Raw genomic sequence first — 111,357 nt, 5'->3', positions numbered from 1 at the left:
ATACGCGTCCGCGTGGCGGCGGCCGGCGTCAACCCCGTCGACTGGAAGGTGCGTTCCGGAGCGGCGCGCCAGATGCTCCCCGTGGACCTGCCCGCGATCCCCGGGCGGGATGCCGTCGGCGTGGTCGATGAGATCGGTGAGGGCGTGCAGGGGGTGAGCATCGGCGACCGTGTCTTCGGCCTGGGCGGCGTCACCGGCGCGAGCGCGGAGCTGGCGGTGCTCTCGGCCTGGGCCCAGGCGCCTGCCACCTGGACCGACGAGGAGGCCGCCGGCGCAGGTCTGGCGTCTGTGACCGCGATGGGCGGCCTGAAGGTGCTCGGTCCTCTGCGGGGGCGCACCTTGCTGGTGGAGGGGGCCGCCGGAGGTGTGGGCAGTGCCGCTGTCGAGATCGCGGTGGCTCGGGGCGCCACCGTGATCGGGACGGCCGGCGAGCGCAACCACGGGTTCCTCACCTCTCTCGGAGCCGTTCCGACCACCTACGGCACCGGCCTCGCGGAACGCCTCGCCACCCTGGCTCCGAACGGTGTCGACATCGCGCTCGACACCGCTGCCTCAGGGTCCCTGGCCGATCTCGTCGCGATCGTGGGCGACCCTGCCTGCGTGTCGACGATCGCCGATCACACCAACGCGCATCGCCTGGGCGTGCATCTGGCCAACGCGGAGAATGACTCCACACTCCTTGCCGAAGCAGGCGAACTCGGCCGACTGGGCCACTACACACCGCGCATCGAGCGGACCTACCCGCTCGAACAGATCGCGGAAGCGCACGCGCACGCCGAACGCGGACACACACGAGGGAAGATCGTGGTCCGCATCTGACCGTGCCCGGCCCGGGTCGGCCCGCCGTCGCCGCGGTGGGTGCCAGAGCGGGGGGCCGGTTGTTGAGCTGCGGGCCGGTGGGGGCTGATCGCGCAGTTCCCCGCGCCCCTAAAGGCGCCCCAGCTGGGCGGGCTCTTAAGGGGCGCGGGGAACTGCGCGACAAGCCCCCCACTGGCCCGCAGCCGACGAACAACCGCTCAACCCCGACGGGCCGACGCGGGGTGATGCGACGGCCGTCCGGTCGCCTCCCGGTCCGTACCCGCCGTCAGGCCGCCTGGATGAGTTCGGCGCGGCCGAACAACAGGGCGTACCCGGAAGGGAGTTGGGCGAGGATGCGGCCGAGGAGAGCCTCGTCGGCGAGCTGGGCCACGATGCGCAGGACGGTGCCGGTGTCCCAGCGGGTGGTGGCCACCGAGGCGCCGGTCCGGGAGGCCAGGTCCTTGACGAAGTCCCAGCCGGTGAGGGGCTCGGCGGAGGGGAACTGGCTGGTGAAGACCACGGCGGCCTCGTACGGCAGCCTGGACGTGAGTTCCACGCGTTCATCGCCGGTGACCTGGCGTCCGAGGGCGGCCAGTACGGCGCGTACACGCTCCTCGGCCTGGGCGCGGGTGGGGTACGCGCCCTCGTAGCGCACTCTTTCCAGCATCTGTTCGAACGTCATGCCCACGGTGGACCGGCATGGCTTCTGCTGCTGGGTAATCATGGCTGACGCGGTCGCCTTTCTCGTCTGGGATGAGGTCGGATGAGGTGGGACGGGGGAAGGGGTCGGCGGGCTATACGTGTTGCGTGTGGCCGAACAACAGGTCGTAGCCCACCGGGAGTTGGAGCAGGATGCGGTCGGCGAGCTCCTCGCCCGCGGCCTCCGCGGTCACGCTGAGCACGGCGCTCACGTCCCAGGCCGCGGTCCGTTCAGTGGCTCCCTCGATCCATGCCGCCGTGGCCCGGACGAACCGCTCGGGGGACAGCGGTTCACGTGCCTGGAGCGGGTTGAGCAGGATGAGGGCCAGTTCCTCCGGCAGCCGGGCCGCCAGTTCGGCGCGTACCTCGCCCACCAGATGGGCGCCCAGCAGCGCCAGTACCGTACGGGCCGCACGCTCGGCTTCCTGGGGAGTCTCGTACGCGCCGCGTTCCTTGATCTGGTCCAGGAATGGTTCCCAACGCATGACCATCGCTGCTCCCTTGCGTGGGTGGAGGCGAGTGGAGGGGATGCGGGAGGGACGGGGAGTGGCCCGGACGCGGGCCGACTCCCCGTCCCCGGCACCGACCGGGAGGGATCAGCCGCTGATCTCCCGGTGCGCGGAGCCCCCGCCGATGGAGACCTTGCGGGGCTTGGCGCGTTCGGCGATCGGGATGCGCAGGGTCAGCACTCCCGCGTCGTAGTCCGCCTTGATGTGCTCGGTGTCCAGCGTGTCGGCCAGCACGAGCTGGCGGGAGAACACGCCCAGGGGCCGCTCGGAGAGCTCCATCTGTACGTCGTCGGCCTTGGCGACGGGCCGCCGCTCGGCCTTGACGGTCAGCATGTTCCGCTCGACGTCGATGTCGATCGCGTCGGTGGAGACACCGGGCAGGTCGAGGGCGATCACGTACTCCTCGCCTTCGCGGTAGGCGTCCATGGGCATCGGCGAGGGCCGGGACCAGGTGCCGTTCGTGTTCAGGAGCTGCTGGGTGAGCCGGTCGAGCTCACGGAAGGGATCGGTGCGCATCAACATGGGGGACACCTCCAAGGTTCGGGTCGGGCACTGCCGCCAATGCGTTCACCTGTCTTCGGTTGTAACATGTCATCGAAGTGATGACAAGTTGAGTGTCGTTGATGCGACGACATCGCGTGTTGGAGGCTCGATGACCCTTGACGACCAGCCCGCCCCGCAGGCCAAGGCCCGTGGGCTCACCCCCACGTCCTTCCTCGCCGCGGCCACGGCCCTGAACACGATCCATGAGGCCCTGCACACCGCCCGGGCGTCGGGAGACGGGACCGGCCGGGATGCGGAGGACTCCGAGTGGCCCGGCCGCCCACCCGGTTCGGAGCAGGCGCTCGCCGCGCTGCTGCTGCTCCGCGAGGTGCGCGATCAGCTGGCCGAGTGGGAGCCGGGCCTGATCGAGGAGGCCCGGGAAGCGGGCGCCAGCTGGGCGGACCTGGCCCACCCTCTCGGCGTCTCCAGCCGCCAGGCCGCCGAACGCCGCTACCTGCGCGTACGCCCCGGCATCCCGGGGTCCACCGGCGAGCAACGGGTACGCGACACCCGCGACCGTCGCGCCGCCGCCCGTACGGTCACCACCTGGGCCCGCGCGAACGCCGCCGACCTGCGCCAGCTCGCCGGCCAGATCACCGCGCTCACCGACCTCCCGGCCGCAGCCCGAACGCCGCTCGCCGAGCTCACCGCCGCCCTTGCCGACAACGACACGGCCGCACTGGTCGCCCCCCTGACGGTCACCGGGACATACCTGACCAACGCCCACCCCGACCTGGCGGCCCGCGTCGACGACGTCACCCGCCACACGGAACACCTGCGCGACAACAGCGACAACCAGCGGCAGAACAGGGCGTGACGGGGTGGCGTCACAATGGCCACCCGAGGTTCTCCCGGGGTCCGCAGGAGGGTCGGTTGCCCGTCCCGGGCACCCGGCTACCTCAAGACCGCGCAGTTTCCTCGTCGCTGCACGAGACGCGACAGGCTTTCCGGCGGCTTGCTAGGCCGCAGCCTTCTGCCGAGCCAGCTCCCGTGCCCGCTCGTTGAGCTCCCGCGCCCTCGGATTGCCGAGGTGGGGGCGAATGCGGCGGCGCATGATGCCGAAGTGCTCATCCGCGCGGGCGGACGACAGTGAGGCGTAGTCGTCGAGGAACGCGTGCCAGGTCGTGCACGCGACTTCGAGGTGCCCGACTTCGAGTTGCCGCTGCGCGAGAAGGCCGTTCGCGTGAGCGTTGCCCTGCTTCTCCACAGACGGTCGCGCGCGATTCGATGCCTTCATGGCCTCGATCGAGCCGGGGACGTCCCCGAGGGCGTAGAGCACGCTCGACACATGGAACTGGTAGGCCGCCTGGTCGTAGCCCCCCACGGAGTCGCGCCTGTTGTCCGCCTTCGACAGAGCCGCTTCCGTCTCGGTCAGACGGGCGAAGGCGAGTCCTCGGTCGCCGACCAGAGCGGCCCCGTGCGCCTGCTGCCCCCTAAGGAACGCCTGCAGTCGCGGACCGGCCTTCGGCGCGACTTCCGCCGCCGAGTCGGCGAGCTCGAGGGCTTTGTTCGCCTGCTTGAGGTTGGCGGCCTGGAGGGCCATTCCGCGTAGCGTTCGGCAGTACGTCACCTCGTCACCGCCGGCTTTGGCCAGCCCGAGGGCCTGACGGTAGTACCGCTGGCCAAGTCCGTGTGCCTTCTCGTACATGGCCATCCATCCGGTGAGGTACACGAGATCGGATGCCGCGGCGCGCATGTCGTTCTTGACGGCCTCGGTTCCGTCGGCGCGGAGGTAGGAAGCGACCGAGTTGACGATGAAGGCGGCAGCCATCGGCCGTGCGTGCGCGCCCCCGAGTTCGTCGAGGATGTCGGCGATCTTGTCCGTCATGCTGCGGACCACGGCCACGTCGCCGGGGCCGATCCTGACCGTGCGGCCTGCGGCCTGGTGTTCAAGCCGGTCCAGGGTCTCGTCGGCTTCCGTGTAGTTGGGCACGGCGAGCGTTGCGGAGTAGAGCGCGGTCGTCAGGACCGTACGGCGCGAGGGATCCATGTCTGCCCTTCCCGTGTCAACCAGACCCTCAATGGTGTTCAGCGCGTGGTCGGGCGCAACCTGCATTCCGGACAGGCTCGGAGGAGCGTCAAGTCCCGCTTCCTCGTAAGTGATTGGACGACCGAGGCGTCGTGACAAGGCCTCGATCACCATCGGCCGCGCGGCCTTCTGTGGTACGACTCCGTCCAGCCAATGTGCCACGGAGGATTCGTCGTAGCGGAGCTTCAGGCCCCGCTCAGCACCTACCCGGTTGACGGACGAAGCGAACTGCCGGTGCATCCAGGCGCCTTCGTTCAACAAGCGCGCCAGGTTCTCGTTCGGCTGGCCCTTTGGCACGTCCACCACTCCCCGCGAACTCCGACGTTCAAGTCGTTCAAGTTCTGCTGCCGCTCCAACGGTACCGCTGTGCGCGTCTGCTTGGTTGCGTAGAGCGACAACGTCAGTGAGGGGTGTACCGATGCAGCAGAGGGTCGACGGGCAGGGGTTGGACTACGCGGGGCCTTGCGTTGTCACGGTGCGGGCCGGGGAGTGGCGCGGCTTCGACGTCCATGCGCCCGCTTGGTGGCCGAGAGACTTTTCCGCCCCTGACCACACGGTCGTTCGGAGAATCGACCAGGGGCTTCGGAGGCTGCTGAGCGTATGAGCGCCGACGTGCCCGTGTCGTTGGTTTCCGCCGTCACCGCGCCGGGACTTGAGCCCGTGGCGGTCGAGGGCTGTGGTGTCTGTGCGGCCCTGGTCGAGCAGCGCGAGGGCCATCGCAGGGTCTCGAACACGGTGAGAGCCAACGACTGCAATGACGAGCTTGCGAACCATCCCCACAACAGGGGGATGGGCGACTCATGAACCCCCGCCCCGACAGGTTCGAGAACCCTTGGACAGGTCGCCTGCCGGGGCGGGTTCCACCCCACCCAGAAGGAAGGGACACAATCAGTATGACCGTTGCACTGGAAGCCCTGAGCGGCACGATGTACCGCGATCCTCGGCAGTTGCTGAATGCGGTACGTCCGTACGTCACCGAGAGGACGTACAACATCTTCGATGCCCCAGGAGCGGCGGGTATCGACCTGTGGGAGCGTGAGGTACGGCTGCTGTTGCGGGACTCGGTCGCTGTGCGCAGCCTCGCGGAACGCGTCCTCGGGCAAGCCGTGGCCTATCTGGTCACGGCGATGGAAAGCCCGGGTGTCGACATCGGACCGGGCTACACCGTCGACCTCGGCATTCACCAGATCATCCTGGACACCCCCGTCTACTTCGCGTTCTGCGCGGCGTACAACGGTGGCGCGTACAAGCATCATGCCCCGCTCGTGGAGCGTCGCCGCGACGGGACCGTCATGCGCACGGCCGAGGTGATCCGCGCCCACGGCTTCGAGATCGACGACGAGCTGTGGGAGGTCGACGCGTCGGACTGCGGGCCGTGCGACGACAAGGTGCCCGACAGTCACTGACCAACCGGAAAGGGTGCCCCGCCTCCGCTCCTCCCCGAGGGAGCGGGGCGCCCGCACCTACCCGAGCCCGCAACTACGTCTTCAAGGAAGTCCGTTGGCCGCTGTGCACAATTTCGACGATGAACGCGCCGTGTGGGACACCTATGCGGAATCGACGCGCAAGGACGTCTTCGAGTCCGAGCCTGTGTTCCGGTGGACTCAGTACGCGAGTCACGGGCCCGGGCCCGAAGTGCTCGGCGAGCCCGAGAGCGTGCTGGAGATCGGTTGTGGAACCGGCCGCGCGCTCGCGTTCCTCGCGGGGCGGGGCGTGAAGGCCCGAGGCGTGGACATGTCCCCGGTCATGGTGGCCAACGCGACACAGCAATGGGGGCCTCTCGGGGTCGAGTTCGTGTGCGCCGAGGTGCTCGATTTCCTGAAGCGCGACACCCGGACCTACGACGCCGTGTACTCCGTTTTCGGCGCCGCCTGGTTCAGTGATCCCCGGAAACTCTTCCCCCTGGTCCGCGAACGCCTGAACTCCGGGGGCATGTTCGCGTTCTCCCAACCGCCGGCCATCCCGGGGGCGTACGGGCCGCAGGGCATGTACAAGGGCGGTTTCGCGGGCCCGGCCAGGTACACCTACCGGTACAGCTACACGCCCGCCTCTTGGCGACGCCATCTCACCTCCGCGGGCTTCACGGAAGCGGTGGCGGTCGTTCTGGAGGCACCGCAGCCTGGCTGCATCGGAACGCTGAGCGTGCGTGCGGTTGCCCCGTGACGGGTTCCCTGCTTCCTGCATGGTGACCGCGTCTCTACGACCTCTGCGCCGAACCGGTCGACCATGCCCCGCCTCCCGTCGATCCCTACCGGTGCCCGAACCGTCAAGCCGCCCCGGCTGTCCGGCAGTCGCGGCAGGTGGACTGCTCCGTTCCCCGGAACGCCCGTTCGCAGCCGTCGCAGTTCTGCCACTGGAGGGCGAGCGGCAGGGGTGTGACGGTGACCGCTGGGCGGGCCTTCGGCGGCACCGGAAGTGGTGCTTCGCGCAGGCGGAACGCCAGTACGCGTGCCGGACGGGCCCTGAAGTGGGCGGGAAGGCCGGTGGTCAGCGCGTGGGTGATCTCCTCGGCGTTGAGGCCCTGCGCGAGCCACTCGGCCACAGCCGGAGCCAACTCCGCGACCTCGCTGCGGGACAGGATCAGCCTGCGGTCGACGATCCGGAGCGAGGCGAGAATGATGACCGCCTGGGGGTCGGCATCGTCGAGGCCCAGCGGGGCAGGGGGCGGAGGCAGGGGTGGGTCCTGGGGCAGGTCCTGGGTCAGGACCTGGGACGGAGTGGCAACGGGCTGGAGTCCCTGGGAAATTGGCGCCTCGGTTGACTCGCTCGCATCCGTCACTGCCGTGGCATCCGGTACTTCCGGCGCCGCAGGTTCACCAGCGGGTCCTGCTGCCCGTGCGCTGTTCGCGACCGGTGCGGACCCCCTCGGCCGGGTGGGCTGCGGCGGAAGCGGGGGTGAGGGCGGGGGCGGACGGTCGGCGGCGCCGGGAGGTACGTCGTAGAAGAAGGTCAGCGTGCGTACTGTTCCCTTCGGTCCCCGCACTTTGCGCCGTTCCAGGTATCCCGCCGCCTCCAACTCCCGCAGCGCACGCGAGATCAGGATCTCGCCCTCGTCGAAGTGGGCGCAGAGCGCGGCGATGCTGACAGGGGCGCCGTCGGCGACGGAGAGGATGTAGGCCGCGACGCCGATGGTGACCGCGCTGCCGCGCCGCTGGGCGAGGGCGTTGGCGATCACCGTGAAGTCGGCGGTGAGGCGGGTGCGTACGTGGATCACACCGGAGTTCAGGGTGTTCGCCGCACCGGCGTTGGCGCCCGAGGGCGCGCTAAACTGCGTTCCAGCCATAGGGAAGGGGCTTACTTCCTGATCGGTCAGGCCCTCGCTTCAGGATTGCCGTCCTGGCGAGGGCCGTCGTCTGTTCGGGGTCGTTTCCGGGAACGTAACTCTCCGCAGCCACTCAGCGCAACCAAGTCACTCCTCAGGGTGAATGGTTCATGTTTCACCGGGGTCCGCAGGGGGGAACGGCGGGGTCGGAGGAGGGTGGTTTGGTTCTTTATCCCGGTTCTTTAAAAGACCGGTAGGTAGGTCCGGGACCGTCCGCATCCCGGCTCACAAGGACCCGGCGCGGGTCGTGCAGCCGCATCGGCCAGGTCCCGGTCGGCCACGGGGTGGTCGAGCCGGAGCCGGGCGGAGGGGGAGGCCGGGGTTGCGATTCCGGTCGCCTTCTATCCCCAGCCCGCCAGCGATATAAGGGGCCCGCCCTCGAGATAGTGGCGCAGGGCGCCCGCGCTCGTGCGGATGAACTCTTCCGGCAGCGCGTGGACTTCGGCCCAGCGGACCTGGGCGTGCTTGTCGGGTTCGCGGTTCTCGGGCTCGCCGGTCCAGGCGTGGGTGACGAAGACGACGGTCAGATAGCCATTGGGGGCTTGCACGCCCTGGGAGCCGTGAACGACGTGGGCGAACTTCAAGTCCTCCGGCTTCACCCTCAGCCCGGTCTCCTCGTACAGCTCGCGTACCGCCGTCTCGGTGATGGGCTCGCCGGGTTCGCTCTTGCCGAGGGGGAGGTCCCACATGCCCTGGCCGAACTTGGCGCGCGGGCCGCGTTGCAGGATGACCACCCGGCCCGAGGCCTTGTCATGGACGATGACGGCGGCGACCAGCACGGTCATGGAGCCGAGGGCGGGCGCGAGGGGCGTACGGGCGTCGTCGGTCATGGTGCGCCGGAGTCTAGGTGAGTGATCGGCTCACGCCGGTGCGCGGGTGCGCGATCGGCCGGTCACCCTCGGGTCAGGCCCAGCCGGCCCGCCCGTACACCTGCCTGGAAGCGTGAGCCCGCGTCGAGGGTGACGAGGAGTTCCGCGACCCGGCGGCGGTACGTGCGCAGCGACATGCCGAGTTCCCGTGCCGCCGCCTCGTCGGTGACGCCGGAGCCCAGCGCCCGTAGGACCCGGCTCGTCCGGGCGTCGATCCGGGGCTGGTGCGCATCCAGGAAGGCGGCCAGGTCCGTGGCGCTCTCCCAGGCGGCTTCGAAGAGTGCGTACGCCCCGTCGACCAGGGCCGGTGAGGCGCTCACCGTGTACGTGCGGGGACCGCGAGCGGTCGGCGCGGGCCCCACGGGGTCGGTGAAAATCATGGTTCGACGGTCGACGAAGGTGGTGCCCCGGGACAGCTGGGTCGTGGTGATCCGGATCCGCATCCCGTGGGCGGCCATCTCGCGCAGGGCGTCGCGGTCACGTTCGTCGGCGAGCACGGCCGGGCTGTAGAGCTTGCGGGCCCGGGCAGCCCCGTCCTCGCGCATCGCCCGGCGGGCGAGTTCACGCGCGCCGGGCCAGGTGTCGAGGTCGCGGGCGATGTTGACCCATTCCCCGTAGTCCGACTCCGTCAAGGGCTTCATACGCGCCCAGAGCTCAAGATCACCGCGAAGCGTCATGACCTGTTTCATGCGTCCATTGTGCCGGTGGCAGCAAGCTGCCACGGGCTCGTCGGCCTGCCCCGGGCCCTTGCAGGCTGAGGCCATGAGCAACGGATTCCGCATCGGCGGCGACCTGCACGTCAGCAGGCTCGGCTTCGGTGCGATGCGTCTGCCGTCCAAGGACGGCATGGGCGGTCCCGCCCGCGACCCCGAGACAGGCCGTGCCGTACTGCGCCGTGCCGTCGAACTCGGGGTCGACCACATCGACACCGCCGACTTCTACCACAGCCATGACGGCGAGGTGCGCGCGAACGACCTGATCCGCGAGGCGCTCCACCCGTACCCGTCCAACCTGGTCATCGCCACCAAGGTGGGCCCCGTCCCGACCGTCGGCGGCCTCCGGCACGGCGGCCCGGCCGACATGCGTCGCTTCGTCGAGGACAACCTCACCGGCCTGGGCGTGGACCGCCTCGATCTGGTCTACCTGCGCATCGGGCCGATGGCCGTCCCGCACGGCGAGTCGCTCGCCGAGCGCTTCGAGGCGCTCGCCGCGCTGCGCGAGGAGGGCCTGATCCGCCACCTCGGCCTCAGCAACGTCGACACCGCCCACCTCGCGGAGGCTCGTGCCATCGCACCCGTGACAGCCGTACAGAACCAGCACCAGCCGCACACCACCCGGCGTGACGACGCGGACATCCTGGCCGTCTGCGAGGACTCCGGCATCGCCTTCGTGCCCTTCTTCCCGGTGGGCGGTCACCACGCGCTTGACGACGAGCGGCCGGCCGTCGTCGCGGCCCGGCACGGCGCCACGGTCCCCCAGATCGCCCTCGCCCGGCTGCTGGCCTCGTCCCCGGTGGCCCTGGCCATCCCGGGTACGGGTTCCGTCGCCCACCTGGAGGAGAACGTGGCCGCCGCCGGGATCACCCTCTCCGAGCAGGACCTGGCCGACCTCGGCGACCGCGCCGATTCCACCGGCTCCGCCGATTCCACCGGCTCCGCCAACTCCGTCTGACCTGAACGTCGTACACGAAGGACGCCCCTGACATGAAGCTGCTGATCCTCGGTGCGACCGGCCCCACCGGTCGTCATCTCGTCGACTCGGCCCTGAACGCGGGTGACCAGGTCACCGCCCTGGTCCGAAACCCGGCGGCGCTGGGTGACCTGGCCGAGAAGGTCACCGTGGTGGCCGGGGACGCGACCTCCCGCCGCGATGTCGCCGCCGCCCTGGCCGGGCAGGACGCCCTCGTCGCCGCCCTCGGCAGAGGCAACTCGGTGGTCGCCGACGACCTCTTCACGCGCTCCTCGGCGGCCGTCATCGCCGCCGCCGAGACCATGGGCGTGTCCCGCCTGGTGTGGCTGTCGTCGTTCGGGGTCGGCCACACGCTCGCGTGGTCGAGCCCCGCGCAGAAGCTGATCTACCGGACGCTGCTGCGCTCGATCTACGCGAACAAGAAGATCGCCGACGACTCCATCCGCTCGAGCGGCCTGGACTGGACCGTCGTCTACCCGACCCGGCTCACCGACGGCCCGGCGGCCGGCACCTACCGCGCGGACGACCGGCTGCCCATGAAGGGCAACCCGACCATCAGCCGGGCGGACGTCGCCGCCTTCATGCACCGAGCTGTACATGACGGCGACTGGATCCACCGCACCGCCGTCATCTCCGACTGAGCGGCCCAAGCTCCAGCTATATGACAGTCGTTATAAGCGTGGTGTACCTTGAAGCCGCCTATAACGACTGTCATAGGAGAGTGTCATGACGATCATCACCGTGAATTCCCCGGTCGGCCGCCTGGGCCGGGAGCAGCGCCGCGCGCTGGCCGAGACGTTGACGGACGCGGTCCTCGTGCCCGAGGTGGGGCAGTTCGCGCCGCCCGCGCGGGCCGGGTTCCAGGTGCACTTCGTCGAGCGCGAGCCCGACATGATGGCGATCGGCGGCCGACTGCTCGCGGACGCCGGCCCGGACGTCGAAGGCATGGCAAGCGACGTCATGGCGATCGACATCGCGGTGATGGACGGGGACTGGCGTCAGGAGGTCAGGACCGCCGTCATCGAGCGTGTCCTGGCCGCGCTGGCGGACGCATGCGGTCTGTCGAAGCCCTCGCCCGCATGGTGGGTCAACTTCCGGGTCATCGACGAAGGAAGCTGGGGCTCCAGCGGCGGCGTGCTGTCCGTGCTCTCCCTGCTCGACAGCGGCGTGTTCACCGAGGACAAGGTCAAGGCGATCCGCGCCGCACTCGGCGCGTGACCCACGCCCGGACCCCGGACCCCCGTACCCGCCCCCGGTCAGTGTCTGATGGCGGCGGCCACGAGGGCCTGGAGCTGTACGGCGGTGTGATCGAGAGGCTGGGTGCTGCGCTTCGCGCGGCACATGGCCACCGTGCCCTCCACGGCGGCGACGACCAGCGTGGCGAGTTGCGCGGCCTGCTCGGCTTCGACGCCGTGTTCCCGCAGGGAGTCCGCGAGCAGGGTCTGCCACTGCTCGAAGACCTCGGCCGCGGCGACCAGGGCGGGCGGGATCTCGTCGGCCGGGGGCTCCTCGATGGCCACCGCCAGGACGGGGCAGCCGGCGTGGAAGTCGCTCTCGACGACGATCCCGCGCCACAGGTCCAGAAAGGCGGCCAGTCCCGCGGCCGGCCCCGCTGTCAGCCTTCTGCGCAGGCTGCGGGCGACCCACTCGCCGGTGTGGCGGACGGCCTCGGTGGCCAACTGCTGCTTGCCCTCGGGGAAGTAGTGGTACGTCGAGCCGAGCGGAGCCTTGGCGTGCTTGGCCATCTCCCGGATGCTCGTGGCGCTCAGGCCGCGCCGACTGATCATGTCGGCGGCGCCGGCCACGATCCGCTCACGTGACGGCTTACCGGTCTCGGCCACTGGTGCGCCCCTCTGTCCCCTCTGGCTATAACAACCGTCATAGTCTACCGTGGCCGAGGTTTATAACGATCGTCATAGGAGCCGCCATGCCCATGATCCGGTTGACCGCCCCTGCCGGTGCCCTCTCCGAGGAGGGCCGTACGACCATCCAGCGCGACCTCGCGGACGTACTGCTGCGCTGGGAGGGGGCGCCCGACACCGCTTTCTTCCGTGCCCAGGCGTGGAGTTACCTCGTCGAGCTGCCCGAAGGCGCCCAGACCACCGCCGAGGACGACGCTCCCCGCTTCCTCGTGGAGGTGACCGTGCCTGCGGGGGCGCTGTCCGAGCGGCGCAGGGCCGGCCTCGTCCAGGACGTGACGAAGACGGTTCTGTCCGCCGCCGGCCTCGCGGCGGACGACGCGCTACGGGTGTGGGTGCTGGTCCACGAGCAGCCGGACGGCACCTGGGGTGCGGGCGGCTCCGTCGTCCGCTACGCCGACCTGGTCGCCCTGGCGCGGCAGGGCAAGGAGAACAAGGAGAGCAGGGAGACGCGGCAGGGCGAGGAGGAAGCCGGTGCGTGAACTGACGTACGTCGCCCGCCACACCGTCGAGTGGCGCGAGGCGCCCGATCCCGAGGTCCGCTCCGACCGGGAGGCCGTCGTCGCGCCGGTCGCCGCGACCTCCTGCGACGTGGACTCCGCGATCCTCGCCGGGCACGGCTTCGTGGAACCGCCGTTCGCCCTCGGGCACGAGTGCGTCGCCCGCGTGGTCGACATCGGCGACGCCGTGACCACCGTGACTCCGGGGGACCTCGTCGTCGTCCCCTGGTCCATCAGCTGCGGGAGCTGCGGCCCCTGCCGAGCCGGGCTGACCGCCCACTGCGCGTCGGTCCCGCACATGGCCATGTACGGCGCGCCGATCGGCGGCAGTTGGGGCGGCCTCTTCTCCGACCTCGTCCGCGTCCCGTACGCCGACGCGATGCTGGTGCCCCTGCCCGCCGGCCTCGACCCCGTGGCCATGGCCTCGGCGAGCGACAACTGGTCCCTGTCCTGGAGGCTGGTCGCGCCGCACCTCCGGGCCCGTCCCGGCGCCCGCGTGCTGGTCGTGGCCCGGGGCAGCATCGGCCTGTACGTGTGCGACATCGCCCGGGCCCTGGGCGCGTCCGACGTCCTGTACGTCGACCCCGACCCCGAGCACCGCAAGCTCGCCGAGGGCTACGGCGCCCGCACCGCCGACGCGATCGAACCGGTCCGGCACGGGTTCGACCTCGCCGTCGAGGCCACCGGCCGGGTCGACCAACTCGCCCTGGCCGTCAAGTCCCTCGCCCCCGAAGGCAGCTGCGAATCGGCCGGCAACCACTTCCGCCCGGGCGAACTGCCACTGCTCGACATGTACCTCACCGGCGTCACCCTGCGCATCGCACGCGACAACGTACGCGCCCACATCCCGGACGCGCTCGCCCTCGCCGCGTCCGGCACCGTCGACCCCGCCCGCGTCGTCTCCCACGTCCTCGACTGGGACCAACTCCCGGACGCCCTGCCCGAGAAACACCTCAAGCCCGTCTTCGTCAGAGACCCCACCCCCATCGAGCCCCGACCCTGACGTCCCTCATTGAGATCCTTCACCCCCGTCGTACCAACGGCCGTTCCACCACCACGTACGACGCGAGAGCCGCCGCGACCGTCGCCACCATGCCCATCGGCAGCAGTTGGTCGTCCGTCACACCGAGGTCGGAGAGGAGGCGGATGACGGGGTAGTGCCACAGGTACATCCCGTAGCTCAGGTTCCGGCCGACCCAGGCGAGCGCCCCGATCGACAGCAGGCGGGACGGCCACGACCCCGGGAGCAGGTCCAGCGTCGCCACCACCGTGGCCGACAAGGCGGCGGCGACCGTGAAACCGGCCGTGTACCAGACGGGGTTCCACGCGCTCGCCCCCGCGATCGGGATCTGCCAGGCGATCAGCCCCAGCAGCGCCAGCGCGGGCCAGCACAGACGTCCGGCCCAGCGGCGCAGCGACGCCAGCCGGGGGTCGTCGGCGCGGAGGCGGGCCAGGACGACGGCCAGCAGCGCGCCGATGAGCAGCTGGTCGGCGCGGGTGTCGGGCCCGTTGTAGATGCGGTGGGCCGCCGAGGGGTCCCACAGGGCGAGCCGCCAGAGCAGCGGAAGCACGCACAGGGCGGCCACCCACGCCAGTACCTTCCGTGAAGTGTTGTGCCGTAGGAGCACGAGCAGCAGAAGCGGCCAGGCCAGGTAGAACTGCTCCTCCACCCCCAGCGACCAGGTGTGACTCAGCGGAGAGGTGAGATCGGAGTACGGACCGGCCTCACCCGCCCGTACGAGGTTGACCACCGACACCGCCGCCAGCGCCGCCGACGTCCACGCCCCGTCGAACAGCGGCAGCGGAAGCGCGAGGGAGAGGAGTGCGGTGACCGCGCACATCGTCAGCAGGGCCGGCCCGAGCCGCAGCCACCGCCGCCGGTAGAACCGGCGCAGGCCGATGCCGCCGGTGCGGGCGTACTCGGCGATCAGCAGCCGGGTGATGACGAACCCGCTGAGCGTGAAGAAGACGTCCACGGCCACCGAACCGCCGGGCAGCGCACCCGGCGCCACGTGGTAGACGATCACCAGCACCACCGCGACCGTCCGCAGCCCGTCCAGCCCCGCCACCCGCCCACCACCGCGCCGCGCCGACGGAAAACCCCGCCCGTCGCCGGATCTGCGCCCCGCTTCCGCCGTACGCACGCTCGCGTTCTCGGCAGGTACGACGGCCAGGCCTTCGGGGGCCTCGCGTACGTCGGCCTCGCGTACGTCGGCCTCGCGTACGGCCGCCTTACCTACGGCGTCAGTCGCGTCTACGGGGCTCCGGTCGATGGGGGTGCTCATAACGACCGCGCCTGCCCAGCCTCGGCCCGGCCACACAAACTCCTGTCCCCCGCACAGCTTCGGCGCCCCTTTCCGGCGGCCGCACCTCCACCCGGCCTTCCCCCGACCTCCCCCCGGCCTCCATCCCCGCTCTCAACCCTGCGGGTCCCGCGCCGGTCTACTCTGTCGCCGCGTACAGCGAGCGGCATGCGGGCGAGCGGGCGAGCGGAGACGAAAAAGAATGAACAGCCGTACCGGAGACTCGAGAAGAGTCGGCGGCAGCAGCAGAGACGGACAGCCGGGCCGACCCGGTCCACGAACGCACCGCACACACCGGTTGCACCGGACGCGTACGACCGTACGCACCACCCGCGCGCCCATGACCGGGCCGCTCCCTGTCGACGGCCGCAACCGCGCCGACGGCACCCCCCTGTTGTCGGAGACCGCCCGGCGCGTCGCCGCCGGAAGCGTGCTGCTGCTCCTGGTGAGTGGCGTGATCACGGTGGGGGTGTGGTTCTGCATCACCTTCCAGACCGCCGTCACGCCGGTGCTGCTCGCGCTGCTTCTGTCGGCCCTGCTCGGGCCGTTCTACCGGCGGCTCGTCCGGATGAAGGTCAACAAGTCGCTCGCCGCCGGGCTGGCCTGTGCGGCGGTCGTCGTCGTGATGGGCGGGGCCGCGTACATCGTGGTCACCTCGCTGATCGACAGCGGTGACCAGATCATCAGTTCGGTGCAGGCCGCGGCGAAGGACCTCAGCGACCGGTTCGAGACGGTCGGCAACGCCCTCGACGAACTCGCCGCGAACGCCAAGGACCTGCTGTCCAAGTTCGGCGGTACCGCGCTCTCCGGTGTGCTGAGCGGCGTCAGCCTGCTCACCGAGATGATCGCCACCGGGACCCTCGCCCTGCTGCTCCTGTTCTTCTTCCTCCGTGACTCCGACAAGGCCATGGCCTCGCTGCACACGCTCGCGCCCCGTGACTCCGGCGCGACCCTGGAGGTCATGGCCCGCCGCGCCTTCCAGGCGATCGAGGGCTTCATGCTCGGGACGACGATCATCGCGTTCATCGACGCCGTCTGCATCACCATCGGCCTGCTCATCCTCCAGGTGCCGGGCGCCATCGGGCTCGGGGCGCTGGTGTTCATAGGCGCGTACATCCCCTATCTCGGCGCCTTCCTCTCGGGCGCGGTCGCGATCCTCGTCGCGTTCGCGGACGGTGGCCTCAACACCATGCTGTGGGTACTCGGCATAGTCGTCGCGGTGCAGTTCCTCGAGGGGAACGTGCTCCAGCCGATGATCCAGAGCCGTACGCTCCAGATGCACCCGGCGGTGATCCTCCTCGCCCTCACGGCCGGCGCCTCCCTCGCCGGCATCCTCGGCATGCTCCTCTCCGTCCCGCTGACGGCGGCGGCCTTCGGGGTGCTCTCGGAAATGCGCGGACGGTACGAGGAAGGAGCCGGCCGGAGCGCCGAGGCGACGCGCTGAAGTGAGGGGAGGAGTGGGTGGAGGGGACTGACGTGAAAGGGGACGACGGTATGGACGGTATGGAGACCGCGAGGCTGGTGCTCCGGAGGTTCACCCCGGCGGACGCGCCGGCGTTGGCGGCGTACCGGTCGGATCCCGAGGTGAGCCGGTATCAGGGCTGGGAGCCTCCGGTGCCGTTGGCGGAAGCCGAGGAGTTGGCGGCCACGTTCTCGGCAGGGGATCCGCGCGCTCCCGGGTGGTTCCAGTACGCCGTCGAGCGGAGGGACGTACCCGGGCTGATCGGCGATATCGGGGTGTGCCGGAGCGAGGACGGACGGCAGGCCCAGCTGGGCTTCACGTTCGCGCCGGAGTTCCAGGGGCAGGGGTACGCCGGCGAGGCGGTCGCGCGGATCGTGCGGTTCCTGCTGGTGGAGGAGAGGCTGCACAGGCTGTCGGCGGGCTGTGACGCGCGCAACGTCCGCTCGGCGAAGCTGCTGGAGCGCGTGGGCTTCCGCCGCGAGGGCCACCTCGTCCAGGGCCTGTGGATGAAGGGGGAGTGGACCGACGATGTGGTCTTCGGCCTTCTCGATTCGGAGTACTCGGAGCGATCGGAGCGATCGGAGTACGGGGGCACGCCGGGCGGTCGCTGAGTCCGTGCGGGGGCGGGTCAATGCCCCGCGGCACACGCCGAGTTGGCCTGCGGAACCGGGTCGGCGTCGAGTTGCAGCGCCTCCCGTAACCGGAAGAGCGAGTCGAACTCCGCGTGCTGCGCGAACCGTTTGAGAAGGGTGCCGATGAGCCAGTCGTCGCCCGCTCTCACCGCGCGGACGATGCAGGGTATGGCCCAGCAGTCGTCGGTACGGTGGGCCTCGGTCTGCTCCTGCGTGAGCTTCTGTGTGAGTTGCTGCATATGCCTGTGGTAGCAGCATGTGCGGCTATGCCGGGCGCGCCGACGCTCGTTCGGGTGAACGGGACGGGCTGGACGCATACGGGGCAGGCGTACGGGCAACGCGCGCGGGAGCGGTAAGTGATGCCGATGCCGACCCTCAGTTCGCGTCGATCTCCGCGATCAGGGCCTCGATACGGCCCCTGATCTCGTCGCGGATGGGACGAACGGCCTCGACGCCCTTGCCGGCCGGGTCCTCCAGGGCCCAGTCGAGGTACTTCTTGCCGGGGAAGACCGGGCACGCGTCCCCGCAGCCCATCGTGATGACGTAGTCGGACGCCTGGACCGCCTCGGTGGTGAGGATCTTCGGCCGGGCGTCGGCGATGTCGACGCCGACTTCCTTCATGGCCTCGACCGCCGAGGGATTGACCTGGTCTCCGGGAAGGGAACCGGCCGAGCGGACCTCGATCCGGTCGCCCGCGAGGTGGCTGAGGAAACCGGCGGCCATCTGCGAGCGCCCGGCGTTGTGGACACAGACGAACAGCACGGAGGCGAGCGGGCCGGAGGTCATGGTCGTCTTCCTTATCTGGCTGCATGGCTGCATGGCTGCATGGCCGCCTGGCTGGCTGATCGACTGGCATCAGCGCAGGCTGGTATCACTGCGGACTGATGTGACAGTATCAGCCCATGCTGAAGTCGGTCGACGCTGATCTGATGCGGGTTCTCGCGGACCCGCTCCGCCTCCGGATCGTCACCCTGCTCGCCGAGGAGACGCTCTGCAGTACCCACCTGATCGAGGAGACGGGGGCCGGACAGACCAACCTCTCCAACCATCTGAGGGTGCTGCGCGAGGCCGGGGTCGTGGAGACGGAGCCGTGCGGCAGGTTCACCTACTACCGACTGAGGCCCGAGGTCATCGCCTCCCTCGCGGGCGGCTTCACCGACCTGGCGGAGAGAGCGCGCGCCACCGCCGAGAACAACGTCAAGCGGTCGTGCCCCTGATGTCCGCCCCTGCGGCGACCGTTCTGAAGGAGTGCTGTTGACCACCAGCGAGGCCACCGAGGCAACCGGGGCCACCGAGGCGACCGAAGTCGGCAAGCATCCCAGGCCAGGGGTGGGAGGGGCTGCGAGCGTCGCCGGGGTGCGGCCCGCGCCGGGCGCCACCCCACCCCGTACCCCGCTGAAGGCCCGGGCCGCCGCCGAACTCCTCGGCACCGCCCTTCTCGTCGCCGTGGTGATCGGCTCCGGCGTTCAGGCCACCGAGCTGACGAAGGACGTCGGCGTCCAGTTGCTGGCCAACTCGATCGCCACCGTCTTCGGCCTGGGCGTACTGATCCTGCTCTTCGGTCCGGTGTCCGGGGCGCACTTCAACCCGGTGGTCACGCTGGCCGAGTGGTGGAGCGCCCGGCGCGGCGGCGACGGGGTCACGGCCCGCGAGGTCGCGGTGTACGTCCCCGCGCAGATCGTCGGTGCTGTCGCGGGCGCGATCCTGGCCGACGCGATGTTCGGCCGACCCCTGGTGGAGTGGTCCACGCACGACCGCTCGGCCGGACATCTGCTGCTGGGGGAGGTGGTGGCCACGGCCGGTCTGGTCCTGCTGATCTTCGGCCTGGCCCGTACCGACCAACTGCGGTACGCGCCCGTGGCCGTCGCCTCGTACATCGGTGCCGCCTACTGGTTCACGTCGTCCACGTCGTTCGCGAACCCGGCGGTGACCATCGGCCGGGCCTTCAGCGACACGTTCGCGGGCATCGCGCCGGGGTCGGTCCCGGGGTTCGTCGGCGCGCAGGTGGTCGGAGCGGTCGTCGGTCTGGCGCTGGTGGCGCTCGTCTTCGTACCCGCCCGCACCGCTGACGGAGGCTGACTCCGGACCGCAGGTTCAGATGACGGTCGGCGTCGTGGTCAGCAGCCTGCCCATCGCGGCCAGTACGGGTGCCTCGACCCGGTAGTAGACCCACGTGCCGCGCCGCTCGGAGGTGAGCAGGCCGGCCTCCTTGAGCTTCTTCAGGTGGTGGGAGACGGTCGGCTGCGAGACGCCCACGTCGGAGATGTCGCACACGCATGCCTCGCCTCCCTCGTGCGAGGCGACCAGGGAGAAGAGGCGCAGCCGGACCGGATCGCCGAGCGCCTTGAACATCGCGGCGGTGCGCTCGGCGTCCTCGGCCGTCAGCGGGCGCTCGGTGAGCGGCGGACAGCATGGCGCGGCGTCCCCGGCGCCTCCGGCGACCTCGGGTTCCAGCAGGGGCAGCACCCTCGAATTCGACATGTGTCTATGTTGACACATCTCTTGGTTAGATGCATGTCTATGTTGACGCTTGTCGATGCAGATGCGATGCTGGCGATGCAGGAAATCGATGAACGTCGAAACAGTAAAGGGAGTCGTCGTGACTGCTTCCAGCGACCATCAGCCACCCGTCGTGGTCATCGGCGCCGGCCCCATCGGCCTGGCCGCCGCCGCCCGTCTCGTCGAGCGCGGCATCGAACCCCTGGTACTCGAAGCGGGCCCGGGCGCGGGCAGTGCCGTACGGGGCTGGGCGCACGTCCGGCTGTTCTCCACCTGGGGCGAGCTGGTGGACCCGGCCGCCGAGAAGCTCCTCGCCCCGACCGGCTGGGTCCGCCCCGACGCCGCGACGTACCCGACCGGCGGCGACTGGGCCGAGCGCTACCTCCAGCCCCTCGCGGACGTCCTCGGCGCCAGGATCCGCTACGGCGCCACGGTCACCGGCGTCGCCCGCGCCGGACGGGACCGGGTCGTCGATTCGGGCCGCGACGAGCAGCCCTTCGCGGTCCACATCCAGCTCGCCGACGGCCACGAGGAGCGGCTCACCGCCCGCGCCGTCATCGACGCCTCCGGTACCTGGTCCACTCCCGCCCCGATGGGCGCCGACGGCCTGCCCGCCCTCGGTGAGAAGGGAGCCGCCGAGCACATTGCCTACCGCGTCCCCGACCTCAACGACCCTGCCGTACGCGCCCGTTACGCGGGCCGGCGTACCGCCGTGATCGGCTCGGGCGCCTCCGCCTTCACCGCCCTCGCGCTCCTCGCCGACCTGGCGAAGACGGAGCACGGCACCCACACGTCGTGGATTTTGCGGCGCGGCATCGGCGCGAACACGTACGGCGGGGGAGAGGCCGACCAGTTGCCGGCGCGCGGCGCCCTCGGCCTGCGTGCCAGGGAAGCCGTCGAGGCCGGTCACGCGAGCGCGGTCACGGGATTCCGTACACAGGCTGTGGAACGGGAGAACGACCGACTGGTGCTCGTCGCCGAGGACGGCCGCCGTCTCGACCCGGTCGACGAGATCATCGTCCTGACCGGCTTCCGCCCCGACCTCTCCTTCCTCTCCGAACTCCGTCTCGGCCTCGACGAACGTCTCCAGGCCCCGACCGCGCTGGCCCCCCTCATCGACCCGAACGTGCACTCCTGCGGCACGGTCTACCCCCACGGCGTCAGTGAGCTCTCCCACCCGGAAGTGGGCGTCTACCTGGTCGGCATGAAGTCGTACGGCCGCGCCCCGACGTTCCTCGCCATGACCGGATACGAACAGGTCCGTTCCGTCACCGCGGCCATCGCGGGCGACCGGGCGGCAGCCGAACGCGTCGAACTCACCCTCCCGGAAACGGGCGTGTGCGGCGGTGCGGGCCTCTTCGACGAGCCGGCCAACACCGAACAGGCAGCGAGCGGCGGCGGTTGCTGCGCCGCCCCCGAAATCCTCCGGATCGGCACCGGCGCCCCGGCCGCCACCGCCTCCTCCGGCGGCTGCTGCTGAACGCCCCACCCGTACAAAGGAATTCGCCGGTGCCGTACGCGAAGGAGGGGTGCCCCGGCGATCAACCGGAACACCCCTCCCCGTAAGTCAGGCAAGGCGGATACGTCAGAACCCGTCAGCCGAGAGTCCGCACCTTGATCGAGTAGATACCGCGGCCGTGCGTGGCCGCGTACAGGGTGCTGCCGTCGGGGCCCAGCTTCAGCTGGAGCACGGCGACGGCCGGGAGGTCGCCGACGCGCTGCCAGGTGGTCCGGCCCGGCGCGCGGTAGACCACGCCGAGGTCCGTGCCGACGGCCAGGCCGCCGTTCGGTGTGACCACGGCGGAGTCGGCCGGGACGTCGGGGAAGTTCCTGGAGATGTCCTTCCAGGTGGTGCCGCCGTCCTTGGACTCGAAGACATGGCCGACGCCCGCACCCGGCCCCTCGGTCCACTGCCGGGAGAAGCCGTTGACCGTGAGGAACACGTGGTCGGCGTTCTTCGGGTCGACGGCGAAGCCGCTGAGGTAGCGGTTGGGTACGGTCCCGTCGACGGGAAGCGCGATGTCGTGCCAGCCGGTGCCTCCCCCAGACTCCGTCCGGGAGGTGCCCCCAGCGTTGCCGACGGAGATGCCGCGCGCGAAGCCCTGGTTGTTGCAGGGGCCGCACCAGGCCGCGTAGACCTTGCCGCCGGAGGCCGCGACGGCTGTCGCGGTGCGGCCGGCGCCGAGGTCGTACACGCTGGTCCACTCGTCGCCGCTGCGAATGGCGTACCCATGGGTCTGCACCCACACGTGACGGCCGCCCGCGATCCACGTCGACGGGTTCTTCGCGTCGGCCGCGAGCGGGGCGATGAAGCGGGCCTCGCTGGTCGCGTTGTCGGCCGGGGCGACGTTCCAGGACGTGACCTTGCTGTCGTCGTCGATCCAACTGCCGTCGTTGACCGCGCAGTTCTGGGTCACCTGGATGGAGAGATAGACGTACTCCTCGGCGATGTCACAGCCGTTGGCCGGGTCGGTGAGGGTGTCACCGCCGTCGCCGCCGAAGTTGGAGCCCATCACCCGGTCGTCGCTGCGCAGCACGGACTGGCCGTTGTCCTGGAGGCCGCCGGTGACGGAGACGCCCCCGTGGTCGAGGTCCTTGCCGATGCCGACCGAGTAGTACTGCAGGGTGTCGATGGTTCCGTCGTTGAGGGAGGTCCAGTCGGTGGCGTGTCCGGCGGCGTCCTGCCGGCCGTTGAGGGGGCGCTTGTAGACGCCGCCGTCGTTGCCGACGTACACGAAGCTCCTGCCGTGGTAGCGGCCGATCGCGACGCCGTGCTGGTCGGAGTGGGTGGTCTGCGGGCAGTCGCCGCTCTGCTTGGCCGGGTCGATGCTCCAGCAGGAGAAGCCGAAGTTCCAGTACGGGCCCACGGTCGACCAGGTGCCGCCGCCGTCCTTGGACTCGTAGACCTCCTCGAGCCCCGCGTACACATGCTGCGGGTCGCTCGGGTCGACGGTCAGGAACTGGTTGTACCAGGCCTGGACGCCGGGCATGTAGCCGCTGGACGTCAGCGCCGAACCGGAGGCGGCCAGGCCCTCGTAGTCGGCGATCTTCGTCCAAGGGCCGGTCGGGGAGCCGGACTTGGAGACGTAGAAGCCCTCCAGACCGCTGTCCGGGTTGGTGTTCAGCTGCTCCGGCGACTGGTCGATGGCGTAGTAGCGGGAGCCGTCGGCGGAACGGGCGAAGGTGACGTTGCCGACGCCGTCCGGGTCGGCCGGCAGATCGCCCAGGCCGCTGGTGATCCGGGTCCAGGTGCCGCCCGCACCCTTGGTGTAGAAGCCGTTGTAGTCGTCACCGCTGCGCCAACCGACCGCGAGGACCACCTTGTTGGGGTTCTTCGGATCGATCGCGATGTCGTTGGCGATGTTCTTGTACGGGGCGTCGGGGTCGGCCGCCTCCGAACCGCCTGGCAGGAACTCGGGGTTGGGGGCGAACTCCAGCTTCCAGGAGCCCTTCAGCGTCTTCGTGGAGTGACTCCACACGCCCTTGCTTGTCGCCGCCCACACCTTGCCGCCACCGAAGCGCAGTTGGTGGACGGTGGTGGACTCCAGCTCGTCGCCGCCGACCCGGGCCCGGGAGGAGAACGTACCGTGGTGCGGATCCGTCAACACATAGACACCGCTGCCGAGATAGGCGTCCGCGTTGGTCGTCGCCTCGCCGGTGCCCAGCCACAGCCGCCCGGCCTGGTCGAGGGCCAGCGCGCCGGTGGACTGCGCGGGCAACCGGTCGCTGATGGCCTGCCAGTGCCCTCCGCCCGACCTGGACCGCCACACCCCGCCGCCCGCGCTGCCCGCGTACACGTACCCGTCGTCGTCGGCGGCCATCGCCGCCATACGGCCCGTCACATTGCCGGAACCACCACTGGAGTTGGAGTCGACATCCCGGTACCGCGGATCGTCGGAGTTATAGGGAAGGTCGGTGATGTTCCGCCAACTGCCCCCGCTGCTCGGCAGGTTGTTCAGGCTCTGCCATGCGGCGCCGTACGCGCCCGGTGCGACGACACCGGGTGAGGTGCGGGCCTCGGCGTACTGGTCCGCGCCCTCGGCGATCTCGTCGGCCTCATTGCCGTCGTCACCGTCGCCTTCACCGTCACCGTCCTCGCCCTTCAGACTCGGGGTGAGAGCGCCGACCGACTGCGCGCGCTGTGCGGCGAGTTGGTCGAGAACGCGGGGCCCGAAGGGGCTGTTGCCCCCGCCGGGTGCGGCGCTGGCGGGCAGTGCGATCAGGGCGGCGGAGGCGGTGAGGGAACAGATCGTGAGCCATCGTCTTCTACGGGTTGGTGTTGACACCGGGTCCTCCCAGAACGGGCGTGGGGAACGGCTGTAACAGCCGTCGCAGGGACCCGATCACGGGCGGCGGAAGCGGCGGCCCGCACTTGGACATCCTTTGACCAGAACCTGCCGCTTCGTGTACAGCTCACATCCGGCTCATGGCATCAGCCGGCATCAGTACGGGTCGGTCTCGCCCTCGGTCGTCACGCCGAAGGTGTTCAGGAAGTTGCCGACCAGTTGGTAGAAGCCGACAGTGATGACGAGGTCGGAGAGCTGACCCACGCTGAGGAACTCCAGCACTTCCGCGCGCTCGGCCTCGCTCAGGGTGTGCCGGGCGAGCAGACGGTCCGTGCAACGGAGTACCGCCGCCTCCTCCTTCGACAGCCCCTGCCCCTCGGTGGAGCCGCTCGCGGCAGCGGCGAGCGCCGCCTGGCTCATGCCGACCAGACGGCCGATGTTCTCGTGGTGATGGAGCTCGTACGGCGCCTCGTAGACGTGGCCGACCCGCACGATGACGAGTTCACGCAGCTGATCGGGGAGCGAGTTGCCCCGCAGGATCGCGTCGGCCAACTGCAGCATGCCGGGGCGAGTTCGGGGGAGTGCATGATCATGCGGAAGACGTTGAGCGAATCACGCTCGGTGACGGCTTTCCGCAGTTCCGCGGGCAGGGCCGACAGGTCGGGGTATTCCACGGGGAGCTCCTTGGGGTTCGGTGCCTCCCACTGTGTCGCGGGGCCACGGGCGTTGCGAGGTGTAGGTGACAGACGCGCGCGTGTCTGGCCGGATAGGGAGTTCCCGTCTCCCGTGGCGCGTGGAACGCTGACGCGTCGGAGCTGGGGTGTCCGTACGCCGTCCGAGTCGACTGAGGGTGCGTCTGATGGCAGGTCTGAGGGCACGACCAATCGCACATCCCATCGCACCTCTGATGCTGTGTCACCCGAACCGTTCCGCCGTGCGCGGTGCACGTCTCCCCCCGCTGTTTCTTGCCCTGCTGACAGCCGTCGTGCTCACGGCGAGCGGTTGCAGCGGCCCCGGGAGCGGTTCGAGCAGTGAGAAGGCGACGCGATCCACCCACTCCGCCACCGCATCGAAGGCGGACGGCGGATGCCGGCCTGCGGTGGAGCGGGGCTCGCTTCCGGTGTGGGCGCGGAAGGGGTACCTGGACGGCCCTCAGCGTCACATGATCGGGGAGAAGGGCGAGATCGCCGCCGTGCTGTTCGGCTACCCGTATCACGCGCCGGCGGCCAAGGACAGGGCGAACAAGATCCTCTGGGTGGCGAAGGACGCCGAGGGCGCCGCCGAGATGGGGCCTGACGACCGGTTGACCATCGCGGCGACCCTGGCCGGCACGCACGAAGTGGTGACCCGTTCCGTCGCCGGCGGTCCCGGCCCCTCGCTCATCGACATGCCGAAGCCGGGATGCTGGACGTTCTCCCTCTCCTGGCCCGGACATTCGGACAGCGTCGACGTCGAGTACCTCGCTGGTTGAGCGGGCCGGCGGCCGGGACGGCAACCTGCCTCACCCAAGTGCGGTTACACGCGTTCCTCGACGGCTGGTCACAAAGGCGCGGAATCTCCTTCGCGCGGAGTGGTTTTCGTGCCGTGACGGGGCCTGTCCCGACATCGTGGGTGGCAGACATTTGCGGGCATGCGCCCTGGTCCGCTGCGTGCGCCCTCGGATGGCGCCTGTTGCCACAGCGGGGACGTTGCTTGACTGCTCCTCGTTGGTCAAGGCGCTCTTCATGCGAGGAGGATTGCAATGGACTCCAACACGATCATTGCGACCTGTGCGACAACAGTTGCGGTCGGCTCGCTCTGGGGCAGTCATAGCCAAGCAAGAGCGGTGGTGGTGCAGAACCGGAAGTGGTGAAACTCGACGGGGAGCCGGTCGGGCAGTGGGACTATCAAACTTTCAGGGCTTTAACTGCAGAGTGGCCTGGGGAGCCCAAAATGTACGCGCTCTTCGAGGGTGTCAGCTATCCCATGGGTGAATGTCAGTTCAAAGCTGTACCGCCTCCCTTGCCTCCTGTTCTGCCTACGTCGGATTGACGGTGTTCCGATCAGGAACAATGGTCCGGAGTGACCAGTCCTCGACCAGTCGGCACAGGTGACCCGGCGGTTCGAGCTGAGCCACCAACTGGCGCAGCATCGAGGGCATCCGAAGAGGCCCGCAGGGATGAGCCAGGGAGCACACGTGCCGGAGCATCAGCAGCGTCTGATCACCGACGAGCAGTTCCACGACGCGACGTTGATCTGGAACCACCACCAGATGGGCCACGAGCTGCGCCCCTGCTCGGCGGCGATCGGCCTGGGCAGCCACGACCTGGGTGTGGCCGGCACGGCAGCCGGCCTCTACCGTGCCGGTCTCTTCCCCATCGTGGTGTTCAGCGGCGGCAACAGCCCGACCACCCGAGCCCGCTTCCCTCGTGGCGAGGCCGTCCACTACCGCGAGCACGCCCTGAGCCTGGGCGTGCCGGACGAGGCAATCCTGGTCGAGCCGAAAGCGGCCAACACCGGGCAGAACATCGTCCTCTCCCGCGCCCTACTGGCCGAGGCCGGCGTGGCGGTGGAGTCGCTGCTGCTGATCTCCAAGCCGTACATGGAGCGCCGCTCGTACGCGACCTGCCGCAAGTTGTGGCCCGAGGCCGAAGTCGTCTGCGCCTCCGAGCCACTTGAATTGGACGAATACATCAACTCCATCGGCGACGAGAAGCTCGTCATCGACATGCTCGTTGGCGACCTGCAACGGGTGATCGAGTACCCGAAGCTCGGCTTCGCCGTCGAGCAGGAGGTACCGAGGGACGTCATGGAGGCTTACGAGCGCCTCGTGCGCGCTGGATTCGACAGTCGCCTTGTCACGACGTGACGAGAGGCTCAGCCTCGAAGGTCTTTGACCATGACCGCGTACACCGGTGAGTCGGCGAACGGTTGTTGCTCGCCGACTTTGGCGTACTTCCACGACTCGTACAGGGTTTGCACCTTGGGGTGCGTCACGTCGACGAGGAGCACGGCAAGGTCTTCCGCGCGCTCCTTCATCTCGGACACGGCGTACGTGGAGGTGTTGCCGTCGACCGGCGCGTATCCGGTGGAACGTCACCATTCGCGGCCCGGTGCGAGGGGGCGCCGTAGGCGAAGCCGACCGGTTCGTCTTCGTCGTAAGCATCTGTCGGAAGTTCTCGGGGGGCTTCCGCACTGGAGGTGACGCAGGTCGGTCACGCTCGACTCCATTCGGTTCGCATGCGGTCTGACCAGGTCTTTTCCGTCCCGCAGGCTGACGACTGCCCAATACTCCAGCCGTGTATCGTCGGGCCGACGAGGGGGAAACCGATGACTTCGAGTACACCGAACGCTCCGGGCACGGCGAGCACGTTCTCCATTGGAGGCGAATACCGGGTGACCCGGCTCGGGTTCGGCGCCATGCGCCTGCCGACCGAGCCCGGCCCTGAGCGGGAAGCCGCCATCGCGGTGGCCCGGCGCGCCGTCGAACTGGGCGTCACCTTGATCGACACCGCCCACCTGTATGGATGGGGGGCCAACGAGGAACTCCTGGCCGAGGCCCTGCATCCGTACCCGGACGACCTGCTGATCACCACCAAGGTCGGGGTCACTCAGTCCGGGCCGGAAGGGTGGGCGTACGACGCACGGCCGGAGAGCCTGCGTGAGCAGGTCGAGCAGGGCCTGCGCCGCCTTCGGACCGAGCGCGTCGGCCTGCTGCAACTGCACCGAATCGACCCGAAGGTTCCAGTGGCCGAACAGATTGGCGCACTCCGCGAACTTCAACTGGAAGGGAAGATCGGGCACATCGGGCTGTCAGAGGTCACCACCGTGCAGCTCACGGAGGCTCGGCAGACCGCCGAGATCGCGAGCGTACAGAATCGCTACAACCTCTTCGACCGAGACCACGAGCCGGTTCTGGAGGCATGCGAAGCCGCCGGCGTCGCCTTTCTTCCCTGGCGCCCCGTCGCCGCAGAAGCTGTCTCCGGCCAGGCGTCCGTGCTCGCCACCGTCGCCACCGAACTCGGCGCCACCGCCCCCCAGGTCCTGCTCGCCTGGCTGCTCGCCCGTTCCCCGGTCGTCCTGCCGATCCCCGGAACCGGCTCGCTCGTCCATCTGGCGGAGAATCTCGCTGCGGCAGACCTCCGGCTCACCGACTCCCAGCGGCAGCGCCTCGACCGTACGGCCTTGCCTGCCTAGCGCGCCGACCGTCGTTCACCGGGCGACCCCACTCCGCCAACGAGTGGCTGTGACCGCACGTTCGCACCGGCTTGCGTTAACCCTTTGCCGCGGAGCCGATGGGCCGACTAAGTTCTCCCAGCCGTCTGATGTTGTTCGAGACCGGCGCTGTCGACAAGGAGGTGTGGAGCACATGCGCAGGAGTGCTCAGCAGTTGAGTCCGCGTAGTGACCTCTGCCACTTCCACACGACGGAGACACCTTGTCGTCTCGCATCACCCCACTGACCGACCCCGTTCACGGCCCGAACAGCCGGCGTCTCGCATGGCTGGCGTCCGACGCCGATTCCATCCCCATGGGAACCGCCTTTCTGCGCCTGTTCAACAGTCCCGGACAGGAGCACCTGGCTGAACTGACCCTCGGTGTCCATCCCGCGCAACGGCGCCGGCACGTCGGCTCGCAGCTCCTCGACGCCGCCGTGGCCGCTGCCCGGGCCGATGCCCGGCGCTGCGTCATCGCGCAGGCCGAGGCCGGATCGCCAGGCGACCACTTCCTGCCGGCGCACGGTTTCAGGAAGGTCCTCGCCCTGAGGTTCTCCCGCTTGCCACTGGCCGATGTGGACACCACCGCCCTCGCCGAAATCACCGAGCGTCCGCATCCCGGCTACCGGCTGATGTCATGGCACGGAACCGTGCCCGACGGCCTCGCGGAGACGTTCGCCGCCTCGCGTCGCGCCATGGACGACATGCCCATGGACGACACCGACTACGGCACGGTGACCTGGGACGTGGACCGTGTCCGGGCCGCGGCGAAGGCTGTCGAACAGCGTGGCGACCATCTGCACGCCGTCGTTGCCGTCGACGCCTCTGACGGCTCGATCGCCGGGTTCACCGAGCTGGTCGTCCCGGGCAACGGCAGAGGTGACGGCCAGCACTACGGCACCGGCGTGTTGCCCGAGCACCGTGGACACAGCCTCGGCCGATGGATGAAGGCCGAGTCGATCCGACACGCACATGGGCGCTATCCAGACCTCGGCGATCTCCTGACCGACACCGCCGACAGCAACACGCACATGAGACAGATCAACGACAGTCTCGGCTACACGCCCACGCACACGACACACCAGTACCAACTCGATCTTTAGCGGCGGACGGACGGGCCGGACCTGGACATCACATCGTCCGGCCCGTCCGAGCTTTCGATACACGGCCTGGCATCTGCGGTGGCCAAGACCCGCAAAGGGGTCGACCACGTCTCCACCGAGGGCGCCGGACTGGAGCGCAGGGCACATCGGCCCTTCATGTGCCCTGGCCGCCCAACGGCCCCTCCAGAGACACGAAAGGCGAGGCCCGAAGACCCCGCCCGAATCCCGCGAAACCCCAGCTCACGGCCAAACAAGGCAATAAGGCTGATGCCCCGCCTCATGCAACCGATGGCTGAAGTCCTGCCACTCATGCAGCAGTTGGTACACATTGAACGCATCCCGGGGCCCGCCCCGGTCCGGCACCGTCGACCAGATGAACGCCGCCGCGCCCACCGCCTCCTCGCCTATGCCGCGCAGGGGGTCCACGACCGTCATGGGGAGCTTGACCACCGCGTAGTCCGGGTGCAGGACGACGAGTTCCAGCGGGGGCACCTTGTGGAGGGGGACGCCCTCGATGCCGGTGAGGACCATCGCGGCCATCGTCTCGGGCTTGATCTTGGTGAACATGCCGTTCATGCCGAGCTCGTCGCCGCCGAGTTCCTCGGGACGCATCGAGATCGGGACGCGGGCTGCCGTGGCGCCGTCCGGCGCGCCGAAGTATTTGTACGTCACCCCCACCCGACCACCATTCCCGCTCGCTGCCCGGAGCCGTTCGGCCCTCCGGCCGACGCTCTCGGGCACACCGTTCAATCCCGGGGCCTGCCCAGGACCCGTGGATCCCGGCCCGGCCCCCATGATCCCTTGCCCGGGACCCGTGGATCCCTGCCCGGCACCCGCAGTTCCCTGTACTGGACCCGTAGTTCCTAGCCCGGGACCCGTGATCCCCTGCCCGGGACCCGTAAACCCCTGCCCGGGACCCGTGATCCCCTGCCCAGAACCCGTGGCTCCCTGGCCGGAGCTCATGATCCCTTGGCCAGGACCCATCGGCCCCTGCCCGGGACCCATACTGCCCTGCCCCGGCCCCATACTGCCCTGCCCGGGGCCCAACCCCTGAGACTGGGCCTGACCCTGGGTCTGGCCCTGACCCTGGGCCTGCTGGGCCTGTCGTGCCGCTTCTGCCGCTGCCGCTTCCTCCAAGTCGCGTCGGTGCCTTCCCCGCCGGGCACGTCGAGGACCCAGGTCGTCAGTCCCCTCGCCCAGTCCGCCACCGCGATGCATATCTCCACCCGACTGCTGTTCTAGGACGCGCGAGCCCCGTCGCGCAACCCGATCATCGTGTCAGTGACCTCCCCCACGGCCGCCCGCCGAAACGTGCGTTGAAACACCTGTCCGCAGGATCTTCGCAGCCTCTGAACACCATCGTCCGCTCATCGTCCGTTAGATACGGGCCGATGAGCTGTGTGTCTCTGTGAGTCTCCGTGTGTGTCCGGTCCCAGTTTCGCAGACGGGTGGGGCCGACGCCCTGCTGTCGGGCCGCCTACCCTGAGGGGGTCACTGGCAGCAGGAGTCCGAGAAGCCGGAGAAGTCGCAGGTCATGAGCGAAACGTCTAGCGGGGCAGCCAGCGGGATGGCGAGTGGGATGCCCTATCCATACGAAGCGCCCGTCTCGCAGGGCCTCTTCGACCGTGCGACGGGTGTCACACCCGGCGGCGTCAATTCGCCGGTGCGCGCTTTCCGTGCCGTGGGCGGTACGCCCCGGTTCATGGTGTCGGGGCGTGGCCCGTATCTCACCGACGCCGACGGGCGCGAGTACGTCGACCTCGTCTGCTCCTGGGGGCCGATGATCCTCGGGCACTCCCGCCCGGAAGTCATCGCGGCCGTACAGGAAGCCGTCTCGCGCGGTACGTCCTTCGGTACGCCGGGGGAGGGCGAGGTCGCGCTCGCCGAGGAGATGGTCGCCCGTATCGACCCCCTCGAGCAGGTGCGGCTCGTGTCCAGCGGGACCGAGGCCACCATGTCGGCGATCCGTCTCGCCCGGGGATTCACCCGGCGCACCAAGGTGATCAAGTTCGCCGGGTGTTACCACGGTCACGTCGATTCGCTGCTCGCTGCGGCCGGGTCCGGTGTCGCCACCTTCGCGCTGCCCGACACCCCCGGTGTCACCGGGGCCCAGGCCGCCGACACCATCGTGCTCCCCTACAACGACCTCGACGCCGTGCACGCCGCGTTCGCCGCGCACCCCGGCGAGATCGCCTGCCTGATCACCGAGGCCTCCCCGGGCAACATGGGCGTCGTACCGCCGCTGCCCGGGTTCAATCAGGGGCTCGCCGATGCCTGCGCCGCCAACGGGGCGCTCTACGTGTCCGACGAGGTCATGACCGGGTTCCGTACCAGTCGCAGCGGCTGGTACGGGATCGACGGCGTCCGGCCCGACCTCATGACCTTCGGGAAGGTCATGGGCGGGGGATTCCCCGCCGCCGCCTTCGGGGGGCGCGCCGACGTCATGGCGCACCTCGCGCCCGCCGGGCCCGTCTACCAGGCCGGCACCCTCTCCGGGAACCCCGTCGCCACCGCCGCCGGGCTCGCCCAGCTGCGGCTGCTCGACGAGGCGGCGTACGTCGCCGTCGACGCCGTCTCCGCCCAGCTCCAGGCGCTGGTGAGTGAGGCGCTCGGCAAGGAGGGCGTCGCGCACACCGTGCAGAACGCGTCCAACATGTTCTCCGTGTTCTTCACCGACCAGCCGGTCCGGGACTACGAGGGCGCCAAGGCGCAGGAGTCGTTCCGCTTCACCGCGTTCTTCCACTCCATGCTGGCGAACGGCGTCTATCTCCCGCCGTCGTCCTTCGAGTCCTGGTTCGTTTCCACCGCGCACGACGAGCGGGCCATCCAGAAAATCGCCGACGCCCTCCCGGCGGCGGCCCGTGCGGCAGCGGAGGCCACGGCGGCATGAGCGACAGCAACAGCAGCAGCAGCAGCGGGATCAGCGACTCCAACGGTGACATCACCGTCGTACACGTCATGCGGCACGGTGAAGTCGCCAACCCCGACGGGGTGTTGTACGGGCGGCTGGAGGGCTACCACCTCTCCGAGCTGGGCCGGCGGATGGCCGACCGGGTCGCCGAGCACCTCGCCTCCCGTGATGTGACGTACGTCTGCGCCTCCCCGCTGGAGCGGGCGCAGGAGACGGCGACGCCCATCGCCAAGGCGCACGGGCTCGATCTCGCCTCCGACGCGCGGCTCCTGGAGGCCGAGAACGTCTTCCAGGGGAAGACCTTCGGGGTCGGGGACGGGGCCCTGAAGCGGCCCGAGAACTGGAAGCACCTCGTCAACCCGTTCAAGCCGTCCTGGGGGGAGCCGTACGTCGACCAGGTCGTACGGATGATGGGGGCGCTGGACGCCGCCAAGGACGCCGCCCGTGGGCACGAGGCCGTGCTCGTCAGTCATCAGCTGCCGATCTGGATCGTGCGCAGCTATGTCGAGCGGCGCCGGCTCTGGCACGACCCCCGCAAGCGCCAGTGCACGCTCGCCTCCCTCACCACCTTCACCTACCGCGGCGACAAGATCGTGTCCGTCGGCTACACCGAGCCCGCCCGTGACCTCGTCCCGGCGCATCTGCTCGCGGGTGCGAAGCCGGTGAAGGGGAAGGGCAAGGCTTTCGGGGCGTAATCGCTCAGTGCCGCTTTTCAACCAATACTTCGGAAATTTTCGTCCGTTGAGTGATTAGTGACACAGTTGTTGCAATTGTTCCGAAGTGCGTGACAATACGGGGAACCTCCCTGTTCGTCGTGCCCTCTGACTGGGTGACCATCAGCGAGTACGACGAATGGGGATCCCATGCACGGCAAGAACGGTGACGGCTTCGGCGGCTTCAGTCGGCGGGGTGCGCTCGGCCTCGGCCTCGGTGCCGCCGCCGCTCTCGGTACCGCCGGCTGCGGAACCGTTCTGCAAGAGGGGTCGAAGGGGTCCGGAGGTTCCGGCGGGAAGAAGCAGCCTTCCGGCAAGCCGTCGCCCACCGCCACCGCGAGGCCCATCGGGGACGGCTCCACCTCGTTCACCGGCAAGCAGCCCCACCAGCCCGCCAGGCCCGAGCCGTTGGAGGCCGGGCAGACCCCGCCGCAGTTCGTGGTCTTCTCCTGGGACGGCGCGGGGGAGGTCGGCAACGGTCTCTTCCCCCGCTTCCTGGAGCTCGCCAGGAAGCACGGCGCCCATATGACCTTCTTCCTCTCCGGGCTCTACCTCCTGCCCGAGTCGCAGAAGCGCAAGTACCTCCCGCCGAACAACGCCCCCGGCGCCTCCGACATCGGCTACCTCACCGACGACCACGTCAGGGCGACCCTCACCAACGTCCGGCAGGCCTGGCTCGACGGTCACGAGATAGGCACCCACTTCAACGGCCACTTCTGCTCCGGACACGGCACGGTCGCCAACTGGACGCCCCAGCAGTGGCACAGCGAGATACAGCAGGCCAAGGGCTTCGTGAAGGAGTGGCGCACCAACACCGGGTGGACCGACCTGCCCTCGCTCCCCTTCGACTACGACAAGGAGCTCATCGGCGGCCGTACGCCCTGTCTCCTCGGCCAGAACAACCTGCTGCCCACCGCCCGCGAACTCGGCTGGCGCTACGACGCCTCCTCGCCCGGCGGCCGGCAGGTGTGGCCCACGAAGGCGAACGGCGTCTGGGACCTGCCCCTCCAGGCGATACCTTTCCCCGGCCACCAGTTCGAGGTCCTGTCCATGGACTACAACATCCTGGCCAACCAGTCGATCAACTCGACGAACGCGCCCGCCCACAACTACCCCGCCTGGCGCGAGCAGGCCACCGGCTCCTACATCGCCGGCTTCCGGCGGGCGTACGAGACGAACCGCGCGCCCTTCTTCATCGGCAACCACTTCGAGCACTGGAACGGCGGCATCTACATGGACGCCGTCGAGGCGGCCCTCGAGCACATCGCCCGGGAGAAGGAGAAGGGCGAGGACATACGGATGGTCTCCTTCCGGCAGTTCGTCGACTGGCTGGACGTCCAGAAGCCCGAGGTGCTGGAGAAGCTGCGGACCCTCGATGTCGGGCAGCAGCCGGTGGGCGGCTGGAACGGCTTCCTGGCCGACCCGCAGAAGACCGCGACCGGGGGCACGGAAACCGGCGCCTAAACCGGCAGCGCAACCAGCACCGGAACCAGCGCCGCAGAGGCCGGAAAGGCCGCCTGAAATGCGGGTTTCGGCCCGCAAGGGGGGTGCGCAAGATCCTCGGAACGGACATGCGAAACTTTTCACATGAGTGCCGCCAGTCGCGTCATCCCGTGCACGAACCGACCCCGTGGTCACGTCCGTAGCCGTCGGGCCGCCCTGCTCACCGCCGTTGTCGCCGCCTCCGCGCTCGCCCTGACCGCGTGCGGCAGCGGTCCGTCCGGGAGTTCCGGCGACACCAACTTCGTCGCCGACGGCGAGGGCATCGCGCACGTCGCCCAGGGGAAACGGTCCGCCGCGCCCGACCTCTCCGGCGAGACCATCGACGGCAAACAGCTCGACGTCGCCGCCTACAAGGGCAAGATCGTCGTCATCAACCTCTGGGGTTCCTGGTGCGGGCCCTGCCGCCTCGAGGCGAAGAACTTCGCCGCGGTCTCCGCCGACCTCAAGGACAAGGGCGTCGAGTTCGTCGGCATCAACACCGGCGACGCCACCACCCGCCCGGCGGTCGCCTTCGAGAAGCAGTACGGCATCACGTACCCGAGTCTGTACGACCCCACGGGCAAGCTGATGCTCCGCTTCAAGAAGGGCACGCTCAACCCGCAGGCCATCCCCTCCACACTGATCATCGACCGGCAGGGCAAGATCGCCGCCCGCACCCTCCAGGCGCTCAGCGAGGACAACCTCCGCAAGATGCTCAAGCCCGTCCTCGCGGAGAAGTGACATGAGCGGGATGTCCCAGGTGCCCGTTCTCCTCACGCTCGCCGACTCCGTGCCCGAGGCGAACCAGACCGTGATGAGCGGGGCCTTGATACTGGCCCTGCCGATCGCCCTGCTCGGGGGCCTCGTCTCCTTCTTCTCGCCCTGCGTGCTGCCCCTCGTACCCGGCTACCTCTCGTACGTCACCGGTGTCACCGGCACCGACCTCGGTGACGCCCGCCGGGGGCGGATGGTCGCGGGGGCCTCGCTCTTCGTCCTCGGGTTCACCGCCGTCTTCGTGTCCACGGGGGCCCTGTTCGGGTACTTCGGGCAGACGCTGCAGGAGCATCAGGCCACGCTGTCCAAGGTGCTCGGCGTCCTCATGATCCTCATGGGTGTCTTCTTCATGGGCATGATGCCCTGGCTCACCCAGCGCGAGTTCCGCTTCCACAGGAAGCCCGCCACCGGGCTGCTCGGCGCCCCTCTCCTCGGCGCGCTGTTCGGCATCGGCTGGACGCCCTGCATCGGTCCGACCCTCGCCTCCGTCAACAGCCTCGCCTTCGACCAGGCCAGCGCGGGGCGCGGGGCCGTACTGACGGTCGCCTACTGCCTCGGCCTGGGTATCCCGTTCGTGCTCGCCGCGGTCGCGTTCCGCAAGGCGCTGGGTGCGTTCGGCTGGGTCAAGCGCCACTATGTCTGGGTCATGCGCATCGGCGGCACGATGATGATCCTTACCGGTGTGCTGCTCCTTACCGGCGCGTGGGACCGTCTGGTGCAGGAGATGCAGACCTGGTCCGACGGCTTCACTGTGGGGATCTGATCGATGAGCAACAGCACCACCACCGGCAGCGCCCCTGCCCCGGCTCCGGGGAGCGGTGACGACCAGGAGCTCGGCGCCGCCGCCTCCCAGTTGTCGACCGCCCCCCAGGAGGACGCGCCGAACCTGCCGTCCCTGGGTGTCCTCGGCTGGTTCCGCTGGTTCTGGCGGCAGCTCACCTCGATGCGGGTCGCCCTGCTGCTGCTGTTCCTGCTGTCGCTCGGGGCGATCCCCGGCTCGCTGATCCCGCAGTCCGGGACGGACGAGACCAAGGTCGCCGACTTCATGCAGCGGCACAGCTTCATCGGGCCGATCTACGACAAGCTCGGGCTGTTCCACGTCTACAGCTCGGTGTGGTTCTCCGCGATCTACATCCTTCTCTTCATCTCCCTCATCGGCTGCATCGTGCCCCGCACCTGGCAGTTCGTGGGCCAGCTGCGCGGTCGCCCGCCGGGCGCGCCCCGCCGGCTGACCCGGCTGCCCGCGTACACGACGTGGCGTACCGAGGCCGAGCCGGAGCAGGTACGCGAGGCGGCCCTCGTACTGCTGAAAAAGCGCCGCTTCCGTGCCCATGTCGCCGGGGACGCGGTCGCCGCCGAGAAGGGCTATCTGCGCGAGGTCGGCAACCTCGCCTTCCACATCGCGCTGATCGTGATGCTGACCTCCTTCGCCTGGGGCCAGTTGTTCAAGATGGAGGGCAACAAACTGGTCGTCGAGGGCGGCGGCTTCTCCAACACGATCACCCAGTACGACGACTTCAAGTCGGGCACCCTCTTCAACACGGACGACCTCGACCCCTTCAGCTTCACCCTGAAGGACTTCAAGGGCACGTACGAGGAGTCCGGGCCCAACCGCGGTACCCCGCGCACCTTCCAGGCCGACCTCGACTACAGCGTGGGCGCGTACGGCAAGGCGAAGAAGCGCGTCGTGAAGGTCAACGAGCCGCTGGTGATCGGCGACTCGAAGGTCTACCTCACCGCCCACGGCTATGCGCCCGTCCTCACCATCCGCGACGGCAAGGGTGACGTCGTCTTCGACCAGGCCGTGGCCCTCCTCCCCCTCGACTCCAACGTCACCTCCTCCGGTGCGATCAAGGTCCTGGACGGCTACCGCAACGCCAAGGGCGTCGACGAACAGCTCGGCATCCAGGCCTTCTTCCTGCCCACGTACGTGCCGGGCAACGAGATCGCCTCGCAGTTCCCCGCGCTGGACAACCCGGTGCTGAACCTGGCGCCGTACCACGGCGACCTCGGGATCAACGCCGGGCTCCCGCAGAGCGTGTACCAGATCGACAAGAGCCATATGAAGGAGTTCAAGGACGCCAAGGGCCAGCAGTTGCGGGTGAACCTGCGGCCCGGCGAGACCATGAAACTCCCGGGCGGCGCCGGTTCCATCACCTACGACCGCACCCAGGAATGGGCCAACTTCCAGGTCACCCGGCAGCCCGCCGCCGGCTGGGCGCTCGGCGGCGCGATCGTCGCCATCTTCGGCCTCGCCGGCTCCCTGTTCATCCAGCGCCGACGGGTGTGGGTGCGGGCTGCCGAGGGTCCCGACGGCGTCACCGTCGTCGAGATGGGCGGCCTCGGCCGCAGCGAGTCCGCGAAGGTGCCCGAGGAACTCGGCGTCATCGCCGGGATCCTGTACGACCAGGCGCCAGGCGCCCCCGACACCCCCGACCCCGATACTTCCGCCGTACCTGCCGAAGGGGCTGAGAAGTAAATGACGACTCTCGCCACCGCGACCAACGAGCACCTCGCGAACATCAGCAACACGCTGATCTACTCCTCGATGGCCGTCTACACGCTGGCCTTCTTCACCTACATCGCCGAGTGGATCTTCGGCAGCCGCAGCAAGGTCAGCCGTACGGCCGCCGCGCTCACCGCGAAGCCGGCCGGGAAGGCCGGGGCGAAGGCGCCGGAGGTGACCGTCAAGAACGCGGGCGGTACGGCCGTGCTGGAGCGGCCGAAGGTCGTCGTGCGGGCCGGGGCGGGGGCCCGGGACGTGCCGGACGGGCCCGGTGCCCATGGCGGGGACGCGCAGGGCGACCTGTATGGGCGTATCGCCGTGTCCCTCACCGTGGTCGCGTTCCTCGTGGAGTTCGCCGGGGTGCTGGCCCGCGCGCTGTCCGTGCAGCGGGCGCCGTGGGGCAACATGTACGAGTTCAACCTCACCTTCTCCACCACCGCCGTGGGTGTGTACCTCGTCTTCCTCGCGCTGAAGAAGGACATCCGCTGGCTCGGCCTGCCCCTGGTCACGACGGTCCTCCTCGACCTCGGCCTCGCGGTCACCGTCCTGTACACGGCCAGCGACCAGCTGGTCCCCGCCCTGCACTCGTACTGGCTGTACATCCACGTCTCCACGGCGATCCTCTGCGGTGCCGTCTTCTACGTGGGCGCGGTCGCCACGATCCTGTACCTCTTCAAGGACTCGTACGAGAACAAGCTCGCCTCCGGCGGCAAGCCCGGCAGCTTCGCGACCTCGGTCATGGAGCGACTGCCCGCCTCGGCGTCCCTCGACAAGTTCTCGTACCGCGTGAACGCGGCCGTCTTCCCGCTGTGGACGTTCACGATCATCGCGGGCGCCATCTGGGCGGGCGACGCGTGGGGCCGCTACTGGGGCTGGGACCCCAAGGAGACCTGGGCGTTCATCACCTGGGTCGCCTACGCGACCTATCTGCACGCCCGCGCCACGGCCGGCTGGAAGGGCCGCAAGGCCGCGTACATCGCGCTGATCGCCTTCGCGTGCTTCCTCTTCAACTACTACGGCGTCAACATCTTCGTCAGCGGTAAGCACTCGTACGCGGGCGTGTAACTCCCGGAAGGGGACGAGGAGTTACGACGGCGGCAGGCAGTCCTTCTGCGGCGGCCTGCCCGTCGGCCAGGCGATCTCGACGAAACGGGCGTGCCGGTCGGGGGTCAGCTCCACGATTGGTACGGCCTTGTCGTACGGGTTGCCGTAGTTGTCGAGGCAGATCCAGCCGCTCGCGCCGTTCACCCGGCCCGACGAGCCCTTGATGAGCGTCCACTCGTCGCCCACGTCGGCGAGCGTGGGCGCCGCCTGGCCGCGCGGGGTCGCCTCGCGGATGCCCTCGACGGTCAGCCGCATCGCGTCGTACGCGATGATCAGCTGGCCGTCCTCCAGGTCGATGTCACCGATCGGGGACGGCTGGTCGCTCTTGCCCGACTTGTTGGCCCCGGCGGCGCTCAGCAGTTCGTTCAGCTCCTGGGCGTCGGCCGCCGAACCCCCCGTCTTCGGGGGGTTCTTGAGCCAGGCGTCCGGGTGCGCGAGAGCGCTGTAGCGCACCGAGACACCGTGCTTGAGGGCCTCCGGGTCGAGCTTCTTGTCACCGGTGAGATACGACGCGTCGTCCCCGGTCAGGATGGTGAACTCCCGCTGCTGACAGCCGCGTTCGCCGAGCGCGTTGATGAACTGGCGCAGCTGGGTGTGGCGTCCGGCGAACAGGATGGTGTTCACACCGGGCGCGGTGTCGCACACCAGCTCCCTGATCTGCCGGAAGTCGTTGGCGGTGGTCCCCTCCTTGGTGCGGTCGGCGAGCGGGGTGAAGGGCCACGGCTGGTAGCGCGACCCGGTCAGCAGCTTCTCGAACGACGCCTGGAGGGTGAGCGTGTACGGGTCGCCCGGATCGTCGTACACCAGCACCGCCTTGTCGGCGGCAACCTTGGCGAAGGAGGCGAGCGCGCGGGCCTCGTCGGTGTTGGTGGGGGCGGTACGGGCCAGCCCCGGGAAGGGCTTCGGGCCCGCAGGGTCGCCCTGCCGCCCGTTGGCGAGGCTGTCGGCCGTGATGGACGTGCCGACGACGGGGATACCGCGCCTGGTCAGCTCCTTCACGGCGAGGGTGTTCTCCTCGGTGCTCAGCCCGATCCCGGTGACCGCGCGCAGCCGGTCCGAGGTCTTCGTCATCCGCTCCAGCTCGTCGACCGTGTGCTCCCAATAGGCGCCCGTACGGCCCGGGTTGGCCAGCACCAGCCGGATCGGCGGGCCCTCGCCGTTCGCGTCGTGGTTCACCTTCCACTGGGCGAGATACGCGCCCTGGAGCTCGTGCAGCACATCCCCGAGGTTGTCCGCGTCGGTCGCGGTGAACGGCTCGAAGAGGGCGACGGTGACATACCCGGCCTGGCCCTGGGCGAGGGAGTCGTTCTCGCGGTCGATCGCCCTGATGGTGTCGGCGAGCTGCTCCCGGCCGAAGGCGAAGTCGGTCGTCGACACGCCCACGCACTCGTCGCTGTCCGCCGGACGCACGACCCCGGGCGCGCAGGAACGGTCGTCGTGCGTCAGCGACCTGACCGCGAAGCCGATCCCGGCCACCAGCGCCACCGTGACCAGCACGGCCAGATAGCGGCGCAGCGGAATCGCCCAGACCCCCTCCCGCAGCCACGCCCCGACACCCCTGAACCCCGTGCGAGCCATCACGCGCCTCCGTCATTCCGGTTGCGGTCATCGGCGTCGGCGGTGTCGTCGTCGACGCCCGGCGCGCGCAGCGGGCGGCCGGTCAGAGCCGCCTCCGGCCACTCCTGCGAGGCCCGCCACAGCAGCGCGTTGCTGGCGCGCGGGTCGTTGGACAGCTGCTCCAGCTCGTAGCGCAGCCGGTCGCAGAGCCTGCGGTCGGGCAGCACCAGCGGATCGGTCAACTGCCAGACGGCGTGCAGGAGTCGGCGTACCCGCAGATGCAGTACGGCGTCCACGTCGGCCGGCGGCCGTTGCTCGGCGTCGGTGTGGCCGAAGGCGATCCGGGCGCGCTGGTGGTCGCCGCCGACGAAGTCGTGGCCCTCGGCGTCGTGCGCGTGGAAGTAGGGCGCCGACGCGATGAACAGCAGCGTGTCGAGCCAGATCCGGGTGTCGAGGGTGTGGAAGGTGTCGCGCAGATAGGCGACCGCCGGGCCGGTGTCGCCCAGGGCGAGTTCATGGTGGAGGCGGTAGCGGGCCTTCGACGGTTCGGGTCCCTCGTAGTGCTGGATGAGGTTCTCGTGGACGTCGCGCCACTTGCCGTGGTCGGCGTGCCGGTGGTGCAGGCGCAGCAGGAGCAGGGTGCGGACGAAGGCGTCGCCGACGAACTGCCCCGGGACGGCGGGCAGTCCCTCGGTCACCAGCCGCGTCTCCAGGGCGCGGACGCTCGACGGGCCGAAGTCGTCCGGGAGTTGGGCGGCGGCGAGCGCGCAGGCCGATTCGTGGTCGTGGGCGGCGGCGAGCACGGTCAGTTCGGTGAGCCGGTCGGCGGGGACGAGCCGGTCGAGGAGTTCGCGGTAGGCGGGGCGGCCCTCGCGGTCCTCGTGCAGGGTGAGTTCGGCGGTGAGCAGGGCGCCGAACGGCGCGGTGGGCGGGAGTTCGGGGAGGTTCTGCCGGGCGGACTCGGCGAGCAGGGCGATGCCCAGCGGGTTGCCGCAGGTCAACCGGTGCGTGGCGGGCGGAAGTTGGGCCGGGACGGCCACCGAGGTGCCTGTACAGACCGCGTCGACGATGTGCAGGGTGTCGTCGGAGGACAGCGGCGGCAGCGACACCAGCAGGGCCCGCGAGGAGGCCGTGTCGCCGGGTGTCCAACGGGTGCGCTGGGCGGTCTCGCGCAGATCCCGGCGTACCGCGTTGCGCAGCGGGGACCGGCCGCCGCTGCCGCGCACGGCGGCGATGAACGCGACCTGGTCGGCGATGCCCTCGGCCCGGTCGCGCAGCACCTGCTCGATCAGTTCGCGCCCCGGCGGACCCTGCGCGTTGTCGACCAGGACGAGCGGGCGGCCCAGGCGCTGGAGATGCGCCCGCACACCGGCGTAGGCGTCGGTGAGGTCGGCGAGCAGGGCCCGTACGAGATAGCGCTCGGCGTGCTCGCGGGAGGTGCCGCCGGCTCTGAAGTGGTCGGAGAGCAGGCGCAGTCCGAGTTCGGCGCGGTCGCCGGCGTTCGGATACGTGCGGTACCAGGTGGACGCCCGGCGCTGACGCGTACTGGATGAACGTTCCGTCATCGCCTCGAGCGTCGCCTCGATGACCGCCGACACCAGCGGGTCGTCGCTGATGGCCGCCGCGACCGCCTTCGCGGCCACCCGGCCCGCCCAGCGCGCGGCGAACCCGGTGAACCACGAGCCGCTCTCGTTGAGCAGCAGCATCCGCTGGACCTCCCACCGGATGCGCTCGGTGTCGGCGTTGCCCCAGCCGCCGGCGGCGACCGCGATCAGGCCCGACATCAGCCGGGGGAACGCGATCCGCCGGGCGCCGGTGACCGGCTCGGCGAGCTGCTCGGCGATCACCAGGAGCGCCTGTGCGAGCGGCGACCAGGACTGCGCCGGGCGCGCGTCGGGCGCGCCGGTGACCCGGGTGAACTGGGGGTCCTCGCAGTCGATCAGCGCGACCGGGGTGTGCCCCTGGTAGGCGCCGCGCAGCTCACCGAGGACGGCGCTCTTGCCGAGCCCGCGCCCGGCGGTGAGCACCACGAACGGTGGCTCGCGGGGGTGTTCGAGAGGGGCGGCGATGTGATGATGCGGTCGCAGTCCGACGAGCCGGGGCGCGAGCCCCGGCGGTTCGGTGTCGAAGAGCGCCCCGCGTCCGTGCAGCCGTCTGAGCACCGCATCCCTCCCCCTGGCGCGGTCCAGTGTGCTGTGTTTCGCAGCAACACCAGTGTAGGAAGAGGAAGTTGCATCGGACCAGATGGTGGGATGTCCGTTGAGTTACGAAATTATCGGGCCCGATGCTCACCTTTGAGCGATTACTGCTCGACCATCACTTGACGACTACTCGACGGTGATCGAGTCCAACTGCCCCCGCAGATAGACATGCGAGTCGAACGGCTCGTACGCGACCCGGCCCACCGGCGCGGGCACCGACTCGACGATCGTGCCCGGGGTGCACTCGCCGAAGTAGACGAGGGACATCAGCTCCTCGGTGGGCGAGTCGGCCGGCGGCGGCAGCACCCGGTGCCGGCCCGAACGCCACCGGTCGCCGGTCCAACGGGCCATCAGGTCACCGATGTTGATGGTGAACGCCTCGGGATCGAAGGGCGCGTCCTCCCAGCCGCCCGCGTCCGTGTAGACCTGCAGTCCGCCCTTCCCGGCCTGCCGGTCGAGGATGGTGACCGTCCCGAAGTCGGTGTGCGGCCCGATCCGGAACTGCCCCGGCTCCGGCTCGCCGACCACCTCGACCCCCGGGTACCAGTTGATGTTGAAGCCGTACGTCGGATGGTCCATGTGCCGGGAGAAGAAGTCGCGTTCGACGCCGAGCGCGTCCCCGAGGAGGGTGAGCAGCTCCTTCTCCAGCTCGCCCATCCGCTCGAGGTACTCCTCGCACAGCGCCCGCAGCCCGGGCGCCTCGGCGGGCCACACGTTGGGCGCGTACCACTCGGCGTTGACGGCCGGGTCGTCGAACGGCTCGTGTGTGGCGAACGACAGCGACTCCTTGAGGTCGGGCGGGGTCTCGGTCCCCTCCGAGTACCCGTTGGCCTCGGCCCCCGGACCCAGCCACCCCCGCCCGCCGACCTTCACCGCGTACCGCTCCTTCACCTCGGCGGGCAGCGCGAAGAAGGCACGGGCCGCCTCCCGGATGCCGGCCCGCAGGGCGGGGTCGACACCGTGCCCGGTGACCAGCAGGAAACCGGCGGTCTGGAGGGCCTGGTCGACGGTACGGGCGATCTCCTCGCGCGCCTGCGTGTCCCCGGACAGCCAGGGCCGCAGATCGACGGTCGGGATACGGGGCTCACCTGGTGACCGGAGGATGCCCTGGCCTTCAGGACCTCGTCGGGGCTCTCTCATTTTCCGTCTTCGCTTTCGTTGCGGGGTGGGACGGTGCAGGTGTGGGGGAATCCAGCTTCCCGTGTAACGGGGCAGGGGGAGCGGAATCGCCGTCAGGGCGATTCGTCGTCCACCTCAATGCTGCTGAGGGCGACCTCGATGAGGTGCAGGATCTCGGAGTTGATGGACCGCCGGTCCGCAGCGGCTTGTGCGGTCAGTCGGGCATGGAGGTCTTCGGGGATGCGCAACGCGAAACGAATCATGATGCTACGTTAGCCGCATGATGACATCACGTGAAGTGAGGGAGGCCGGGCGCGCCCGGTGGACCTACCGACTGCGCGTGTCGTCCACCGCCCGCACCGCCCTGGAAGCCGAGTGGGACCGGTGCCGGTGGGTGTGGAACGAGTGCGTCGCCAAGTCCAGGGCCGCGCACGCCTGGAACCGGTTCCGGCCCGAGGGTGAGGACAAGCGGACGTGCGGTCCGGCACAGCTCGACAAGATGCTGACCGAGGCCCGCGCCCGCACTCCGTGGCTGCGAGAGGGCTCGTCGGTTCCGCAGCAGCAGATCATCCGCGACTTCGGCACGTCCCGTGCGAAGGCGCAGAAGGACATTCGGGATCGTCTGCCCCAGCGGCAGCGGGCCGGGATGCCCAGGTGGAAGAAGAAGCGTGAGGCCGACCCGAGCTTGAACTACACGAAGCGCGGCTTCCGGCTGAAGGACGGGCGTCTGCACCTGGCGGGCAACATCGTGCTGACGGTCGTGTGGTCGCGGGACCTGCCCGCCGATCCCTCCTCGGTGCGGGTGTACCGGGACAGCGTCGGTCACTGGTATGCCTCGTTCGTCGTCCTTGCCGAAATCCAGCCGTTGCCCGGGACGGGCGCGGTGATCGGTGTCGACTGGGGTGTGAAGGAGACCGCCACCACCACCTCCAGCGCTCACGACCTCCCGCACGCCGAGTACGGCAGGAAAGCCCAGGCGAAACTGTCGCGGTACGACCGGATGATGGCCCGCCGCGCACCTGCCAAGGGACAGTCCGGCTCGAAGGGCTACCGCGAGGCCAAGAAGCTGCGCGCGAAGGCGTACAAGAAGGCCGCCCGGCAACGTGAGGACACCGGCCGCAAGTGGGCCAAGAAGGTCGTCCGCGACCATGACGCGATCGCGGTCGAGGATTTCCGCCCGAAGTTCCTCGCCAAGTCCTCGATGGCCCGCAAGGCAGCCGACGCCGCCATCGGCGCCACCAAGAAGGCCCTGACCGAAATGGGCCGCAAGCACGGCCGGGACGTCCGTCTCGTGCACCCCACACACACCACCATGGACTGCGGCAGATGCGGAGCGAGAGCCAAGCACGCACTGCCGCTGTCGGAACGTACCTACACCTGCACCGCATGTGGAGCTGTCTCGCCGAGAGACAAGAACTCCGCCCGCGTGATGCTTGCCCGGGCTGGTCTCAACCCGTCTGGTGTCGAGGGCGTAAGACCTCCAGGAGCGCTGCTCCACGAGGCTGCCTGAGCCAGGAATCCCCCTCGTTCGCGAGGGGGCGGATTCAATCACCAATGTCCTCATTCCACAGTGCGGGATTGTTGTTGATGAAGTCGCGCATCAGGCCGGCGCACTCGGGATCGTCGAGCAGCACGATCTCGACGCCGTGCTCGGCGAGCCAGTCGTGGCCGCCGTGAAAGGTGACGGCCTCTCCCACGATCACCCGGGAGATACCGAACTGCCTCACCAGCCCGGAGCAGTACCAGCAGGGGGAGAGCGTGGTGACCATGGTCGTCCCACGGTACGAGCGCTGCCGTCCCGCATTACGGAACGCGGCCGTCTCGGCGTGCATCGAGGGGTCACCGTCCTGCACGCGCCGGTTGTGCCCACGCCCGAGCAGCGTGCTGTCGGCGCCGTAGAGAGCGGCGCCGATCGGAATCCCACCCTCGGCGAGCCCGGCGCGGGCTTCGTCGACGGCTACGGAGAGCCATGCCTGTGCCTGAGCGTGATCCAGCTGGGGAACCTGATCCATGGGGTTCACCTTCCCTGTTTCACCCTCCGCGTCCCTTATCAGAAGGGCCGTAGATCGACGTGGCGTGGCGGGTTGTACTCGGACAGCTCCAGCACCGTCTGCGGAGTGCGTAGCCCGGCCTCCTCGGCGAAGATCCGCCGGGCGGCATCGAGGGACACGTCGTGGGGAGCGTCGGGGGCGACCACCAGTGAAGCCCGGTCGTACAGCGTACGCCGGGGCTCGGTCAGGGTCCGCCCGTCCTCCTCGGCCTCGGCCCCCCAGACATCCCACAGCAGGGTCTCCACCTTGTTCAGCGCGGCGAGGTCGAGCCGTACGTTGCCGGCCACGAACCACTCGCCGTTCAGCGGCCCCTCCTCCGGCGGGTACAGCCCGTAGGTGTCGGGGTCGGCGTCTCCGGCCCGGATGTCCCGCCAGGCCCGGCCCGCGACCTGGAAACGGTCGCGCGGTACGTCCATCGGGTCGAAGTCGACGTACCAGGCGGCGGTGACGTCGGGGTCGGTGAGCTGCGCGTCGGCGAGCAGCCAGCCGCGTGACTCGTCCCAGTACTCGGTGACGACGTGGTCGCAGTGGAAGCCGTCCGCCCGGAAGTAGTCGGCGAACCCGGACCGCACCCGGGCGGGAACGCCGCTGTGCCGCAGCAACGAGCAGTGCAGCAGTGCGAAGTCACGGCAGACGCCGACGAACCGGTCCCCGGCCACGCGCCGCCGGGTCAGCGGTGAGCCGTCGCGGGCGATGACGATCCGCAGGATGTCGTCGATGTAGCGGGCGTCGGCGTCGTGGTGCAGCCGGTCGGTGGGGTGCGTGTGGCGGAACTGGCCGCCCTCACCCCGGTGGATCAGCAAGTCGCGTGCTGTGCGGGCGAGTTGGGCGGGATCGGAGGGCAGGTCGGTGTACAGCCGGGCGAGGTCGCCGGGGTCGGAGAAGGTGCTGTGGGTGCGGTAGAAGGCGGCGGTCTCGGGCGAGAGGGTGGTGTGTGTGGGGTGTGCGGACGGCACGGTGAGGCTCCTTCGGGAGTATGGACTCGTTCGCGTGTTCGAATGCCGGCCGGCTCGCACCACCGTGCCAAAATCTGCCGCAAATTGTCCAGGGGACGGGGGACGGGAGAGGGGAACGACAGCGGGCCGAGCGGAAAAATGCCGGAACACCGGGCCGTACCCCCGCCAGAATGCCCCCTGTGAAGCATGCCGAAGTCCTGTGCGGGCTCGCCGCCAACACCGCCCTTCCCTCCGACCTCGTCGACCGGCTGATCGAACTCGCGGTCCCGGACGTCGACTTCCCCGACGACCTCGCCGACCGTGCCGACCTCAGCCACGCGCAGGCGCTCGCGCTGTACGCACGCGTCCCGGAGACCGGCGTACGGCTCGCCCGTGAGGGTCGGCTGACCGCCGCCGACGTCGACCCGGTCGCCCAGCCGGACACCGCGCTCGCGCTGCTCGACGAGGGGCGCGGCGACCCGGAGTGGGCCCGACTCCTCGTGGCGGACCCGTGGTTCCTGCGTCGGGAGCGGCTGGCCGAATGCGCGGGCCTCCCGGCCGATGTCGTCGAGACGCTCGCCGCGGACCCGGACGTGAACGTCGTCTCCGAACTCGCCCTGTACACAACGGCGCCGGAGATCGTCGCGAGACTCGCGCGGCATCCGCACACCGACGTCCGCCGGGCGTTGGCCTGGAACGAGGCGACGCCGCCGGCCGTACTGGCGTCGCTGCTGGGCGGCGACGGACTGCCGCCCGCGCGCCTGTGTCAGGTGTGCGACGCCGAGGAGACACCGCCGGCCCCACCCGCCCCCGACCGCGAGGAGCCCGACCTCGAACTGTGGGACACCTCCACCTGCGGCGGCTCCCACCGGTCCGCCGCACATCTCATCCGGTACACGGCCCTGTACAACCCGGCCACCCCCACCGAGGCCGCGGCCGCCTTCGTCGACCACCCGTCGAAGGACCTCCGCACGGCCCTCGCCCAACGCCCCGATCTCTCCCCGGAGTTGGGCCGACAGCTCGCCGCCGACCCCCATCCGGCCGTCCGGGCCGGCCTCGCCGAGAACCCGGCGACCGACGACGCCCTGATGCGTGCACTGGCCGACGACGAGGACGATGACGTACGGCGCCACCTCGCGCTCAACCCCAATGTGCCCCTCGACGTGCTCGTCCGCCTGGCCGCCACCAAGAAGTTCCGCGCCGACGCGCCACCACCCCGGATCGCCGCCGCGTCCCCCGCAGAGGTCGACGAACTGGCCCGCTCGAAGGACTCGACCGTACGGATGCTGCTCGCCCTGAGGCAGGATCTGCCCGTCGCGATCCGCGACGCGCTCGCCACCGACCCCGACGCCAAGGTGCTCAAGACCATCGCCCCGCACCCCGGCCTCTCCGAGGCGCAACTACGTGCCATGGTCGAGGGGCACGGAGTCCGCGTCCTCGCCAAGGTGGCGACCAACCCGGACGCGCCCGGCGCACTGCTGGAGGACCTCACCCGCCACCGGCCGCCCGTACAGAAGGCGTTCCGCGAAATAGCCCGCCACCCCAATGCGACCCCGCAGGCCCTGCTCACCTGCCTGGCGGACCACCGGGCAAGACCCATAGCCGCAGGCCACCCGGCCCTCCCACCCCAGGCCATCGTGGAACTGCTCGCCGACGACGACGGCGCGGTGGCGAGATCGGCGGCGGGCAATCCGTCGCTGCCGGGTGCGGTGATGCGAAATCTGGTGCCCTGACCGCCACAGGGCTGCCATCGGTCGCTGTCAGGTGTGCTCGATGAAGTCGATGTACTCCGCCAACCGCCCCGCCCCCGCCAGCATCGCCCGCGTACGACCCGCCAGTGTCTCCCCGCGTTCCGTGACCGCCGCTCGCAGTGCCTCCGTGCCGCCCTCCCGGCGCAGCTCCTCCAGCACCGGACGGATCTGGTCCAGGGGATAGTGGCTGCGGCGGAGGGTCTGGATCAGACGGGCGTCGCGGACGTCGTCGGGGCCGAACTGCCGGTAGCGCGTACCGCGTTCGCGGGCCGGGGTGAGCAGACCCGCCGCCTCCCACACGCGCAGCGCGGACGTCCGTACGCCGAGCAGCGCGGCCACCTCGCCGATGCGCAGGTCGGCGGTACGCGGCGCCGCCGCCGGAGGCCGCCGGCCGGCCAGCGCCTCCAGGGCCGCGCGTGTCGCCCGCAGCGCCGTCCGCTGCTCGTGCAGCCCGGCGTGCGCCGCGTCGACGAGTGCGAGGGCGCCCGGTACGTCCCCGTCGTGCAGGGCCCGCATGACGGCGGTCGCCGCCACCGGCCCGTACCCGGGTTGCAGGGCCCGGTAGGTCAGCAGCGCACGGCGGTGGACGTCCCCGAAGACGCGGTATCCCGACTCCGTCCGCTCCGCCGGGGGCAGGACGCCCGCGTCCTCGTAGTTGCGGATCTGCTGTGTCGACAGCCCCGACAGCCGGGCGAGATCGACGGGCCGCAGCCGTACCTCATGGTTCGTCACGGATTTGAAGCTTAGAGGGAGCGCAGGCCGTGTTCGGCGCCGTTTTCCACGGCCAAGTGCCAACAGGAACTTCAATGAAAAACTTGAAGGCATGGACGAAGTAACGGACGAAGTTACTGCTGACCGAACTCCCGTGATGCGCGTCAAAGGCGCCCGACTCCACAATCTCAAGAATGTCTCGCTCGCGATCCCGAAGCGGAAACTGGTCGTCGTGACCGGTCTGTCCGGTTCTGGTAAGTCCACGCTCGCCCTCGACACCCTCCACCGCGAGAGCCACCGCCAGTACATGGAGTCGTGGGGTGTGGCGACGGCCGGGGTCAGCAGGCCCTCCGTCGACTCGATCACCGGGCTGTCCCCGTCGGTCAGTGTCGACCAGCGTCCGGCAGGGCGTGGCCCCCGTTCCACGGTCGGTACGGCGACCGAGGTCTTCACCTATCTGCGGCTGCTGTGGTCCCGGATCGGCGTGCGCCCGTGCCCCGCCTGCGGGCAGGAGGTCCCACCGTCGTACGCCCACGACCCGGAGGGCGACGAGGAGGAGACCGACGACACGCGTACGGAGGGCGAGTCCACGGCCTGCCCGCACTGCTCCGCCCCCGTGCCCGAACTCGTCATGGGCTCCTTCTCCTTCAACAAGCCCGCCGGCGCCTGCCCGTCCTGCACCGGACTCGGCGAGGTGATCCGGGTGGACGTACGAACCCTGGTCGACGAGGAGTCGAGCGTCGCCGTCGGCGCGGTGCGTGGCTGGCCCAAGCAGCTCGTCGAGCGCAACCTGCCCCTGCTGCGCGCCGCGGCCCGCCACTACGGCCTCACCTTCGACACCGACGCCCCGCTGTCCGAACTGCCCGCAGCGGTAAGGGACTTGCTGCTGTACGGGGTCGAGTCACCCGAGTTCCGCCGCCACCTCCCCGCCACCGGGACCGTCGAGCCCCCGGCCACCGTCTCCGCGGGCCGGTTCGAGGGAGTCGTCACCGCGTTCATGCGCCGCTACGCCGACCGCATCGACGACACCGACTACCGGCAGAAGGCCGAGCGCTCGATGGTGAAGGAGACCTGCGGGGCGTGCGCGGGGACCCGGTTGCGCGCCGAGAGCCGGGCTGTCACCGTGCACGGGCTCGGCATCACGGCCGCGGCCCGGCTGCCACTCGATGAACTCGCGGACTGGGTGGCCGAGGTGAGGGCGTTCTCCACCGGGGACGAGTGGCGGTTCGCCGAACCGGTCGTCGCCGACCTGGAGGAGCGGGTGCGCCGGCTCGTAGACACCGGGGTCGGCTATCTGACCCTCGACCAGTCGAGCACCAGCCTCTCCGCGGGCGAGTCCCAGCGGCTGCGTCTGGCGGCGCTGCTCGGCTCGGGCCTCACCGGCATGCTGTACGTCCTCGACGAGCCGACCATCGGACTGCACCCCGCAGACACGGCCCGCCTCATCGGCGTACTGCGCCGCCTGCGGGACCTGGGCAACACCGTCCTCGTCATCGAACACGACCTGGACGTGCTGTGGGCCGCAGACCACGTCGTCGATATCGGGCCCGGCGCGGGCCGGGACGGCGGCCGGGTCGTCGCCGAGGGAACACCCGAGGAGGTGGCGGCGACGGAGGGGTCCGTCACCGGGGCGTATCTGTCGGGCCGGCTCCAGCAGCCCGTACGGAAGGAACGCCCGCAGGCCGGCGCGGAGTTGGTGATTCGCGGCGCACACGCCCACAACCTCAGGGACGTCACCGTTCGGCTTCCGCTCGGACGGCTGGTGACGGTCACCGGCCCGTCCGGATCGGGCAAGTCGACGCTGATACTGGACGTGTTGGGCAGGGCGGCACATCAACGCCTGGACGGCGGGAAGGGTTTGCCGACCTCCAGGGCGTCTGGCGTGTCACCGGGAGCGCACGACCGTATCGACGGCTGGGAGCACCTCGACAAGGTCGTGACGATCGACCAGGAGCCGATCAGTCGCCTTCCGCGCTCGAACGCGGCGACTTACGCGGATGTCTTCACGCCGGTCAGGGAGCTGTTCGCGGCACAGGGGGCGGCGAAAACGAGGGGGCTGACTCCGGCCGCCTTCTCCTTCAACGTGCCCGGCGGTCGCTGTGAGCGGTGCGAGGGTGCCGGAGTGCTCGCCGTGCACATGCACTTCCTGCCCGCGGTGGAGGTGCGGTGCCCGGGGTGCGGGGGGCGCCGGTTCCGCAGCGAGGTGCTCGCGGTGCGGTACGAGGGGCTCGACATCGCCGAGGTGCTGGCCGCCACGGTGGACGAGGCGCTCACCGTGTTCCGGGGCGTACGGCAGATCGCCGCCAGGCTGCGACGGCTCTCCGACGTGGGGCTCGGCTATCTCCCGCTGGGCCAGCCCGCCACCACCCTCTCCGGAGGTGAGGCCCAACGCCTCAAGTTGGCCAAGGAGTTGGGGCGCCGAGCGACCGGGCGCACCCTCTACCTCCTCGACGAGCCGACCACCGGCCTGCACGCCGCCGACACCGCGCGCCTGCTCGACGTACTCCAACGACTCGTCGACGCGGGGCACTCGGTCGTCACGATCGAGCACAACCTTGACGTCATGCGCGCCTCCGACTGGATCATCGACCTCGGCCCGGAGGGCGGCGCCGGGGGCGGGCTCGTCGTGGCGGAGGGGACACCGGAGCAGGTCGCGGATGCGGCGGCGGGCGGGGTCGGTTCCCGGACGGGTGGGTTTCTGGGAGAGGGCGTACGGGTGAGGGGCTGATCGCCTAGCGTCGGTTCCGTGGACGAAGAGGAAGACCGGCGGCTGGCCGCCATCACCCCCGAGATCACCCGCCGTTCGATCGACCTGCTGCGCAAGGTGGTCGGTCTCTATCCCGAGGAACGCATCGCCCAGGAGGCCCTGGACTGCGCCGACGACATCCTGGCGGAGTACGGCACGGACGGGCTGCGCATCCTCGTCATGAGCCTCACGGGCTGGGCCGCCGTGGAGACAGAGAAGGACGCGCTGGCGTCGAAGCGGCCCCTGGACTCGATGATCGACGACATGATGCTGACGTGGCTGGAGGCCAACCCGGAGGCATGATCGGTTGTTTCCCGGGTGCCGGCGCCTGGTAGGAGTCGGTCATGCGCCGCCCGCACGCACGTGCGGCGAAGGGGGAGGGGAGGGGGAGGCGGACATGACGGAACGTCACCACGGCGGCCTCGACGGCCGGTTGGACGCGGAGTTTTTCGTACCCGGGAACTCGTCGTTCACGGAGTTCGTGGCAGCGCATCGACCGGAACTGCTGCACCGCGACGACCAGTTCCTGCCGGCGGGCGTACGGCCCGACCCGAACCAATTCCCGCACGGGACAACCGTGTTGGCGCTGACCTACCGCGACGGCGTGCTGCTCGCCGGGGACCGCAGGGCCACCATGGGCAACCTGATCGCCCAGCGGGACCTGGAGAAGGTGATCCCCGCCGACGACCACACCGCCGTCGCCTTCGCGGGCAGCGTCGGGATGGCGCTGGACATGGTCAAACTGTTCCAGGTCGAGCTGACGCACTTCGAGAAGGTCGAAGGTGCCCCGATGTCGCTGCGGGCGAAGGCCAACCGCCTCTCCGGCATGATCCGCCAGAACCTGGGCCAGGCCATGCAGGGGCTGGCGGTGGTACCGCTGCTCGCCGGGTACGAGCCCACCGGGAGCGAGAGCGGCAACGGGAGTGGAAACGGGAGCGGGGGGCGGCGTGGGCGGATCTTCGGGTACGACGTGACCGGCGGGACGTACGAGAAGTTCGGGTTCCACGCGGAGGGCTCCGGATCGCCGTACGCCCGGGGCGCGTTGAAGAAGCTGTACCGCGAGGACATGTCCCGTCGCGATGCCGCCCTCGCCGCGCTCCAGGCGCTGTACGACGCGGCGGACGACGACTCGGCGACGGGCGGGCCTGACATCGGCCGCCGTATCTTCCCGATCGTCTCGCTGATCACGGAGGACGGCTTCGAACGCCTCCCGGACCAGGAGACGGAGGACCTCAGCCACGAGATGGTGGCGGCGAGGCGAAGCCGCCCGGACGGGCCGGTCGCCCTGCCGTAGACGCTCTTTCGCGCGCGACGCATACGAACCCCTCGGTTCTCACTTCAGGTGAGTACGTGAGGCCGGAGGGGGAGAAGCGACCGTGGACGAGAAGGTTCTTGACGCGCAGAAATGGGTGAACGCCACCTACGCAGGCGTTTCCGGCTGCACGGCGTGCCCGGAGACCGGCCGGACCGGGTGGGCCACCATGAACTCCCTGATCATGGGGCTCCAGCACGAGTTGGGCATCAGCCCGGTCGTCGCCGGCTTCGGGCCCGGCACGCTGGCCAAGCTCCAGGCCATCGGCGACATCGGGTTCGGCTGGAAGGCGAACGGCAACATCGTCCGGATCATCCAGCACGGGCTGTTCTGCAAGGGCTACCGGGTTCATCGGCGTTCACGCCGGTGGTGAAGCCGATCGCGTGGCTGTGGGGCGGAGCGCCACGGTATCCGGCGGAGCCGGATGGTGCTTCCAGGGTGAGATGGCCAACGGACGTTCCCCGCGACAGGGGGTGTCGCGTGTTCGTACGATCGGCGAATGCAGCTTCGGTATGCCTTCCGGTTGTATCCGGAGCCCGGTCAACGCGCCGCGTTGGCCAGGGCGTTCGGATGCGCCCGCGTCGTGTTCAATGACGCGGTGCGCGCCCGTGAGGATGCCCGTGCGGCCCGGCAGCCCTATCCCAAGGCCGCTGTCCTGTCCCAGCAGTTGATCACCCGGGCCAAGAACACTCCCGAACGGTCCTGGCTGGCCGAGGTTTCCTCGGTCGTCCTGCAGCAGGCTCTGCGGGATGTCGAGGCGGCCTACAGGAACTTCTTCGCCTCGCTGAAGGGTGAGCGCAAGGGGAAGCGCGTGGGTGCGCCGCGTTTCAGATCGCGTAAGGATGCCCGGCAGGCGATCCGGTTCACCGCGAACGCCCGCTGGAAGATCACGAGCAGCGGGCGGCTGTCACTGCCGAAGATCGGCGATGTGAAGGTGAAGTGGTCTCGGGTCCTGCCGGTGACTCCGTCGAGTGTGACGGTGATTCTGGACGCGGCGGGCCGGTACTTCGCCAGTTTCGTCATCGACACCGACGAGGAGACGGACCTTGCCCGCTGGGACGACGATCCGGACCCCGAGGCCGCGATCGGCCTCGACCTCGGGCTCACTCTCCCCCAGACTCCGTCCGGGGGGACCCCCATCGCGGTCCTCTCCGACGGCACGAGGATCGACTCCCCGCGGTTTCTGCGCCGCGCGGAGAAGAAGCTGAAGAGAGCGCAGCGGGAGCTGTCCCGCAAGCGGAAGGGGTCGAAGAACCGGGAAAAGGCCCGCCGGAAGGTTGCCCGCGCTCACGCGGGGGTGGCCGATGCGCGCAAGGAGTTCCATCACCAGCTCTCCACGAAGTTGATCCGCGAGAACCAAGCGGTCGCGGTGGAGGACCTGGCGGTATGCGGACTGGCGCGCACCCGGCTGGCCAAGAGCGTGCATGACGCGGGCTGGGCCCAGTTCGTCGGCATGCTCGAGTACAAGGCGCAGCGGTACGGGCGCACCTTCGTCAGGATCGGCCGGTTCGAGCCCACCAGCCAGATGTGCTCGGCCTGCGGTCACCGGGACGGGCCCAAACCCCTGCACGTACGGCAATGGACCTGCCCCGCCTGCAACACCCTCCACGACCGCGACCACAACGCCGCACTCAACGTCAAACAGGCCGCCGGACTGGCGGTATCGGCCTGCGGAGCGCCGGTAGGACCGGGACTCGTCCCGGCACAGCGCGAAGAAACAGGAAGTCACGGAATCCCGCTCCAAGCACGTGCCGCGTAGCAGCACAGCAACGAACGGGATGGCCAGAATCTCCCTCCTTCAGGAGGGGGAACAAGTCAAGAGTCGAACCACCTCTCCGGTACGCGATGGCGATCCGCCCGGAGGCGTACCCGGTCGGCGTCAAGGGCGGCCTGTATCCGCAGGAGCTGGTGATCGTCCGGGACATCCTGACGGAGCTGGACGGCACGGTGAGGTGGGGCGGCGACTTCGGCACACCGAAGGAGTCGCACTTCGAGATCGCGGTGAGGTCCGGCCACCCGAAGCTGAAGGGCGTCGCACGGAAGATCCGCGGCTGGAACGACACCCCGGGGGAGGGCGCGGGCTCGACCGACGCGTTCGACGTGAGGCGACGCGCGAAGGCGAGGGCGTTCGCTCTGCGGATCGCGGGTTAGGGCGTAGAGCGTAGGGCCCAGGGGGAGAGGGGTGACCCTGCTCGCGGTGGCAGGTAGTGTCGGGCACATGACTGCCGGGTCGGCCTCTGGCCACACACGAGCAGGGCGCCCGGCCTCCGCGTGAGCGCGAGGCGGGCCCGAGCCCCGCCCACTCCTTCGTGTCTTTCCTCTTCGCCCCCACCACAGCGAACCTCAGGACACGGAGATCCAGTCAACGTCATGTCACAGACGCAGACCCCTCGTACCCCCGAACTACCCACCACCACCGTCCAGTTGAACCACCACGCCGTCTATGCGAGCGACCGCCACCTGTCGGCGGAGTTCCTCGCCACGATCCTGGGCCTGGAGGTCGGCGCCCCGTTCGGACCCTTCCTGCCGGTCGACCTCGGCAACGGCGTGACCCTCGACTACTACGAGAAGCGCGACGAGCCGATCCAGCCGCAGCACTACGCGTTCCTGGTGCCCGAGGACCAGTTCGACACGATGATCGCCCGCCTGGAGGCGGTGGGCGTCACCTACTACGCCGACCCGAACCACACCGACCCCGGCTGCATCAACCACCTCTTCGGCGGCTCCGGCGCGTACTTCGCCGACCCGGACGGCCACAACCTGGAGATCATGACCCGGCCGTACGTACGCCCGTAATCACGACCGGCTGATGGCCGCCGCGCTGCCGGCGGCCATCAGGCCTGTTCACCGGCCTGATCACGAAGACTCATGCGCTTCGCCTTCCGGCGTCGCCGCACGCGGTCGCCGAGCTCGCCCGAGGCGATCGCGAGCGCAGAGATCGCCGCACTTCCCGCGAGCCCCAGTGGCTGACCCGTCATTTTGCCGAGCAGCCAGAAGCCGACGGCGAGAACCGCCCACCACACCATCCACGCGCCGATCGCGGACCAACGGAGTCTCTTCACGGCGTCACGACACGTCGACGTCGTTCCCCCGGGATCAGGAACATCTCTGGTCGGCTCATCCCGTCGTCTCCAGTACGGAGTAGTCGGCGAAGCAGCGGCGGTACCGCGTGTGGCGGGTTTCCTGCATGTGCCGTCGCTGCCATTCCTCGACCTTCGCCGGGTCCGGGTGCCGACCCGACGCCGCCCCGCAGTCGGCCTCGTCGCCCGAGACGCAGCAGGCCTCGTACTCCGGTTCGGCGGTGCCGTCCTGGACGATGGAGTACGGCACGTACCGGAAGACCCGTAGGCGGGGGGCTGCCTTCTCACCGTCCCCGGGATGTGCCTGCCGCTGGTGGCGTCGGAGCAGTACGTCGGCGTCGGTCTCGCGGCTGCCGTCGGCTTCGGCGCGGGCCATGTGCCGTAGCGCCGCCAGCTGGTCACAGGTGGCGCAGCCGGGTACGGGGGTGGGCGGGGCCGGGTAGCTCGTCGCGGTCAACAGGTCGGTCACGGAACGCCGGTTGACCTCCCGCACGCTCGCACTCAGCCGCTCGTCCCTGCTCGCCGGCCACTTGACTTCCTCTTCGTTCGCCATGCTCACTCCGTACGCGCGTTGTTACTCTCGGTGTATCGAGCGTGGCTCAGGGGAACGGTCCGGATCAATGGTCGGGGCGTGTGAATGGGGCATTGGCACCAGAGGGGGGCGCGTGGTTCGACGTAACGCAGAGGATGCCGTCGGGACGGGCGTCAGCAACGCCGCTCTGTTCGGTGAGGTGTTGCGGCACTTCCGCGAGGCCGCGTTGCTCACGCAGGCCGCGCTCGCGCAGCGGATCCCGTGCGACCGGTCCCATGTCGCGAAGGTCGAGGCGGGGATCAGCGTCCCGCAGGACACTTTCGCGAAGGCCTGCGACGAACTGCTGGGTACGGGCGGGGTGTTGCTGCGGTTGTGGAAGAAGGTCGACTGGTATCCGGAGGTGCAGCATCCGGACTGGTTCGCCCGCCGGGCGCGGATGGATGCGGAGGCAATCGCCCTGCGGGCGTATCAAGACCGCGTCATTCCGGGCTTGTTGCAGACCCCGGAGTACGCGCACGCCCTGTTCTCGCAGGTCGACAGCGCCGGCGAGGCCGAGGAACACGTACGCGCGCGCCTGAGTCGGCAGCGCCGCTTCCTGTCGGACGACGGGCCCTTGTATCTCGCTGTCCTGGACGAGAGCTGTCTGCGCAACGTGGTGGGAAGCCCAGCGGTCATGCGCGACCAGTGCGCGCATCTGCTGGAGGTCGGGCGACGCCCCAACATCCGTATCCAGGTGGCTTCCGCAAGCCTTGAGGGGGTCGTCCGTCCCAACGCGTCCATGTCGCTGATCGAGCTGGCCGACGGGCACCGTTGGGTGTACTCGGAGTCTCTCGACCGTGGCCATTTCAACGACGATCCAGCCGTCTACCTGCACCACTTGCAGGCCTATGATGTGCTCAGGGCGGATGTCCCCTCAGCCCGTGAATCGGCCGCTCTGATCAGCGACGCGATGGAGGAGCACGAGCAGCATGGACAGGCACCAACTCTGCGCGGCGACCTGGATCAAGAGCAGCTACAGCGGCAACAACGGCGGCGACTGCATCGAGGTGGCCCCCGGATTCCCCGGCGTCGTCCCGGTCCGTGACAGCAAGGTGGGGGTCGGCGGTCCCGTGGTCGTCGTGACCCGTGTCGCCTGGGTGGAGTTCTTGGCGTTCGCGTCCCGCTGACGGGTCAGGGGGTGAACGGCTCCTGGAACTACAGCGGTTGAGTATCCATGAGTGCAGTGGTGAGTACCCGTACTCATGGAACGGCACTGCCTTGCGGCGAGAGTAGCGGCAGACGGATCGAGAGCGACTGGAGACGATCATGTATCTGCCCCGCAGGACGAGCCGAGCCGCTGCCGCGCTCCGCCCCGGAAGGGTCCGTATCGCCGCTGCTGCTCTCGTGAGCGCGGCCGCAGTCGTGGCACTCACCGGGTGTTCCGGCTTCGAGTACACGGAGAACATCTGCGGCAGCGACGAGTACCCCGTTCTGTCCGTGGGCAGCACTGGCAGCTCCTGCGTGTCGGACAAGGAAGAGCCGCCGGCGGGATCCGCGCGCTTTCCGGAGGGCAAGGTGCCGAAGGAGGTCGACGACAAGTGGGACGTGTACTGGGCCACCCACACGCTCGACAAGGACGGAAACATCATCGACGTCCCCGCCGCGGGCTGACGCCTGCGTCGCCGCGACGCGCCACCGTATTCGGTCGCCGTCCGCATCCGCACCTGACGCCTTCGGCCCCGGTGTCCGTGGGCCGCGTCGGGCCAGCCGTCGGCCCAACGCCTGGCCAGGAGCCTCGACATACCGTTGGCTCAGCACGCACAGCGGCAGCAGTACCGCGAAGAAGGTGACTTCCGGGAGCAGGTTGTCCTGCCGCAGCCGCCCGATCGTGCCGTCGCTCAGCGTCAGCAGCACCGGATGCAGCAGATAGACGGAGTAGCTGATCGTGCCCAGCCCGACCAGCACTCGCGGTACGCGGCGGTGGCGCAGCGCCAGTCCGACGCCGAAGGTGAGTACGGCCAGCAGGAACGCCGTGATCCAGGCGCGCCGCGTGAAGTGGTCCCCGTCGCCGTACCCGTACGCGCTCCCCACCGCGCAGACGACGACCACGAGGGCTGCGCAGGCGGCGTACCACCAGCTGCCGCGGCCGTGCTCGGCCCGGTGCGCGGCCGTGCCGAGGAACATCACGGCGAGGATCACCAGGCCCTCCCACACCGGGACCGTGCCGTTGAAGAGGACCAGGAGCAGGGCCAGAGAGCCACCCAATCCGCCTCCGAACAGGCGGAGTCGGGGGGATCCGGCGCTCGTGCAGCAGATCGCGGCCGTCAGGGTGACAGCGGTGATCGCGACCAGGCGGCCGGTGCCGACCGCGTCGGAGAGCGCGGAGGGCGAGAGCGTGACCCCGGCCGCCACGCTCACGGCGGCGAGCGAGGCCAGGGTGACGGCGATCGGCGTCGGGCGTTCGTGTCGGCCGATCGTGAAGAGGGAGACGACCAGGAGGTAGAAGGCCATCTCGTAGGAGAGCGTCCACAGGACCAGGAGGAGGTTGGGGGTGCCCAACAGCTCCTGGAACAGGGTGAGATGGGCGACGGCGGTGGTGGTGGCGCCGAAGTCGGTGCGCGGTTCGGCGATGCCGAGCAGTCCGAGGGCGAGGACGGCGGCGACGGCTACGACGCAGAGCGGGTAGATGCGGAAGATCCGGCCGAGCCAGAACGTCCTTACGCAGCCCCGGCGTTCCAGTGACGCCGGGATGATGTAGCCGCTCACCAGGAAGAACACCAGGATGCCGTACCGGCTGGTGTTGAACTCGGGGATCAGCTCCCGCCGGAACTCGGGCAGGTAGGAGTACGAGGAGTGGTCGAACACGACGACGAGCGCGGCGATGCCACGCAACGCGTCCAGCCAGCCCAGTCTGTTCGGCTGCTCCGTCGAGTCGGTCGGCAGACCGGTCATGGGGTGGGCTCCACCGGCAACTCCTTCGCGTCCGCTCGATACGGATATCAGATGCGCGCTGATTGTCTTGTCCGTCGTCGCCTCCGGAATCCCGTGTTCCGATTAAATCGAACTGGATTCCGGTTAAGAGGGGAGAGGGTTGCTCGGAAGGTCGTTCAGGCGTTCGATGGCGACTAAACCGCCGACGCCGTACTTCGACCGATTCCTGTCCATTAATGCCGCATATTCAGCAATTTCTGAAGTGCTCCTGGTCACTATTGGTTGATCCCCGAATGACAATGGGCATCTTGATCATCATGACCACGGAGACGCGCACGCCCCATCCAGTCCTTGACCAAGCGGCCATCACCAGCCTCCTCTTCGACGACGGCGCGGACGGAAACGAGGTCCACGAACGCTGGCGCAAAGCCGTCTCGGAGGAACTGTTCCGGTATCGGCCCGGACTGGGGACCCAGCAACGATGGCAGCTCGCCTATGAACGGCTGCGAGCCCTGAACAAACACGTTCCGTCACCCGAACACCTGGCGAACGACCCCCGCGGACTTGCGGCGTTGCACGAGTGGACCTGCCCCGTGGACGGCGCCACCGTCACCGTCGCCGGTATCCACTACAACCTCTTCCTCGGCAGCGTCGTCGACGACCAGGTGTCCCCGCCGCGCGAGTTGACGGACTTCACCACGATGACCCGCATGGGCACGTTCCTCGTCACCGAGCGCGCGCACGGCAACGACGTACCGGCGCTGGAGACCGTCGCCCGGTACGACAGGGAGCGCGACGAGTTCGTGCTGCACACCCCGCACCCCGGGGCGCAGAAGTACATGCCCAACACCAGCTCCGCGGGCGGCCCCAAGACCGCGGTGGTCGCCGCCCGGCTGATGGTCGACGACAAGTACCTGGGCGCCTTCCTCTTCCTCACCCCGCTGAGCGACGAGTACGGCACCCTGCCCGGCATCACGGTCACCCTGCTGCCGGAGCGCGTCGGCACCTCGGTGGACCACTGCGCCACGAACTTCGACAACGTACGGCTGCCCCGTACCGCCCTCATCCAGGGCGCCCACGGCCAACTCCTGCCCGACGGAAGCCTCGTCAGCTCCGTCGGCAGTCCGCGCAAGAGGTTCCTGCACGCCATCAGCCGGGTCACGGCGGGCAAGCTGTGCATGAGCGCCAGCGGGCTCGGAACCGCCCGTACGGCACTCGCGATCGCCGTCCGGTACTCGTACACCAGACACATATCCGGGCCGGTCGCCGGGCAGCGCGTCCCGATCGCCGCCCACCGCAGCCACTACACCCGCCTCCTCGACCACACCGCCACCGCCTACGCCATGACCTTCCTGCACCGGGCGGCCACCGAACGCTGGGTCACCCACGCGCCCGAGGACCGCGAGGGCGCCGAGCGGCTGGTCGCCGTCACCAAGGGGTGGGTCACCTGGCGGGCCCGCGAGATCGTGACCGAGAGCCGGGAGCGGTGTGGTGCCCGGGGGCTGTTCTCCGTGAACGGACTCGCCGCCATGGCCGGTGACATGGACGGCGCGATCACCGCCGAGGGCGACAACGTGGCGATCTGGTGCAAGGCCGGCGCCGAGATGATCTTCGGGCACGAGCTGGCGGCGGAGCCCGTACGGCCCACCGGCGCCGAGCCGTTGACCGACCCGGGGCTGCTGCGCCGCGCCCTGACCGTCGCCGAGCGCTACTGGCACCTCGCCGCCCGTCGCGATCTGCGGCGCGGTGACGGGGGCGACGCCCTGGGCCGCTGGAACAACGCGTCCGACGCCGCGCTCAACCTCGTGGAGGTGTACGCGGTGGGCCAGGCCGCCGACGCTTTACTGGCCGCGTGCGCCCGCGTGTCCGACCCGATCACGCGCGCGGTCCTGGAGGACCTCGGCGCGCTGTTCCTGCTCCGCCAGATCGACGCCCGCAGCGGCCTGCTGCTCGCCGAACAGGCCCTCACCGCCGACCAGGTACGCGCCCTGCCGGAAACCCTGCACGCCCTCACCACCCGGCTGGCCCCGCACCTGAGCAACCTGACCGAGGCCTTCGCCGTCCCGGAGGAACACCTGTCGTCACTGCCGATGCTGAGCGGCGTCTGACGTGTCTCTTTCTGCATTGGTACGGGGCTACGGTTGGCCCAAAGATGACGTGCCCATGACTTGTCATTGACGCGTGCCGGGCGTGTGGGGGATGTACGCCCGGCAGGTCCCACGAGCCGCCACACCACGACGCCGCGATCAATGTCAACAGCCCGAGGAGCGTGTCAATCCTTGGGATCCTCGCCGCTCTCCCGGCGCTTCAGTTCCTCCTCGCGGCGGCGCAGGTCCGCCTCCCAGTCCCGGAGATGGGCGTCGTCGTCCTTCACCGGCTCACCGGCGTCGGTCTTCCCGGCCTTCTCGTCCCGGAGGGACTTCAGGAACTCCGGGTTGTCGTCGGGGGCCACCCACTGGCCGCCCGAGAGGCCGCCCATGCGCTGCGAGGTGGCGCGGTCACGCCCGATGATCAGCCAGGAGATCGAGCCGACCAGCGGGAACAGGAGGATGAGGATGGCCCACACGGGTTTGGGCATGAAGCGGACGTCCTTCTCCTGCGTCGTGACGCAGTCGATGAACGCGTAGATGCTCAGGGCGAGAGGCACCAGGATCAACAGCACCCGCAGCATGTATTCGGTCCCCTTGAGTCGCTGTCCGGAGCTTGCCCGGAGTCGTTGCGGAGTCGTTGCCCGGAGTCGATGTCCGGGCGGCCGGGCCGGTCGCGTCCGGCCCCCGCTGACAGGTCCAGGGTAGTGCGTAACGGATACTGGAACGCATGGCTTACGACGATCTTCGCTCCCTGCTCAGGGCGCTGGAGCGCGAGGGCGACCTCAAGCGCATCAAGGCCGAGGTGGACCCGTACCTGGAGGTCGGGGAGATCGTCGACCGCGTGCAGAAGGCAGGCGGACCCGCGCTGCTCTTCGAGAACGTGCGCGGGTCGGCGATGCCGCTGGCGATGAACGTGTTCGGCACCGACCGGCGGCTGCTCAAGTCGCTCGGGCTGAAGTCGTACGCGGAGATCAGCGAGCGGATCGGCGGACTGCTGAAGCCCGAACTGCCGCAGGGGTTCGTGGGTGTGCGGGAGGCCTTCGGCAAGCTCGGCTCGATGGTCCACGTACCGCCGAAGAAGGTGAAGTCCGTTGACGCGCCCGTGCACGACGTCGTGCTGCGGGGCGACGAGGTGGACCTCGACCTCCTCCCGGCCCTCTTCACCTGGCCCGAGGACGGCGGCTCCTTCTTCAACCTGGGCCTGACGCACACCAAGGACCCGGAGAGCGGGATCCGCAACCTCGGCCTCTACCGCCTCCAGCGGCACGACAAGCGCACCATCGGTATGCACTGGCAGATCCACAAGGACAGCCGGAACCACTACCAGGTGGCGGCCCGCAAGGGTGAGCGGCTCCCGGTGGCGATCGCGTTCGGCTGCCCGCCGGCCGTCACCTACGCCTCCACGGCCCCCCTCCCCGGGGACATCGACGAATACCTGTTCGCCGGGTTCATCGCGGGCAAGCGGATCGAGATGGTCGACTGCATGACGGTGCCCCTGCAGGTGCCCGCGCAGGCGGAGGTCGTACTGGAGGGCTGGCTGGAGCCCGGCGAGATGCTGCCCGAGGGGCCCTTCGGCGACCACACGGGCTTCTACACCCCGCAGGAGCCCTTCCCGGCGCTGAAGATCGACTGTGTGACGATGCGCAGCCGCCCGCTGCTCCAGTCGATCGTCGTCGGCAGGCCGCCCACGGAGGACGGTCCGCTGGGCCGCGCGACGGAGAGGTTCTTCCTCCCGCTCCTCAAGATCATCGTGCCGGACATCGTGGACTACCACCTCCCCGAGGCCGGCGGCTTCCACAACTGCGCGATCGTCGCGATCGACAAGAAGTACCCCAAGCACGCGCAGAAGGTGATGCACGCGGTCTGGGGCGCCCACATGATGTCCCTGACCAAGCTGATCGTGGTCGTCGACGCGGACTGCGACGTCCACGACCTGCACGAGGTCGCCTGGCGGGCCTTCGGCAACACGGACTACGCCCGCGACCTGACGGTGGTCGAAGGCCCCGTCGACCATCTCGACCACGCCTCCTACCAGCAGTTCTGGGGCGGCAAGGCGGGCATCGACGCGACCCGTAAGTGGCCCGAGGAGGGGTACACGCGCGACGGCGGCTGGCCGGAGATGGTGGTGTCCGACCCGGACACGGCCGCGAAAGTGGACAGACGCTGGAAGGAATACGGCCTGTGAGTTCCGCATCCGCCTCCGCCGCACTGCCCCAGCCGGGCCGCACCAGGGCGTTCCTGCGCCTGGTGATGATCGAGCACTCGATCTTCGCGCTGCCCTTCGCCTACATCGCGGCGCTGACCGCGATGTTCCAGGTCGACAAGAACATCCACTGGGGCCGGCTGCTCCTGGTCACCGTCTGCATGGTGGGCCTGCGCACCTTCGCGATGGCGGTCAACCGGATCATCGACCGCGAGATCGACGCCCGTAACCCGCGCACCGCCCACCGCGAGCTGGTCACGGGCGCCATGTTGGTGAAGCACGCCTGGACCGGCGCCCTGGTCGCCGTCGTCGTCTTCCTCGGCTCGGCGGCCCTGCTGAACCCCCTGTGCCTGGCCCTCGCCCCCGTCGCGGTGATCCCGATGGTGGTGTACCCGTACGGCAAGCGGTTCACGAACTTCCCCCAGGCCATCCTGGGTCTCGCCCAGGCCATGGGGCCGGTCGGCGGCTGGTTGGCGATCACGGGGGAGTGGTCCTGGGACGCGGTCATCCTGGGGCTCGCGGTCGGCATCTGGATCGGCGGCTTCGACCTCATCTACGCCTGCCAGGACGTCGACACGGACCGCGAGACCGGCGTCCTGTCGGTACCGGCCCGCTTCGGCATCCCGGCGGCGGTGTGGAGCGCCCGGGTCTGCCACGCACTGACGACGGCCCTGCTGGCCTGGTACGCGCTGGCCACGGACGCGGGCGCGTTCTTCTGGCTGGGACTGGCGGTCGTGGCGGCGGCCTTCGTCTACGAGCACAGGATCGTGCGCCCGCACGACCTGTCACGCCTGAACCGGGCGTTCTTCTCCGTCAACGGCTTCATCGGCATCGCTCTTTTCGGGTGTGCGCTGGTGGACCTGCTCGTCCGTGGACTCACGGTCTGAATTCAGGTACGGGTGACCGCCGGTAGGCTCAGGGTGTGAACGCAGGAGAAACGCAGCGCACGCCTTGGATCGTGGGGGTGTCCGGAGCGTCGGGGACGCCGTATGCGGCTGCCGTGCTGCGTGCGCTGCTCGATGCGGGGGAGGCCGTCGATCTGGTCGTCAGCCGGGCCTCGCGGCTCACGCTGCTCGACGAGACCGGGATCTCCTTCCGGGACGCCCACTGGCAGGACGACCTGCGGGAATGGCTGGCCAGGGGCGCCGACGGCAAACCCGGCACCTTCGCCGTGGACATCGACCGCGTACGGCACTGGAGCGCCGGGGACCTGGCGGCCGGGCCCTCCTCCGGGTCGTACGCCACCAAGGGGATGCTGATCGTGCCCGCCTCCACGGCCTGCGTGGCCGGGGTCGCGCTCGGGCTGTCGAAGGACCTGTTGCAGCGGGCGGCGAGTGTGACCCTCAAGGAACGGCGCGCTCTCGTCGTCGCCGTACGGGAGTCCCCGCTGAACGGGCAGACGCTGCGGCACCTGGTGACCCTGGACGACGCGGGCGCCAGCGTCGTACCGGCCTCGCCCGCCTTCTACGCCGGCGCCACCCACATCCAGGACCTCGTGGACTTCGTGGCCGGGCGCGTGCTCGACGCGGCGGGCGTCCCACACCGGCTGTACACCCGCTGGGAGGGCGAACTCGGCGGGGGTGCCGGGGAATCCCGTACGTCCCGTACTGATAACGACTGAGCCGGCGTACGTATCAGCAACTGGCAGTACCACTCATCACCTTCAGCAGGCTTCACCCCCAAGCAAGTTTCACCTTCAGCAAGCTGTGAAATGTTCAGCATTCTTCAGGATTCTTCATCGGAAGGCTCGAATCGCATGGACGCCGTGGACAGGCAGCTCATCCAGGCCCTGAGGGAGAACGGCCGGGCCTCCTACGCCGAGCTGGGGCGCCTCGTCGGTCTGTCGGGGCCCAGTGTCACCGACCGCATCAACCGGCTGGAGACGGCCGGTGTCATCACCGGGTACCGCGCCACCGTCGACGCCGCCTCGCTCGGCCTCGGCGTCACCGCGCTCATCGGTATCTCGCTCTCCGACGCCGCCGACCACGAGGACGTGGCGCGTCGGCTGCGGGACCTCAGCGAGATCGAGGACTGCTGGTTCATCGCGGGCGACGACTCGTTCATGCTCAAGGTGCGGGCGAGCGACGTCGACGGCCTCGAGAAGATCATCCGGCGGCTCAGTGGGACGCAGGGCGTCTCCAGGACCCGTACGACCATCGTGCTCTCCACGAAGTGGGAGAACAGGGTCGGTGAGCTGCCCGAAGAGCACTAGGAACGTGGGCGTACGGTTGACCAGGCTGTACGAAGGCCGAGCTGTCTAGGAGAGGGACGAGCATGGACGTCGGGCTCAAGCGCGAGCTGGAGGAGAAGGTCAGGGCCGGTGAGCGGCTGACCCGCGAGGACGGCATCGCGCTGTACGAGTCGGACGACCTGGCCTGGCTCGGCGGGCTGGCGCACGAGGTGCGGACGCGCAAGAACGGCGACGTCGTCCACTTCAACGTCAACCGGCACCTCAACATGACCAACGTGTGCACCGCCTCGTGTGCCTACTGCTCGTTCCAGCGCAAGCCGGGCGAGAAGGACGCGTACACGATGCGCATCGAGGAGGCCGTCAAGCTCGCCAAGGCGATGGAGGGCGAGAACCTCACCGAGCTGCACATCGTCAACGGACTGCACCCGAGCCTTCCCTGGCGGTACTACCCGCGCTCGCTGCGGGAGCTGAAGGCCGCCCTGCCGAGCGTCTCCCTCAAGGCGTTCACGGCGACGGAGATCCACCACTTCGAGACGATCAGCGGTCTGTCGGCGTCCGAGATCCTCGACGAGCTGATCGACGCGGGCCTCGAGTCGCTGACCGGCGGCGGCGCCGAGATCTTCGACTGGGAGGTCCGCGAGCACATCGTCGACCACCGGACGCACTGGGAGGACTGGTCGCGCATCCACCGCCTCGCGCACGAGAAGGGTCTCAAGACCCCGTGCACGATGCTGTACGGCCACATCGAGGAGCCCCGCCACCGCGTGGACCACGTCCTGCGGCTGCGTGAGCTCCAGGACGAGACGAACGGCTTCCAGGTCTTCATCCCGCTGCGCTACCAGCACGACTTCGTCGACATGAAGGACGGCAAGGTCAGGAACCGCCTCCAGGCGCGCACCCAGATGGCCACCGGCGCGGAAGCCCTCAAGACCTTCGCGGTGTCCAGGCTGCTGTTCGACAACGTCCCGCACGTCAAGGTCTTCTGGGTCATGCACGGCGTCCAGACCGCCCAGCTCGCCCTCCAGCACGGCGCGGACGACATGGACGGCTCGGTCGTCGAGTACAAGATCACCCACGACGCCGACAACTACGGCACCCCCAACAAGCTCACCCGCGACGACCTGCTCGACCTGATCCGGGACGCCGGGTTCCGGCCGGTGGAGCGGAACACTCGGTACGAGATCATTCGGGAGTACGACGGTCCCGACCCGGCGCGTCGGGAGTCGCCTCAGCCGATGAGGGTTTGACCGGTTCGTTTGTGGGTGTGGGTGTGGGTGCGGGTGGGCGGGGGCTGGTCGCGCCCCGCGGCGGAGCCGCAGATCGGATGCAGCCCCGCGCCCCTTGGTTGGATCCGTGGTCCAGGGTTACTCGGTGGCCGTGAGTTCCCGCACCGAAGCCCCGGAGGACGCCTACACGGCAGCCCCCTTCGTCCCCGGCCACGCAGGCCTCACGGCCCTGCGCCGAGCCGCCGCCGACTGCCGGGGCTGCCCGCTCCACCGTGACGCCACCCAGACGGTTTTCGGTACGGGGGCCGCCCACGCGCGCGTGATGCTCGTCGGGGAGCAGCCCGGTGACCAGGAGGACCGTCAGGGTGAGCCGTTCGTCGGGCCGGCGGGGAAGTTGCTGGACCGGGCGCTCACGGAAGCCGGCATCGACCCGGCGGACGCCTACGTCACCAACGCGGTGAAGCACTTCAAGTTCACGCAGACCGAGCCCGGTAAACGCCGTATCCACCGGGCGCCCAACCTCCGGGAGATGACGGCCTGCGGACCCTGGCTCGCCAAGGAGCTGGAGCTGGTCGCGCCGGAGCTGATCGTGGTCCTCGGCGCCACCGCGGGCAAGGCGCTGCTCGGCTCGTCGTTCCGGGTGACGCAGGTGCGCGGGACCGTGCTGGAGGAGGAGATCCACGGGAGGCGGGAGCGGCTCGTGCCGACCGTGCATCCGTCGGCCGTACTGCGGGCCGAGGACAGGGAGGCGGCGTACCGGGGCCTGGTGGCGGACCTGGAGGTGGCGGTACGGGCGCTGGGGTGACGGACGGTACGGGCGGTACGGGCCTCGGGGTGACGTAGGTGACGCCGGGGGCCACTTGAGGTGACGGATGCGTAATGACTACTCTCACCTCATGCCCCTTACCTTCACCCTCGATCCGGCCGTCGACCCCGACCTTCGGGACGGCATCCTCGACCTGTGGGCGGACGTGTCCAACGCGGGCGGTGCCGTCGGCTTCGTCGCCCCGGTGGACCGGGAGACGATCCGGCCCGAGCTGGTGAAGCACTTCGCGGCGATGGCGGAGGGGCGCGTCCGGCTCCTGGTCGCGCACGACGAGGCCGGGCGGGTCGCCGCGACCGCGTTCCTCACCTTCAACACGCACCGGCTGATGACCCACTGGGTGTGGCTGTACACGGTGATGGTGCACCCCCGTCACCAGGGCCGGGGCTACGGCCGCGACCTGCTCGCGGCGGCGGCGGACGCGGCCCGCACGTTCGAGGGCATGGAGGCGATCCGCCTCACCTGCCGCGGCGGCCACGGCCTGGAGCGTTTCTACGGCTCCTGCGGCTACAAGGAGGTCGGCCGCATACCCGGCGCGATACGGGTCGCGCCGGGCGACGACCGCGACGACATCATCATGCTGCTGCCTCTGACGTGAGCCCGTGCACCCGCCTGCAAGATCGGGACCCCGCCGTGCTTCACTGGACGGTGCCCTTTTTTGGAACTGGAAGAGTGGATTGAGATGCTCCGCTACACGCTGATGCGCTTCGGGATCCTGGCGGCCTGCCTGCTGGTGGTCTGGGGCCTCGTCTACTCCGGTATCGCACCGCGCGGCCTCGGCAGCTCCAACGGCATGTGGATCATTCTGCTCTCCCTCGTGATCTCCGCCCCGATCAGCTTCGTGGCGCTCCGCAAGGAACGGGACCGGGCGTCGGTGCAGATCGTCGAGAAGGTGGACCGCGTCAAGGCCAACCTGGAGGCGAACCGCAGCCAGGAGGACGAGGCGGTCGACGAGGCGGCCCGCGCCCAGGCACAGAACCCGGCGCAGAACCCGGCTCAGAGCCAGATCTCCTGAAGCCGGGCCCAACTACCCTTGCCCTCATGGGTGCTGTGAAGAACAAGCGGATGCCGCGTGCCGTCCGTGAGCAGCAGATGCTGGACGCCGCCGTACGGACCTTCGGTCAGCGTGGCTACATGGCGGCGTCGATGGACGAGATCGCCGAACTCGCCGGTGTCTCCAAGCCGTTGGTCTATCTGTACCTGAACTCGAAGGAAGACCTCTTCACCGCCTGCATCAGGCGCGAGGCCAGGACACTCACCGAGGCCGTCCGCGCCGGTGTCGAACCGGCCCTGCCCGCCGACCGCCAGCTCTGGGACGGGCTGTGCGCGTTCTTCACGCACACCGCCCAGAACCCGGACGGCTGGTCGGTACTGCACCTCCAGGCCCGTACGCACGGCGAACCGTTCGCGACCGAGGTCACCGCGATGCGCGAGGAACTCGTCGCGTTCGTCACCCAGTTGATCGTGATCGCGGCCCGCGAGGCCCACAGCGACCCCTCCCTGCCCGAACGCGAGGTCGCCGGGTTGGCCGTGGCCCTGGTGGGCGCTGCCGAATCCCTCGCGGCCTGGGCCAACACCACCCCGGGCATCACCGCGAAACAGGCGGCGACAACACTGATGAACTTCGCGTGGGCGGGCCTGGCCAACCTGATGACGGGCAGCCCCTGGACACCCCCGAGCACATAGGGCAGCGGTCGCGGTCCTGGTGGGTGCGGCGATGTAGGCGGCCGGCAGGCGCAGGGCTGTTTCCAGGAGGGGTACGTCGAACTTGGCGTCGTGGGTGAGGACGCAGATCACCGTGCGGTCGTCGAGCTGATACGCAACCGGCCACAGCGGCCACCCCCTCAGGGGCGCGGGGAACTGCGCGACCAGCCACAACGGCGCCGCAGCAGACAACAAACCCCTCGGGGGCGGGGGGAACTACGCGACCGGCCGCAGCGTCACCCCCTCAGGGGCGCGGGGAACTGCGCGACCGGCCACTACGGCGCCGCAGCAGACGACGAACCTCTCGGGGGCGCGGGGAACTACGCGACCGGCCGCAGCGTCACCCCCTCAGGGGCGCGGGGAACTGCGCGACCAGCCCCAACGGCGCCGCAGCAGACACGCAAACGAACCCCTACACCCCCCGCACATCCCCCCGCAGATGCACCCGCCCCCCACCCCGAAGCTCGAACCCCCCAAAGCCATCCGCCCCGTACTCCACCGTGCCCGGCAACAGCACCGGCGCCCTGAACTCGGTGCGGACCCAGGCCGACGGTGGCGCGCCGTGGGCGGCGAGGCAGCGTGCGGCGGTCCACATGCCATGGGCTATCGCACGCCGGAACCCGAAGAGGCGCGCGGCGAGCGGGTGCAGGTGAATCGGATTGCGGTCACCGGAGGCGGCCGCGTACCGCCGCCCGAGATCCCCGCAGAGCCGCCACTCGGCGACGAGAGGGAGTGCCTCACGTTCGTCACCAAAGCCGGCCCCACCCCTGGGCGTGCCGACGGCAGGGTCACGCCGGTGTCGTGCGAGATACGTGCTCCGCGACTCCCACACCAGTTCCTCACCGTCCCGGACCTCCGTCTGCACAGCGACCTCGGTGCCGCGTCGGTGCGGGGTCAACTCCTCGACGTACACGGTGAGTTCGTAATAGCCCCCGGTGGCGGTGAGCGGGCGCCAGCGGACGATCTCGACCGAGGTGTGGACCAGGCCGAGGAGCGGGAGCGGGAAGTCGCGGTCGGTCATCAGGCGCATGGCCAGGGGGAAGCCGAGGACATGCGGGTAGGTGATGGGGAGGGAGTCGTCGCCGACGGGGAAGCCGCAGACCCGTTCGTAGGCGGCGAGGCGGGCGAGGTCGAGGCGTACGCCGGGGAGCACGAGGCGGGTGCCGGGGTGGCCGGCGTCCGGGCGGGGCCGGTCGAGGGCGGCCTTCTTGAAGGGGGACAGCAGGGCGCCCCGCGCGAGCAGGGGCGTCAGGGCCGGGGATCGGTCGAGGGTGCGAACAGAGCGGTCGGCCATGGTCAACTCCCACCTCGATGCCGTACTTACTCCAGAGTCAGGTTACCGGAGGTAAGCCCCAGAACACCCCGAGATGAAAGTGTGAAGAACCACTGGGAAGGCGCGTAGGGCCGGTGCTAACGTGAAAAACGCTCAGGACAGGGCAAGATGACGCATCGGTAACCTGTGTGACACCTGAGCTTGCACATCCCCGCCGCTACACCGCCCCGGAACCCGCACGAACCCCACACGCGCGAGCCGTACGATCCGGTTTCTGAACAGCGGCACCGCCGAAGTCGTACAACTGTGGTGAACACCATCAGAGGTGTACACGCCGGAAGGCCGCCGCACGCCACAGGAGCTGCTCGTGTCCTCGTCGTTCCCGTCCTCCCCACCCTCGCCGCCGATCGTGACCGCCGTCGGGTACGACGGTGAACCCCTCCTGGTGGAGCCCGAGATCCGACGACTGGACGGGGCCGTACGGGAGGTGTCCGTACCGGCGTTCGTCGCGCCCGCGACGTACGGATCGCTCGCGGACCTCCCGTTCGACAACGCGAACGAGGAACCCGAGGCGACCATCCTCAGTCGCCGTACGCCGGACGGGAGCTGGGCGGACGTGACGGCGGCCGAGTTCGCCGAGCAGGTGCTCGCGGTGGCCAAGGGGCTGATAGCCGAGGGTCTGATGCCGGGCGACCGGCTGGCCATCATGGCGCGGACGACGTACGAGTGGACGCTCATGGACTTCGCCGCGTGGGCGGCGGGCCTGGTGACCGTCCCCATCTACCCCACGTCCTCCGCCTTCCAGACCCGCTGGATCCTCCAGGACTCCGGCGCCGTCGCCCTCGCCGCGGAGACCGTCGCCCAGGCCGCCGCCCTCGGCCCGGAGCGCGACCGTATCCCCGACCTGCGGCACATGTGGGTCTTCGAGAAGGGGCACCTGGACCGGCTCGCAGAGCTCGGCAAGGACGTACCGGACCAGGAAGTCGCCGTACGGCGTGGGGTGTTGGGCCCGGACACGCTCGCCACCCTCATCTACACCTCCGGCACGACCGGCCGCCCGAAGGGCTGTGCGCTCTCGCACGGCAACTTCTTCGCCGAGGTCGACAACGCCATCGAACTCCTCTACCCCGTCTTCCGGGAGCAGACGAAGGACGAGGCGTCGGTACTGCTGTTCCTGCCGATGTCGCACGTCTTCGGCAGGATGGTGGCCATCGCGTGCATCCGCGCGGGCATCCGGCTCGGCCACGCCCCGAGCCTCAAGTCGGAAGACCTGCTGGGGGACTTGGCGGCCTTCAAGCCCACCTGCCTCCTCGCCATCCCGTACATGCTGGAGAAAGTCTTCAACACCGCCCGCGCCAGGGCCGAGACGGGCAAGCGGGTCTCGTCCTTCGACCGCGCGGTGGGCGTGGCCCGCCGCTACAGCGAGGCGGTGGAGGAACAGCGCCACGGCATCGGCCACGGCCCCAGCCGTGCGCTGCGCACCGCGCGCGGCTTCTACGACCCCCTCGTCTACCGCCGTATCCGCAACGCCATGGGCGGCAGGGTCCGTTACATGATCTGCGGCGGCTCACCGCTCGGCCGCCCGCTGGCCGGGTTCTTCGCCGGCGCGGGCATCGAGATCTACGAGGGGTACGGCCTCACGGAGTCCACGGGCGCGGCCACGGTCACCCCACCGCTCAAACCCCGCGTGGGCACAGTGGGTTGGCCCCTTCCCGGCACCCGCGTACGGATCGCCGCCGACGGCGAGGTGGAGCTGTCCGGCGACCAGATCCTGCGCGGCTACTGGGACCCGAGCGCGGGCGGCGTCGTCCCGGCGGCACCGGATGGCTGGCTGGCGACCGGTGACATCGGCTCCCTCGACGAGGAGGGCTATCTGACGATCACCGGCCGCAAGAAGGAGATCCTGATCACCGCCGGCGGCAAGAGCGTGGCCCCGGCGCCCATGGAGAACTGGCTGCGGGCCCACCCCCTGATCTCCCAGGCGATGGTCCTGGGCGACGGCCGCCCCTACATCTCGGCCCTGATCACCCTCGACACCGCCGGCCTCACCCACTGGCGCCAGATGCAGGGCAAGCACCCGGTACCGGCCGAACTCCTCATGGACGACGCCGACTTGAGGGCGGTCATCCAACGGGCGGTGGAGGAGGCCAACAAACTGGTCTCCCGCCCGGAGTCGATCCGCCGCTTCACCATCCTCCCCGTCGACTTCACGGAGGAGGAGGGCCACCTGACCCCGTCGATGAAACTGCGCCGCTTCGAGATCATGCGGGACTTCGCGGCGGAGGTGGAGGGGTTGTACGAGCGGTAGGCGAAAGGGTTCTACTGCCGGTCGGCCACAGGTCTTCCGGTGGTCGTTCCGGCGGGTCACAATCACGCCATGACGGAGACGACCACCACGAGCGCGCCGCCGACTGACAGCAGGCCGCTGGACGTCGTCCGCGGGTTCCTGACGAGTTGCGTGGCGGGAGTCTCGCCGACCGCCTTCGTGGTGGGCTGCATCATCAGGGACGGGCAGCTGATCATCGGCAGCCTCGTTCTCCCGGTGGTCTACGGACTGCTCAACCACCTCTCCCGCGCCCCGGAACGGGCTCGTAGGGCGGCCCTCGTCCCCGTCACCGCGCTCGCGATGGTCGAGAGCCTGAAAGCCAGCGGGTCCGAACTGTCGTCGAACGTACCGATCGACTTCGACCTCACGGTCGCCCCGGACGACGCACCCGTGTTCCGCGCCCGGGTGATCGACCGGGTCAACCTCGTGGACGTCCCCGACTACCAGCCGCGCGACATCCGGGTCGTCGAGTACCCGCCGGACCGGCCGTGGGAGGTACGGCTCGTCAAGCAGCCGACTCCGGAATGGCAGCGCAGGGCGGCCGACGCGGTCATCGACTCGGCGCCCGAGTCGACGCTGGTGAAGGAACCACGGGAAAGCGTAAGCGACGGGGTCGCTGTGGCCGGCCTCTTCGGTTTTCTGGTCGGGGTGGCGGTGGTTCTGTTGGTGTTCGGCGCAGACCTGTTCGGCGGCTCGGACGCGGACGCGGGCAAACCCTCGGCGTCGTCCTCGGCGCCGTCTTCTCCCTCGCCCTCCTCCTCGTCCTCCTCGTCATCGTCGTCCTCGATGAACACCACGGTGGTGTCGTCGGTGTCCGGCACGGTCGTCCTGGGTTCGGGGCAGTCGTTCCTCGACGAGGGTGAGCTGCGGCAGGCCGTCGAGTCGCTGACCAGGAGCGGCAAGGGCCAGGCGCTCGTGTTGGCCGTCGAGGACAGCACACTGTCGGTGGTGTTCCCGCCTTCGGGCCCCCAGCCCCCGCTCTTCGACCCCAACTCCCTGCCGTACGAGCGCATCCCGGCCCTGGTGAGGGAGGCGAGGACGGCTCTCGGCGTCCGCTCTCCCCAGTCCTGGCAACTGACGGCCGACCGTCTCACCGGCTCACTCAACCTGAGGGTGAGTGTGACAGGGGCGGGCGACGACACGGCTTCACTGGTGGCGAACGGGAAGGGCGAGGTCGTGGGGCGGACGCGGGGGGCGAACTGAGTGGGAGGAGAGACTCAGCGTCCGGCGCCCTTCCTCGCCGCCACCGTGTCCGCGAACGCCCGCGCCGCCGGACTCAGCGCGTCCCACCGCCGCACAGCCCACCCCACGGCCAACGGCCGAAGCGCGGGCAGCGGAATCAACCGCACAGGCCCCTCGGCGCCCGGCACCGGCAGGTCAGGGACGGCGGGCACGATGGCGTACCCGAGCCCCAACTCCGCGAGCAGCAAAGCCGTGTCCCAGTCGGCGACACTCGTGTCGAACGCCGGTCGCGCCCCCACCTCCGCGAACGCCGCGTCCAGTTGGGCGGCGGACGTCGAGTTCGGCGGCAGCCGGATCAACCGCAGGTCGCGCAGATCGTCCGCCTCGGCGTACGCCCGCCGTGCGAGCGGATCACCGGCGCGTACGGCGAGCACCCACGGCAGCTCCATCACCACCCGCTGCTCGATGCCCCGCACGGGCGCCCCGATGGTGACCCACGCGAGATCAAGCTCGCTGTCGGCGAGCGCGGCGAAACACCCCCGGCTGGAGTTCTCCGTACGGAACTCCAGGCTGACGCTGGGGTGTTGACGCCGGAAGGCGACCACCGCCTCCGCCATGAAGTGCCGCACGGTCGTCGCACCGGTGGCGACCCGCACCGACCCGGTCTCACCGTCGACGAGATCCTTGAGGCTCCGCAGCGCGAGATCCAGCCCGGCGATGCCCTCCGAGGCGGCGGCCTGCAACACTCGCCCGGCCGCGGTCGGCACGACACCCCGCGCATGCCGCTCCAGCAGGGCGACGCCCGTCTCCCGCTCCAGCCGTTTCACATGCTGACTGACGGCCGACTGAGTGCACGCGAGGTCACGCGCGACCGCGCTCAGGCTCCCGGCCCGGCACACGGCGACGAAGACACGCAGGTCGTCCAGGGTCACACCACCCAGCTAACACCCGACCCAACCCCCAAGTAAATACTTGGAGTTGGTGACAGAACCTTAGGATTGACTGGCTACGGACCGGTACGTCACGATCGTTGCAGGGCCCAGGCGGCAACCCGTCCCGCGCCCCCGCCGGGGTCCGGACCAAAGGGTGGGGAGCGGACGGGTGCCGACCTTTCGCGCACCGAGAGGACGCCACCCCATGTCCGCTTCCCTTCCCTCACCCTCTCCGCCCACTGTCGTCCCGTCAACGGCGGCCCAAACCGTCGGATTCCTGAGGCAGTTGGGTGCCGAACAGATAGGGCACCCCGGCGGCACCCTGCTCGCCCACCTCTGCCGGGTCTACCGTCTGCTCGCCGCCTGGGACGCCCGGCCGGCCCTCCGCCTGGCGGGTCTCTGCCACGCCGCCTACGGCACCGACGGCTTCCCCACCGCCCTGCTCACCCTGGACCGTCGCGCAGAGCTGGCGAGGGTGATCGGCTCGGAGGCGGAGGAGATCGTCCACGTGTACGCCGCCATGGACCGCAAGGCCACCTACCCGGGCCTGGCCACCCCGAACGCGCCGTTCCACGACCGCTTCATCGGCGGCGCCCGGGCCATGACCCGCGGTCACCGCGAGGACCTCGCCGAACTGACGGCCGCGAACGAACTCGACCTGGCACGGATCAACCCGGTGTTCCGCGAACAGTGGGGCCCGGACCTCCTCGCCCTGTTCACCCGCTTCCGGCCCCTGCTGAGCGCCCAGGCGTGGGAGGAGACGGAAACGCTGCTGGGCCGCCGGGACGGCCGGGGCCACTGAGGGCTACCACCCTGACCGTCTTCATGGTGGCACTACGCTGCTCTGTCGTGCAGGAGACGCGTCTCGACACAGCTCGGATCCGGGCGGCTCGCCGGGTCATCGACCCGGTCTTTCTCGACACCCCGCTGTATCGCTGCGAGGCGCTGGAGTCCGTCCTCGGGTGCGCGGTGAGCATCAAGCTCGAAACGGCGAACCCGGTCCGCAGCTTCAAGGCCCGCGGTACGGAGGTGATCGCGAGCCTGCTCGCCGACAACGGCTCGCGAGCCGTTGTGTGCGCCAGCGCGGGCAACCTGGGCCAAGCCCTCGCCTGGTCCGGTCGCTGCCGGGGACTCGACGTGACCGTCGTGGCATCCCGCTTCGCGACTCGCACCAAGCTGGAGCGCATCCGTGCGTTGGGCGCCCGCCTGGAACTGGTGGACGGCGACCACGAGTTGGCCCGTGAGCGGGCGGCGGCCATCGCACGGTACGACCGTATCCGGCTGGTCGAGGACAGCCTGGACCTCGAGACCTGCGAGGGCGCGGCCACCATCGGCCTCGAACTGACGGAAGCCGCCCCGTCGTTCGACACCGTCCTGATTGCTCTCGGCGGTGGGGCGCTGGCCACCGGCGTGGGTCATGTGCTGAAGGAATCGGCACCCGGAGTCGAGGTGATCTGCGTCCAGCCGCTGGGCGCCCCGGCGTTGACCCACTCCTGGCACCAACGTTGTGTCGTCACCACCGACTCGACCGACACCATCGCCGACGGCGTGGCCGGTCGATGCCCCATCCCGGCCGTCCTGGGCGACCTCCTCCTGGTCGCCGACGACGCCGTCCTGGTCCGGGAAGCGTCGATCATCGCCGGTATGCGGCTGCTCCTCGAGCACGCCGGACTCGTTGTCGAACCGTCGGCCGCGCTCGGCATCGCGGCGATCCTCGAAGACCGCGACCGCTTCGCGGGCCGACACGTGGTCACCATCCTGTGCGGCAGCAACGTCGACGTGGACGCCTATCGCCGGTGGTGCGCGCCTGTGTTCTGACGCGGGCGTACATCACTGCCCGGCGGAGACCGACCAGCGCACCCCGGAGGTGCCGGTGACGTGGATGTACGCGTCGGGGTCCGGGGTGCTGATCTCCGCCTCGTTGTAGATGCTGACGACCTTGCCGGCCTCACAGTTCTCGGCGAAGGTCATGCCGAGGTCCTGGACCTCGACCTTCACCTTGCCCTTGCCCTCGCAGTTCAGGGCGATCCCGAGGGTTCCCTTGCGGAGCCCGCCCTTGAGGGGGATGGCGCGACCGAGCTGCCCGTTGGCGAACGAGGCGATGATCTTCCGCTCGATCTTCGGAGCCTCGGTGACGCTCTCGCCGTTGGTTTGGTCAACCTCGACGGCGGCTGCGGGTGTGGCCGGAGCCGACTTCTTGGCCGAGGCCTTCGGCCCGTCGCTGTCACCGTCGTTGTCGCCGGTGCAGGCGGTGCCGGTCAGCAGTACAGCGGCGCAGATCGCTGCCGCTGTGGCGGCGCGGGTGATCGTGGTCATGTCCCGATCATCACCACGGCGGCTGCCGGGAAATCCGATGCGGGCACGCTCGCAGCACGCCCGCAGCACAGCTGTTACACAGCCGCCTGGCGGACTACCGCTGAAAGACAGGTGAGTTGGGGTCTCGGTGGATCACCAGGGGATGACGCCGTCGTCCTCGAAGAACGCACCGGTCGGGCCGTCGTCGGGCAGTGTGGCGAGCCGGACGGGGGTGGCCGCGCCCTGCTCGGGGGTGCGGGAGCCGTAGAAGCCGTTGAGGCCGGTCGCGACCAGGCCCGGGCAGACGGCGTTGATCAGGATGTTCGTGTCCGCGAGCTGCCGGGCGTACTGGACGGTGACGGCGTTGAGGAACGACTTCGACGGTGCGTAGGCCGCCATGACGGGCCCGACCTCGATGTCCGGGTCCGCCTGTCGGGTGAGGGAGCCGAGGGAACTGGAGACGTTGACGATGCGCGGCGACGTCGAGCGCCGCAGCAGCGGCAGCATCGCGTTGGTCACCCGGATGACACCGAGGACGTTGGTCTCCAGCACGGTGCGGACCACGTCGAGGTCGAGCGTGGTCGGGTCCTGGCCCCAGCCCGGCCCCGTCTCTCCTGAGATGCCGGCGTTGTTGACCAGGACGTCCAGGTGTCCGGCCTGCCGTTCGATCAGTTCCGCGGCAGCGCTGACGCTGCGGTCGCCCGTCACGTCCAGCGGAACCCCGAACGCGTCCACCCCCGCGGCGCGCAGCTTCTCGACAGCGGTCTCGAGGCGCGTCTCGTCGCGGGCACCCACGCCCACCCGGTACCCCAGGGCGCCCAGCCCGGCTGCGATCTCGTACCCGATTCCCTTGTTCGCGCCGGTCACCAGCGCGATCTTCGTTTCGCTCATGCCGTTGATGCTCGCTCGCGGACGGCCCACGCATCCAACACCGATTCGGTGGCCTGTCATACCCGGCAGGTATCACAGAGGTATTCTGCGGACGTGGACACCCTGGATCCCCCGGACACCCTGGAGACCCGCGAGCTGCGCTACTTCGTCGCCGTCGCCGAGGAGTTGCACTTCGGCCGCGCCGCCGAGCGTCTCGGCATGGCCCAACCGCCGCTCTCCCGGGCGATCCAACAGCTCGAACGGCGCCTCGGCGTCTGCCTGTTGGACCGGAACCGGCGCGGTGTCAGCCTGACCGGCGCCGGAGAGGTGCTGCTGTACGAGGGCCGCGCGGCCCTTGACGCGACCGTCGCCGCCGCTCGCCGCACCCGTCGTGCCGGTGGCGCCGACAGTCCCGGCGGGCCGCGCAACCGTCTCGTGCTGGCGGTGAAGGCCGCCGCGGCTCACGAGCTGCTGCAGAAGCTTCTCGGTGCCTACGCGGCCGAGCCCGACGCCGCCGACATCGAGGTCCTGCCGTGCGGCTTCTGCGAGCAGGAGGAGCTGCTGCGCGACGGCCGCGCCGATGTGGCGCTCATGCACACGCCGTTCAACTCCCTCGCCGGATTCGACAGCGAGGTGCTGATGACCGAGGGGCAGATCGCCGTCCTGCCCGCCGGTCACCCCCTCGCCACACGCAGGACGCTGTCCCTGGCGGACATCGAGGACGTCCCCGACCTTCCGCGAGCCCGCTGGCCACGGCACGGCACGTACCCACCCGGCCCCGGCCCCGAGATCCGCGACCAGACGCAGTTGGCCCAGCTGATCGCCCTCGGGCGCACGATGGCCGTCTTCCCCGACTCCGCCCGTGCCTGGCTGTGGGCCGAGCACGTCGCCGTCCCCGTGACCGACGCGCCTCTCGTCGTCACCCACATCGCCTGGCCCGCGCACAGCCGCTCCCTCGCCCTCGCCGGACTGATCCGCACGGCCACACGGCTGTGACCGCGTGCGGCCCGGACGACGGCCGACCGAGCGGCCCGACCAACCGCTGACCAGCGGATCGAGCCCCGCTCAGGACCGCCCGCCGAACTGCCACTCGTGCACCTCGATCGCCGCGTACCGGTCCGGTGTCGCGAGGACGGCGCGTGCCGTGTCCGGGTTCGGGGCGCGGAGCAGGGCCGCCGTGCCCAGCCAGGTGGTGCCGTCGTCGGAGAGCAGCGGGCCGTACGCGATCAGGTTCTCCGTGTCGGACGGCAGGTCGAGGTCGGCGCCCTCACCGGCACCGGCGCCGACACCCGCGCTGTGTCCGAGGCCGATCACCAGATACCGCCTGCCCTCGGCCGGGCCGCCGGGGAACTCCCACATCGTGCGTCCCAGCGTGTTGCGCCACCGGCGCAGCAGTACGTCACGGTAGGCGCCGGCCTGATAGCCCGGCTCGTCGAAGGCGAACGCGCGGGCCGTGGCGGGATCCGGTAGGTCGAGGATGTGCACGCTGCCGGTGAGGGTGTCGCCGTCGTCGGCGAAGGTCGGGCCGCGGGCGATCATCTCCTTGGCGTACTGGTCCATGTACGACCAGTGCTCTTCGAGTAGTTCATAGCGCAGCGCAAGGGAATCGGGCCGGTCACGGTGGTAGCAGAGGAACTCCATGCCCGTAGGCGTACCAGGTTCTCCGGGTGCACGTCGCTTGACTTCACAAGACCCAAGTAGGACATTCCCGCCCCATGAACCCAGAAATGGACTCCACGCGACGTACCGAACTCCTTTCCAGACGTGGCGTGTTGGCGGGCGCGGCGGCAACAGCGACAGCGGCGGGCGTAGGGGTGGGGGCAGGCGGGACGGCCCAGGCCGCAGTGGCCCCGCCCCTCCTCGGAACGTACGACGTCGTCGTGATCGGCGCGGGTGTCGCTGGCATGACCGCCGCGCTGACCGCCGCCAAACAGGGGCTGACCTGCGTGGTCGTCGAGAAGGCGGCCACCTTCGGTGGGTCCGCCGCCCGTTCCGGTGCCGGGATCTGGATCCCGAACAACCCCGTGATCCTGGCGGCCGGGGTGCCGGACACCCCGGCGAAGGCCGCCGCCTACCTCGCGGCGGTCGTCGGGCCGGAGGTCCCCGCCGCGCGTCAGCAGGCCTTCCTCGCCCACGGGCCCGCCATGCTCTCCTTCGTCATGGCCAACAGTCCCCTCCGCTTCCGCTGGATGGAGGGATACAGCGACTACTACCCGGAGTTGCCCGGCGGGCTCCCCAACGGCCGTTCCATAGAGCCCGATCAGCTCGACGGGAACGTCCTGGGCGCCGAACTCGCGCACCTCAACCCGCCCTACCTCCCCGTCCCCGCCGGCATGGTCGTCTTCAGTGCCGACTACAAGTGGCTGGCCCTCGCCGCCGTGAACGTGAAGGGCACGGCCGTCGCCGTCGAGTGCCTGGCGCGCGGTACGCAGGCCGCGCTCAAGGGGCAGACCCCGCTCACCATGGGCCAGGCCCTCGCGGGCGGCCTGCGGGCGGGGCTGGCGTCGGTGGGGGTGCCCGTCTGGCTCAACACCCCGCTCACCGACCTCCACTTGGAGTCCGGAGCGGTCACCGGCGCCGTCGTCACACGGGGCGGCGTACCCGGTCTCCTCCGCGCCCGGCGAGGCGTGATCGTCGGCTCGGGCGGCTTCGAGCACAACGCGGCGATGCGCGCCCAGTACCAGCGGCAGCCGATCGGTACGGAGTGGACGATCGGCGCGAAGGAGAACACCGGGGACGGCATCCGGGCGGGCGAACGGGCCGGCGGCTCCCTGGCCCTGATGGACGACGCCTGGTGGGGCCCGGCGATCCCGCTCCCCGGCGAGCCGTACTTCTGCCTCGCCGAACGCACCCTCCCCGGCGGCCTGTTGGTCAACGCGGCGGGCGCCCGCTTCGTCAACGAGGCCGGCCCCTACAGCGACGTCGTCCACACCATGTACGAGCGCGACGCCACCGACCCCGACATCCCGGCCTGGCTGATCGTCGACCAGAACTACCGCAACCGCTACCTCTTCAGGGACGTCTCCCCGACCTTCGTACTCCCGGCCGACTGGTACAACTCCGGTGCCGCGTACAAGGCGTGGACCCTCGACGCCCTCGCCACCTCCATCGGCGTCCCGCCCGCCGCCCTGCGCACCACGGTCAGCCGCTTCAACTCCCTTGCCCTGAACGGCGACGACACCGACTTCGGGCGCGGCGACAGCGCCTACGACCACTACTACACGGACCCGGCGATCCTCCCGAACTCCTGTCTGGCGCCCCTGTGGCTGCCCCCGTACTACGCCTTCCGGATCGTCCCCGGCGACCTCGGCACCAAGGGCGGCCTGCGCACCGACGCCCGGGCGCGCGTCCTGCGGGCCGACGGCACGGCGATCCCCGGCCTGTACGCCGCCGGCAACGCCAGCGCCGCCGTCATGGGCCACAGCTACGCGGGCGCGGGCTCGACGATCGGCCCGGCGATGACGTTCGGGTATGTGGCGGCACTGGCTGCGGCGGGCGTGCTCTGATCCCCGTCCCCTCCGCCCCTCCGACCCTCCGCCCCTCCGATAAGCCTGTGCGTTCCGCATGGACATGCCCTAATGTCACGCTGATTGCTGGGGAGGCAACAAGTGCGTACAGGGCACGGGGGGCGGTTCGCCGCGTCGAGAAGGACGACATCGACCACGAGGACCACGGCGACCGCGACGACCGCAGTGGTCGCGATGACGGTGGTGGTCATGTCGCTCGTCGCGGGATGCGGGCAGCGTTACAAGGATTCACAGCCGTACGAGAGCCTGGCGCAGACGCCGGAGAAGCTCGCGCCGAACGGCACGACCATCCTGGTCGGCGACCAGACCGCCGAGGTGACCGTGCACCTGTACGAGGACATGCGCTGCCCGTTCTGCGAGGAGTTCGAGACGACCGGCGCAGGCCCGGAACTCCAGCGGGCCGTGCTGCGACGCGAGGTGAAGGTGGAATACACCCTCGCCTCCTTCCTGGACGACAGGGTCGGCGGCAGCGGCTCGAAGAAGGCCGCCAACGCGCTCCGGGCCGCGCTCGACTCCGACAGGTTCGCCGAGTACCACGAGGTGCTGTACGCCAACCAGCCCGAGGAGGAGGTCGACGGCTTCACGGACGCCCGTCTCCTCGAACTGGCCGGACAGGTCGAGGGGTTGCGCACGCCCGCCTTCGAATCGGCGGTGAAGACGATGAAGTACCGCTCCTTCGTGACCGCCGCCGAGCGCGCCTACGAGGCTGTCGGCGACGAGCCGGGAAAGGGCCCGGGGACCCCGACCGCCGTGATCAACGACGTCCGGGTCCCCGAGGAGCTCGGCGGGGTGCTCTACGACTCGAAGGTCTTCGTGAAACTGCTGCGGGCGATCCAGGAGAACCCCGGAGAGTGGCAGTCGTACAAGGACTACCAGCCACTCCCGGACCCCAAGGACTACGGATACTGAGCCGGCCTGCGGGCCATGAGGAACGCCTGCGGGGACGACTCCCCGGCCTCCTCGTACGCCGCCCGCACGGTCTGCGAGGTGAGCGTGAACCCGGCCTCCGTCAGCAGTTCGGCGATCCGCTCGGGCCGGCGCCGCTGGAAGGTCATGGACACGGGGCGTCCGAAGGGCCGGTCGTGGTGCTTGTGCACGTCCCCCGCCTGGAAGGCGAGCAGCAGGTGTCCGCCCGGCGCGAGTACGCGACGGAACTCGGCGAAGAGGGCGGGCAGTTGGTCCGCCGGGGTGTGGATGGTCGAGTACCAGGACACCACTCCGGCGAGTGTCCCGTCGGGAAGGTCCAGCTCCAGCATCGACCCCTGCTCGAACCGCAGCCCCGGATGCTCCCGCCGGGCCACCGTGAGCATCGACGCCGACACGTCGAGCCCGAACACCGACAGCCCGAGCGAGTCGAGCAGCGCGGTGACCCACCCCGGCCCGCACCCGAGATCGGCGACCTGGCCGGTCCCGCCCCCTGAACCCCGTACGAACTCGGCGTACGCGGCGAGCAGGGCCCGCTCGAGTGGCTGCTCGGCGAGCCCGGAACGGAAGAGGGCGTAGTAGTCCTCGGCGATGGCGTCGTAGAAGACCCGGGTGGCGGCGACGAAGTCGGTGTCGGCGGCGGTTTCGATGGTGGTGCCGGTGCCGGTGCCGGTGCCGGCGCTCGGGGCGGCGCCTGTGTCAGTCATGGCCGGGACCCTAGCCGCACCCACTGACAACACGACCCGAAACCCGAGTGAGCGACCCGCGTGAGCCGCTTCCGCTTGAGCGGAGCGTAATACGCGTCATACACTGGCTTCATGTCGACGACCAGGACCCGGATCAGCATCAGCCTTGAGCAGGAGCAGGCCGACCGCATCAGGCGGCACGCGGAGCGAGCGGGGCTGGATGTCTCGGCGTACGTCGTCCATGCGGCGACGCGTCAGATGGCGGAGACCGAGGCCATAGAGGAACAGTTCTCCGGAGTCGACGCCCTTATCGCCGAGGCGGAAGCGAAAGCGGAATCCGCGACGCTGCAGTCCGAACCGGTCCCCGCCGCACCGGAGTTGACGGAACAGGAACGCCGGGACATCGAGGCCGCGCTGAACCTCGTCTACGGTGAGGACCGTGGCGCGGCCCGCCCGGGGCACGCCGCGTGACGGCAAGGGTGCCGGTGTACGACACCGGGATGCTGATCGCCCTCGCGGACCGCAAGGCGAAGGCCGTCGCCCTGCACGGTGGCCTCGATGCGACCCCCCATCGCGCGCTGGTGCTCGGTCCGGTCCTCGCCCAGGTCTGGCGCCCACGGCCGGCGGCCGTCCACGCTCTGGCCGGGGTTCTCAGGGACTGCACCGTGCCAGGGGCCCGATCGTCCGAACCGGCCATGCGGCAGACCAGGGCCGGACAGGCCGAGTGCATCGCGTGCGCGGCCGGCCCCGACCTCATCGACTGGCGGCGTATGGGCGTCGCCCTGGGGGAGGCCCAGCTCCCTGCAAAGAAGAAGCCGGATGCGGTGGACGCCTGGGTGGCCCTGTCCGCCGTGAAACACGGCAGTGCGGTGATCTTCACCAGCGATCCGGAGGACATCGAGGCGTACCTGGGTGTGCTCAACCCGAGCGATGTCCACGTCGAACGCGTGTAGGACAAAAAGGCAGGAGCTCCGATGCCGGATGGCTCGGAGCTCCTTGGGTACTGCACACGTTCCGGATCAGAGAAATTGACTCAGAAGAGCCGCAGACTTAGATCGGGGTGACGTTCTCCGCCTGCGGGCCCTTCGGACCCTGCGTGACGTCGAAGGAAACCGCCTGGTTCTCTTCGAGAGAGCGGAAGCCGCTCGCGTTGATCGCGGAGTAGTGGACGAAGACGTCCGGGCCGCCGCCTTCCTGGGCAATGAAACCAAAGCCCTTTTCGGCGTTGAACCACTTCACGGTTCCGGTAGCCATAAGCCCTCCTTGGGCCCAAAGGGTTGCCCTGCTCCAGAACCTGCAAGGTGTAAACAAAAGCTTGTAAACAACTGCATTCATCTGAATACGACGAGAGCCCGCGGTCACATGCTCCGCAGGCTCTGTACTGCAAGGGAAACCAAACTGCAACTTGCGGCGAGCCTAGCATGCAGGCACCCGAATGCAATAGAGGTCAAGATCACGTCACTCGGACGTTTGAGAGGCGGCGCGCGCTCTTGACAACCCCCAGGAGGTCTCATGGTAGGGCGGGCCGGTTAGCCTCGCGAGGTGGACAATTCTCGCACCCGGCCGCGCGTCGGCCACATCCAGTTCCTGAACTGCCTGCCCCTGTACTGGGGGCTCGCGAGAACAGGCACGCTCCTCGACTTCGAGCTGACCAAGGACACCCCTGAGAAGCTCAGCGAGAAGCTGGTGCGCGGAGACCTCGACATCGGGCCCATTACCCTCGTCGAGTTCCTCCGCAACGCCGATGACCTGGTCGCCTTCCCCGACATCGCCGTGGGCTGCGACGGCCCGGTCATGTCGTGCGTGCTCGTCTCCCAGGTGCCCCTGGACCGCCTGGACGGCGCACGGGTGGCGCTCGGCTCGACCTCCCGCACCTCCGTACGCCTGGCGCAACTGCTCCTGGCCGATCGCTACGGCGTGCGACCCGACTACTACACGTGTCCGCCCGATCTCAGCCTGATGATGCAGGAGGCGGACGCGGCCGTACTGATCGGGGACGCGGCCCTGCGCGCCAACCTCCTGGACGGCCCGCGCTACGGCCTCGAGGTGCACGATCTGGGCGCCCTCTGGAAGGAGTGGACGGGGCTGCCGTTCGTCTTCGCGGTGTGGGCGGCCCGCAAGGACTACCTGGACCGCGAGCCGGTCCTCACCCGCAAGGTCCACGAGGCGTTCCTCGCCTCCCGCGACCTCTCCCTCGAGGAGGTCGCCAAGGTCGCCGAACAGGCGGCCCGCTGGGAGGAGTTCGACGCGGGTGTCCTGGAGCGCTACTTCACGACCCTCGACTTCCGTTTCGGCGGTCCGCAACTGGCGGCCGTACAGGAGTTCGCCCGCCGGGTCGGCCCGACGACAGGCTTCCCCGCGGACGTGGAGGTCGACCTGCTGGAGCCGTAGGCTGCTGGTCGCGCGCGGGACGGGCGGGCGCATGGGGCCGCCGTGGGTGTGTGTGGGTGTGTGTACGGGGGAGAGGTGGGCGTCATGCAGCCGCTGGACGTCGGCGAGTCGACCGTCGTGGGGCCCTACCGGCTGCTCGGACGGCTCGGCTCGGGCGGGATGGGCCGGGTCTACCTGGGGCGCAGCGCGGGCGGCCGTACCGTCGCGGTCAAGATCGTGCACCCGCACTTCGCGCTCGACGAGGAGTTCCGGGCCCGGTTCCGGCGCGAGGTCGAGGCCGCCCGGCGGGTCGGCGGCGCCTGGACGGCCCCCGTCCTGGACGCGGACCCGGAGGCCCCGGTGCCCTGGGTGGCGACGGCGTACGCGGCCGGCCCCTCCCTGACAGCCGCGATCACGGACGACGGCCCCCTGCCCTACGACTCCGTACGGGCACTGGGCGCCGGCCTCGCCGAGGCGCTGACCGCCGTCCATGCCCTGAACCTCGTCCACCGGGACGTGAAACCGTCCAACGTCCTGCTCACCCTCGACGGCCCCCTCCTCATCGACTTCGGCATCGCCCGGGCCACGGACGGCACGGCGTCCCTGACGTCCACCGGCGTCTCGGTCGGCTCGCCCGGCTACATGTCGCCGGAACAGATCCTCGGCAGGCCGGTCACCGGAGCGGCGGACGTCTTCTCCCTGGGCGCGGTACTGGCGTACGCGGCGACCGGCCGCTCCCCCTTCCCCGGTGACTCCTCCGCCGCCCTCCTCTACAAGGTCGTCCACGAGGACCCCGAACTCGACGGGCTGGACGGTGAGTTGCGGGAGGTGGTGGTGCGCTGCCTGGCGAAGGACCCGGCCGCGCGACCGGCCCCCGGCGAGGTGGCCCGACGGCTCGCTCCGGAGGGCGCGGCCCGGCTGGTGGCGGGCGGGTGGCTGCCGGGGGCGGTGGTGGAGCGGGTCAGCCGGGGCGCGGTGGCGTTGCTGAACCTGGAGGTGGCGGAGGCTCGGGAGGGGGGTGCGCTGCCTGGGGTGGCGGGACCGGGGCTGGGCGAGTTCGGCCCGCCGCCGGTGATGCCGGGCGCGGTGCTGCCGGGGCCTCGCGACGCGGAACCCGAGCCTGATCCTGAGTCTGAGCCGGTCGACCGTACGCCCCCCGGGAAGGTCTCCGTGAGTGTGGCGGCGACCTCGGCACCCGTCGCCGGCGGGCGCGGACGGAAACTGAGCTGCACGGTGGCCCTCGCCGTGGCGGGCGCGATGGCGGCGGTCACGGTGGGCTCCGTGTACGTGTTCGACCTGCTGCCGGACAAGGGCGGCGACAAGGACACGTCGGCGAGCAGCGACACCGGCCCGGCCGCCGAGAACCCGTCACCGAGCACGGTTCCTGGACCGGCGAGCGGCACGATGACGGTCCCCGCGTCCTACGTCGGCACCTGGGAGGGGCCGGCCGTCGCCCTCGACGGCGCGCTGTCGATGGGCACGTTCCGGGTGACGGTCCAACGGGCGGCGGTGGGCGCCAAGTTGGGCACCTTCCGGCAGACCGACCCGATCGGGGGCACCTGCGACGACGACCTGTTCCTGAAGGAGATCACGAAAAGCAGGCTCGTCGTCACATCGATCGCCGACAAGTCGAACAGGGACGTGTGCACGACTGGCTCACACACGGTGCTGCTGACGCCGGTCGGCGACGACTTGAAGTACGAGACGGACAACCCGGAGGCGGGGGATCCGGTGGCTCGGATGTCGCGGGTGGGGTAGGGGCTGTGAACAGCCGGACCGACCGCCCGGTTCGCTCGGGCGGGTGCGGCGTCCAGGGTAGTCCAGAGTTCTCCAGCCCTGAGGGCACTACGGCATAACTCGTACTCCCGTTACGGACAGGTCCCTAACATCCCCAACGTCCCTTTTATTGGCGGGTGTTCGGCCCAGCGTCCCGAGGAGAGCCGTGACGGAAGAAGGACTTGCCCCCTTACTGCGGGAGACCACGACGGACGGCACGACGGACGGCTTGGCGCACGGCTTGGCGGGACGAGTCGCCGCGCTGTCCCGCACACTGTTCGGCACCGACCTGCCGGTCGGACTGCGCGTCTGGGACGGCAGTAGCGCGGGCCCGCAGGACGGCCCGGCGCTGGTGCTGCGCAGTCCCAGAGCCGTCCGGTATCTGCTGCGCAGTCCCGGCGAGATGGGCCTGGCCCGCGCCTATGTCACCGGCGGGATCGATGTCGACGGCGACTTCCGGCAAGCACTGCGCGCGTGCCTCGAGCACGTCCGGACGGTCCGGCACGACGGGGTCCGCGGCCCCGGCGCGCTGCCGGTGCTACCGGCGCTGGTGTCGCTCGGCGTGCGGCTGGGCGCCTTCGGCCTCCCGCCCAAGCCACCGGCCGAGGAGGCCGGGCTCACCGGACGCGTTCACACGCCCGGACGCGACCGGGCCGCGATCGCCCACCACTACGACCTGGGCAACGAGTTCTACCGAACCGTCCTCGACGAGACCATGGCCTACTCCTGCGGCCTGTGGACCTCCGACGCCCCCGCGTACGGTCCCGCCGACGCCCAGCGCGACAAGCTCGACCTCATCTGCCGCAAGCTCGGCCTGTATCCGGGCTCCAGCCTGCTGGACGTCGGCTGCGGCTGGGGTTCGCTGGTCATCCACGCCGCCGAACGGCACGGCGCCCGGGCGACCGGGATCACCATCTCCTCGCGTCAGCACGAGTACATCACCGCCCGGCTCGCCGAACGGGGCCTCGCGAACGACGTCGAGGTCCGGTTGCAGGACTACCGGCAGAGCACCGGGGACTCCTACGACGCGGTGTCGTCCGTGGAGATGGGCGAGCATGTCGGCGCGGCGAACTACCCCGAGTACTGCGCGATGCTCCACCGCTCACTGCGTCCGGGCGGCCGACTGCTCCTCCAGCAGATGTCGCGCGGCAGGACGAAGCCGGGCGGTGGCGCGTTCATCGAGTCCTACATCGCACCCGACATGACCATGCGCCCCCTGCCCACGACCCTCGCGCACCTGGAGAAGGCCGGGTTCGAGATCCGGGACGTCCAGTCACTGCGCGAGCACTACGTCCGCACGATCGACGCCTGGTCGGAGCAGCTGGAGACCGCCTGGGAGGAGATCGTCCACCGGTTCGGCGTCCGCCGCGCACGGATCTGGCGGCTGTACCTCGCCGGCGCCTCCCTCGCCTTCGAGGGCAACCGGATGAGCGTCCACCAGATCCTCGCGGTACGGACCCGATCCGACGGCGGCAGCGGATTCCCGTCCGTCGCCCACCGGTCCGGGACGAGTTGGGCGCCGTCGGCGGAGGCAGGGCCGGAGACAGGGCGGGAGGCGGACGCGTGAGAATCTGCATCATCGGCTCCGGCATCGCGGGCCTGACCACGGCGTTCGCCCTGTGCGGCCACCCGGACGCCGCACTCACCGTCTACGAGCAGGACGCCCACTTCGGAGGCCGGGCGGACGTTGGCCCTGAGGGCGAGCACTGCCCCCGCTTCTTCATGGACGACTACCGTCACCTCCTGAGGATCCTCGGCATGATCAAGGGACCCGACGGCCGGACCGTCCACGAGTCCCTCCGCCGCGTACGCCGTTTTGCGCACACCGAGGCCACCGGCTGGGTGGAGATCTCCCACCTCTACCGCATGATGGCGAAGGAGATCCCGCTCCGGGAGAAACTGCGGGTCCTGTGGGACTGGCGCCCGTCGCCACTGCTCGCGGAGCGGCACTTCAGCGGACGCGGCGACAACCGGTACGGCTCGGCGCGCAACTACTCGGCGATTCCGCTGGCCCGCATGGCGGCGAACCTGTTCCGCTCCAAGACTGCCTTCGTGCTCCCCGGGGCCACCGACGAGTATCTCGTCGACCCTTGGGTGGCCCATCTGCGGGAACGCGGGGTGACGCTGACGGCGGACCGCCGGGTGACCCGCATAGTGCCGGCCGGCGACGCCGTCCGGGTCCACACCCGGGCGGGAGCCGAGGAGTTCGACGCGGTCGTGGTCACGGCCTTCGTACCCGACATGGTGGCGCTCCTCGAAGCGTCCCGGATCGACCACGCCGTCGACGAGGACGGCCACACCCACTGCGTCGCGTTCACCGTCGACCTCGACGCCCGCGAGACGGTCCTGCGGGGGCCCGGCCCCGCCTTCTACTCGCGCGACGGCATCAACATCCTGGTGCAGCCCGAAGCCGGCCGGTGCGTCGTGCTGTGCACGCTCAGCCACCGCACCGACGAGGAGTACGTGATGGAGAAGGTCCGCCTCCACCTGGACCTGAGACACCCCGTCCGACGTGTGCGGACGCGGCCGAACCAGCGCCCCGGCGAGGCCATCCTCGTGGGCGACTACCTACGGCCCGACCGAATCCTCCGCAGGCCGGCACCGGGCGTGTACTTCGCGGGGTCGGCGATCCACAACAGCTACCCGATCGACTCGGCGGAAGGCGCGGCCCGCTCGGCCCTGACGGCCGCGGCGCTGATCCGCCACGACCTCGGCCGCACCGGACACGGGAGGAACACCGATGGGATCTGAGAGAGTCGCGGTCATCGGCGGTGGCATCTCCGGTCTGACCGCCGCCTACTTGCTGCGCCACCGCTACGACGTCGTGCTGTTCGAGGCCGCACCACGGCTCGGCGGGCACGCCGACACCCACGACGTGACGACGCCCGACGGCGGGCTCGTGTCGCTCGACACCGGATTCCTGGTGCACAACCTGCGCAACTACCCGCGGCTGCTGCGCCTGTTCGCGGAACTGGACGTCCCGACCCAGGACAGCGAGATGTCGATGAGCATCCGCTGCCGCGGCTGCGGTCTCGAATACGCGGGCGGCAGACGCGGGCTGGGGCTGCTTCCGGGGCCGGACACGGCCCGCCGCCCCTTCTTACATCTGCTGTCGGAGATACCGAGGTTCCACCGCGAGGCCCGCCGTCTGCTGGTGTCCGGGGACATCGGCCTGACCCTGGGCGGATTCCTGGCGAAGCACCGGTTCACCCGCTACTTCGCCGACCACTACGCCCTGCCGCTGGTCTCGGCCGTCTGGTCCGCCGGCGCGGACATCAGCGCCGCCTTTCCGGCCGTCCCGCTCTTCACCTTCCTGCACAACCACGGCCTGCTCAGCGCGCGGGCGATGCCCAGGTGGCGCACCGTCTCCGGTGGATCCCGCACCTATGTCGACCGGATCGGCGCGCGCCTGCCCGACGTACGTACCGGCACACCGGTCCGGGGGATCACCCGGCATTCCGACGGCGCGGAGGTCATCGACGACGCAGGAACGGCTCACACGTTCGACCGGGTCGTTGTCGCCACCCATGCCGACCAGGCCCTGGCCCTGCTCACCGACGCCACGACCGACGAGAAGCAGATCCTCGGCTCGTTCGGCTACTCGCGCAACGAGACCTGGCTGCACACGGACGCCTCCGTGCTGCCGTCGAGGCCGAGGACCCACGCGTCCTGGAACCTCCTCAAACAGGGTTGCCGAGGGGGCGGCTCCGTACTGGTGAGCTACCACCTCAACCGGCTGATGCGGCTCAGCGAGCCGCTGGACTACCTCGTGACCCTCAACGGCTCCACGGAGATCGACGAGGCCGCGGTCCTCGTACGACGGGTCTACGAGCACCCCGTCCTCACCCTCGACACACTCGCCGCCCAGCGCAGGCTCTCCCGGTTGAACAGCCCGGTCGTGGCGTACGCGGGCGCCTACCACGGCTGGGGCTTCCACGAGGACGGCTGCCTGGCGGGCGTACGCGCGGCGGCGGCGCTGGGGGCCCAGTGGTGAGCGCGGCCCTGTACACCGGACGGCTCACCCACACCCGCCGCACCCCGCTGCGGCGCGTCTTCCACCACCGCCTCTACCTGTGGCTGGTCGACCTCGACGACCTGCCCGTCCACCCGTGGTGGCTGCGACCGTTCACCCGCATCCTGGCCTCCGACCACCGCGGAGAACCGGACCGTCCGCTGCGCCCCCAGATCGACGCCTGGCTGCGTGACCAGGGCGTCGACCACACCGGGGGACGCGTCCTCATGCTGACCAACGCGCGGGTGTTCGGGCACGTCTTCAACCCGCTCACCGTCTACTGGTGTCTCACCCCGGCGGGCGATCCGGCCTGGGTGATCGCCGAGGTCCACAACACCTACGGTCAGCACCACCGCTACCTGCTGAAGCCCGCACCGGACGGACACGCCCGCACGGCCAAGACCTTCTACGTCTCGCCCTTCCTGGACGTGGCCGGGGAGTACCGGATGCGGCTGCCCGTCCCCGGGGAACGGCTCTCTCTTGCCGTCTCGCTCGTCCAGGACGGCCGTACGGTGTTCTCCGCCTCCCTCACCGGCCGCCACCGCGGGACCGGTCCGGCGGACGTCCTGCGGACCGTCGTCGCCCATCCGCTGCTGCCACAGCGGATCACCCTCGCGATCCGCCTCCACGGCATCGTGCTCTGGCTGCGCCGCCTTCCGATCTTCCCCCGCCGACCCGCCGTGAGGACTCCCCGATGACCACGACCACGTCCACGACCACCACCACGTCCACCACCGCCACGACCACGACCGTGCCCGTGACCGAGGCGCTGCCCCTGCTCAGCGAGGCTCCGCATGGCCCGGTGCGGGCGTGGATGGTGGAGCGGATCTTCCGCCAGGCGATGCGTTCCCTCCCCGTGCGGGTGGCCTTTCCCGGCGGGGAGCGCATCGGGCGCGGCGGCCCGGACTCGCCGGTGATGAGAATCGTCCGACCGGCGGAGTTCTTCTCCCGGCTGGCCGTCGTCGGTCCCGTCGGCTTCGGCGAGGCCTACATGGCGGGTGACTGGACGAGCACCGATCCGGCGGGCCTGCTGACGCCGGTCGCGGCCCGCCTGACGCGGCCGGCCCGACGGTCCGCCACCGCGTTCCGGCGCTGGGCCGACCAGAGCCGTCCGGACTCCGAGCGCAACACCCTGGAGGGTGCCCGCTCCAACATCCGCCGCCACTACGACCTGTCCAACGAGTTCTTCGCGCTCTTCCTCGACCCGTCCATGACGTATTCGTGCGCCCTGTTCGGCCCCGGCGACGATCTGCACGCCGCACAGATCCGCAAGATCGACCGCGTCCTCGACCTGGCGGGGGTCGGTCCGGGGACACGGATGCTGGAGATCGGCACGGGGTGGGGCGCCCTGGCCGTCCGGGCGGGACAGCGTGGCGCGCAGGTGGACACCCTGACGATCTCACCGCGCCAGCGCGACCTTGCCCTCGGACAGATCGCCGAGGCGGGCGTGAGCGACCGGGTGACCGTCCACCTTCGCGACTACCGGGAGGCCGAGGGAGAGTACGACGCGATCGTCTCCGTCGAGATGCTGGAGGCGGTGGGGGCCGAGTACTGGCCGGCCTACTTCGCCGCACTCGACCGCCTCCTGGCGCCGGGCGGCCGCGTCGCGCTCCAGACGATCACCATGCCCCACGACCGGATGCTCGCGACGAAGGACGTCCGCACCTGGATCCAGAAGTACGTCTTCCCCGGAGGCCAGATACCCTCGCTGCGCGCAGTGGAGGAGGCGCTCGCCCCGACCTCGCTCCACATCAGCGGGCGCCACCAGATGGGCGACCACTACGCGCGCACCCTCGCTCTGTGGCGCTCACGCTTCCTCTCCCGCGACGAAGTCACCGCCTTCGGATTCGCTCCGGAGTTCCCGCGCCTGTGGGAGTTCTACCTGGCGTATTCCGAGGCCGGCTTCCGATCCGGTTACCTCGACCTCTGGCAACTTCAACTCACACGCTGAATTCCCAGCCCGTCGGGCGTAAGGGGACGATGCCCGCCCCCCAGCCGTCGGGCGTTAGGGGATGTGGCCCGCCCCCCTCCAGCCCGTCCGGCGTTTGAGGACAAGGCCCGTTCAGGGCCGTAGGGGGGTCTGGGGGCGCAGCCCCCAGGAACAGGATGGGACGGGTAGGGGCGGCGGGGGCGAGACAAGCCCCCGCGCAACCCGACTTACCCAGGAATCACCACCGTACGCAACTCCCCGTCCCCCAGATGCAACATCCCCTTGCCCGGCGCGACCTGCCCCCCCACCATGCTCCGGTTGATACGCACCCCGATCAGATCCCCACTGGAAGACTCCTGCGGCGACAGCAGAATCCCCCGCCGCCCCTTCTTCGCATCGACCTGCCATCCACTGAACCCACTGCAGACGTCCTCCTCGTCACCGGCGATGACCAGCCCGAGCCCCCGCTCCGCCCCTCGCGAGACGATCTTCTTCATCTGGCTCGCGGCGTCACAGTCCTCCAGGATCTCCCCGTCGTCGACAAGAACCACGATCGGTTCCTCGATCGACGCCTGGTCGATGATCTCCTCGAAGTCGTCCTCGTCGATGTCGTCCCCGGTGTACACCTTCAACACGCCGTCCACACCGTCCAGTTGACGCAACGGCGACTGACGCGGCGCCGCGACGACCAGTCGTACCCCCTGCGACAGATACGACTGCGCGAAGTTCATCAGCACTGTCGAACGCCCCGACTTGGCCGGCCCCGCGACGACGAACGTCGGCACACCCGCCGCGAGGTCGGGCCCGAAGCCCGTGATGTCGTCGCCGCCGATACCCACGAGCCCCCACAGCCGGGAACCGGAGGTCTCCGGGTCGCGCATGCCCCACGCGTCCGCGAACGAGATCCGGGACGGCAGGGAGTCGACCCGGAACGGCCGCCGGGAACGCGGGACTTGGGCGTCCCGCGCCGCAGCCGCCTCCCCGATAGCGGTGATCGCCGCGGCCTGGCCCTGCCCGGTCGTGTCCTCCGACAGCAGCGCGAACTGGGTCTCGATACCGGACTCGTTCTTGTAGCCGCGCCCCGGCGGGATCTCCTCCGGAACCTTCCGGTGCGGGATACCGAGCGTCGAGAAGTCGCTGCGGTCGGCGAGCCGCAGCCCGTACTTGTCCTCGGTGAGCGTGGCGATCCGGCCGACCAGCAGCGTGCGGTCACCGGTCAGGACGAGGTGGATACCGACGCTCGCACCCTCACGCATCATCGTCGTCAACTCGTCGGTCAGTGAACCGTGGTCGACCTCGCCGAGGGTGGGCACCCAGCCCTCCCAGCGGTCCAGCAGTACGACGATGTGCGGCAGCCGCTCGTCCACCGCCGACGCGGCCCGCTGCTCCCCGATGTCGGCGAACCCCTTCTCCGCCAACAGGTCCTGGCGGCGCCCCATCTCACCCTTGAGCCGGTTGACCAGCCGAATGACGCGCTCGGTCTGGTTACGGCTGACGACAGCACCGCAGTGCGGCAGCCGGCTCAGCGCGTTGAGCGCGCCGTTGCCGCAGTCGATCCCGTAGAGGTGGACGTCGGCGGTGGAGTGGGTACGGGCGAGCGAGGCAGCGATCGTACGCAGGATCTGCGAGCGGCCGCTGCGCGGGGCGCCGCCGATCATCAGATGCCCGAAGGTGGAGAAGTCGACGACGACCGGGCGGCGCGCCTGGGCGGCCGGCAGGTCCTCGACGCCGTACGGGACGGGCGCCAGCTTGCCCGTGCCGTGGTCGGCGAACGCCGGGACCTCGATCTCGTCGAGCAGCAGCGTCTCGGAGAGCGCGGGCAGCCAGGGGCTGTGCTGGGGCGGGATCCCGAGCGACCGGTTGGCGTCGCGCACGGCGTCGACGAGCACCTTGAGGTCGGTGATCTCCTCTTCCTCCCGCGCCTCGACCTTGGGCTTCTTCAGCGTGGCTCGGCCCAGGTCCTCCCAGGTCAGCGCGCCCGACCAGGGCATGAGGACCGCCGGGTCCGCCGCTCCGGGCCGGCGTCCACCGACACGTCCGGACTGGAAGGGGACGAGGGACGCGTGGCCGAGTCGTACGTACGCGCGACCGGGGGTGTTCTTGGAGATGTGCCCGGCCTCGGGGGAGTCGATGACATCGCTCGACTCCCCGCCGTCCGTCACGCGCAGCGCGATACGGAGGTTGGTGTTGGCGCGGATCTCGGGCGACACGACACCCGACGGCCGCTGGGTGGCGAGGAGCAGGTGGATGCCGAGGGAACGACCACGCTGGGCGATGTTCACAAGTCCCGTGACGAAGTCCGGCAGGTCACGCACCATCGAGGCGAACTCGTCGATGACGATGAGGAGTCGGGGCACGGGCGCGTGGGACGCCGGATCCCGGCGCACCAGGTCCTGGTAGTCCTCGATGTCCTTCGCGTCGGCCTTGGCCAGGATGTGCTCGCGGCGGTGCAGCTCGGCGCCGAGCGACTCGAGGGCGCGTTCGACGAGGTGGGCGTCGAGGTCGGTCACCATGCCGACGGTGTGCGGGAGATGCACACAGTCCTTGAACGCCGCGCCACCCTTGTAGTCCACGAGTACGAACGTCATGTTCTCGGGGGTGTTGGCGACGGCGAGCGCGGCCACGATGGTCTGCAGCAGCTCCGACTTACCCGAACCGGTCGTACCCGCGATGAGCCCGTGCGGCCCGTCTTTCCGGATATCGATACCGAACGCCCCGTCGTACGACTCTCCGATGACGGCCATCGTCGACTGCCCGCCCATCCGCCAGCGCGCGGTGATCGCGTCGGGCGTCGGCGGTTCCAGCTGAAGCACGTCGAGCAGCCGACTCGACCCGGGCAGCGCCGAGTCCTCGGTCTCGCCGCTGATGTCGCGCAGGGCGGACAGGGAACGGGCCAGACGCAGACACCAGGCGGCGGAGACGAAGTCGGGCCGTACGTCCGCCAGCCGCTCCGCGCTCTCCTCCTCGACGCGCAGCCGCAGTTTGTCGGTCCGGGCGCGCTGGTCGGACTCGTCGCTGACGGCGTGCCACGCCTGGAAGGACGGGAACCCGCCCGCGACCTGCGGCTGAGCGTAGCCGTGGCCCTGGCCCTGGCCCTGGGGCTGGCCAGTGGCGTACGCCGGGTCGGTGTGCTCCTCGGCCTTGGGCTCGGCTACGACGAAGGCCTGGCACTCACCGGGCAGGAACCGCTCCTCGGCGTCGAGGCAGAGGGCGTACATCTGAACGGCCGGCCCCTCGCGCAGCAGCTTGACGACACCGGGGAGCGACCGCAGCCGCCGGGACCCGTCCCACACGACGACGATGTCCGGGTCGCTGAACGACGCCCGCTGCCCCTTGTTCTGCTCGGCCGCCTTCTTGCGGGCGTCGAGGATCTGGGTCAGCTCACCGATCCGGGCACCGACGGTCTCCGCGTCCGTCCCGATGAGGACGTTGACGTCCTGCCCGCCGGACGGCCTGGTGTGCGGCAGCCAGCGGACCCAGTCCCAGCTGTCCTGCGCGGTGCTCTCGCTCAGCACATAGAACTGGACGTCCATCGGACTCTGCAGCGCGGCGGTCTGCGCGATCGCCCAACGCCCGAGCGCACGAGCCGAATCCCCGGGCCCGGCCATACCGATGACTCCGAGGGACCGCAGCGACAACGCGACAGGCGCATCCTCGATCTTCCACGTCACCTGACGCCGATGCTCGTCCTGCTCGGGGTCGTCGAGCACGACCTCGGAGGGGAGTTGGCCTGTCCCGACCCGCAGGAGGAGATGATCACGGTCGGTACGCCGCCGTTCCCACAGCCGCGTACGGGGCCCGGTCCCGAGGGAGAGGACAGTGGCCGGATCGGGGATGGCGTGCCGCCGGTCCTGCCGCTCCGCGAGAAGCGCGTCCTGGGCGTCCTTCTCGATCCGCGCCTTCTGTTCCTTGTACTCCTTGACCTGCTTCGCATGGGACTTGCGCCCGTGCTTCTTGTCCATGAAGTAGTTGGCGAAGAGCATGATCGGGCTGAGGCCGGCCATGATCAGGTAGTACCAGCGCCCGAAAATGGCCACGGCCACGATCGCGCCCACCAGCGGCGTCAGCGCCATCAGCCAGGGCAGCGGCCGGGCCTCGAAGTCCCGGGGCGGCGACGGCAGCCGGAACTTGGTCTGCCGGTCGGGGGAGCGGAGGCGGGGCGGGCGGTTGTAGTCGAGGCCGACGCCGTCTTCGGACCACTTGAGGGCGGCGTTCGGAGGGGTGTAACGGGCAAGCTCGACAAGGGAGTTACCGATGGCGATCTGCCCGCCGAGGGGCCACTCATCGCCTTCGACGTCGGCGATGTCCTTGCCGTCGAGGGTGACGCCGGCTTTCTCTCCGTTTTCCTTGTTTCCGTGCACGGCGACCTGGCAGGTGCCATCGGTTGCAACTGACAACGTGAGGGCGCGGGCGGCGACTTCGGGATCGTCGATCCTGATGTACGAGGCGGGCCCGCTGCCGATGTCGTACCGCCCGACCCCAAGCCGGTGCACGAACCCGGCGACGGGCCCGCCCACGACCCGCAGCTCGACGAGCCCGGTCGGCTCCCCGGGCAGACACCCGGCCGGATCCTGGAGACTGACGACGGCCCCCTCGCGCAGGGGCGAGCCGACGACGTTCGCACTCGGGTCGACGGCGTAACCGTCCACATAGACAAGGGGAGCGTTGTTGGCGGGCACGCGCCCGTGCTGCCCGTGTTGCCCGTGTTGCCCGTACTGCCCAAGGGGAATGATCTGGGCACCGCTGTGGCCGACCTGCTTCGCCAGTTCCTGCGCGATGTCCCCGACGGTGGACTCGGGATCCGCGTCGAGCACGACGTCGGCGGTGCCCCCGCCGAACGGATCGACGACGGTCAGAGTCAGGCGCACGGTTGTCCTCCCCAACGGCCCCCGTGGCCGCTTCCGCAACGCCGACCACCGTAGGGAGTGACGATATCCGCTCGATATGACAGAAGGGCAACGGGTGTGGACAGGGGCGGACAGGGCCCTTCCCTATGGTGAATTGGTGACGGAACGGTGTTGAACAGTTCCGTGCCCGGTTCTGTTCCAGAACCGGGATGTATCCACTCGCGCCACACCCGTAAGCTGCTGCCTCAGCCAGTTGGAACAGCCAGTTGGAACAGGGAAGCCACGGGGGTTGGCCCTGCGGCACTTTCACGAGGGAGCGGCTTCATGGCCAAGGACCTTGATGTCACATATCAGGACATGCGGGATGCTGCGAAGCATGTCGTGAAGGAGAAGGAAAAGCTTCAGGAGAAGCTGGACGGCCTGCGCAAGTACATCGCGAACCTGGTCGAGTCCGGCTACGTCACGAAGAGCTCGTCGAAGGCCTTCGACGAGAACTTCGAGGAGTTCACCCGCGGCGCGAAGGACACGCTGGACGGTCTGGACGGCATGGGCGACTACCTGACCATGGCCGCCGACAAGTTCGAGCAGATCGACGAGGAACTGGCGAAGTCGGCGAAGAAGTAGCCGAAGAAGCAAGCCGAAGAAGTGGCTGAGGAAGCACCCCAGCCAGGCCGGCGAGGCGCCGTCCTGGTGCGGCAGCGACAGACGCTGTCCGCACCGGGCGGCGCCCGGTCGTGTCCCCGTCAGCTGTCGGGGCGTAGGGAACTGTCCTGGAGCGGCTGCGGCGGCTGCCGGAGCACGTACATGTGAAGCTCGCTGCGGAGTTCCTCCGTATCGACTCGCAGCCAGGATCCGTCACGGAAGCGGATCAGCAGCAACCTCGTCTCGAACTCCCCGGAGAACGGGTCGACGAGGGTCGCTTCGGTGGCGGGAAGGCGCGCGACGATCTGCATGTGCTTCTCCCGGCCCACACTGACCCGCTTGGGCGGAGCCGCCAAGGCGATGCCTTCGTCCGTCGCGAGGAGCATTCGCTGGTGGTGGGTGGAGTGGCCGTACCAACGCAGCAGGAACTGACCGGCGTTGCCGTGCCAGTTCCCGTCGAAGACCTTGTCGAGGCCCTGTTGGGCGATGGCGGCGTCCCGGCGCCGGTCCTCCTCCTTCTTGGCCTGCCACCGCTCCTTCTCCTCCTTCGTGCCGAGGGAGCGCTTGACGGCTTCCTCCGCGTCGGACAGAAGGCTCAACAGCATGACGAGCGGCATGAACGGCGCACCGAGCACTGCACCGACCAAGCCCAACGCGGGCAGCCTGGCCGGGCGGAGCCGGGGGTTGCCGGCGGCTTGGAGCACGTCCGCCGGCGGCTGCGGGATCTTCTCGATCCAGCACCATTCGCCGGCTTCGGCGTGGATGCCGAGGCGGTCCGTTATCAGGCGCTGCTTGCCTCTGGATGTCACGTCGGGACTCTCCTTGCCGATGCGGAACGGAATCGGTCCGGCGAGAGCGTATCAACTACTGGGAGTTAGTACTCATGGGGGACCATATAAAGGCGGATCTTGCCGCCATCAAAAAATGTTCACGCGACCTGGGCAAGATCCATGACGAGTTCGAGCGGAACGGTAATCCCGCGGACGAGTATGGCCAGGCTGTGGGGCATGGCGGGCTGAAAGATGCCTTCTCGGAATTCGGGGACACCTGGAAGAAGACCCGGAAGAAACTGATGAAGGAACTTGAGCAGTTGGCTGAGTTCACCTCCACCGCCGCCAAGGCGTACGAGGAAGTCGACCACAAGCTGGCAGAAGCCATCCGGGATGCCAAGGCGCAGGGTAAGGGGAAGAAATGAGCAGGACGGATGCCGACTGGCCGCCACTGTGGCATGACGACCCGACGCCGGGCGATCCCGAAGAAGTAGCCGAACTGGGGCGCAAGCTGCGCAAAATGGCCGAGATGATCGAGGAGCAGTCCCGGGTCATCAAGGCTCTTGCGTCGGTGGAGGGCTGGGACAGTGAAGCCGGCAGAGGCTTCCATGAAATAGCCGGCGACACCTCGGACAAGCTGAAGAAGTCCTTCGAGCGCTATGACGAGGCCGCCAAGGCCGTCGGGGAGGACGTACGCGAGGGGAGTTCGGACGAGTTCGCCAGCGAAATGCGCCGGGCGCAGCGGAAAGCGGACAAGGCGCTGAGTGATTATCTCGACGCCAAGACCGATCATGACCTCGCGGACCGAGAGGTGCAGAAGTACACCGAAAAGTACCCGACTCTCAATATTCCCCCTGCTGAGAAGGACGACTTCGATCGCTGGGAGAAGAAGCGCGACGACGCTCTGCATCGCATCGGGGGTGCCCGGAAGGCGGTGAAAGAGGCGCGGGAGATCTATGACGATGCTGGGGACAAGGCTGCTCGCCATATCCGGAACGTCGTGCACCATGACGCGGTCCGGGACCCGGGCGGTTTCATGAACTTCCTTGCGGATTGGGCCGACATGCTGTCGAACATTTCGGCCGTCCTGTCCGTGCTTGCAGTGATCTGCGCTTTCGTCCCCCCGCTTCAGTTCCTGGTTCCCATATTCGCGACCCTCGCCGTACTGGCCAGTGCGGCAGCGCTCGCCGGCCATGCGTACGACATGACTGTGCGCGGCGGGAAGGTCGACTGGCTGAAGCTGGGCGCCGATGCGCTGGGAGTGCTGCCCGGGCTTGGCGCGCTGAAGGGGTTCAAGGCTCTCAAGGGTGTCAAAGGACTGGCGAAGTTCAGGTTCAGTGGTCTGGCCGCACTCGATGGCGTGGGGCACAACTTCCTGAACGGGGTGAGCGTCAAGCTCGTCAACAAGGTTCTGGGCAGAACGGCTCGCAACGCGGTGATCGAGGGCAAGAAGATCACAGGTGTGATCAAGGGGGCAGGTCTCGGTAGCGCCCTCCACAGGATGTTCAGCGGTGAGAACGGTGAGAAGACCGGATATCAGGAACCGCCCAAGAACACCGCACCCGCCCCGATCCCCGTTCCCACGCCTGCACCTTCACCCAGGCCCGCCCCCACGACCGTTCCCACTCCGACCGCTACACCCGGGCCTGCCCCGACTGTCTCGCCGAAGCCGTTCAACGCGGCCCTGGCTGCCTAGGAAAGGAGGACAGCTACCCATGGGTGACCTGAGCGACACGAGCAGTCGGAGCGGCAACAGCGACTTCGGTGAATGGGAGTTCGTCGGACGCCGGGGCGGTGAGGTCGTCACCTTGGTCGGTGGCTCGGTGCTCTCCACCGTCCCCGAGGCGAAACAGGCCGCGGAGAAAGCACGCCGGGAGCTTCGGTTCGACTTTCTGGACGACCGGGCGGTGCTCGCAATGCTGCATCGCCGGCATATCGACGAAGAGGACATGTTCAAAGCGGGCCTCGTGCACGGAGTGCCCTTGGCGCTCGTGGGCTCCGCGGCAGCGGTCTACTGGGGCGGAGTGGCGCAGTACTGGGAAACCAGCGCTGCCCGCACGGTCTATCTCACCATCGCGGGTGCCGTCGTCGGAGCTCAGCTTCTCTTCTTCGTACGAAGTGCGCTGTCGGTCTGGGGCGATCCCGTACGGCAGAACCTGCGGGCCCGTGCGCGGAGTTACCGGGAGATCGCGCACATCGCCCGACGAGGAGGAGCCGACGTCCCGGCTCACTACCCGCACTACGGCCCCTATCCTTTCGCGGCGAAGTTCCGTCCCGAGGCGGATCCCCTCGGACAGCCTGAAAGCTGTGAGAGTGAAGGTTCGGATGACGATCACTGACACGGTTGACGAAGCCCCGCGCCGCCTCGTGGGAAGTGGCGGCGTGGAGGTCCGGTGGATCATGCCCGAGGAAGGCTTCTTCGAGCTGCCCTTCGAGGCCGACGACCTTGACGAACTCGCCGACCAGTTGGTCGATTTGGCCAGGCAGACTCTGCCCGGTGCCGACGAGGAGGTGCAGCTGCAGTGGGCTGCGATGTGTGCCGCGAACTACGACGACTTCATAGAGGCGGGTGTTCAGTACGCCGGCTTCGTCACGACGGAAGTCGACGGCGTGCGCTGCACGGCCACGGTGAACGTGAGCCTTATGGACCTGGACGAGCGGGCCGGTAAAAATCCCGCGGGCTTCATCGCGTCCACGATGCGGCACTTGGAGCTCGGACAGATCAGTGAAGTGCAACTGCCCTGTGGCCCGGCGGTGACGTGTGTCGGCAACCGGTCGGCCAGTGTTGACGGCAGCCTGACGGAGTCAGGTCAGGCCGAGCCGATATGGACCTCCTTCATACAGGTCCAGGTTCCACTGGACAACGGGACCGTTCTGGTGCTGGAGATGGGAACACCGACGATCGAAGGCTGGGACGTCTTCTCCGCCATGTTCGCCGGCATCGTGAAAAGTGTCCGCTTCTTCGACGAGCAGGGAGCGCCCCTGGTGATGCCGGGGTGAAGGAGGCACGGTCGCCAGAGGCCGATCCGTCGCCACCGGTGAGCAGCCCCTCGGAGAACTCACCGGTGAGCGTCCCCCGGGACTACCGGCTGTTGGTCCCGCGGGAGTGGTTCCGCATCGATCTCACGCAAGATCGCTGGCGCGCCCAGCTCAAGACCTTCGTGGACCACCAGGCGGAGGGCCGGCATGTCTCCGCGGAGCTCACACGGAAGGTATGGACCACCCTGCGCAACACCGCGGAAGCCGGCCGGGCACGCGGCGCCCTGGAGTTCTTCCTCCTGACGGTCCTCCAGGACGGCAGCATGCCGGCCTCACTCCTGGTGTCATTGATGCCGCTGGGCGAGACACCGGCTGATCTGCGGAAGTACGCGGGTTGGCTGGAAGCGCGCCAACCCGAAAGCCGCACACAGGACCAGGTGTCGACGGTCAATCTCCCAGCGGGCCCTGCCGTACGGGTCCTCGGCGCCACGACGCTCGACGTCCATGTCCGGATGCCTGGCGGGGTGGGTTACTTGACGCTCTCGTTCTCGGCGCCGGTTACTGGGATGTTCGGCCCGATGGAGCGGTTGTGCGATGCGATCGCGGGGTCTTTGGGGTGGGTGGAGTAAGTGGTTGAGCAGTCCAAGGGCGAGAAGGCGCTTCAGGAGCCGATGCTGCGTCCCAAGGGCATGTGCTCTCCCGCTCTCGACGTCGTACGCAGCGCACGCGTTCATGCCCAGGGGAAAACGCTGGTCGTCAAGGACCGTCGGGCGCGGGAGAAGCGGTACCCGGTCGGGGGTGAGGGAATCCGTCGGGCAGTGTTCTTCCCACCAGCTGATGTCTGGGAGACCACGATGAAGCATCCTTCGGCGCGTTGGGGGGTCCTGGTCTTCGTGGATGCGGAGGGGCGCTACGTACTCCAAGTTCCGCTCGCCCAATGGCTTCCCGAGGCAGGCGTCATTGGCACGGCGCGGATGAAACCGCTGGACTGCCTGAGCCGGACAGGGTTGAAGAAGCTGGTCGACGAGCTTCGTATCCCCATGACGGTGAGCGAGAAGCCTTGGGGACGCGAGGTTTTCGCAAGCCCAGGAGGCGGCCGTTACGACTGCGCCGGCAGTACGGGCCAACTCCTCTGGCACGCTTGGATCAGAGGCATCGGGATCTTCGGCTGGTTCTTCGCTCTTGTCTTCGCCATCTCGACAGGAGGCGGCCAGGGTTGGGGCTTTCTCTTCGCGGCGGTGGCGCTGTTCCTGCTACCGGGCAGCGATGTCGCTGTGCGTGTGCTGGCCTGGTGGCGTACCCGGGGGGACGAACGGCTTGCCCATGCCCGTGTGATCAGTCCGTCTCCCGAACCGGGCGCCGGCGCGACACGCCGATTCCGCGAAACAGCGGCCGTCCAGATCCTGCCCGGTGACGTGGTGCTGACCAACACTCTCGGGGAGGAGCGGTGGTACGCGCTCCGAGGGACTCACGGAATCGCACGGTTGGTGCGATTGACCCATCCGAAGACGCGAGCGTATCTGGGCATCGAACTGCGTGACGGTGACGGTAGGGCGCGCGGGCTGCTGCCATGGCGGTGGTGGTTCGCTGGCTTGGTCGGTGAACAGCGCTGGACGGAGTTCGTGGAGGCGCTTCAGCTTCCCGTGTCCGAGGAGATCTTCCGACCGGCGAACACCACCCGCCACACCGAGAACCCAGACCTCTGGTGGGAGCATCACGAACTCGGACGCGATGCCGAAAGGATGTCGTCGTTGCCCGGCAAGGCAGTGCGAAGGGCGACGAGCGGACACATCGGCAAGGGCTGGGACGAGGCGATCGTGATTCCGCTCTTCAGTGCGTTTCTCCTGGCCGGAGTCTTCTCAGAGAGTCCCATGGCGCGAGCTGTGGGGTTGTTCTCCGCTTTCACCATCGCTGCCGTACTTGGCCCCCCGCTGCTTCATCACCTGAGCAGCCGTCTTGTCCATGACCGGCACGATGCTCGGGAGTCGGCGTGACTCCGACAGCCGAGAGGGACACGGACATCGCCTTGCGGATCACGATGATCCGCTGGTCGCTCTGCGCCCTGGCGTGTGCCGGCGGCTCCGCAGGACTGGCCTGGCTCGTCCCCGCGGCACCTCTGCGGAACCCGTTCGGCGGCGCGGCTCTACTGCTTGCCTTGATTGTGCTGCCGCTCACGTCGGTGTTGGTCCCCCTGCTGTGGCTGCGCAGGATTCCGCTCAGGCAACGAAAGGTCGCGTGGCAGTTCATCGTGCCCGTCGTCGTGGGGGTGGCCCTGGGAGTGATCGGCAAGCAGGCGGGCGATCAGGCGGGCCTCGCGGATCGCGGCCAGTGGACCGAGGCCGTGGTCGTGCACAAGGAAGAGGGCAAGACCGACCGGTGCCTGGTACGGGCATCCGGCGGGCCCGCGATCTGGCCTTCACTCTCAGAGGGCGACGGCTGCAGGAAGTCGGTCTCGGAGGGAGCGACCCTGCGCATTCGGTACGACCCCGAGGGCGTCGCCCGACCGGTGGAAGACGTGGACACGGCGTCGTACGGGGAGCTGCTGGCGTATCTCCTGGTGGCGGCGGTGGCGATGGGGACGTGGGGCGGCGTACGGCAGAGCCGTTGGGACCGGGAGTACGAGGCCACGGGCGGGCGGGTCTGACGCGTCTGCGATCAGCTAGCCCGCGACGACCTAGCCCGCGACGAGGTCGCCCCACACGTACTTGCCTCGCAGACCTCCCCTGGTCAGCGGCTGCCAGCCCCACAGGTTGGCGCAGGAACTGATCAGGGCGAGCCCGCGTCCGTCCTCCAGGTGCGTGAGCCGCGTCAACTCCGCTGCCGAGGGAGGCGGTTTGGGCGGCTGGGGATTGGCATCCCACACCCCGACGCGCAACACGCCGGCCTGCCAGTGCAGTCGCAGGGCCACGGGTCCTTTCGTACGCCGTACGCCGTTGGACACCAACTCCGTCGCGAGGAGTTCGGTGACGTCGGCGAGGCGGATCAGGCAGTGCATCGTGAGGACCAGGCGGACGGTGCGGCGGCAGACGGTGACGGCGCGGAGGTCGTGCGGGATGTAGAGGAGGTATTCCCAGGGGGCGTCGGCTTCGCGGAGGACGCCGGGTACACCGGTGTCGATTTCGGACATGGGTGAACTCCGTTGCAGAGGTGGGGGTTGAGGAGTGTGCGGCGGGATGGCGGGCGGTGGCTGTGCCGCAGCCGGTTGTGGCAGGACGGAGCGGTGCGGTTCTCCTGGATCCCAGTGAAACCCACCGGGCGTCAGAGGCGCCTCGGCGCAGAACTACAGAAACTACGCGAGGCCGCAGGGCTCAAGGGGCGTGAGGCAGCCGCTGCTCTGGGAACGGGCTCGGCACGGTTGAGTCAGATCGAGTCCGGGATCGTGGGCATGAGTGAGGACACCGTGCGTCGGCTTGCCGCCAACTACGTTTGCACGGACGAGGAGTTGCCTGAAGCGCTGGTGGCGATGGCGACCGGACGGACACGCGGTTGGTGGGAGAAGTACCAAGGCCTGCTGCCGCTTTCCTTCCTGGACATCGCCGAGTTGGAACACCACGCCACGTACTGTTTTGACATCGAGTTCCTGCACGTCCCCGGCCGTCTTTCAGACGGAGGACTACGCCCGCGGCGTCTTCTCGTACCGAGCCCCCGAACTCCCGGACAACGACCTGGCTTTGCGCGTCAGGGTCGGCAACCGGGCCACCTCTCGCGCCCAGCTCACCGGCATCCTGGAACTCTCGGCAACAATTGCGTGGAGATAGCCCCCCCACTCAGTCCGAGTGGCCATACGCGACTCAAAAGCCCCGGCCCATGCCACGCTCACCTTTCCGCCGAAGACTTTTGCGGCTTTCGTCGAGGTACTCAAGGCCGGCCCTCCACCTGCGGCCGCCTGACGGCGACCCCACAAGGCCGTTGCATCGCTTCCGTGGTGTCTCGGTTCAGGGAATCCAGATCGCCAATGAGTGCGCGAGGTTCTCCAGATCCTCGGAGGCGCTGATGAGGCGCGGGAGGTCATCGAGCGCGGTCCACATCACGACGTCGGCCCCGTGCTCCTCGACCTGCCAGGCGTAACGCACGCAGGCAAGCAGATGCGGCGAGTCGTCCTGCGGGACGTACCGGAAGGTCGTGAGTCCTTCCCCCAGCCGTTCAGCTTTGAACGTCTTGACGACCGGCGGTTCGACGGCCTCCGGATCGTCCGCCAGGGTCAGGGCCCGGAGGGTCTCCTCGCGGGGGCGCTGCGCAGGCCCGATGGCCACGCAGACGGGGATCGGGAGGTCGGTGGGGTGGTCGAGGTGGAGGAAGAGCCAGTGTTGCGAGTCCGGTGGGCAGAAGGCCTCGGCGCAGCGAGTGAGAGTGGTGCCGACGAAGTCCACGCCGTTGGGACCGGGATCAAGCTCACGGTCCAGCCAGAGGTCCTCGGCTCTTTCGTGGCACCAAGCCTGGATGTCGTCCCACTCTTCCATCGGAGCCAAAGGCCCGCCACGGGGCGGAAGAATGACCCAGGGATAGGCGTCGACGTACTCGATGTCGATGATCGGCCAGAATTCGCTCATCCCCGCCTCCAGCGGAAGTTCGCCATCACGGCGTCGAACCACTCGACAAGAGCCTCGGCCAGCTCGTCGCGTGGGTCTCCACCTCCGATGGTGGAGAAAGCGGCCACGAACCAGCGGTCGGGGTCGCCCGGTACGGACACGATGTATTCCACTCGCCGGGAGGGTAGCTCGGTGCCCCGGTCCGGTGCTGCTGCGGCCACGTACTCGTGGCGCACTGCGAGGGCACTGTCGATCACTCCAGAACTGAGATCAGCCCCCTCCACTCCGTCCCGCGACAGCAACTGCACGGCCACGTCGGTTGGTTCGCCCGCGCTTTTCGTCCCTGAGTGTCGTGGGAGCAAACTCTCCGAGACGAGGATCGAGGCACCCAGACTGAAATTGAACGCGCTGCCACTCATGGGCTTCACCGGCAGATAGAGGTCAAGGCCTTTGGTCTGCTGGGCCTTTGCGACGCCTTGTTGGAACCTTCGAGCCAACTCCCGCTTGTACGGGCCAATTTTGTCGGGTGGCGCGTCCTTGGGAATCCGGGTGTACGCGTCATCCAAGATGCGGTGTACAGCTTCCTCGGTGCCGTGGCGCAGGGGGACTTGGGCCCACTGGTCTGGGAGAAGGAGACGGTAGCCGGTGACCGGGGTGGTGGCTTGGTCAGTGGCCATGGGCGGCTTCCTTGCTGTTGAGGTAACGGATGCCCGCGAAGGATCCGACGCTTGCGGCTACAGCGATCCACAGGATCCACACGCCTTGGAGGACGGCGAAGGCAAGCCCGTACACGAAGTAGAAGCCAAGTGGAATCCTGAGGAAATTTCGCTCACCTGCCAGTACGGCCCAGCCCTCTGGACGCCGAGCAAAGAAGACCAGGACTCCCGGAGTGAGCGAGCACAGGGCCCACTCCCAGGTCGGCATCGAGATCAGTTCCTCGTCGAAGAAGTCCTTGGTCATGGGTGCGGCGAACATGCGCAGCAGAGCCAGCACAAAGACGACTTTGACGGCTGCCATGCCGTAGTGAAGGCGCTGGACTTGCAGGTTGGCCCGGTTGCTTTCCCCGGCGTGGAGGTCGTCGGTCATCGGCGGGTTTCCTTTACCATTGCGAGCCTACGGGTGCGGTCATTCGGTCCTTCATCCTGCCGTACTCGCCATCGGTGACGAAATCCCCGCCTTTGTCGGCCCCGTCCAGTCCAGTAGAGACGCCCCACGAACCCTTGACCGTGTCCGCGTGACGCTCGGCCTGCCGCGCGTTGTCGGCGAGTGTGCTGTTGGCCGGGTATTCGTCCCGCAACCTCTTAATGTCCTTCATCTGGCGACCGAGTGCCTTGTCACCCAGCACCCCCACTGTCTCCTGCGCGCTGATCTGCGGCATATCAGCATCGCGCACCTCGTCGGACGCACGCTTTCCAGCCGTTCGGTTCTGTCCTTCCAAGCGTAGGCGGCGAGCACGGGCCTTTTCGCGGGTCTTGCTCGAAGTGCCGCCACGCCTGCGCTCGGCGCGTGCCGCAGTGTTCCTCGCTCCTGCATTTCCTCGTGCGGTCTGCGCCGCGGCCTTTTCCTTGGCCAGCCCGGCCGCAGTCTTACGGGAACTCGCCTGAAGGGCTTTAACCGCTTTGGCAGCTCTTATGCCGTTCCGGGCCATTTTGAGCGCGCCGATGTCCATGATGACGTCGAACCATGAGCCGTTTCCGGTGAGCGCTTGTGTGAGATGGATCAGAGTCACGGCGATGGTCAACGCGAGTGCCAGAGGGCCGAGGAAAGGGAAGAACATGGCGGCGATGCCCACGATCGTCGCGGCCCAGCTCAGATATTCGGCCCAATCCCCGAGCCATTCGGCGTCAGCCACCCACCCCTTGATGTCATTCCACAAACTGTCCTTCATGTCGTCGTCGATGGACGACCGGATCTTGCCCGCGAAGTGACCGGCTCGCTCCTCGTAGTCACCGGCCGCCGTGTTGACGCGGGCCCGAGCGTCCTCCAAGTCCTCCTTGGCGCACTTGAGTTCTGGATCTTCTGCGGGGGAATCGCCTTCCTCCCCGCTATCCCTGTCCTTCTTCTTCTCGGGGGCCGACTTGTCATCCGTCTTGGCCGCGTGGCGGTCGATGATGCGCTGGGCGTCCTGGGCGTCGCCGAGGGCCTTGTCAGCCTTCCGCTGGAAATCCTCCAATTCGTCCGCCCAGTTGGACAGGTGCCCCTTCACCTCGCGATAGCGGTCCTCCGCCTCGTCGAGCTTGCGGCCCAGTCCGCGGGCGTCTTCGCCCATCTTCTCGGCGTACTGGCCTTTGAGATTTTCGGCGTCGGCCATCGCCGTGAGCGCCGCGGCCTGCGCACGCAGGAACTCGGCGATCTTCTTCATGTGCGTGACCTGGTCACGGACGCCTTCGGGATCCCCGGGTACGGGATCGCTCTCGCGCAGCGGGCGCCAGTCCTTGGGTCGTGCCATTTCTCCCCCAGAAGAAGTGTTCAGCCGGCGTGCAACGGGACGTACGGCTCCTATTTCTTCCCTTTTCCGGCCTTGGCAAGCTCGTCGTCGAGGCTCTTGAACGAGTCCCGTGTCCCCTCGACCATCTTGCCGACCGATTCGAGCGACTCCAACAGGCGTTTGCGGTTGTCGTCCCAGTTGTCGATGAATTCAGTCATGGCATCTTTTAGTTCAGAAGCTCCCACAACCGTCTTGATATCGTCCTTCCACTCGCCGAGGTTCCTGAACTCGCACTGAATGGCATTGAGTTGTTTTGCAGATGTGCTGAGCAGGTCAAAGTCGACGATCAGGTCCGACACGGTTGCTCCTCGCCTGTCTGATGTGAGAAAGGCTTGTAGAAGTGAGAGTGAAAGGTGCCGTTCTTGGGCGGTACGAGGCCAACGTTCGTCAGTTCCAGGCGTACGTGACCGAGAGCATCGGCGTGCCATCCGGGGCCGGTCCAACCCCGCAGGCAGCGCAGCCCTTCGCCGAAGTACGGCGATATGAAGGCGACGGTCTCCACCCGATCGCCGAGGTTGAAGCCCGTGGGGTCGGGCTCGGCCAACACGCCCAGGTGTCGTGGGCTGTGCTTCTCGGCGCCGGCGAACTGCTTGGTGAAGAAGATCAGGGGAGCGGCCTGGGGCGGCATCGGGCCGAAGACGAACGCTTGGTCGGCCTCCACGCGGTCGCGCAGCATCGCCGCCGAGCCCGCGAGGAACTTCTTCATCTGCCGCTTCTCACGCCAAGTGAGCCTGCGCCCATGGAACAGGGCGTTGGCGTCGAGTTGACGGTCCAGCCACTGCGCGAAGCCCGACTTGGTGACGCTCAGCGGCAACGGGAGCCACCGGGCGGGATCGGAATCGGTCTCGACGATCACCACGCGTAGCTCCAGCGGAAGTTGGCCCCAGCGGTGTCAACGTCGACGAGTTTGCGGGTCTGGCACAGATCTTGGGGAGCGGTCGCAGAGGGTGACGATGTCGTTCGATTGAAAGGGTCGTCATGATCCCGGCTGCCGGGCTCAAACGGTCACC

At 69.2% G+C, this 111,357-nt stretch carries 112 protein-coding genes and 4 pseudogenes (1 of these 116 only partly in view); 73 read left to right on the top strand and 43 right to left on the bottom strand.

The features are described 5' to 3' along the window. Positions 1-819, top strand: partial view of an NADP-dependent oxidoreductase gene (locus PV396_RS36505; RefSeq protein WP_319212131.1) — the 3' portion only. The gene continues 87 nt to the left of window position 1, outside the view; 819 of the gene's 906 nt are visible here — the last part of the coding sequence; its start codon lies beyond the left edge, outside the window; its stop codon occupies positions 817-819. 265 nt (positions 820-1,084) lie between these two features. Here PV396_RS36505 and PV396_RS36500 read toward each other — a convergent pair whose 3' ends face one another. The 3 genes from PV396_RS36500 to PV396_RS36490 form a co-directional block, all read right to left on the bottom strand. Continuing rightward, positions 1,085-1,480 carry a DUF2267 domain-containing protein gene (locus PV396_RS36500; protein WP_319212129.1) on the bottom strand — a complete coding sequence of 132 codons (396 nt, stop codon included), beginning with the start codon at positions 1,478-1,480 and terminating at the stop codon, positions 1,085-1,087. A gap of 112 nt (positions 1,481-1,592) precedes the next feature. Continuing rightward, positions 1,593-1,988, bottom strand: coding sequence for a DUF2267 domain-containing protein (locus PV396_RS36495; protein WP_319212127.1), 396 nt, complete (start codon positions 1,986-1,988; stop codon positions 1,593-1,595). A gap of 105 nt (positions 1,989-2,093) precedes the next feature. Further along, complete coding sequence (locus PV396_RS36490) at positions 2,094-2,528, bottom strand: Hsp20/alpha crystallin family protein (RefSeq protein WP_319212125.1); 435 nt, start codon at positions 2,526-2,528, stop codon at positions 2,094-2,096. Positions 2,529-2,658: 130 nt separating this feature from the next. On the opposite strand from PV396_RS36490, the gene PV396_RS36485 reads away from it, so the two are divergent. Next, positions 2,659-3,366 carry a type III effector protein gene (locus PV396_RS36485; protein WP_319212123.1) on the top strand — a complete coding sequence of 236 codons (708 nt, stop codon included), beginning with the start codon at positions 2,659-2,661 and terminating at the stop codon, positions 3,364-3,366. A 141-nt stretch (positions 3,367-3,507) separates the two neighbouring features. On the opposite strand, the gene PV396_RS36480 is transcribed toward PV396_RS36485, so the two are convergent. Beyond that, positions 3,508-4,818 carry a hypothetical protein gene (locus PV396_RS36480; protein WP_416071544.1) on the bottom strand — a complete coding sequence of 437 codons (1,311 nt, stop codon included), beginning with the start codon at positions 4,816-4,818 and terminating at the stop codon, positions 3,508-3,510. Positions 4,819-5,471: 653 nt separating this feature from the next. Between PV396_RS36480 and PV396_RS36475 the strand changes: the two genes are divergently transcribed. Next, complete coding sequence (locus PV396_RS36475; RefSeq protein ID WP_319212120.1) at positions 5,472-5,984, top strand: hypothetical protein; 513 nt, start codon at positions 5,472-5,474, stop codon at positions 5,982-5,984. Positions 5,985-6,078: 94 nt separating this feature from the next. Further along, a complete protein-coding gene (locus PV396_RS36470; RefSeq protein WP_319212118.1) occupies positions 6,079-6,741 on the top strand; it encodes a class I SAM-dependent methyltransferase in 663 nt (220 codons plus the stop codon). A gap of 103 nt (positions 6,742-6,844) precedes the next feature. On the opposite strand, the gene PV396_RS36465 is transcribed toward PV396_RS36470, so the two are convergent. The 3 genes from PV396_RS36465 to PV396_RS36455 all read right to left on the bottom strand — a co-directional run bounded on the left by PV396_RS36465 (position 6,845) and on the right by PV396_RS36455 (position 9,458). Then, positions 6,845-7,861, bottom strand: coding sequence for a hypothetical protein (locus tag PV396_RS36465; RefSeq protein WP_319212116.1), 1,017 nt, complete (start codon positions 7,859-7,861; stop codon positions 6,845-6,847). A gap of 380 nt (positions 7,862-8,241) precedes the next feature. Further along, complete coding sequence (locus PV396_RS36460) at positions 8,242-8,730, bottom strand: NUDIX domain-containing protein (RefSeq protein WP_319212114.1); 489 nt, start codon at positions 8,728-8,730, stop codon at positions 8,242-8,244. 62 nt (positions 8,731-8,792) lie between these two features. Further along, positions 8,793-9,458, bottom strand: coding sequence for a DNA-binding response regulator (locus tag PV396_RS36455; protein WP_319212113.1), 666 nt, complete (start codon positions 9,456-9,458; stop codon positions 8,793-8,795). A gap of 73 nt (positions 9,459-9,531) precedes the next feature. Here PV396_RS36455 and PV396_RS36450 point away from each other — a divergent pair, with 73 nt between their 5' ends. From PV396_RS36450 to PV396_RS36440, 3 genes are all read left to right on the top strand, one after another. Beyond that, positions 9,532-10,440 (top strand): aldo/keto reductase, encoded by a 909-nt coding sequence (locus PV396_RS36450; protein WP_319212111.1) that lies wholly within the window; start codon positions 9,532-9,534, stop codon positions 10,438-10,440. A gap of 32 nt (positions 10,441-10,472) precedes the next feature. Then, entirely contained in the window at positions 10,473-11,099 is a 627-nt protein-coding gene (locus tag PV396_RS36445) for an NAD(P)-binding oxidoreductase (RefSeq protein ID WP_319212109.1), read from the top strand. 85 nt (positions 11,100-11,184) lie between these two features. Beyond that, the gene (locus tag PV396_RS36440; RefSeq protein ID WP_319212107.1) at positions 11,185-11,676 is read left to right on the top strand and encodes a tautomerase enzyme; all 492 of its coding nucleotides are present in this window, start codon (positions 11,185-11,187) and stop codon (positions 11,674-11,676) included. A gap of 38 nt (positions 11,677-11,714) precedes the next feature. Here the strand turns inward: PV396_RS36440 and PV396_RS36435 are convergent, their stop codons facing one another. Beyond that, positions 11,715-12,299, bottom strand: coding sequence for a TetR/AcrR family transcriptional regulator (locus PV396_RS36435; protein ID WP_319212105.1), 585 nt, complete (start codon positions 12,297-12,299; stop codon positions 11,715-11,717). Positions 12,300-12,385: 86 nt separating this feature from the next. On the opposite strand from PV396_RS36435, the gene PV396_RS36430 reads away from it, so the two are divergent. Together PV396_RS36430 and PV396_RS36425 are read left to right on the top strand one after the other, a co-directional pair. Beyond that, on the top strand, positions 12,386-12,859 hold the full coding sequence (locus PV396_RS36430) for a tautomerase family protein (RefSeq protein ID WP_319212104.1): 474 nt from the start codon (positions 12,386-12,388) through the stop codon (positions 12,857-12,859). Then, positions 12,852-13,880 (top strand): zinc-dependent alcohol dehydrogenase, encoded by a 1,029-nt coding sequence (locus PV396_RS36425; RefSeq protein WP_319212102.1) that lies wholly within the window; start codon positions 12,852-12,854, stop codon positions 13,878-13,880. The genes PV396_RS36430 and PV396_RS36425 overlap by 8 nt, the downstream gene beginning before the upstream one ends. 19 nt (positions 13,881-13,899) lie before the next feature. Here PV396_RS36425 and PV396_RS36420 read toward each other — a convergent pair whose 3' ends face one another. Continuing rightward, a complete protein-coding gene (locus PV396_RS36420; RefSeq protein ID WP_319212100.1) occupies positions 13,900-15,162 on the bottom strand; it encodes an acyltransferase in 1,263 nt (420 codons plus the stop codon). A gap of 358 nt (positions 15,163-15,520) precedes the next feature. Between PV396_RS36420 and PV396_RS36415 the strand changes: the two genes are divergently transcribed. Then, complete coding sequence (locus PV396_RS36415; protein WP_319212098.1) at positions 15,521-16,624, top strand: AI-2E family transporter; 1,104 nt, start codon at positions 15,521-15,523, stop codon at positions 16,622-16,624. 32 nt (positions 16,625-16,656) lie between these two features. Beyond that, a complete protein-coding gene (locus PV396_RS36410; protein WP_319212096.1) occupies positions 16,657-17,253 on the top strand; it encodes a GNAT family protein in 597 nt (198 codons plus the stop codon). A gap of 17 nt (positions 17,254-17,270) precedes the next feature. Here the strand turns inward: PV396_RS36410 and PV396_RS36405 are convergent, their stop codons facing one another. Next, positions 17,271-17,513, bottom strand: a complete 243-nt coding sequence (locus PV396_RS36405; RefSeq protein ID WP_319212094.1) for a hypothetical protein — start codon at positions 17,511-17,513, stop codon at positions 17,271-17,273. A gap of 136 nt (positions 17,514-17,649) precedes the next feature. Next, positions 17,650-18,060 (bottom strand): arsenate reductase ArsC, encoded by a 411-nt coding sequence (locus PV396_RS36400; protein ID WP_319212092.1) that lies wholly within the window; start codon positions 18,058-18,060, stop codon positions 17,650-17,652. A 116-nt stretch (positions 18,061-18,176) separates the two neighbouring features. Between PV396_RS36400 and PV396_RS36395 the strand changes: the two genes are divergently transcribed. Beyond that, positions 18,177-18,491, top strand: coding sequence for a metalloregulator ArsR/SmtB family transcription factor (locus PV396_RS36395; protein WP_319212090.1), 315 nt, complete (start codon positions 18,177-18,179; stop codon positions 18,489-18,491). Positions 18,492-18,603: 112 nt separating this feature from the next. After that, on the top strand, positions 18,604-19,353 hold the full coding sequence (locus tag PV396_RS36390) for an MIP/aquaporin family protein (RefSeq protein ID WP_319212237.1): 750 nt from the start codon (positions 18,604-18,606) through the stop codon (positions 19,351-19,353). Between the two features lie 15 nt (positions 19,354-19,368). On the opposite strand, the gene PV396_RS36385 is transcribed toward PV396_RS36390, so the two are convergent. Next, positions 19,369-19,755, bottom strand: coding sequence for a metalloregulator ArsR/SmtB family transcription factor (locus PV396_RS36385; protein WP_319212087.1), 387 nt, complete (start codon positions 19,753-19,755; stop codon positions 19,369-19,371). A 118-nt stretch (positions 19,756-19,873) separates the two neighbouring features. Between PV396_RS36385 and PV396_RS36380 the strand changes: the two genes are divergently transcribed. Beyond that, complete coding sequence (locus tag PV396_RS36380; RefSeq protein ID WP_319212086.1) at positions 19,874-21,253, top strand: NAD(P)-binding domain-containing protein; 1,380 nt, start codon at positions 19,874-19,876, stop codon at positions 21,251-21,253. A gap of 115 nt (positions 21,254-21,368) precedes the next feature. On the opposite strand, the gene PV396_RS36375 is transcribed toward PV396_RS36380, so the two are convergent. Continuing rightward, positions 21,369-24,059 (bottom strand): glycosyl hydrolase, encoded by a 2,691-nt coding sequence (locus tag PV396_RS36375; RefSeq protein ID WP_319212085.1) that lies wholly within the window; start codon positions 24,057-24,059, stop codon positions 21,369-21,371. A gap of 156 nt (positions 24,060-24,215) precedes the next feature. Then, on the bottom strand, positions 24,216-24,620 hold the full coding sequence (locus PV396_RS36370; protein WP_319212084.1) for a carboxymuconolactone decarboxylase family protein: 405 nt from the start codon (positions 24,618-24,620) through the stop codon (positions 24,216-24,218). 373 nt (positions 24,621-24,993) lie between these two features. Between PV396_RS36370 and PV396_RS36365 the strand changes: the two genes are divergently transcribed. Next, positions 24,994-25,530: a hypothetical protein gene (locus PV396_RS36365; protein ID WP_319212083.1), complete on the top strand. Its 537-nt coding sequence runs from the start codon at positions 24,994-24,996 to the stop codon at positions 25,528-25,530. A gap of 687 nt (positions 25,531-26,217) precedes the next feature. Further along, positions 26,218-26,907 carry a YdcF family protein gene (locus tag PV396_RS36360; RefSeq protein ID WP_319212081.1) on the top strand — a complete coding sequence of 230 codons (690 nt, stop codon included), beginning with the start codon at positions 26,218-26,220 and terminating at the stop codon, positions 26,905-26,907. Between the two features lie 8 nt (positions 26,908-26,915). Here the strand turns inward: PV396_RS36360 and PV396_RS36355 are convergent. Next, positions 26,916-27,202 (bottom strand): annotated as a pseudogene (locus tag PV396_RS36355) (GNAT family N-acetyltransferase); the annotation flags it as partial. A gap of 166 nt (positions 27,203-27,368) precedes the next feature. Here PV396_RS36355 and PV396_RS36350 point away from each other — a divergent pair. Together PV396_RS36350 and PV396_RS36345 are read left to right on the top strand one after the other, a co-directional pair. Continuing rightward, entirely contained in the window at positions 27,369-28,235 is an 867-nt protein-coding gene (locus PV396_RS36350) for an aldo/keto reductase (RefSeq protein ID WP_319212078.1), read from the top strand. A gap of 240 nt (positions 28,236-28,475) precedes the next feature. Next, positions 28,476-29,357 carry a GNAT family N-acetyltransferase gene (locus PV396_RS36345; RefSeq protein WP_319212076.1) on the top strand — a complete coding sequence of 294 codons (882 nt, stop codon included), beginning with the start codon at positions 28,476-28,478 and terminating at the stop codon, positions 29,355-29,357. 240 nt (positions 29,358-29,597) lie between these two features. Here PV396_RS36345 and PV396_RS36340 read toward each other — a convergent pair whose 3' ends face one another. Then, positions 29,598-30,035 (bottom strand): hypothetical protein, encoded by a 438-nt coding sequence (locus PV396_RS36340; protein ID WP_003974483.1) that lies wholly within the window; start codon positions 30,033-30,035, stop codon positions 29,598-29,600. Positions 30,036-30,936: 901 nt separating this feature from the next. Between PV396_RS36340 and hemL the strand changes: the two genes are divergently transcribed. From hemL to ccsB, 7 genes are all read left to right on the top strand, one after another. After that, positions 30,937-32,247 (top strand): glutamate-1-semialdehyde 2,1-aminomutase, encoded by a 1,311-nt coding sequence (hemL, locus tag PV396_RS36335; protein WP_319212235.1) that lies wholly within the window; start codon positions 30,937-30,939, stop codon positions 32,245-32,247. Further along, entirely contained in the window at positions 32,244-32,963 is a 720-nt protein-coding gene (locus PV396_RS36330) for a histidine phosphatase family protein (protein ID WP_319212074.1), read from the top strand. Before hemL ends, PV396_RS36330 begins: the two co-directional genes overlap by 4 nt. 168 nt (positions 32,964-33,131) lie before the next feature. Next, on the top strand, positions 33,132-34,445 hold the full coding sequence (locus tag PV396_RS36325; protein WP_319212072.1) for a hypothetical protein: 1,314 nt from the start codon (positions 33,132-33,134) through the stop codon (positions 34,443-34,445). Between the two features lie 123 nt (positions 34,446-34,568). Then, positions 34,569-35,204 carry a TlpA disulfide reductase family protein gene (locus PV396_RS36320; RefSeq protein WP_319212070.1) on the top strand — a complete coding sequence of 212 codons (636 nt, stop codon included), beginning with the start codon at positions 34,569-34,571 and terminating at the stop codon, positions 35,202-35,204. 1 nt (position 35,205) lies between these two features. Further along, the gene (locus tag PV396_RS36315; RefSeq protein ID WP_416071540.1) at positions 35,206-36,000 is read left to right on the top strand and encodes a cytochrome c biogenesis CcdA family protein; all 795 of its coding nucleotides are present in this window, start codon (positions 35,206-35,208) and stop codon (positions 35,998-36,000) included. Between the two features lie 3 nt (positions 36,001-36,003). After that, on the top strand, positions 36,004-37,716 hold the full coding sequence (locus PV396_RS36310; protein WP_319212068.1) for a cytochrome c biogenesis protein ResB: 1,713 nt from the start codon (positions 36,004-36,006) through the stop codon (positions 37,714-37,716). Next, a complete protein-coding gene (ccsB, locus tag PV396_RS36305; protein WP_319212066.1) occupies positions 37,717-38,808 on the top strand; it encodes a c-type cytochrome biogenesis protein CcsB in 1,092 nt (363 codons plus the stop codon). A gap of 21 nt (positions 38,809-38,829) precedes the next feature. Here the strand turns inward: ccsB and PV396_RS36300 are convergent, their stop codons facing one another. The 4 genes from PV396_RS36300 to PV396_RS36285 all read right to left on the bottom strand — a co-directional run bounded on the left by PV396_RS36300 (position 38,830) and on the right by PV396_RS36285 (position 43,987). Beyond that, complete coding sequence (locus PV396_RS36300) at positions 38,830-40,425, bottom strand: hypothetical protein (RefSeq protein WP_319212064.1); 1,596 nt, start codon at positions 40,423-40,425, stop codon at positions 38,830-38,832. Further along, entirely contained in the window at positions 40,425-42,566 is a 2,142-nt protein-coding gene (locus PV396_RS36295; protein WP_319212062.1) for a hypothetical protein, read from the bottom strand. Before PV396_RS36295 ends, PV396_RS36300 begins: the two co-directional genes overlap by 1 nt. A 165-nt stretch (positions 42,567-42,731) precedes the next feature. Then, positions 42,732-43,745: an isopenicillin N synthase family dioxygenase gene (locus PV396_RS36290; protein WP_319212060.1), complete on the bottom strand. Its 1,014-nt coding sequence runs from the start codon at positions 43,743-43,745 to the stop codon at positions 42,732-42,734. 92 nt (positions 43,746-43,837) lie between these two features. Continuing rightward, complete coding sequence (locus tag PV396_RS36285; RefSeq protein WP_319212058.1) at positions 43,838-43,987, bottom strand: Arc family DNA-binding protein; 150 nt, start codon at positions 43,985-43,987, stop codon at positions 43,838-43,840. A gap of 20 nt (positions 43,988-44,007) precedes the next feature. Between PV396_RS36285 and PV396_RS36280 the strand changes: the two genes are divergently transcribed. Further along, on the top strand, positions 44,008-45,234 hold the full coding sequence (locus PV396_RS36280; protein ID WP_416071543.1) for an RNA-guided endonuclease InsQ/TnpB family protein: 1,227 nt from the start codon (positions 44,008-44,010) through the stop codon (positions 45,232-45,234). 34 nt (positions 45,235-45,268) lie between these two features. On the opposite strand, the gene PV396_RS36275 is transcribed toward PV396_RS36280, so the two are convergent. Further along, positions 45,269-45,736 (bottom strand): nucleoside deaminase, encoded by a 468-nt coding sequence (locus PV396_RS36275; RefSeq protein WP_319212055.1) that lies wholly within the window; start codon positions 45,734-45,736, stop codon positions 45,269-45,271. 38 nt (positions 45,737-45,774) lie between these two features. Then, positions 45,775-46,731: a transglutaminase-like domain-containing protein gene (locus PV396_RS36270; RefSeq protein ID WP_319212053.1), complete on the bottom strand. Its 957-nt coding sequence runs from the start codon at positions 46,729-46,731 to the stop codon at positions 45,775-45,777. A gap of 179 nt (positions 46,732-46,910) precedes the next feature. Between PV396_RS36270 and PV396_RS36265 the strand changes: the two genes are divergently transcribed. After that, a complete protein-coding gene (locus PV396_RS36265) occupies positions 46,911-48,443 on the top strand; it encodes a hypothetical protein (RefSeq protein ID WP_319212051.1) in 1,533 nt (510 codons plus the stop codon). Positions 48,444-48,470: 27 nt separating this feature from the next. Here the strand turns inward: PV396_RS36265 and PV396_RS36260 are convergent, their stop codons facing one another. Next, positions 48,471-49,193, bottom strand: a complete 723-nt coding sequence (locus PV396_RS36260) for a MerR family transcriptional regulator (protein WP_319212050.1) — start codon at positions 49,191-49,193, stop codon at positions 48,471-48,473. A 91-nt stretch (positions 49,194-49,284) separates the two neighbouring features. Here PV396_RS36260 and uvrA point away from each other — a divergent pair, with 91 nt between their 5' ends. From uvrA to PV396_RS36225, 7 genes and pseudogenes are all read left to right on the top strand, one after another. Further along, positions 49,285-51,900, top strand: a complete 2,616-nt coding sequence (gene uvrA, locus PV396_RS36255; RefSeq protein WP_319212048.1) for an excinuclease ABC subunit UvrA — start codon at positions 49,285-49,287, stop codon at positions 51,898-51,900. 18 nt (positions 51,901-51,918) lie between these two features. Further along, a complete protein-coding gene (locus tag PV396_RS36250) occupies positions 51,919-52,221 on the top strand; it encodes a hypothetical protein (RefSeq protein WP_319212047.1) in 303 nt (100 codons plus the stop codon). A gap of 94 nt (positions 52,222-52,315) precedes the next feature. Next, on the top strand, positions 52,316-53,212 hold the full coding sequence (prcB, locus tag PV396_RS36245; protein ID WP_319212045.1) for a proteasome subunit beta: 897 nt from the start codon (positions 52,316-52,318) through the stop codon (positions 53,210-53,212). A gap of 82 nt (positions 53,213-53,294) precedes the next feature. Beyond that, positions 53,295-53,573: pseudogene (locus PV396_RS36240) on the top strand (hypothetical protein); the annotation flags it as partial. Positions 53,574-53,729: 156 nt separating this feature from the next. After that, entirely contained in the window at positions 53,730-54,989 is a 1,260-nt protein-coding gene (locus PV396_RS36235; protein WP_319212043.1) for an RNA-guided endonuclease TnpB family protein, read from the top strand. An 86-nt stretch (positions 54,990-55,075) separates the two neighbouring features. Beyond that, a complete protein-coding gene (locus PV396_RS36230; protein WP_319212041.1) occupies positions 55,076-55,381 on the top strand; it encodes a hypothetical protein in 306 nt (101 codons plus the stop codon). 219 nt (positions 55,382-55,600) lie between these two features. Next, entirely contained in the window at positions 55,601-56,026 is a 426-nt protein-coding gene (locus tag PV396_RS36225) for a VOC family protein (RefSeq protein ID WP_319212039.1), read from the top strand. 38 nt (positions 56,027-56,064) lie between these two features. On the opposite strand, the gene PV396_RS36220 is transcribed toward PV396_RS36225, so the two are convergent. Both PV396_RS36220 and PV396_RS36215 read right to left on the bottom strand, forming a co-directional pair. Continuing rightward, positions 56,065-56,292: a hypothetical protein gene (locus PV396_RS36220; RefSeq protein WP_319212037.1), complete on the bottom strand. Its 228-nt coding sequence runs from the start codon at positions 56,290-56,292 to the stop codon at positions 56,065-56,067. A gap of 55 nt (positions 56,293-56,347) precedes the next feature. Beyond that, a complete protein-coding gene (locus PV396_RS36215; RefSeq protein WP_319212035.1) occupies positions 56,348-56,863 on the bottom strand; it encodes a hypothetical protein in 516 nt (171 codons plus the stop codon). A 112-nt stretch (positions 56,864-56,975) separates the two neighbouring features. Here PV396_RS36215 and PV396_RS36210 point away from each other — a divergent pair, with 112 nt between their 5' ends. From PV396_RS36210 to PV396_RS45250, 3 genes are all read left to right on the top strand, one after another. Continuing rightward, complete coding sequence (locus tag PV396_RS36210; protein ID WP_416071539.1) at positions 56,976-57,926, top strand: DUF5753 domain-containing protein; 951 nt, start codon at positions 56,976-56,978, stop codon at positions 57,924-57,926. Continuing rightward, positions 57,889-58,008: a DUF397 domain-containing protein gene (locus PV396_RS45255; protein ID WP_416071538.1), complete on the top strand. Its 120-nt coding sequence runs from the start codon at positions 57,889-57,891 to the stop codon at positions 58,006-58,008. Before PV396_RS36210 ends, PV396_RS45255 begins: the two co-directional genes overlap by 38 nt. A 139-nt stretch (positions 58,009-58,147) precedes the next feature. After that, entirely contained in the window at positions 58,148-58,492 is a 345-nt protein-coding gene (locus tag PV396_RS45250; RefSeq protein WP_416071542.1) for an SCO0607 family lipoprotein, read from the top strand. Positions 58,493-58,645: 153 nt separating this feature from the next. Here PV396_RS45250 and PV396_RS36200 read toward each other — a convergent pair. Beyond that, a pseudogene (locus PV396_RS36200) lies at positions 58,646-59,773 on the bottom strand (acyltransferase family protein); the annotation flags it as partial. A gap of 296 nt (positions 59,774-60,069) precedes the next feature. Here PV396_RS36200 and PV396_RS36195 point away from each other — a divergent pair. Further along, positions 60,070-61,860: an acyl-CoA dehydrogenase gene (locus PV396_RS36195; RefSeq protein WP_319212029.1), complete on the top strand. Its 1,791-nt coding sequence runs from the start codon at positions 60,070-60,072 to the stop codon at positions 61,858-61,860. Positions 61,861-62,024: 164 nt separating this feature from the next. On the opposite strand, the gene PV396_RS36190 is transcribed toward PV396_RS36195, so the two are convergent. Next, complete coding sequence (locus PV396_RS36190) at positions 62,025-62,423, bottom strand: PLD nuclease N-terminal domain-containing protein (RefSeq protein WP_319212027.1); 399 nt, start codon at positions 62,421-62,423, stop codon at positions 62,025-62,027. Between the two features lie 146 nt (positions 62,424-62,569). On the opposite strand from PV396_RS36190, the gene PV396_RS36185 reads away from it, so the two are divergent. The 9 genes from PV396_RS36185 (at position 62,570) to PV396_RS36145 (ending at position 69,971) form a co-directional block, all read left to right on the top strand. Beyond that, positions 62,570-64,027 (top strand): menaquinone biosynthesis decarboxylase, encoded by a 1,458-nt coding sequence (locus tag PV396_RS36185; protein ID WP_319212026.1) that lies wholly within the window; start codon positions 62,570-62,572, stop codon positions 64,025-64,027. Next, a complete protein-coding gene (mqnP, locus tag PV396_RS36180; RefSeq protein WP_319212024.1) occupies positions 64,024-64,932 on the top strand; it encodes a menaquinone biosynthesis prenyltransferase MqnP in 909 nt (302 codons plus the stop codon). Before PV396_RS36185 ends, mqnP begins: the two co-directional genes overlap by 4 nt. A gap of 35 nt (positions 64,933-64,967) precedes the next feature. Then, positions 64,968-65,666, top strand: a complete 699-nt coding sequence (locus tag PV396_RS36175; RefSeq protein WP_319212022.1) for a UbiX family flavin prenyltransferase — start codon at positions 64,968-64,970, stop codon at positions 65,664-65,666. Between the two features lie 135 nt (positions 65,667-65,801). Beyond that, positions 65,802-66,257, top strand: a complete 456-nt coding sequence (locus PV396_RS36170) for an Lrp/AsnC family transcriptional regulator (protein WP_319212020.1) — start codon at positions 65,802-65,804, stop codon at positions 66,255-66,257. Positions 66,258-66,319: 62 nt separating this feature from the next. Next, positions 66,320-67,483 (top strand): aminofutalosine synthase MqnE, encoded by a 1,164-nt coding sequence (gene mqnE / locus PV396_RS36165; protein ID WP_319212018.1) that lies wholly within the window; start codon positions 66,320-66,322, stop codon positions 67,481-67,483. 130 nt (positions 67,484-67,613) lie between these two features. Further along, on the top strand, positions 67,614-68,267 hold the full coding sequence (locus PV396_RS36160; protein ID WP_319212016.1) for a UdgX family uracil-DNA binding protein: 654 nt from the start codon (positions 67,614-67,616) through the stop codon (positions 68,265-68,267). Between the two features lie 91 nt (positions 68,268-68,358). Further along, positions 68,359-68,883, top strand: coding sequence for a GNAT family N-acetyltransferase (locus tag PV396_RS36155; protein WP_319212014.1), 525 nt, complete (start codon positions 68,359-68,361; stop codon positions 68,881-68,883). An 84-nt stretch (positions 68,884-68,967) separates the two neighbouring features. Further along, entirely contained in the window at positions 68,968-69,300 is a 333-nt protein-coding gene (locus tag PV396_RS36150) for a DUF4229 domain-containing protein (protein ID WP_319212012.1), read from the top strand. 26 nt (positions 69,301-69,326) lie between these two features. Beyond that, positions 69,327-69,971 carry a TetR/AcrR family transcriptional regulator gene (locus tag PV396_RS36145; protein ID WP_319212010.1) on the top strand — a complete coding sequence of 215 codons (645 nt, stop codon included), beginning with the start codon at positions 69,327-69,329 and terminating at the stop codon, positions 69,969-69,971. 430 nt (positions 69,972-70,401) lie between these two features. Here the strand turns inward: PV396_RS36145 and PV396_RS36140 are convergent, their stop codons facing one another. Then, a complete protein-coding gene (locus PV396_RS36140; protein WP_319212009.1) occupies positions 70,402-71,283 on the bottom strand; it encodes a MaoC family dehydratase in 882 nt (293 codons plus the stop codon). A 346-nt stretch (positions 71,284-71,629) separates the two neighbouring features. Here PV396_RS36140 and PV396_RS36135 point away from each other — a divergent pair, with 346 nt between their 5' ends. Continuing rightward, positions 71,630-73,570 (top strand): AMP-dependent synthetase/ligase, encoded by a 1,941-nt coding sequence (locus PV396_RS36135; RefSeq protein ID WP_416071537.1) that lies wholly within the window; start codon positions 71,630-71,632, stop codon positions 73,568-73,570. Positions 73,571-73,639: 69 nt separating this feature from the next. Next, positions 73,640-74,791, top strand: a complete 1,152-nt coding sequence (locus PV396_RS36130; protein WP_319212007.1) for a hypothetical protein — start codon at positions 73,640-73,642, stop codon at positions 74,789-74,791. Between the two features lie 14 nt (positions 74,792-74,805). Here the strand turns inward: PV396_RS36130 and PV396_RS36125 are convergent, their stop codons facing one another. After that, positions 74,806-75,702 (bottom strand): LysR family transcriptional regulator, encoded by an 897-nt coding sequence (locus tag PV396_RS36125; protein ID WP_319212005.1) that lies wholly within the window; start codon positions 75,700-75,702, stop codon positions 74,806-74,808. A gap of 205 nt (positions 75,703-75,907) precedes the next feature. On the opposite strand from PV396_RS36125, the gene PV396_RS36120 reads away from it, so the two are divergent. Next, positions 75,908-76,504: a DUF6817 domain-containing protein gene (locus PV396_RS36120; RefSeq protein ID WP_319212003.1), complete on the top strand. Its 597-nt coding sequence runs from the start codon at positions 75,908-75,910 to the stop codon at positions 76,502-76,504. Positions 76,505-76,551: 47 nt separating this feature from the next. Further along, a complete protein-coding gene (locus tag PV396_RS36115; RefSeq protein WP_319212001.1) occupies positions 76,552-77,520 on the top strand; it encodes a threonine/serine dehydratase in 969 nt (322 codons plus the stop codon). A 12-nt stretch (positions 77,521-77,532) separates the two neighbouring features. Here the strand turns inward: PV396_RS36115 and PV396_RS36110 are convergent, their stop codons facing one another. Continuing rightward, the gene (locus tag PV396_RS36110) at positions 77,533-78,018 is read right to left on the bottom strand and encodes a hypothetical protein (RefSeq protein WP_319211999.1); all 486 of its coding nucleotides are present in this window, start codon (positions 78,016-78,018) and stop codon (positions 77,533-77,535) included. Positions 78,019-78,150: 132 nt separating this feature from the next. Beyond that, positions 78,151-78,888: an SDR family oxidoreductase gene (locus PV396_RS36105; RefSeq protein WP_319211997.1), complete on the bottom strand. Its 738-nt coding sequence runs from the start codon at positions 78,886-78,888 to the stop codon at positions 78,151-78,153. Between the two features lie 93 nt (positions 78,889-78,981). Here PV396_RS36105 and PV396_RS36100 point away from each other — a divergent pair, with 93 nt between their 5' ends. After that, complete coding sequence (locus PV396_RS36100) at positions 78,982-79,863, top strand: LysR family transcriptional regulator (protein WP_319211995.1); 882 nt, start codon at positions 78,982-78,984, stop codon at positions 79,861-79,863. Positions 79,864-79,932: 69 nt separating this feature from the next. Here the strand turns inward: PV396_RS36100 and PV396_RS36095 are convergent, their stop codons facing one another. After that, positions 79,933-80,508 (bottom strand): YciI family protein, encoded by a 576-nt coding sequence (locus PV396_RS36095; RefSeq protein WP_319211993.1) that lies wholly within the window; start codon positions 80,506-80,508, stop codon positions 79,933-79,935. An 86-nt stretch (positions 80,509-80,594) separates the two neighbouring features. Between PV396_RS36095 and kstD the strand changes: the two genes are divergently transcribed. Beyond that, entirely contained in the window at positions 80,595-82,373 is a 1,779-nt protein-coding gene (gene kstD, locus PV396_RS36090) for a 3-oxosteroid 1-dehydrogenase (protein WP_319211991.1), read from the top strand. A gap of 195 nt (positions 82,374-82,568) precedes the next feature. Continuing rightward, positions 82,569-83,303 carry a DsbA family protein gene (locus PV396_RS36085; protein ID WP_319212229.1) on the top strand — a complete coding sequence of 245 codons (735 nt, stop codon included), beginning with the start codon at positions 82,569-82,571 and terminating at the stop codon, positions 83,301-83,303. On the opposite strand, the gene PV396_RS36080 is transcribed toward PV396_RS36085, so the two are convergent. Continuing rightward, a complete protein-coding gene (locus PV396_RS36080; protein ID WP_319211989.1) occupies positions 83,291-84,025 on the bottom strand; it encodes a class I SAM-dependent methyltransferase in 735 nt (244 codons plus the stop codon). The two genes, PV396_RS36085 and PV396_RS36080, sit on opposite strands and share 13 nt — an antisense overlap. A gap of 111 nt (positions 84,026-84,136) precedes the next feature. Here PV396_RS36080 and PV396_RS36075 point away from each other — a divergent pair, with 111 nt between their 5' ends. Both PV396_RS36075 and PV396_RS36070 read left to right on the top strand, forming a co-directional pair. Further along, on the top strand, positions 84,137-84,475 hold the full coding sequence (locus PV396_RS36075) for a hypothetical protein (protein ID WP_319211987.1): 339 nt from the start codon (positions 84,137-84,139) through the stop codon (positions 84,473-84,475). Next, positions 84,472-84,957, top strand: coding sequence for a hypothetical protein (locus PV396_RS36070; protein ID WP_319211985.1), 486 nt, complete (start codon positions 84,472-84,474; stop codon positions 84,955-84,957). The genes PV396_RS36075 and PV396_RS36070 overlap by 4 nt, the downstream gene beginning before the upstream one ends. A gap of 97 nt (positions 84,958-85,054) precedes the next feature. On the opposite strand, the gene PV396_RS36065 is transcribed toward PV396_RS36070, so the two are convergent. Next, entirely contained in the window at positions 85,055-85,258 is a 204-nt protein-coding gene (locus PV396_RS36065; protein WP_053740801.1) for a cold-shock protein, read from the bottom strand. A gap of 288 nt (positions 85,259-85,546) precedes the next feature. On the opposite strand from PV396_RS36065, the gene PV396_RS36060 reads away from it, so the two are divergent. The 7 genes from PV396_RS36060 (at position 85,547) to PV396_RS36030 (ending at position 94,113) form a co-directional block, all read left to right on the top strand. Then, the gene (locus tag PV396_RS36060; RefSeq protein WP_319211982.1) at positions 85,547-86,395 is read left to right on the top strand and encodes a menaquinone biosynthesis protein; all 849 of its coding nucleotides are present in this window, start codon (positions 85,547-85,549) and stop codon (positions 86,393-86,395) included. A gap of 84 nt (positions 86,396-86,479) precedes the next feature. After that, the gene (locus tag PV396_RS36055; protein WP_319211980.1) at positions 86,480-88,132 is read left to right on the top strand and encodes a serine/threonine-protein kinase; all 1,653 of its coding nucleotides are present in this window, start codon (positions 86,480-86,482) and stop codon (positions 88,130-88,132) included. Positions 88,133-88,343: 211 nt separating this feature from the next. Then, the gene (locus tag PV396_RS36050; protein WP_416071541.1) at positions 88,344-89,717 is read left to right on the top strand and encodes a class I SAM-dependent methyltransferase; all 1,374 of its coding nucleotides are present in this window, start codon (positions 88,344-88,346) and stop codon (positions 89,715-89,717) included. Then, positions 89,714-90,901 carry an FAD-dependent oxidoreductase gene (locus PV396_RS36045; protein ID WP_319211977.1) on the top strand — a complete coding sequence of 396 codons (1,188 nt, stop codon included), beginning with the start codon at positions 89,714-89,716 and terminating at the stop codon, positions 90,899-90,901. Before PV396_RS36050 ends, PV396_RS36045 begins: the two co-directional genes overlap by 4 nt. Beyond that, a complete protein-coding gene (locus tag PV396_RS36040; RefSeq protein WP_319211976.1) occupies positions 90,891-92,144 on the top strand; it encodes an NAD(P)/FAD-dependent oxidoreductase in 1,254 nt (417 codons plus the stop codon). Before PV396_RS36045 ends, PV396_RS36040 begins: the two co-directional genes overlap by 11 nt. Beyond that, on the top strand, positions 92,141-92,860 hold the full coding sequence (locus tag PV396_RS36035; protein ID WP_319211975.1) for a DUF1365 domain-containing protein: 720 nt from the start codon (positions 92,141-92,143) through the stop codon (positions 92,858-92,860). The genes PV396_RS36040 and PV396_RS36035 overlap by 4 nt, the downstream gene beginning before the upstream one ends. Further along, a complete protein-coding gene (locus PV396_RS36030; RefSeq protein WP_319211973.1) occupies positions 92,857-94,113 on the top strand; it encodes a cyclopropane-fatty-acyl-phospholipid synthase family protein in 1,257 nt (418 codons plus the stop codon). Before PV396_RS36035 ends, PV396_RS36030 begins: the two co-directional genes overlap by 4 nt. A gap of 206 nt (positions 94,114-94,319) precedes the next feature. Here the strand turns inward: PV396_RS36030 and PV396_RS36025 are convergent, their stop codons facing one another. Continuing rightward, positions 94,320-98,960, bottom strand: a complete 4,641-nt coding sequence (locus PV396_RS36025; protein WP_319211971.1) for an FtsK/SpoIIIE domain-containing protein — start codon at positions 98,958-98,960, stop codon at positions 94,320-94,322. 303 nt (positions 98,961-99,263) lie between these two features. Between PV396_RS36025 and PV396_RS36020 the strand changes: the two genes are divergently transcribed. Further along, complete coding sequence (locus PV396_RS36020; protein WP_006380729.1) at positions 99,264-99,563, top strand: WXG100 family type VII secretion target; 300 nt, start codon at positions 99,264-99,266, stop codon at positions 99,561-99,563. Between the two features lie 119 nt (positions 99,564-99,682). On the opposite strand, the gene PV396_RS36015 is transcribed toward PV396_RS36020, so the two are convergent. Then, the gene (locus PV396_RS36015) at positions 99,683-100,390 is read right to left on the bottom strand and encodes a hypothetical protein (protein ID WP_319211969.1); all 708 of its coding nucleotides are present in this window, start codon (positions 100,388-100,390) and stop codon (positions 99,683-99,685) included. A 74-nt stretch (positions 100,391-100,464) separates the two neighbouring features. Between PV396_RS36015 and PV396_RS36010 the strand changes: the two genes are divergently transcribed. The 7 genes from PV396_RS36010 to PV396_RS35980 all read left to right on the top strand — a co-directional run bounded on the left by PV396_RS36010 (position 100,465) and on the right by PV396_RS35980 (position 105,974). Further along, on the top strand, positions 100,465-100,776 hold the full coding sequence (locus PV396_RS36010; RefSeq protein ID WP_319211967.1) for a type VII secretion target: 312 nt from the start codon (positions 100,465-100,467) through the stop codon (positions 100,774-100,776). Beyond that, the gene (locus PV396_RS36005) at positions 100,773-102,047 is read left to right on the top strand and encodes a putative T7SS-secreted protein (RefSeq protein ID WP_319211965.1); all 1,275 of its coding nucleotides are present in this window, start codon (positions 100,773-100,775) and stop codon (positions 102,045-102,047) included. The genes PV396_RS36010 and PV396_RS36005 overlap by 4 nt, the downstream gene beginning before the upstream one ends. Before the next feature lie 19 nt (positions 102,048-102,066). Continuing rightward, a complete protein-coding gene (locus tag PV396_RS36000) occupies positions 102,067-102,690 on the top strand; it encodes a hypothetical protein (RefSeq protein WP_319211963.1) in 624 nt (207 codons plus the stop codon). Beyond that, entirely contained in the window at positions 102,677-103,351 is a 675-nt protein-coding gene (locus tag PV396_RS35995; protein WP_319211961.1) for a hypothetical protein, read from the top strand. The genes PV396_RS36000 and PV396_RS35995 overlap by 14 nt, the downstream gene beginning before the upstream one ends. A 65-nt stretch (positions 103,352-103,416) precedes the next feature. Further along, positions 103,417-103,959 (top strand): hypothetical protein, encoded by a 543-nt coding sequence (locus PV396_RS35990; protein WP_319211959.1) that lies wholly within the window; start codon positions 103,417-103,419, stop codon positions 103,957-103,959. After that, on the top strand, positions 103,960-105,324 hold the full coding sequence (locus PV396_RS35985; protein ID WP_319211957.1) for a hypothetical protein: 1,365 nt from the start codon (positions 103,960-103,962) through the stop codon (positions 105,322-105,324). Next, positions 105,321-105,974 carry a hypothetical protein gene (locus PV396_RS35980; RefSeq protein ID WP_319211956.1) on the top strand — a complete coding sequence of 218 codons (654 nt, stop codon included), beginning with the start codon at positions 105,321-105,323 and terminating at the stop codon, positions 105,972-105,974. Before PV396_RS35985 ends, PV396_RS35980 begins: the two co-directional genes overlap by 4 nt. A gap of 30 nt (positions 105,975-106,004) precedes the next feature. On the opposite strand, the gene PV396_RS35975 is transcribed toward PV396_RS35980, so the two are convergent. Continuing rightward, the gene (locus PV396_RS35975; RefSeq protein ID WP_319211954.1) at positions 106,005-106,457 is read right to left on the bottom strand and encodes an ATP-binding protein; all 453 of its coding nucleotides are present in this window, start codon (positions 106,455-106,457) and stop codon (positions 106,005-106,007) included. Between the two features lie 108 nt (positions 106,458-106,565). Between PV396_RS35975 and PV396_RS35970 the strand changes: the two are divergent. After that, positions 106,566-106,987, top strand: a pseudogene (locus PV396_RS35970) (Scr1 family TA system antitoxin-like transcriptional regulator); the annotation flags it as partial. A 119-nt stretch (positions 106,988-107,106) separates the two neighbouring features. Beyond that, positions 107,107-107,220, top strand: a complete 114-nt coding sequence (locus PV396_RS35965; protein ID WP_319211952.1) for a DUF397 domain-containing protein — start codon at positions 107,107-107,109, stop codon at positions 107,218-107,220. A 45-nt stretch (positions 107,221-107,265) separates the two neighbouring features. On the opposite strand, the gene PV396_RS35960 is transcribed toward PV396_RS35965, so the two are convergent. The 6 genes from PV396_RS35960 to PV396_RS35935 are packed head-to-tail and all read right to left on the bottom strand — an operon-like array spanning position 107,266 to position 111,206. Continuing rightward, on the bottom strand, positions 107,266-107,880 hold the full coding sequence (locus PV396_RS35960; RefSeq protein WP_319211950.1) for a hypothetical protein: 615 nt from the start codon (positions 107,878-107,880) through the stop codon (positions 107,266-107,268). Beyond that, positions 107,877-108,536, bottom strand: coding sequence for a hypothetical protein (locus PV396_RS35955; RefSeq protein ID WP_319211948.1), 660 nt, complete (start codon positions 108,534-108,536; stop codon positions 107,877-107,879). The genes PV396_RS35960 and PV396_RS35955 overlap by 4 nt, the downstream gene beginning before the upstream one ends. Further along, positions 108,526-108,945, bottom strand: a complete 420-nt coding sequence (locus PV396_RS35950; protein WP_319211946.1) for a hypothetical protein — start codon at positions 108,943-108,945, stop codon at positions 108,526-108,528. Before PV396_RS35950 ends, PV396_RS35955 begins: the two co-directional genes overlap by 11 nt. A gap of 13 nt (positions 108,946-108,958) precedes the next feature. Next, on the bottom strand, positions 108,959-110,308 hold the full coding sequence (locus PV396_RS35945) for a putative T7SS-secreted protein (RefSeq protein ID WP_319211944.1): 1,350 nt from the start codon (positions 110,306-110,308) through the stop codon (positions 108,959-108,961). Between the two features lie 50 nt (positions 110,309-110,358). Then, positions 110,359-110,646, bottom strand: a complete 288-nt coding sequence (locus PV396_RS35940) for a hypothetical protein (RefSeq protein ID WP_319211942.1) — start codon at positions 110,644-110,646, stop codon at positions 110,359-110,361. Then, positions 110,634-111,206, bottom strand: coding sequence for a hypothetical protein (locus tag PV396_RS35935; RefSeq protein ID WP_319211940.1), 573 nt, complete (start codon positions 111,204-111,206; stop codon positions 110,634-110,636). The genes PV396_RS35940 and PV396_RS35935 overlap by 13 nt, the downstream gene beginning before the upstream one ends. Between the last annotated feature and the right edge of the window lie 151 nt (positions 111,207-111,357).

The organism is Streptomyces sp. ME02-8801-2C, assembly GCF_033793965.1.
Lineage (GTDB): Bacteria > Actinomycetota > Actinomycetes > Streptomycetales > Streptomycetaceae > Streptomyces.
Note: the sequence above shows the minus strand (reverse complement) of the source record. Positions and strands in the feature narration are given on the sequence as shown.

Bases quoted from the DNA above. Each gene is read 5' to 3' on its own strand.
- PV396_RS36145 (WP_319212010.1), top strand. From the start codon at position 69,327: ATGGGTGCTGTGAAGAACAAGCGGATGCCGCGTGCCGTCCGTGAGCAG.
- ccsB (WP_319212066.1), top strand. From the start codon at position 37,717: ATGACGACTCTCGCCACCGCGACCAACGAGCACCTCGCGAACATCAGC.
- PV396_RS36395 (WP_319212090.1), top strand. From the start codon at position 18,177: ATGCTGAAGTCGGTCGACGCTGATCTGATGCGGGTTCTCGCGGACCCG.
- PV396_RS36475 (WP_319212120.1), top strand. From the start codon at position 5,472: ATGACCGTTGCACTGGAAGCCCTGAGCGGCACGATGTACCGCGATCCT.
- PV396_RS36325 (WP_319212072.1), top strand. From the start codon at position 33,132: ATGCACGGCAAGAACGGTGACGGCTTCGGCGGCTTCAGTCGGCGGGGT.
- PV396_RS36005 (WP_319211965.1), top strand. From the start codon at position 100,773: ATGAGCAGGACGGATGCCGACTGGCCGCCACTGTGGCATGACGACCCG.
- kstD (WP_319211991.1), top strand. From the start codon at position 80,595: ATGGACTCCACGCGACGTACCGAACTCCTTTCCAGACGTGGCGTGTTG.
- PV396_RS36495 (WP_319212127.1), bottom strand. From the start codon at position 1,988: ATGGTCATGCGTTGGGAACCATTCCTGGACCAGATCAAGGAACGCGGC.
- PV396_RS36080 (WP_319211989.1), bottom strand. From the start codon at position 84,025: ATGACTGACACAGGCGCCGCCCCGAGCGCCGGCACCGGCACCGGCACC.
- PV396_RS35995 (WP_319211961.1), top strand. From the start codon at position 102,677: ATGACGATCACTGACACGGTTGACGAAGCCCCGCGCCGCCTCGTGGGA.
- PV396_RS36290 (WP_319212060.1), bottom strand. From the start codon at position 43,745: ATGAGAGAGCCCCGACGAGGTCCTGAAGGCCAGGGCATCCTCCGGTCA.
- PV396_RS36460 (WP_319212114.1), bottom strand. From the start codon at position 8,730: ATGACCGACGACGCCCGTACGCCCCTCGCGCCCGCCCTCGGCTCCATG.
- PV396_RS36155 (WP_319212014.1), top strand. From the start codon at position 68,359: ATGCCCCTTACCTTCACCCTCGATCCGGCCGTCGACCCCGACCTTCGG.
- PV396_RS36350 (WP_319212078.1), top strand. From the start codon at position 27,369: ATGACTTCGAGTACACCGAACGCTCCGGGCACGGCGAGCACGTTCTCC.
- PV396_RS36105 (WP_319211997.1), bottom strand. From the start codon at position 78,888: ATGAGCGAAACGAAGATCGCGCTGGTGACCGGCGCGAACAAGGGAATC.
- PV396_RS36235 (WP_319212043.1), top strand. From the start codon at position 53,730: ATGCAGCTTCGGTATGCCTTCCGGTTGTATCCGGAGCCCGGTCAACGC.
- PV396_RS36120 (WP_319212003.1), top strand. From the start codon at position 75,908: ATGTCCGCTTCCCTTCCCTCACCCTCTCCGCCCACTGTCGTCCCGTCA.
- PV396_RS36000 (WP_319211963.1), top strand. From the start codon at position 102,067: ATGGGTGACCTGAGCGACACGAGCAGTCGGAGCGGCAACAGCGACTTC.
- PV396_RS36020 (WP_006380729.1), top strand. From the start codon at position 99,264: ATGGCCAAGGACCTTGATGTCACATATCAGGACATGCGGGATGCTGCG.
- PV396_RS36215 (WP_319212035.1), bottom strand. From the start codon at position 56,863: ATGGCGAACGAAGAGGAAGTCAAGTGGCCGGCGAGCAGGGACGAGCGG.
- PV396_RS36315 (WP_416071540.1), top strand. From the start codon at position 35,206: ATGAGCGGGATGTCCCAGGTGCCCGTTCTCCTCACGCTCGCCGACTCC.
- PV396_RS35950 (WP_319211946.1), bottom strand. From the start codon at position 108,945: ATGACCGACGACCTCCACGCCGGGGAAAGCAACCGGGCCAACCTGCAA.
- PV396_RS36310 (WP_319212068.1), top strand. From the start codon at position 36,004: ATGAGCAACAGCACCACCACCGGCAGCGCCCCTGCCCCGGCTCCGGGG.
- hemL (WP_319212235.1), top strand. From the start codon at position 30,937: ATGCCCTATCCATACGAAGCGCCCGTCTCGCAGGGCCTCTTCGACCGT.
- PV396_RS36195 (WP_319212029.1), top strand. From the start codon at position 60,070: ATGACCACGGAGACGCGCACGCCCCATCCAGTCCTTGACCAAGCGGCC.
- PV396_RS36095 (WP_319211993.1), bottom strand. From the start codon at position 80,508: ATGGAGTTCCTCTGCTACCACCGTGACCGGCCCGATTCCCTTGCGCTG.
- PV396_RS36230 (WP_319212041.1), top strand. From the start codon at position 55,076: ATGGCGATCCGCCCGGAGGCGTACCCGGTCGGCGTCAAGGGCGGCCTG.
- prcB (WP_319212045.1), top strand. From the start codon at position 52,316: ATGACGGAACGTCACCACGGCGGCCTCGACGGCCGGTTGGACGCGGAG.
- PV396_RS36225 (WP_319212039.1), top strand. From the start codon at position 55,601: ATGTCACAGACGCAGACCCCTCGTACCCCCGAACTACCCACCACCACC.
- PV396_RS35945 (WP_319211944.1), bottom strand. From the start codon at position 110,308: ATGGCACGACCCAAGGACTGGCGCCCGCTGCGCGAGAGCGATCCCGTA.
- PV396_RS36285 (WP_319212058.1), bottom strand. From the start codon at position 43,987: ATGATTCGTTTCGCGTTGCGCATCCCCGAAGACCTCCATGCCCGACTG.
- PV396_RS36490 (WP_319212125.1), bottom strand. From the start codon at position 2,528: ATGTTGATGCGCACCGATCCCTTCCGTGAGCTCGACCGGCTCACCCAG.
- PV396_RS45250 (WP_416071542.1), top strand. From the start codon at position 58,148: ATGTATCTGCCCCGCAGGACGAGCCGAGCCGCTGCCGCGCTCCGCCCC.
- PV396_RS36405 (WP_319212094.1), bottom strand. From the start codon at position 17,513: ATGCAGCAACTCACACAGAAGCTCACGCAGGAGCAGACCGAGGCCCAC.
- PV396_RS35960 (WP_319211950.1), bottom strand. From the start codon at position 107,880: ATGAGCGAATTCTGGCCGATCATCGACATCGAGTACGTCGACGCCTAT.
- PV396_RS36055 (WP_319211980.1), top strand. From the start codon at position 86,480: ATGCAGCCGCTGGACGTCGGCGAGTCGACCGTCGTGGGGCCCTACCGG.
- PV396_RS36465 (WP_319212116.1), bottom strand. From the start codon at position 7,861: ATGGCTGGAACGCAGTTTAGCGCGCCCTCGGGCGCCAACGCCGGTGCG.
- PV396_RS36500 (WP_319212129.1), bottom strand. From the start codon at position 1,480: ATGACGTTCGAACAGATGCTGGAAAGAGTGCGCTACGAGGGCGCGTAC.
- PV396_RS36360 (WP_319212081.1), top strand. From the start codon at position 26,218: ATGAGCCAGGGAGCACACGTGCCGGAGCATCAGCAGCGTCTGATCACC.
- PV396_RS36065 (WP_053740801.1), bottom strand. From the start codon at position 85,258: ATGGCTACCGGAACCGTGAAGTGGTTCAACGCCGAAAAGGGCTTTGGT.
- PV396_RS36040 (WP_319211976.1), top strand. From the start codon at position 90,891: ATGGGATCTGAGAGAGTCGCGGTCATCGGCGGTGGCATCTCCGGTCTG.
- PV396_RS36170 (WP_319212020.1), top strand. From the start codon at position 65,802: ATGGACGCCGTGGACAGGCAGCTCATCCAGGCCCTGAGGGAGAACGGC.
- PV396_RS36130 (WP_319212007.1), top strand. From the start codon at position 73,640: ATGACGGAGACGACCACCACGAGCGCGCCGCCGACTGACAGCAGGCCG.
- PV396_RS36400 (WP_319212092.1), bottom strand. From the start codon at position 18,060: ATGACCTCCGGCCCGCTCGCCTCCGTGCTGTTCGTCTGTGTCCACAAC.
- PV396_RS36480 (WP_416071544.1), bottom strand. From the start codon at position 4,818: ATGCACCGGCAGTTCGCTTCGTCCGTCAACCGGGTAGGTGCTGAGCGG.
- PV396_RS36140 (WP_319212009.1), bottom strand. From the start codon at position 71,283: ATGGCCGACCGCTCTGTTCGCACCCTCGACCGATCCCCGGCCCTGACG.
- PV396_RS36320 (WP_319212070.1), top strand. From the start codon at position 34,569: ATGAGTGCCGCCAGTCGCGTCATCCCGTGCACGAACCGACCCCGTGGT.
- PV396_RS36330 (WP_319212074.1), top strand. From the start codon at position 32,244: ATGAGCGACAGCAACAGCAGCAGCAGCAGCGGGATCAGCGACTCCAAC.
- PV396_RS36385 (WP_319212087.1), bottom strand. From the start codon at position 19,755: ATGTCGAATTCGAGGGTGCTGCCCCTGCTGGAACCCGAGGTCGCCGGA.
- PV396_RS36450 (WP_319212111.1), top strand. From the start codon at position 9,532: ATGAGCAACGGATTCCGCATCGGCGGCGACCTGCACGTCAGCAGGCTC.
- mqnE (WP_319212018.1), top strand. From the start codon at position 66,320: ATGGACGTCGGGCTCAAGCGCGAGCTGGAGGAGAAGGTCAGGGCCGGT.
- PV396_RS36440 (WP_319212107.1), top strand. From the start codon at position 11,185: ATGACGATCATCACCGTGAATTCCCCGGTCGGCCGCCTGGGCCGGGAG.
- PV396_RS36150 (WP_319212012.1), top strand. From the start codon at position 68,968: ATGCTCCGCTACACGCTGATGCGCTTCGGGATCCTGGCGGCCTGCCTG.
- PV396_RS36430 (WP_319212104.1), top strand. From the start codon at position 12,386: ATGCCCATGATCCGGTTGACCGCCCCTGCCGGTGCCCTCTCCGAGGAG.
- PV396_RS36030 (WP_319211973.1), top strand. From the start codon at position 92,857: ATGACCACGACCACGTCCACGACCACCACCACGTCCACCACCGCCACG.
- PV396_RS36420 (WP_319212100.1), bottom strand. From the start codon at position 15,162: ATGAGCACCCCCATCGACCGGAGCCCCGTAGACGCGACTGACGCCGTA.
- PV396_RS35955 (WP_319211948.1), bottom strand. From the start codon at position 108,536: ATGGCCACTGACCAAGCCACCACCCCGGTCACCGGCTACCGTCTCCTT.
- PV396_RS35975 (WP_319211954.1), bottom strand. From the start codon at position 106,457: ATGTCCGAAATCGACACCGGTGTACCCGGCGTCCTCCGCGAAGCCGAC.
- PV396_RS36445 (WP_319212109.1), top strand. From the start codon at position 10,473: ATGAAGCTGCTGATCCTCGGTGCGACCGGCCCCACCGGTCGTCATCTC.
- PV396_RS36010 (WP_319211967.1), top strand. From the start codon at position 100,465: ATGGGGGACCATATAAAGGCGGATCTTGCCGCCATCAAAAAATGTTCA.
- PV396_RS36190 (WP_319212027.1), bottom strand. From the start codon at position 62,423: ATGCTGCGGGTGCTGTTGATCCTGGTGCCTCTCGCCCTGAGCATCTAC.
- PV396_RS36485 (WP_319212123.1), top strand. From the start codon at position 2,659: ATGACCCTTGACGACCAGCCCGCCCCGCAGGCCAAGGCCCGTGGGCTC.
- PV396_RS36075 (WP_319211987.1), top strand. From the start codon at position 84,137: ATGTCGACGACCAGGACCCGGATCAGCATCAGCCTTGAGCAGGAGCAG.
- PV396_RS36275 (WP_319212055.1), bottom strand. From the start codon at position 45,736: ATGGATCAGGTTCCCCAGCTGGATCACGCTCAGGCACAGGCATGGCTC.
- uvrA (WP_319212048.1), top strand. From the start codon at position 49,285: ATGGACGAAGTAACGGACGAAGTTACTGCTGACCGAACTCCCGTGATG.
- PV396_RS36455 (WP_319212113.1), bottom strand. From the start codon at position 9,458: ATGAAACAGGTCATGACGCTTCGCGGTGATCTTGAGCTCTGGGCGCGT.
- PV396_RS36280 (WP_416071543.1), top strand. From the start codon at position 44,008: ATGACATCACGTGAAGTGAGGGAGGCCGGGCGCGCCCGGTGGACCTAC.
- PV396_RS36185 (WP_319212026.1), top strand. From the start codon at position 62,570: ATGGCTTACGACGATCTTCGCTCCCTGCTCAGGGCGCTGGAGCGCGAG.
- PV396_RS36370 (WP_319212084.1), bottom strand. From the start codon at position 24,620: ATGCTGCAGTTGGCCGACGCGATCCTGCGGGGCAACTCGCTCCCCGAT.
- PV396_RS36110 (WP_319211999.1), bottom strand. From the start codon at position 78,018: ATGACCACGATCACCCGCGCCGCCACAGCGGCAGCGATCTGCGCCGCT.
- PV396_RS36085 (WP_319212229.1), top strand. From the start codon at position 82,569: ATGACGGTGGTGGTCATGTCGCTCGTCGCGGGATGCGGGCAGCGTTAC.
- PV396_RS36415 (WP_319212098.1), top strand. From the start codon at position 15,521: ATGACCGGGCCGCTCCCTGTCGACGGCCGCAACCGCGCCGACGGCACC.
- PV396_RS36300 (WP_319212064.1), bottom strand. From the start codon at position 40,425: ATGGCTCGCACGGGGTTCAGGGGTGTCGGGGCGTGGCTGCGGGAGGGG.